The following is a 96,287-nucleotide window of genomic DNA, read 5'->3' on the forward strand; positions in this document are numbered from 1 at the left end:
GGCGGCCGACCTGGGGATCTTCGAGACCGCGGCGACGACGCACTCGACGCCGAGCCCGGCGAGCTCCCTTTGCGGGGCGAAGCCGAGGTAGCCGCTCTCGTAGGCCGCGAGAGACGGCCCGGGGAACCCATCCATCCACCCGGCGATCTCGCCCCAGGGGTTGCCGGGGAACCTCCTCGTCACGGCCTCGCCGGTGTCCGCGTCGAGGGCGCAGACGGTGGTCGACCTCAGGTGGACGTCCATCCCGAACGCGGTAGAATACTTTGGCATGGGAGCCTCCCAACCTCGTTGCGGCGCGGCTGCGCCTATGGCACTTCAACATCATTGTCGCAGCCCCGACCCGCGGTCACGAGCGGGGGCTCCTATCTTTTTAGTGCCCTCGGATTGGGTCATAGTGTCTGTCGGTAGTCTTTTTGGGACGGGGCTTTTTTAGCTGCCCTACCTCAAATAAGGACTTAATCTTCGAAAGCGCTGGACTGGGTAGCTAAAAAAGCCCCGTCCCAAAAAGACTACCCGGTGAAGGGACAAGGGGACAGCCCCTTTGTCGCATTGGTGGATATGTCGTGCGTTCTGCGTATGGCAATATAAGATGGTTATTTGCGTTAAATGGAATTCGATTGTTTTGAGGGTAGGGGATTGATTTGGGTCGTGGTGCGGATATGACGCCGCCTTTGCGTTGGCGGTTGGGTGTTGCTGGTGGGGTGACGCTCTTTGTGTTGCTTGTTGACCAGCTGACCAAGCTTGCGGTTCGTGCCGTGGGCGATACCCTGCATATGACTGTTATCCCCGGCGTGATCGATTTTGTGTTTGTCCGCAATATCGGAGCTGCCTTTAGCATGGGCGAGGGCCATGGCATAGCGTTTGCCGTGCTGGCGCTTGCGGCCATTGCCGCCATTGCCGTGTACTTGCTCCGTGCTCCTCAGCTCGCTCGCCTAGAGGTCGTGGGTATGGCCATGGTTGCGGGCGGCGCCATCGGCAACGCGATTGATCGCCTGGCCATGGGCTTTGTGACTGATTTTATTGCCACTACCTTCATTGATTTCCCCGTCTTTAACGTGGCCGATATCGGCATTACCGCCGGTGTCGTTCTGGCGCTCATCGGATACATGTTCTTGAGTCCCGCCGCTCGCGAGGTCGATGCGACCGCCGAGCTCAACGCCCGTGACGAGGCCCGCGCCAAACGTAAAGCTAAGCAGCGTGGGGAGCGTGCCCGCAAGATTCGCGAAAGGAATGAGCGCTAATGGCCGACATCCATATTCTCGTTGCCGACGATTGCGCCGGTCAACGTCTCGACGCCTATCTGGGCGCCAACGATGGCTGTCCCACGCGCTCTGCCTGCGCGCATCTGATCGAGGGAGGCGCCGTTGCCGTCAACGGCGAGACCTGCCTGTCTAAAAAGTATGCCGTACACTCCGGTGACCGCATCTCGGTCGACCTGCCCGAGCCGCATGACCCGACCGACGTGATCCCCGAGGCCATCCCGCTCGACATTCGCTATGAGGACGACTATCTCATGGTGCTCTCCAAGCAGCGCGGCCTGGTGTGCCATCCTGCGCATGGTCATGAGAGCGGCACCCTTGCGAATGCCTTGGTCTATCACTGCGGCATCGACCATCTGGGTACCGTGCAGGGCGAGGACCGCCCCGGCATCGTGCATCGTCTGGATCGCGATACCTCGGGCCTTATGCTCGCGGCTAAAGACGACGACACTCAGCGTGCGCTTCAAAATCTCATCCGCACGCGCACGCTCGACCGTCGCTACATTACGCTCGTTCATGGGCACATCGCCATGGACGAGGGCACTATCAACACCGGTATTGCCCGATCGACGCGTGACCGCGTGAAGATGGCGGTTTCCGATGACCCCTTTGCGCGCCAGGCCATCACGACCTTTAAGGTCCTTGAGCGCTTTGATTCCACGCGTTTCGACGACGGCTACACGCTTGTCGAGTGTCACTTGTTTACCGGCCGCACGCATCAGATTCGCGTTCACATGCGCCATATCAACCACGCCTGCGTGGGCGATCCACTTTATGGCAAGTGCGATGCTCGTGCCGATCAGGGTTTGACCAGGCAGTTCCTGCATTCCTGGCGTGTGGCGTTCGATCATCCCGTGACGGGGGAGCACATCGAGTGCCGTGACGAGCTGCCATGGGATCTTGCGGCGGTTCTGGATGATCTGGCCCCGCGTTCGCTCGGCCGCACTGCCGCTGGCAACGAAATCGTCCCTCAGCTCGGTCTGCTCGAGGCCTAGCCAGTATTAGGTGGTTTCTTGAACTCCGTAAGCCTGCGGTAAGATATACGGTTGTTTACGTCACGCGTTCCTGGGAGCCTGCATGCTCGCCTTTTTACAAACCAACACACCTATCGTGATCTTCAACCAGATTGTCGTCACGCTGCTTACGGTCTGCTTTCTGTACCAGGTGGTCTTCTTTGTCATCGGCGCTCTTCGTGGTGAGGTCGCGCCTCCCAAGGCCAAGAAGCTCCATCGTTATGCCTTCTTTATCGCGGCGCATAACGAGGAGGCCGTGATCGCCAACCTCGTGCGCTCCATTAAGGACCAAGATTATCCGTCCGAGCTTATCGAGGTCTTCGTGGTCGCCGATGCCTGCACCGACAACACGGCGCAGCTCGCGCGCGAGGCGGGCGCCGTCGTCTATGAGCGCAATGACTTGGCCCGTAAAGGCAAGAGCTGGGTCATGGACTATGGCTTCGACCGCATCCTTAACGAGTATCCCGATACGTTTGAAGGCTACTTTATCTTCGATGCCGATAACGTTATCGCCCGCGATTACGTGTCCAAGATGAACGATGCTTTTGACCAGGGCTTCCATGTTGTTACGAGCTATCGCAATTCCAAGAACTTTGGCAGCTCGTGGATCTCGGCAGCTAATGCCACGTGGTATCTGCGCGAGGCACGCTTTCTCAACAACGCGCGCAACATCTGTAAGACGTCTTGCGCCGTTTCGGGTTCGGGCTACCTCATCTCCGCCAGCGTTATCGAGGGTATGCACGGCTGGCAGTTCCACACGCTGACCGAGGATATTCAGTTCACCACGTTCTGTGCCATTCACGGCATTCGCATTGGCTATGCGCCGGCGGAGTTCTTTGACGAACAGCCCGTGACGTTTAAGGCATCCTGGAAACAGCGTATGCGTTGGACCAAGGGCTTCTACCAGGTGTTCTTTACGTACGGTAAGCACCTGGTCAAATCGACCTTCCGCTATCATCGCTTTGCCGCCTACGACATGTTTATGACGATCGCACCGGGCATGCTGCTCTCTCTGATCTCGATGCTCGCTAATGCGACGTTCCTCATCGTGGGCGGCCTTTCGCACGGTTTCTTGGCTACCGAAGTCGAGATGCAGGCGTGTGCCGCTTCGCTCATTATGACCTTCGCTATGATGTATCAGACTTTCTTTATCCTGGCGCTGCTCACGACTATCTTTGAATACAAGCATATTCACTGCGCGCAAAAGTGGCGTCTGGTAACCAACCTGTTTACCTTCCCGATCTTTATGTTCAGCTATATCCCCATTACGGTGGCAGCGCTGTTCTTGAAGGTCGACTGGGTGCCGACGCAGCACGCCGTAAGCGTTACCCTCGACGAGGTCATGCAGGGCGCCAAATAACCATCATCAAAACCACCACAAAGGGGATAGAACCTTTGCGGTGGTTTTACGTTTGAGCGCTCAGTTGAGGGGTTTCGATGTTCTATATCCCGTTTTGGATTTGCATCTTTGCCGGCGCGGCGATTGACGCCCGCGAACGGCGGTTTCCCAATGAGCTGGCCGGCGCGTGTGCGGTGGCGGCGTTTGCAGGCGTCTGGCTCGACAAGGGCGTTAACATGGCGCTTGACCACGCCGGTCTTGCGGTCATCGTCTACCTTGCCCTTGTGCTTACTGAGTCACTCTGGCGTCGCCTTCGCCATGCCCCTGGCGTTGGCATGGGGGATGCCAAGGCGCTCTTTGCCCTTTGCACCTTCGATCCCCTGGGCGGCGTCGTCGCGTTTGCAGTTGCGCTCCTGACCCTTGCCGCCGCCTGTCTCATCGTAAAATCGCGCTCGCTGCCTTTGCTGCCGTTTTTAGTGCCAATATTTGCCATAATCGAGTTCGTGGGTAGTACGCTGTAACCGTTTGCGCGCCCTTTTTAAGGAGCATGCCATGGCAATCAATCAACAGACAGCCGCCATCAAGGCGCGCCTGGATCGCATTCCCGCGGCGTTGTCGCCCGAGCTGGTCGAGCGCATTGCCGCCGACCGCGCCTCGGGTGTCGTTAATCCCTATCGATGCGGTGACGACCAGGCCATCCGCCGTGTCGATCGGGCCGCAGACGAGGGCACGCTTATGCGTCCGGCCTTCATGCGCGATATCGAAAAGATTCTGCATCTGCCAGCATACACACGTTATGCAGGCAAAACGCAGGTCTTCAGTTTTCGCAGCAACGACGATCTGTCGCGCCGCGGCCTGCACGTGCAGCTTGTCTCGCGCATCGCTCGCGATATCGGGCGTGCTCTGGGGCTCAACTGCGATCTGATCGAGGCGATTGGCTTAGGCCACGACTTGGGCCACACGCCCTTTGGCCATGCCGGTGAGCGTTTCCTCAACGATATCTATCACGAGCGCACGGGGCGTTATTTTTTCCATAATGTGCAGTCGGTCCGCGTGCTCGATGCGCTGTACGGCCGCAACGTGTCGCTCCAGACGCTCGATGGCGTACTGTGCCACAACGGCGAGTACGAACAGCGTGTTTTTGAGCTTTCGGACATGGGTTCCTTTAACCAGTTCGACCGAACCGTCGAGGAATGCATTGCCACGGGTTATAGCGCAATTGAGCACCTGCGACCCATGACGCTCGAGGGCTGCGTGGTTCGCATTTCGGATATCCTTGCCTACGTTGGGCGCGATCGCCAAGACGCCATTGCGGCGGGCCTGCTGTCACCCGACGCCTTTGACGATGACCTGGGCGGTGCATACAACAGCTGGATCCTTACGCATGCCTCTATCGATATCGTCGAGCACAGCTATGGCAAGCCGCGCATCGAGATGAGCGAGGACCTGTTTGAGGAGATCCGCCGGGCCAAGCGCGAGAACTACGAGAAGATCTATAGCAAGGGCGGCATAGAAGGCGACTCCGAAGCGGAGCTGCGCGAGGCCTTCGAAAAGCTCTATGACCGTTGCCTGCGGGATATAAACGAAGGCGACGAGTCCTCGTATATCTTTAAGCACCACATTTCTCGCATTGAGCAGCAGCTTTCCTACTACGATCGCACCTATGCATGGCAGGACGATAAGGACCAGACGGTCGTGGATTACATTGCGAGCATGACGGACGGTTATTTCTGCGAGCTCACGAGCAAGCTGTTCCCGGGATTGATGTTTCCGCACCGTACCTATATTAACGAACGGTAGTTCGTATATATTCGGTATACTGTTCATGGAAAACGTTTTTGATTGATGCACGGGATGGCTATGGACGACCTTTTTTCTGCTTCGACGCGTGAGCGTTCCTTTCAGAATGCGCCGCTTGCGGTGCGCATGCGGCCCAATTCGCTCGACGAGTACGTGGGCCAGCAAAAGGCCGTCGGTAAGGGCTCGTGGTTGCGTGCCGCGATTGAGCATGACGTGCTGTCGAGTGTGATTCTGTATGGGCCGGCCGGTACGGGCAAGACGACGCTGGCCCACATTATCGCCAACCATACCAAGAGCGAGTTTGTCGAGGTCAGCGCCGTGACGGGCACTGTGAAGGACCTGCGCCGCGTGATTGACGAGGCCAAGACGCGCCTGAATACGTACGACCGTCGCACCATTCTTTTCATCGACGAGATTCACCGCTTCTCCAAGTCGCAGCAGGATGCCCTGCTGCATGCGGTTGAGAACCGTACCGTCATTATGATTGGCGCCACGACGGAGAATCCGTACTTCGAGGTCAACTCGGCGTTGCTCTCGCGCGGTCGCGTGGTGGAACTTGAACATTTAAAGGACGAGGATATCGCCACGCTTATCGAGCGTGCGCTCGAGGCGCCGCAGGGTTTGAACGGCAAGTTCTCGGCCGATGAGGATACGGTTAAGACCATCTGCACGCTGGCTGCGGGTGACGCTCGCTCGGCACTCACGACGCTCGAGCTTGCGAGCGAGATTGCCGTCACTCGTCCCGATACCGAGGGAACGCCAGCGCCGGCGGCGGGGGAGCGTTATCCCATTACCGTGGATGACGTAAAGATTGCCAATCCGCGCCGTGGTTTTTCGTATGACAAAAACGGCGACATGCACTACGACATCATCAGCGCGTTTATTAAGTCTATGCGCGGCAGCGACCCCGATGCCACAATCTATTGGCTCGCGCGCATGATCGATGCGGGGGAGGACCCTAAGTTTATCGCTCGCCGTATTATGATTCAGGCTTCTGAGGATGTTGGCAATGCCGACCCGCAGGCGCTATTGGTGGCGCATGCCGCGTTTAAGTCTGCCGAGGTCATCGGTTATCCCGAGTGCCGCATTAATCTGGCTCAGGCTGCACTCTATGTGTGCTTGGCGCCAAAATCCAACGCGTGTGAGGCCTCGATTGATGCGGCGTTGGCCGATATTCATTCAAGTGGGCTGCGCGAGGTGCCGAGCTATCTACGCGATCGTCATCGCCCGGGCAGTGACGAATACGGTGTGTATAAGTATCCGCATGATTATCCCGAAGGCTGGGTCGATCAACGCTATTTGCCCGAGGGGCTGGAGCGCTGTGCGTTTTGGCAGCCTGCCGGCCGCGGCTGGGAAGAGTGGCGTGTAGAGCAAAGCGAGCGCGACCGTAGCGGGAATGCACCGAAGTAGCTGCTGGTAATTTTGTCTCACGTTGCTGCTCTTGGCATGTTCGGTCCCCTTTGGGGTACCATGAACAGCGTCTGTATTTCGATTCCTTCGGGAGGCTTGTATGAGTCCCATCCAAATCGCCCTGCTGCTGCTCGCCGTTGCCGGCGTGTGGGCTGTCATCGAGCTCGCGCTCACGCTGCGAAAGACCCGCACTGTCGTTGATTCGCTCGACAAGACGGTGAGCGACCTTAACAACACCATCGCCGAGGCTCAGCCCGTGGTAGCAAAGCTCGATGGCGCCGTCGATGAGCTCACCCCCGCGCTGGCGCAGGTTGAGCCGCTCCTCAAGTCGAGCAAGACCGCCGTCGACGCCCTTACCTCCAATCTCGTAGAGGTCGAAGCCGTGGTTCGCGACATTTCCGAGGTTACGGGCAGCATGGCCGAGGCCAGCAATGCTGTGTCGAGTGTGACCGACTCTGCGGCCGGTGCCGTTCAGAAACTCTTTAACAAGGTGAAGGCTCCCGCGGTCGACGCCGAGCATAATCTTTCCGCTGCCGCCGAAGCCGAGCAACCGACCGAGCGTGTCCTGATTGGCGAAGCCGGGGACGATGCCGCTGCTGGTGACGATGATGCACAGAAGCCTGCTGCTAAAGCAGCCCGGTATTACACCTACACGCCCGCCGAGACCTCTGAGGAGTCCTGCGATGAGTAGTGAAGCAACTTGCTCTATCACGCTGACTGTTGCCGGGGATCCGCGTCTGGCACGCTTGGTGCGCATGACGGCGGCTAATGTCGGCGCGCTCTGTTCCATGTCCGTCGATCGCATCGAGGACATTCGTATGGCTGCCGAGGAGGCCTTCATCTTTGGCTGCACGGCCGTTGATTCTGACGTTATCTCGATCAAATTCGATGTCGACGAGTCTCACGTGGGCATGACCTTCACCTTTGGCGACCAGGCGACTTTCGATGAGGATGACCAGGCCGCCGTATATGCCGAGCTCATTCTGGCAAGCGTGTGCGATTCCTACGAAAAGACTGCGGCGCCCCTGACGCTTTCCCTCGATCTCAAGGCGGATATCTAATATGACCGAACGTTCCCGGAGCGGTAAGACCGCTTGGGACAAGGAGAAAACCCGCGAGCTGTTTCGTCGCTACAAAGAGACCGGTGATCCGGACGCCCGCGAGCAGCTCGTCATGTCCCATATGAACCTGGTAAGGTTTCTTGCCAACAAATTTAAGAATCGCGGCGAGCCGCTCGACGACCTCATGCAGGTCGGCTATCTGGGTTTGCTCAAGGCTATCGACCGCTTTGACCCCGAGCGCGGACTTGAGTTCACCACGTTTGCCACGCCCACCATCTTGGGTGAGATCAAGCGTCACTTCCGCGACAAGGGTTGGAGTGTGCGCGTTCCGCGTCGCCTACAGGAGCTCTCTGCCAAGGTTAACCAGGCCACCGACAAGCTCACTAACGAGCTGCAGCGCTCGCCTAAGGTTGAGGAAATCGCTGAGTACCTAGACGTGACCGTTGACGAGGTGCTGGAGGCCATGGAATCGTCCTCGGCCTATACCTCGGTGCCCATCGAGGCCCCCGGTGCGTCCGATTCTGACGACGCGCCTTCAATTCTCGACCGTTACGCCGACGACGACAACGAGCTCGACTTTACCGATGACCGCCTGGTGATTGAGGAGGCCATCCGCGATTTCTCGCCGCGCGAGCGCGAGGTTATCGAGCTGCGTTTCGTAAAGGGCATGACCCAGATCGAGATCGCCAAGAAGCTGGGCATCTCGCAGGTGCAGGTCTCGCGCCTGCTGCGCCGTACCCTTAAGAAGGTTCAGGACAAGATCGACCCCGACGGAGTGATGGTTCGTTCATGAGTGAACACCCCCAACAAACCGATCGCGCGCTGCGCGATACCCGTATTCTGACGCTTCGCATTTGGGCCGTCGTCGGCTGCATTGTCATCGCCGCCGTCATCTTTAACCTTATGGGTATCTTGGCGCCGGTTATCGAGTTTCTAGCTGTCGGTTCCATCATCGCTTTTGTGATGTCGCCGATTACTAACTGGCTCGAGCATCACGGCGTCAACCGTGGCATTGGTTCGCTCATCGCGCTTATTGTGGTCGTTGCTGTGCTCGTCGGTGTCGTTTGCATCTTGTCGCCGATTCTCTTTGGCCAGATCATGGAAGTCTTGAGCCGCCTGCCTGAGCAGCTTCGTGTTGCGGGCGGTGATCTCAACGTGATGGTCTCGCATGCCAAGACGCTCAACAACACGCCGCTCAAAGAGTATCTGGACGATAATCTTTCTTCGCTGGTTACCGTGGCGTCCAAGTATGTGTCTCAGATTGCCGCTGAGCTTGGTCGCGGTGTATTCCCGTTCATTACCAATACGGCCTCGCAGCTGTTCGTCATCTTCCTCGGTCTGGTGCTTGCCTATTGGTTGGCCTGCGACTATCCCCGTATGCACCACGAGGTCTGCACCATCATTGGTCAGGAAAAAGAGACCTCGTACCGCTTTATGGTCGCGATTCTTTCGCGCTCGGTCGGCGGTTATATGCGTGGCATGGTCGTGACGTCCATCTGCGGTGGCATCCTGGCCTTTATCGGCTTTACGCTCATTGGCCATCCCTACGCGGCACTCATGGCCATCTTTACGGGCATTATGCACTTGGTCCCGGTTGTTGGCCCCTGGGTGAGCGCGGCGATTGCTACGGTGCTCGGCTTTATGTTCAGCCCGATGCTGGCTTTGTGGACCTTGGTCGTGACCATGGTGGCACAAAATGTCACCGACAACGTCATTTCGCCTAAGGTCATGCAGAGTTCGGTGCAGGTGCATCCCATCATGAGCCTGACGGCACTCGTTATCGGTTCGGCGCTTATGGGCGCCATCGGCATGGTTATCGCCATTCCGCTGTGCGCGGCCCTCAAGGGCATTTTCGTCTACTACTTTGAGAACGAGACCGGCCGTCAGCTCGTGGCATACGACGGCGCCGTGTTTAAGGGCACGCCCTATCGCGATACCGAGGGCAACCCGGTCGCCGCTTATGACGCGCTTGGAGACGATACATTCATCTATGAGTCCGAGCTCATCGGTAACGAGACTGCGCCCGAGGCCCAGGCCATGCCCAGGCCCGAGCTCGATAACCCCTGGATCAAGCTCTCGGGCCTTCAGCCCGATGCTACGGGCTTTTTCAAGAATCCCTTCGCCAAAGACGACGATTCCAACTCGGACGACGATACCAATACCGGCATCGACGGTTCCATGGACGATGATGAGAAGTAAGTCATTTCAAGTTCAAGTTCATAGGCAATAACGTGCAAATTCGCTGGAGGGTCGCTGTTTGGCGGCCCTCTTTTTTGCACTTGCGCGGTGGGATGGTAATATCGTAACGTTTGAACTGTTTCGATGTGAAACCGAGGAGATTCCCTCTATGAGTGCTGACTACCCGTCAATGACTACGGCTGAGATTCGCTCTAAGTTCCTCAACTTTTTTGAGGAGCGCGGTCTTAAGCTCTATCCTTCTTCGTCCCTCGTCCCCGACGATCCTTCGCTGCTGCTTGCCAACGCCGGCATGAACCAGTTTAAGGAGTATTACCAGGGCAAGAAGACCATGAAGGAGATCGGCGCTATCTCCTGCCAGAAGTGCGTCCGCACCAACGACATCGACTGCATTGGCGAGGACGGCCGTCACCTGTCTTTCTTTGAGATGCTCGGCGACTTCTCCTTTGGCGGCGTCTCCAAACAGCAGGCCTGCGCTTGGGCCTTTGAGCTCATCACCAAGGAGTTCAAGCTGCCGCTCGACCGCCTGTACTTCACCGTCTTTACCGAGGACGACGAGACCCACGACGTGTGGTGCTCCCTGGGCGTTGCCGAGGATCACATCTCGCGTCTGGGCGAGGACGACAACTTCTGGGCCGCCGGCCCCACCGGCCCCTGCGGTCCGTGCTCCGAGATCTACTTTGACATGGGCGAGGAGGTCGGCTGCGGCAGCCCCGACTGCAAGCCCGGCTGCGACTGCGACCGCTTCCTGGAGTTCTGGAACCTCGTCTTTACCCAGTACGACCGCCAGGAGGACGGCTCCATGCCGGAGCTGCCGCACCGCAACCTCGATACGGGCATGGGCCTGGAGCGCATGGCCGCTATCATGCAGCACAAGACCGCCAACTACGATGGCGATCTGATGCAGCATCTCATCAAGCTTGGCGAGGAGATCAGCGGCAAGACCTATGACGCCGACGATTACACCGGTGCCAGCCGCTCGCTGCGTATCATCGCCGATCACTCCCGTGCCGTCGACTTTATGATCTCTGACGGCATCCTGCCCGGTAACGAGGGCCGCGAGTACGTCCTTCGCCGCCTGCTCCGTCGCGCCGTGTTCCACGGTCGCCTGCTGGGTATCGAGGGCGCCTTCCTGACCAAGTTCATCGACGAGGTCAACGCTCAGATGGGCGAGGCCTATCCCGAGCTGCTCAAGAACGTCGCGCTCGTCAAGGGTATCGTCGCCTCCGAGGAGGAGCGCTTCTCCACGACGCTCGACAACGGCCGCGTTTACCTGGACGAGGCCCTGGCCGCGCTCGCCGAGGGCGCTGTCCTTCCGGGCGATGTTGCCTTTAAGCTGCATGACACCTTTGGTTTCCCCATCGACCTGACCGTCGAGATCGCCGGCACCGCTGGCCACGACGTCGACATGGACGGCTTTACCGCCTGCATGGAGGACCAGAAGGCCCGCGCCCGCGCCAATGCCAAGGGCGACGCCTGGGGCAGCTTCAACGACGTGTGGGTCGAGCTTTCCGACAAAGTTGCCGCGACCGAGTTCGACGGCTATGACAACGACGTCATCGAGGGCGCCAAGGTTGTCGCCATCGTGCGCAACGGCGAGTCCGTAGAGTCCGCCGCTGCGGGCGAAGATGTCGAGGTTGTGCTCGACCGCACCCCGTTCTATGCCGAGATGGGCGGCCAGCAGGGCGACGCCGGTGAGCTTTCTGCCGAGGGCGTTGCGCTGACGGTTTCCGATACCAAGAACCACAACGGCCTGTATGCCCACGTCGCCCATGTTGCCGAGGGTACGCTTACCGTCAGTGCCACCGTGACCGCCGCGCTCGACGCCGAGCGCCGTGGCTTCCTGCGCCGCAACCACACCGCCACGCACCTGCTCGACGCCGCCCTTAAGCAGGTCCTGGGCGAGCATGTCTCCCAGGCCGGCTCGCTGGTGACGCCCGAGCACCTGCGCTTTGACTTCACGCACTTTGAGGCCCTGTCCTCCGAGCAGCTCAAGGCTGTCGAGGACCTGGTCAACCAGCAGATCTTCGCTTCCAAGCCGGTCGTTACCCGCGTTATGGGCATCGATGAGGCCAAGGCCGCCGGCGCTGTCGCCCTCTTTGGCGAGAAGTACGGCGACGTTGTCCGCGTTGTCTCCGTGGGCGCCGAGGACCAGCCGTTCTCCCGTGAGCTTTGCGGTGGCACCCATGCCGCCAACACCGCCGAGATCGGTCTGTTCAAGATCATTTCCGAGTCCTCCACGGGCTCCAACGTCCGCCGTATCGAGGCCGTGACCTCTAAGGGTGCCCTCGACTACATGGCCGACCGCCTGGCACTCGTCGACGCCGCTGCCGCTGCGCTCAAGTGCCGCGTCGACGAGGTTCCCGCCCGCGTGGAGAACCTGCAGGCCGAGCTGCGCGAGACGTCCAATAAGCTCAAGAAGGCCCTGACCGGTGGCTCCTCCGACGCTATCTCCAATGCTATCGAGGGAGCCGTCGAGCTCGACGGCTACAAGCTCGTTGTCGCCGAGCTCCAGGGCCTTGAGGCTGCTGACCTGCGCAACGTCTGGGATACTGTGCACCAGAAGGTTTCCGGCCCCGTTGCCTGCGTCGTTGCCAGCGTGACCGAGAAGGGCACCCCGGCCCTGCTTGCCGCCGGCTCCGATGACGCCGTCAAGGCCGGTTTCCACGCCGGCAACGTGATCAAGCAGATCGCGGGCCTGGTCGATGGTCGCGGTGGCGGCCGTCCCAACATGGCCCAGGCCGGTGGCAAGAACGCCGCCGGTATCGCCGATGCCCTCGCGGCCGCTAAGACCGCGCTCGGCGCCTAAGAACCGAAGTAGTCGCTGTGGTCGCGCTCGCACTGGACATAGGGGAGACCAGGATTGGCATTGCCGTCTCGAGCCGTGATGGCAAGATGGCGATGCCTGTCAAGGTACTCCCTGCCGCCGAGGTCACCGGTATGGCCAAGACGTTCCGTTACCTGGTCGAGGACTATGAGCCCGACATCCTGATAAGCGGACGTCCCTTGACCATGGCCGGCGAGCCCGGCCCCCAGGCCGAGCGCGTTGCCGCCGTGGCACAAAAGATCGCCGACGAGCTCGATCTTCCGCTCGAGTTTGAGGACGAGCGTCTGTCCTCGCAAGAGGCAAAGCGTATCTTGCGCGAGCAGGGCCTCAACGAAAAGCAGATGAGGGGCAAGATTGACATGATTGCCGCCAGCCTGTTTTTGCAGACGTGGCTCGATCGTAAAAACGAGGAGGTTTCGCATGCCTAGCGCTTCCGATCCGCGCCAGCCGAATCGTACACGTCAGCCCGAGTCGCGCCCTGCCCAGCCTGGCCAGCGTCCGGCACAGCCGACGCAGCGCGCAGCTCAGCCTGGCGCGCGCCCGGTGCAGTCCTTCGCTCGTTCGGCCCAACCTGCTCAACGGACGGGTCAGCAGCCTTCTGCTCGTTCGGTTCAGCATTCGGCTTCTCGCGCGGCTCAGCAGCCCACTGCTCGTACGGCCCAGCCTGCAGGCGGTACCCGCTTTAAGCAGCAGGCACCTGTCCGGCGAACGCAGGCCACCCAATCGCATTCGCATCATGCTCGCGGTTTGCATGGCGTTGCTCCGGCGACCCGCTCGAGCTACGACACGCGTGCTCGACGCGGTGCTCAAAAGAAGAGTTCTCCGGTTCCCATGATCATCGGCGTTGTGGTGGCGGTGCTCGCGCTTGCTGCGATCGCTTTCTTTGTCGTGCCGGCCGTCAAGGGCTTCTTTGCCGGTGAGGATACGAAGGTTACGGCTGGTCAGCAGGTTACGGTGACCATTCCCGACGGTGCTTCGGGCGACACCATCGCCTCGATCCTCTCCGAGAACCATATCGTCGATAATCCCAAGGATTACTATGCGGCGGTGAAAAAGCTCAATGCCGATATGTCGCTCAAGCCTGGTACCTATACGTTCACCACATTCATGGATGCGACCAAGGTTGTTCAGCAGCTCATGGAAGGCCCCAATGCGGGCTCCAATGCGCTTACTATTCCCGAGGGTCTAACGGTCGATCAAGTCGCCGACCGTGTGGCCCAGGCCTACGGCAGCATCTCTAAGGAAGACTTCCTCAACCAGGCCAAGGCCTCCAACTACGTGGACGACTATAGCTTCCTTAAGGGCGCCGCCAACGATTCGCTCGAGGGTTTTCTGTTCCCCAAGACCTATTCGCTGGGCAAGGACCCGAGCGCCGATGACGTTATCCGTGCCATGCTCGATCAGTTCAACACCGAGTACAAGTCTCTCGATTTTGCCGGTTGCGAGGCCAAGATCAAAGAGCGTTACGGCGTGGAGATGTCCGATTACGACATCATCAATCTCTCTTCCATCGTTGAGCGCGAGGGTCTCAACGCCGAGCAGCGCGCACATGTCGCCTCGGTCTTCTACAACCGCCTTGCCGGCAAGCTCGACGGTCTGCGTTATCTCAACAGCGATGCGACCATGATGTATGTCACCGGTGGCGAGGTTTCCGCCGACGACCTGCAGAGCGATAGTCCGTACAACACCTATAAGCACGAGGGTCTGCCACCCACGCCCATCTGCTCCCCGTCGCTCGAGGCACTCAAGGCCACGCTTGAGCCGACCGACTCCGATGACCTGTATTTCTACATTACGCAGGACGAGGAGTACTTCTCGCAAACCTACGAAGAGCACCAACAGTCTTGGAATTAAACATGAGGATTTTCAGCCCCAAACGATATGTTGCATCCGTCGACCGCATCGACCTTGATACCCTGTGGGCCGACGGCAAACGCGCCATTCTGCTCGATCGCGATAACACCCTGGTGCCGCGCGACACCGAGCAGGTTCCCGCCGCGGTTTCCGCTTGGCTCGACGCCGCCCGCGCCAAAGGCTTTAAGCTGTGCATGGTGTCTAACAACTGGCATCGCGACCAGGTCATGAGCTCTGCACGCGAGCTGGGACTCGAGGCCATTAGCCACGCCATGAAGCCGGCTCCGTTTGCCCTCAAGGCGGGTCTTAAGCGCCTCGGCGCCACGGCCGACGAGGCGGTGCTGATCGGTGATCAGCTCTACACGGACGTGTGGAGCGGCAATTTCGCCGGCGTCGATACCATCCTGGTAAAGCCGCAGGCCACTCAGGACCTGTGGTATACGCAGATCTTCCGTATCTTTGAGCGCCGGGCCCTGCGCGACCTTCCCTGCGAGGAATAGGTCTCGCTATGTCCCAGCACACCAAACACGGCTGCGACCATATCTTCTTTATCGGCTTTTTGGGCGCGGGCAAATCGACGCTTGCGCGCAACGTGGGCACTATGTTCAAACGTCGCTTTATCGATACCGACCGCCTTGTCGTGCGTCGTTGCGGTAAATCGGTGACCGAGATTTTTGAGACCGAGGGCGAGGAGCGTTTTCGTGAGCTCGAGACCTCGGCGCTCCGTTCGCTCCAAAGCGAGCGCAGCCTGCTGGTTTCCTGCGGCGGAGGTATCGTCGAGACTCCGGTGAATATTGAGCTCATGCACCAGATGGGTATCTGTGTGTATCTCGAAGGTGACTTTGAGGATTCGATTCGCCAGATTCGTCGGTCCGACACGCGTCCCGATTTCCGTTCGCCCGAGCATGCCGCGCGCCTGTTTGAGCATCGCCGTCCGCTATATCGCCAGGCCGCCGATATTACCCTTGATATTCGCAACAAGTCCTTCGAGGACGTTTCCTACCTTTGTGCCGAGATGCTTTTGGAGCGTGGGCTGCTATGATTCGCCGTCAACTGATCAATTTCCAAAACCGCAGTGTCGATGTCCGCGTCGGATTGGGCGCGTTCGAGGAGCTGTCGCGCATGTTTGCCTCGGCTGTGGGCAAGCCTAAGCGCGCGTTGGTGGTTTGGAACGACGCCACGTCAGAGCGTTTTGGCGAGGTCGTCGAGCATGCGCTGGTTGATGCCGGTTTTGTCGTGTCGCAGCTCCCACTTGAGGTCTCGCCTGCTGGTGCCACGCTGGCCGATGCCGATGCCATCTTTGGTGCCCTATCTGCCAACGGCATTACCTGCGACGATCTGGTTGTCGCCGTTGGTGATGCCGCAACCTGCTCGGTTGTTAGCTGGTGTGCTAATCAGTGGTGCGGTCGCACCGAGTGCGCCTTGCTGCCGACAACGTTCGACGCCATGCTCACGGTCGCGACAACCATGAAGCCGCTCGTCGCCTCGTCGTCGAATGCGCTTCCCGCTATCGCGTTCCGTCCCGAATCGGGCTTGGTCGTGTGTGACCTCGACCTTGTTCGCGAGGCGGACCCCGAGGATCTCAAGCTCGGCTATGTGGTGCTTGTTGGCACCATGCTTTCGAGCAGCAAGTCCCGCTGGAATCAGTTTACCGAGACTGTTCCCGAGATTCTTTCCGGCGAGGAGGTCGCGCTCGTCAATGCTGTGCAGTGGTCCCAGACCGCGCGCAAAGATGTGCTCATGGCCACGAACCCCAGTGCTCGCCATGCACTCGATTTTGGTAAGACAGGGGAGCGCACCCTTCGCGCCTGCCTGGGCGAGGCCGCGGCTAACGTTCCCGCATACCAGCTCCTTTCCGAGGGTATGCGCTTTGAGGCGCGCCTAGCACATGATGCCTGCGACTTCGATATCGATAATGTGTTTGAGGTCGACGATTGCCTGGAGGACTTTGGCATCGAAGAGCTTGCCTTCGACTTGGAGCCCACCGCGTTTATCGAGGAGTTCCGCAAGCAGCAGTTTGCCCGCTCAAACCGCAGCATGCTGCCGCTGCCCGCGGCGCTCGGCGCCATTCGCCTGACAAATGTCGAGGACGAGATTCTCGAACGTCATGCGCAGGCGTATCTGGCTTCTCGCAAGGAACTTTTTTAACTTTATTGACATCCATCGTCTTTCGTATCATTTTGAGGGACGGGTTTTCAATCGGTTGCGAATCGCTTGTGGTTCGGCTATTCGTTTGAAGCCCGTCCTGCTCTTTTTGAGGACAATAAGAAAGGAATCTGAATGTCTGAGTTTGCTGCCGGTCCTGCCGGTCGTATCGAGCGTGTCCGTGCCCTGATGGTCGAGCGCGGCTACGATGCCATCGTCGTGCGCGATGAGGCCAACCTCCGTTGGCTCACGGGTGTAAAGGGCGTCTTCGATTACACCTTCGAGTTTCCGCACGCCGCATTTATTACGGCCGATCAATGCCTGTTCCATACCGACTCGCGCTATCTCAACAGCTTTGAGGAGAACACGCCCGCCGGCAGCCCCTGGGTCTACGACATGGACGAGGGCACCATCCCCGGTTGGGTTGCCGACAAGATCGCGGCCAACAAGTGTCGTGTCTGCGCCGTCGAGGATGACATGCAGATTAACTTTTACCAGGGTATTCAGCGTGGTCTTGAGGATCGCTCCGTCGCCTGCATGCTGCCGCTGATGCATGACGACATTCGTAAGATGCGCGCCATCAAGGATGCCGAGGAGATCGAGCTCATGCGACACGCGCAGTCGATCACCGATGCCGCCTTTCAGCACATGCTCGGCTTTATTAAGCCCGGTATGACCGAGAAGCAGGTCCGCAACGAGCTCGAGAACTTTATGTTCGCCAACGGTGCCGACAGCTTGGCCTTTGGCTCCATCGTCGCGAGCGGTCCCAACACCGCCAACCCGCATGCCGTCCCGAGCGACCGTGTCATCGAGAAGGGCGATTTCGTCCTCATGGATTATGGCGCGGGCTACTGTGACTATCGCTCCGATATGACGCGTACCGTCGTGATGGGCGAGCCCACGCAGGAACAGCTCGACCTGTACGAGCTCGTGCGCCGCACCCACGAGGAGTGCGTCGCCGCTATCCATCCGGGCGTCGAGGGTAACGATATCTTCAAGCTTTCCAAGAAGATCATCGGCGATGCCGGTTATGGCGATTACTACAACCATGGCCTGGGCCATGGTGTCGGTATCGACATCCACGAGCTGCCCAACTTCAACCGCAGCAAGAACACCATCGAGGTCGGCTCGGTTGTCACCATGGAGCCCGGCGTCTACCTGCCCGGCGTGGGCGGCGTGCGCTTGGAGGATTACGGTGTTGTCACCGAGAACGGCTATGAGCCCTTCACCAAGACCCCGCACGACTTGCACGTCATCGACTGCTAAGCCATTCAGTTCGATTTTGGAAGCGGGGCGTCCGAAATGATTCGGGCGCCCCGCGTTCTCTTTTTATGCGCTCGCCGCAGGCGCCGCCTGCAAGTGTATAATTTCGCTCGTATGTAATTTGGACGCTTGTGCGTTCTACCCATAACAAGAAAGGTCGCTATGCCTACCATTTCTACCGCCGACTTCAAGAACGGCCTCGGTCTCCGCATTAAGGACAAGGTCTACACCATCGTCGAGTTCCAGCACGTCAAGCCGGGCAAGGGCGGTGCTTTTGTGCGCTACAAGACCCGCGATATCAAGAGCGGTCGTGTCGTCGAGAACACCTGCAACGCCGGTACCAAGTTCGAGAGCGTCATGCTCACCACCCGTGAGTTCCAGTACCTCTACAACGACGGCGCCGACTACATCTTCATGGACAACGAGTCCTACGAGCAGGTTCCCGTTCCCGAGGACATGGTGGGCGAGAACTCCAAGTGGCTGCGCGAGAACGACACCTGCCAGTTGCTCTTCGCCGACGACGAGCTCATGGGCGTGACCCCGCCGATGTTCATCGAGACCACCATCGTCCAGACCGACCCGGGCTTTAAGGGCGACACCGTTCAGGGTTCCACCAAGCCGGCCACCATCGACACCGGTGCTGTCATCCAGGTCCCGATGTACCTCAACGAGGGCGAGGTCATTAAGGTTGACACCCGCGACGGCAAGTTCGTCTCCCGCGTCTAGCAACCAACTCTTCTAGGAGGATTCATGCCCCAGGAAATCAAGATTGATGGCATCGGTATTTCGCCCGATGTTCTGACCGCCATCGTCTCGCGCGCCGTCACGGATGTCGAGGGCATCGCCTCCGTGGGCGTCAAGGACCTTGCCACCAACCTTGTCTCCATGATGCTTTCGTCCAAGGCCCCGGCTTCCGAGCCGCCGGTAGAGGCCGAGGTTATCGGCGACAAGCTCGCACTCACCGTGCGCGTCGTGGTGTTCTTTGGCTATCCGTTCAAGAAACTCGCCGAGGCCGTTCGCTCCGCCGTGGTCGCAGCTATCGATGCCCAGGTAGGCGTCGAGGTCGAGCGCGTTGACGTTTGCATCGACGGCCTCGTTTTCCCCAAGGAGTAACCTTTGAGCCTTAAGGTTTATCGCGGGCGTACGCTTGCCCGCAGTCAGGCGCTGCAGCTGCTGTTCCAGGCCGAGGCGACGGACAGCCCGCTCGAGCGCGTCCTCGAGGGCGATTTCCTGATCTCGAAGGGTCCCCTCGACCCCTACGCTCTGGAGCTGTGCCGCGGTGCCTACGAGTATATCGACCGCATCGACTGTGCCCTGCGCTCCATCGCCAAGAACTGGGATCTTATGCGCATGCCCGGCGCCGATCGCAATCTGCTGCGTATCGCCGTCTATGAGATGCGCTTCCTCACCGACGAGGAGGTCTCGGACGCCATCGTGATCAACGAGGCTGTAGAGCTTGCCAAGGCCTATGGCACCGACCAGTCCGCGTCGTTTGTCAATGGCGTGCTGGGCAAGATCGCGCGTAGCGAGGAGCTGCCGGGCGAGGACCTGTATCAGGAGCTGCTGGCCGAGGACCGCGCCCGCGAGGAGGCCCAGGCCGCCGAGGCTGCCGCCAAGGTTGCCGCCGCTCAGGCTGCGGCCGGCGTTCTCGACGAGGGTGCCGAGGTCGCCGAGGTCGAGACCGGTACCGTCGAGGAGTAGCCATGCCAGAGGGTTCCGTTCGCAACTTCGACGAGATCTCGGACCGCTTGGACCAGATCATCGCTACCGTTCGCTCCAAGGATACGTCCTTGGAGCGTTCGCTCGATTTGTTTGACGAGGCGATCGAACTTGGCTCCCGTGCGGTCGATATGGTCGACAAGTTTGAGTTAACGTCTCGTGAGGCCGATAAGCTCGAGCAGGAATACGATGAGGATGCGGCAAACGAATCCCAGGATAGCAAGGCCGCGTCTCCGGATACGAATGGTTGATGGCATTCATGAAACGCGTGCGTCTCGATGACGAACTGATTTCACAGGGCATCTGCGCCGACCGCGCGGATGCCCTTCGCACTCTTATGGCCGGCTCGGTCTCGAGTGGCGGCGAGCGTTTGACCTCGCCGGGCCTTAAGGTGACGCCCGGTCTGCCCCTGCACGTGAAGGGCCGTATTCCCTACGTGGGGCGCGGCGGGCTCAAGCTCGAGGGCGCGCTCGATGCGTTTGGGATCGATCCCATGGGCCTTGCTTGCCTCGATGTGGGCTGCTCCACGGGCGGCTTTACCGATTGCCTGCTCAAGCGTGGCGCCGCAACGGTCGTTTCGGTCGATGTGGGTCGCGCCCAGTTTGATTGGTCGCTGCGCCAAGACGAGCGCGTGAGGCTCCATGAGCGCACCAACGTGACACAACTGCCCGAGCTTGGCTACGGCGGCGCTATCGACTTGGCTGTCTGCGATGTGTCGTTTACGAGTATCGCGAATATCATCGACGCCGTGTTGGCGTGCCTGAAGCCTTTGGGTTCGTTCTGCACGCTCGTAAAGCCGCAGTTTGAGGCGCCGGCTGCGCTGGTGGGCGAGGGCGGTATCGTGACCGACCCCTCCGTCCGCCGCGATACGCTTGTGGCGGCGATTGAGCTCTTTGCCGCCAAGGGCCTGTTCCCGCTCGACGTGTGCGTGTCGCCCATCCATGGCGCCAAGGGCAACGTCGAATTTTTCCTGTACGGCACGAGGTTTGCCTCTGGCGAGCGTGCCGACGATGAGCTGCAATCACAGGTAACGGCTTTGAGCGAGAAAGCTGCAACGCTATGAAGGTCTTTCTGGTTCCCAATTACTACAAGCAAGAGGCGGTCGAGAGCGGCCTGATGCTCGAGCTTTGGCTTACGCGCCAGGGCTACGAGGTCGCATGGGCTGCCGATCAGCGTTCCAAGATCCAGCGTGCGCCCGATGTTGACGATGCCGACCTGGTCATTACGCTCGGCGGCGACGGCACGCTATTGCGTGCCGCCCGTATTCTCAACTACCGCGAGATCCCCATTTTGGGCCTTTCCTATGGTCATTTGGGTTTTTTGACGGCCGCGAGCCCCGAGGATCGCGATATTTTGCAGGTCGTGAGCGATGCCCTTTCCGGTGAGCTCCATGTGAGTCGCCGCGCCACCCTCGCCGCGGATATCGTTTCGGTGCGCGAAGATGGCACGAAGGATGTCGTGCGCACGTTTGCCCTTAACGATATGGCGCTTACGCGCGGGCCCCTGTCCGATATGGTTGAGTTCGACATCACGGTGTCCGGCCATCATATCGACCGCCTGCGCGGTGACGGCGTCGTCGTTTCGACAGCGACCGGTTCCACCGGCTACGCGCTTTCCGCCGGCGGCCCCATCGTCAGTCCCGATTACACGGGCATGGTTTGCGTGCCCATCGCCCCACATACCATTCAGGCTCGCGCCTTTTTGACCTCGCCAAGCGACGTCGTCGAGATTTTTATGTCCGATGACCGCCCGAGCGTGCCAGCGATTGCCATCGATGGACAGTTTATTGCCTGCGATGGCACGGTCGAGAGCGTGGCCGTGCGTCGCGGTCCCGGCGATGTACTGCTGCTGGATTACGGCCCCGAGAGCTTCTATAACTCGGTGAGCCGCGTGTTCTACGGAGTGCGTCATGATCGATGAGCTGCAGGTTTCCAACATTGCCCTCATTCGCGAGGCGACGTTGGTTCCGAGCGCGGGCTTAACGGTTCTGACCGGAGAAACCGGCGCCGGTAAGACTGCGTTGCTCTCGGCACTTAAGCTCATTTTGGGCGAGCGCGCGGATTCGTCGACGGTGCGCGAGGGCGAGACGCTCGCCAACGTCGAGGCGCGCCTGTTTGACGGCCCGCACGACACGGAGGGCTTCACCGTGCAGCGCAGCCTTTCTGCCGAGGGTCGCAGCCGCGTAAAAATTGACGGCCGCATCGCCAGCGTGCGTGAGCTTTCGGAGCGCGTCGGCGTGATGATGGATCTTTGCGGCCAGCACGAGCACCAGCGCCTGCTCGACCCCGCGCATCATGTTGCCATGGTCGATGCATGGGCGGGGCGCCCGGCGCTCGAGGCGCTCGATCGCTATCGTGCTTGCCTTAAGGCATCGCGCGCGGCTGCCAAAGAGGTCCGTCGCGTCGAAGAGGCCTCGCGTGCGCAGGGGAGTCGTGTCGAGGAGGCACGTTTTGTCCTCGAGCGCATCGCCGAGGTCGACCCCAAGCCGGGTGAGTATGAGGAGCTCGAGGAGCTGCTGCCACGCTCCGAGCATGCCGAGGTGCTGGTGGCAACGGCCAACGATGCCCATGCGTCGCTTGCTGCCGAAGGGGGAGCACTCGATGCCGTGAACAGTGCCGTGGCGGAGCTTTCGCGCATGGCTACTGTCGATCGCAAGCTGGGTGTTATCGCCGATGCGCTTTCGGATGCCTGCATCTCGCTCGAGGATTGTGCCAACGAGCTGCGTGCCTATCGAGATGGGGTCGCCTTCGACCCGCGCGAGCTGGCTCGTATGCGCGAGCGGTATTCCGACCTTAAGGGACTTTTGCGTCAGTGGGGTCCCACCATGGACGACGTGTTTGCCATGCGCGATAGCTCGCGAGAGCTGTTGTCGCTGGTAGACGATGGTGATGAGCGGATTAAGAAGGCGCGCGAAGCGCTCGGCGCGGCGGAGCGCGAACTGTTCGCCGCCGCCAAGGCACTTAAGCGTGCACGCAATACGGCAGCCCCGCGCTTTTGCCACGAGGTTGGCCGTCAGATGGCGCGCCTGGAGATGGGCGGCGCCGAGCTCGTTTGGGACTCGCGCGATCTTCCGCGCGCCGAGTGGACGCCGGCGGGCCCTTCGAGCTACGAGCTTTTGTATCGTAGCGGTGCCGGATTGACGCCGCGCCCCCTGCGCCGCATTGCGTCCGGCGGCGAGCTGAGCCGTGTCATGTTGGCGAGCAAGGTTGTTTTGGGTAACGCGGACGGCGTGGATACGTTGGTGTTCGACGAGGTCGATGCCGGTGTTGGCGGCTCTACTGCACGCGCCCTTGCGAGCGTTCTGGCAGATCTTGCCGCAACGCATCAGGTGATTGTCGTAACGCACCTGGCGCAGGTCGCCGTCATGGCCGACAAACATTACGTGGTGAGCAAAGAGCCCGGCGACGTTCCCCAAACCCATCTGGATGAGGTGGCCGGGGACGCCCGTACCGCAGAGATCGCCCGTATGCTGAGCGGCGATCAATCGGAGGCAAGCTTGGCGCACGCTAAGCAGATGCTCGAGGAAGCGCGTGCTTAGGCCGAGCCGTTACATGTATGTTCGACCCGGCCGCCACGAAACCGGCCCATCTACTACGTTTAATAGGCTATCGGCAACCACGCCTTGAATTGCAAAAAGAAAACCGCAGGTAGAACGACTGCGGTTTTTCTATTTTCGGTATGTGGTTGGGCCATACTGATAAAACGTAGTAGATGGGCCGGTTTCATGGTGAGTGGCGTTTGTCGGCTCGCTAAAATTTCTATTCCACGACCTTATCCGGCTGGATAAGCTCCTCGTAGTAGCTGATGTGCTCTCGGGCGTCCTCGATTTCGGGCAGCAGGAAGTTGTAGATAACCTCGATGATCATCGTGGCGCTAATCTTGGAGAACGCAAAGTCGCCCGTGGTGAGCAGCGCCTCGTGGTTCACGGTATTAAAGGTGTAGTCGGCTAGGCGAGCAAGCGGAGACTTGCTGTCGCTGCTGATGACGACTACGGTGGCGCCACAGCCTCGAGCCGCTTTTGCCATGCGATTCAGTCGACGCGACTTGCCAGAGTTCGAGATCAGCACGATAACGTCGCCGGGGCGCAACGTGAGCGCAAAGCCGATTGATGTCTCGCTGATGGTGCTTGACATACAGCGAAGGCCCAGTTGCGAAAACTTAAACGTCGCGTCAAGCGCAACGGCGTTGGTATTACCTACGGCTGCAAACTCGATAGCCCCTGCGTTCTTAAACGCGTGCACGACGGCTGCCAGTGTATCGTGATCAATGCCATCGATGGTCGCATTGAGTTCACTGACCTTTGCGGCGAGGATGTTTTTGAGGCTCTGCTCCATATTATCGAGCGAGACCTCGTCTGTGAGGCCCTCGTTGCGCTGGCTCTCCAGGTCGCGCGCCAGCGAAAACTGAAAGCTGCGAAAGCTTCCAAAGCCCAGCTTGCGGCAGAAGCGCGAGACGGTGGCCTCGGAGGTTGCGGCGGCGCGCGAGAGTTGCGCGGCTGTTAGGAGCGGTGCCTCGGACTGGTGCTCTAGGATATAGTCGACAATGCGCTGCTCGGACTCGCTGTATCCCTTGTGCGTGCTAATAAGGGAGAGTGCGCTCTTGCTGCTATCGGACATGGATGACTCCTGGTTGGCATTAAAAGCTGTCTTGTTGTGTGCCGCTCTAGTATACGGGGATTTCAATTACAAGATACACCTTGCTGTTTCAAAAGTTGATGGTAAACTTTCATCGACCGTTTACGGTTGTGAAAGAACCTTTCACCGGAGAAATAGGCTTGATTGCTTCTCATATAAGCGGTGGCTTGGTATCTTTCAGGAGTGGAAAAACGCGCACCGTAGCGCGTGTAGGGGAGCGCCCGCGGGCGCAGTACTCAAGAAGGAGGGACACATGGCTAAGTTTGACATCATCGCCGCCACCGGTTGCCCGACCGGCATCGCGCACACCTTCATGGCGAAGGAGGCGCTGGAGAAGGCAGCTGCCGAGCGAGGTCTGACCATTAAGGTCGAGACTCATGGCCAGGTCGGTGTCGAGAACGAACTCACGAAGGGTGAGATCGCCGGTGCCAAGGCCGTCGTCGTCGCAGCCGATAAGGATGTCCAGGCGGAGCGTTTCGCCGGTAAGCCCATGGTTTCCGTCGGTGTTTCCAAGGCCCTGTCCGTCGAGGCTGCCGGCAAGCTGATCGACCGCGCTCTCGCCGCCAAGGGCGACGACACGGTTGCGGCTGCTGCCGATGTCGAGGATGAGGTCGAGGAGAAGGAGTCCATCGGTCACATCATCTATAAGCACCTCATGAACGGCGTCAGCCACATGCTGGTCTTCGTCGTTGCCGGTGGTGTTCTGACCGCCGTTTCGTTCCTGTGGGGCATCACGTCCTTCGACTCGACGGCTGCCGACTACAACAGCTTTGCCGCTATGCTCAAGATCATCGGCGGCATCGCCATGAACCTCATGGTTCCCGTGCTTTCCGCCTATATCGCCGAGTCCATCGGCAAGCGCCCGGCGCTCGTTCCCGGCTTTGTCGCCGGTATGATCGCCATCCAGGGCCTGCCCGTTAATGCCGAGACCGGCATGATCGATGCCGGCGGTGCCGGCGTGGGCTTCGGCTTCCTGGGCGGCATCGTCGGCGGCTTCCTCTCTGGCTATGTCATCCTGCTGCTCGAGAAGGTTTTTGCCAAGCTGCCCAAGAACCTGGACGGCCTCAAGGCTATCTTCCTGTACCCGCTGTTCTCGACCGCCATCGTCGGCCTGGTCATGCTCGGCATCTCCGGCCCCATGGCTGCCATTAACACCGCCATGATGGACTTCCTCAAGGGTCTGTCTGCCTCTGGCGCTGTTGTCCTGGGTCTTGCCATTGGCTGCATGTGCGCCTTTGATATGGGCGGCCCGGTCAACAAGGCTGCTTACGTCACCGGTACCGCTATGCTCACCGAGGCCCTGGCTGCCGGTGTCGGCACCGACACCTATAACTTCGGCACCAACTTCATGGCTGCCGTCTCCGCCGCCTGCATCGTTCCGCCGCTGATCACCACCTTTGCCGTTATCGTCGGCAAGAAGTATTTCAGCCAGGAGGATCATGACGCCGGTATCGTCAACCTCATCCTTGGTTGCACCCACATTACCGAGGGCGCCATTCCGTTCATGACCAAGAACATCTGGCCCGTCATGCCCATCATGATGCTCGGTTCCTCCATCGCCTCGATCCTGACCATTATGTTCAACGTCCACGATCCGGCGCCTCACGGTGGTTTCCTGGTCCTGCCCGTTGTCGAGAACGGTCCGCTGTGGGTCCTCGCGATCCTCATCGGCGCCGTGGTCGGTGGCATCCTGTTCGTTGCTTTCAAGAAGTATGACTTCGAGAAGAAGCAGAAGGCCGCTCCCGCCGCTGCCGCTGAGCCGGTCGAGGCTCCCAAGGCCGCTGCCGTCGAGGCCCCCAAGGCTGAGGCTTCCGACTTCGTGAAGGTCGAGAACGTTTTTGTCGCCGAGGATTTTGCTTCTCGTGACGATGCCCTGAGCTTTGTCTCCAACCAGGCTGTCAAGGCCGGTATCGCTGACGACGCTGACGCCGTAATGAACGCCTTCCTGGCCCGCGAGGCCGAGGGCACCACGGGCATGATGGAGGGCTTCGCTATTCCGCATGCCAAGTCTGATGCCATTACCGAGGCCGCCGTCATCGTCGTCAAGGACGACTCTGGCGTGACCGGTTGGGACACCATGGACGGCGCTCCCGTCAACGTGGCTATTGCCCTGCTCATCCCCGGTGCCCAGGCCGGCACCACGCACCTCAAGATCCTGTCCAAGGTCGCCGAGGCGCTCATGGACGAGGGCTTCCGTGCCACCGTTAAGGGTTCTACCGACGCTGCCGAGATCGCTAAGACGATCAACGCCCGTCTGGTCTAATCCCGCAGCTTGCGAATAACATCGCCCCCTGTATATAAGGCGGAGACTCCATCAGGGGTCCCCGCCTTTTTCAAGTAACCCGGTACTGAGGGTCATTTCCTTTCTGCCGACAGTTCGGGATACTCCTCAGTTCACAAGAGGGCATAGATAGCCCCATCAACCAGATCAACCAGGCGAACAAATTATCAGCCAAAATTTCGTTCGCACGATATTGCTCTGGACCAACTGAGTTTCCGCAGCTCGCCTGCCGGACGGGGCGGTTAAGTTTGTCGCGAGTTCCGCACGCAAAGGAAAGCACTTAATGTGCTTTCCGTCTTGCGCAGGACTGTAGAGCAGCAAACTTAACCGCCCCGCCCGGCAGGCGAGCGTGCAGGAACGACATCTGTCCAACAATTCGTGCGAAACATAATGAAAAACCGTTTGATGTGAGTTAATATAATCAACGTCGTGAATATGGCTCCTGTCGCATTGCTGATAGGGGTTAAACACAAAAAAGGAGTCAATTATGGTTTCTGAGAAGGCTACCCTCGTTAATCCTCAGGGTCTTCACATGCGTCCGGCTGGCCTCTTCGCCTCCACCATGGGCAAGTACGCCTGCGACGTGACGGTCGTCACCCCCGAGAAGGAGGTCAACGGCAAGTCCCCGATGGCCCTCATGGCTGCCGGCATCCCCTGCGGTACCGAGGTCGAGGTCAAGTGCGACGGCGCTGACGAGGCCGAGGCTCTGGCTGCTGCCATCGAGCTCATCAAGAGCGGTCTTGGCGAGTAGAACTCAAACGGGTCGCATGTTGAACAACTAAGTTCATATTTGGGGGCGCAGTGACTTGTTTAAAGGGAACTGCGCTCTTTTGTCATGGATATGGCAAAACGCTTTATCACATGACACGGAGAGAGGAATAGGAATGTATCAGGGAGTCAACGCTTCCGAGGGCATCGGTATCGGCACCGTCATGGTTGCCGTCGAACCCGACTTGACGTTTGAGCCGCACGAGGTTGCTGATTCGGCAGCAGAGAAGGAGCGCTATCAGACCGCCCTTTCGGTCTTCTGCGAGAAGACCCAGGCTCAGGCCGACCACATGAAGGAGACGGTGGGCGAGGCCGAGGCCGAAATCATGAGCGGACACATTGTCCTGGCTCAGGACCCGGGCATGACCGACGCCATCAACGCCGCCATTGACGGCGGCACCTGCGCCGAGCAGGCGCTCATGGACACCTCGACCATGTTTGAGAACATGTTCCTGTCCATGGACGATGAGATGTTCCGCCTGCGCGCGGCAGACATCGCCGACATCCGCACCGGTATTCTGGCCGAGCTTTTGGGCAAGGAGGTCGTCGATCTCTCCGTCCTGCCCGAAAACACGGTCGTTGTCGTGCACGACCTTACGCCGTCCATGACCGCCACGATCGATAAGGCCCACGTTGCCGGTATCGTCACCGAGACCGGTGGCCGCACGTCGCACTCCGCGATCATCGCCCGCGCCCTCGAGATTCCGGCTGTCCTTTCGGTTGCCAACAGCTGCACCGCGCTGCGCAACGGCATGACCGTTGTCGTCGACGGTGGCAAGGGTATCGTCGAGGCCGATCCCGACGAGGAGACGCTCGCCGCCTACACCGCCAAGGCCGAGGCTTTCGCTGCCGAGAAGGCAGCCCTCGAGGCTTTCCGTGGCAAGCCGTCCGTGACTGCCGATGGCATCAAGAAGATCATTGCCTGCAACATCGGTAACCCCGATGACGTGCCCAACGCGCTCGATCACGACGCCGAGGCCATTGGCCTGTTCCGCTCCGAGTTCCTGTTCATGGACTCCGCCGAGCTTCCTTCCGAGGAGGAGCAGTTCAACGCCTATCGCAAGGTTGCCAGCGCGCTCAATGGCGCTCCGGTCATCATCCGCACGCTCGACGTGGGTGGCGACAAAGAGATCCCGTACCTGCACATGGTCAAGGAAGAGAACCCCTTCATGGGCTTCCGTGCCGTGCGTTACTGCCTGGCCAACCCCGACCAGTACAAGGTACAGCTCCGCGCTCTGCTGCGCGCCAGCGCCTTCGGTGATGTCAAGATCATGATCCCGCTCGTCACTTGCGTCGAGGAGGTCTTGGCCGTTAAGGAGCTCGTCGAGGAGTGCAAGTCCGAGCTGACCGAAGAGGGCCGCAAGTTCAACGAGAACATCGAGGTCGGCATTATGGTCGAGACGCCTGCCGCATCGCTGATCGCTGACCGCCTGGCCGAGGTCGCCGACTTCTTCTCGATCGGCACCAACGACCTGATCGGCTACACCATGTGTGCCGACCGTGGTAACGACACCATTTCTAACCTGTACCAGGTGTACTATCCCGCCGTGCTTCGCTCGCTCAAGAACATCATCGAGAGCGGCGTCAAGGCTGGCATCATGGTCGGTATGTGCGGCGAGGCCGCTGCCGATCCGCTGCTTGAGCCGCTGCTGATCAGCTGGGGCCTCGAGGAGTTCTCGATGAGCGCTCCGTCTATCCTTCGCGCCCGCAAGACCATCAGCCAGTGGACCAAGGCCGAGTGCGACGATCTCGCCGAGAAGGCGCTCGCCTGCAACACTGCCGAAGAGGTCAAGGCGCTGCTTGAGGCTGCCGCTCGCTAATTTGGTATCAGAGGTAACCGCGTGGTTGGAATGGGCTGGCCGCGCGGCCCTCAAATATACAGGGGGTACTGTAAATGTTCTACACGCTAACCGCTAACCCGGCTGTCGACATGACGGTTTCGAGCTCTCCGCTCGAGCCCGACGAGAACGTCCGCACCGGCTCGGCCAGCTACACGGCTAACGGCAAGGGCCTCGACGTGTCCTTCGCCTTTAAGAAGATGGGCGTCGACACCGTCGCGCTCGGCTTCTTCGCCGGCTTCACGGGCAAGTTCATCGTCGAGGAGGTCATGAACCTGGGTTGCCTGTGCCGCCCGGTCTGGACCGACGGCATCACGCGTATCAACACCTATGTCAACGATGGCCAGCACGAGTACGGCATCCTTAACCCCGGCGCCCCGATTACGCCGGAGCACCAGAAGGAGCTCTACAACATCCTGGACACCGCGGGCGATCTTGAGTGCCTGATCGTCTCCGGCTCCGTGCCTCCCAAAGCTACGCCCGACTTCCTGGCTCAGGTCATGGATCACGCTCAGGCTCGTGGCGCCGACGTCGTCCTGGACCTGTCTTCCGACAAGCTCAAGGAGCTCGCTCACAAGAAGCCGCTGCTCATCAAGCCGAACCATCACGAGATGAAGGCCATCTTTGGCGTGCCGGTCGACACCGACGACGAGGTCCGCGTTGCTATGAAGATGGCTCACGATGCCGGCGTCCAGAACGTGCTGCTCACCCGTGGTAGCCGCGGCGACGCTTACTTCTCCAACGGCGAGGACATCTGGTACGCTAAGCGTGAGTTCAACATCAAGCTGGTTTCTTCCGTCTGCGCCGGCGACTGCACGCTCGCTGCGTTCCTGCACAAGTGGTACAGGGATCGCGACAACGTCGAGGAGGCCATGAAGCTCGCTATGGCCACCGGCGCCAACGTTGCCGAGTCCGTGGGCATCGGCGACTTCGGTCACGTCGATGAGTATAGCAAGCGCGTTGCTGTCCGCAAGCTCGATCGCAAGTAAGCGAAACGCTACATATTCGTGGCTATATGGCGCCCCGGTTTAAGCCGGGGCGCTTATTTGTAAATTGCAAATGAGCTTCAGGGCAAGCACTCCTGATTTTTTTGCCCCGCCTTGCTGCTTTTCTGTCGACCTGCACGCGTTCTACACCGTTCGCCGAGTTGCTATGGTCTTTTCACAAGATGTGGAATATACTTTCATTATCACGTTGCTTTGTGAAAGGAACATTCATGATTTACACGCTCACTGCAAATCCCGCCATTGATTACAACATTTCCTGCGACGGACTTTCCGCCAACACCGTCACCCGCACGCGCAACGCGGTCTATACGCCCAATGGCAAGGGTCTCAACGTCTCGTTCACCCTCGATCACTACGGTGTCGACACCACGATCCTGGGCTTTTTTGCCGGCTTCTCAGGCGAGTATATCGTCAAGGGCGCCGAGGCCCTGGGTGTGCCCGTCAAGCCCGTGTGGACTGACGGCATCACGCGCGTCAACGTTTTCCTCAACGCCGGTCCCGATACCGAGTACAACATGGTCAATGCAGGCGCTGCCATCAATGCTGCCAACGAGCAGGAGATGTTTGAGCTCATCGACTCGCTCGACGACATGACCTGCCTGGTCATTAGCGGCTCGCTGCCCCCCAACACCTCCGAGGGTTTCCTGGCCGAGGTTCTTCGCCGTGTTAAGGCAAAGGGTGCCGAGTTCGTGCTCGATATTTCGAGCCATCAGCTGGCCGATCTCATTGCCATGGAGCCGTTGCTCATTAAGCCCAACGACGACGAGCTGCTCGACATCTTTGGCATTAAGGTGAGCGGTGGCGACGACGAGTCCGTTAAGGGCGCTATGGCTGAGCTGCACGCCAAGGGTGCTAAGAATGTGCTGCTGACCCTTGGTGGCGACGGCGCGTACTTCTCCAACGGCGAGCACATTTGGTTTGCCAAACGCACCTTTGAGGTCAAGCTGCTCTCGACGGTCTGCGCCGGCGATTCCTCGCTTGCCGCCTTCCTGTCCGTGTGGCACGATGCCCCCGAGTGCGTCGAGGACGCCCTGCGCCTCTCGATGGCAACCGGTGCCAACGTGGTCGAGTGCCCTGGTTTGGGCGATTTTGCCAAGGTGGACGAATATAAGAAGCACATCGACGTTCGCCAGGTCTGCTAACCGTTTAGACACATCGTTGCCGAACACCCGCTTTGGATCTCCGAGGCGGGTGTTTTTATCTGTTGGCCGCATGGGCTCTACTGTCTCGTTCGCGCGAATCGACGATGTGATTTCATGTGCGCTCACGCTTGTTTCTTGCTAGACTGCTTGAGAACCATCGTTAACACTCGCAAGCGTAGGAGGCCATAGGTATGTGTAATGTTTCGCTCAACGGTACGCAGCCCACAGATGCCTCCCTGCGTGTGCTACGTGCGCTTGAGGACGCCGGTCTCGAGGCCTGGTTCGTAGGCGGTTGGGTGCGTGACGCCCTGATGGGACGTCCCAGCCACGATGTTGACATGTGCTGTAGCGGCCTGTGGCAAGAGTCCAAGGCGGCGCTCGAGGCAGCCGGCATTGCGGTAGTTGAGTCGGGCATAAAATTTGGCGGCATTACCGCCCTTTGTGACGATGAGCGTATTGAGGTCACGACGTATCGCCTGGACGGTTTTTACACCGATGGTCGCCATCCCCAGAGTGTGGAGCGTGCGGCGTCGCTTGAGGACGATCTGGCACGTCGTGACTTTACCGTTAACGCCATGGCTTGGCATCCCCAGCGCGGTCTTGTCGACCGTTATGATGGCCAGGGCGACCTGGAGCGTAAGCTGATTCGTGCCGTTGGAGATCCCAAGCGTCGCTTTAACGAGGATGCGCTTCGCATGCTGCGCGCCGTGCGTTTTGCCTGCCGTCTGGATTTTATGATCGAGCCTAAGACCAAACAGGCGCTTGCCGAGTGCTCGCCGCTGCTCGATGCCGTGGCACGCGAACGCGTGGGCATTGAGCTCGAGGGGATTCTATCGACCGGTCACGGGGGAGACGCGATGCTACGCTATCCCGAGCTTGTTTGCGCCGCCGTGCCCGAGCTTGCGCCGGCTCGTGGGTTTGACCAGCGCAGCGTCTACCACGCCTTTAATGTTTACGAGCATATCGCTCGCGTTTTGACGGTTGCGGGGGAGCTGGCACTGTGTGACGGCGTGGCGCCTTCGTCGAGCTTAATGTGGGCAGCGTTTTTGCACGATGTCTCCAAGCCCGATTGCTTTACGGTCGATCATGCGGGCAGCGGCCACTTTTACGGTCACCCTGAGCTTGGTGCCAAGAAAGCGCGCGCTATTATGGATCGCTTGGCGCTTTCGCACGATTTGGTTCGCGACGTGTGTCTGCTTATCAGGTATCACGATAAGCCGTTGCGCCCCGAGCGCTCCTGTTTGCTCAATATGATGCGCTCGCTTTCGGGTGAGGGCGTCGACACACCGCGTTTGATTGACGAGCTTATGGACCTTAAGCGTGCCGATACGCTGGGTAAGGCACCGTCGTGCTTCTATTACGTCGAGACGATCGAGGAGATGCGTTCGCTCGCCCACGAACTGTTGGAAGCGGGGGAGCCCTATACGCTTAAGATGCTTGGCATCAACGGAGGGGACCTGATTCGCGCCGGCGTCAAACCGGGGCCTGAGCTGGGACAGCTTCTCAACGTCGCCCTCGACGCCGTGATCGAAGACAACGTCCCCAACACCCGCGAGGCCCTTCTGGCTCACCTCAACCTGGGGTAGCTAATTTGGGACGGGGCTTTTTTAGCTACCCCGCTGTCAATAGGACGAACAATAGTGATTCTGGCAGGGGTAGCTAAAAAAGCCCCGTCCCAAATTAGCTACCAGGTTGACCTGCTTGTTCCATAACCTCACGACAAAATTTGGCCAATTTGGAATTTCTTCTTGCGCTCGCGTTTTTTGTCCCGTAATATATGTCCTCGCAGCACGGCAGTGCAGGTGTCATGTGGCCCGTTCGTCTAGCGGTTTAGGACGCCGCCCTCTCAAGGCGGAGATCACCAGTTCGAATCTGGTACGGGCTACCACTTCTTTTCTGCTGAGGCTTATGGCCCGTTCGTCTAGCGGTTTAGGACGCCGCCCTCTCAAGGCGGAGATCACCAGTTCGAATCTGGTACGGGCTACCAAGTTTTGGATACCCGACCTTCTTTTCGAAGGTCGGGTTTTTTATTACATGCGTGCTTGTCTGTTAATCCCATTTGCCCCATAGCATTACGTTTTGCTTATCTCCCATACGGGTACAATAGGCCAGATACATTGACGGTCAGAAGGAGCCTCATGACGGAGTCCTCTCAGCATACCCCAAAGCCTCAAGTCGATGTTTCGGGCGGCGATGACAACAAGAGCGCACGTCGTGGTGCCATCTTTATTGGCATTGTGCTGGTGGGCTATATCGCCTATTTGGTCGTGACCGGTCAGATGGGTCAGTTCTGGGCCGCCATGGCTAGCGTTCAGGCGCCGTGGCTCGCTGCCGCGTGCTTCTGCATGTACCTATACTTGTTTTTTGGCATCGTGGCGTACGCGATTGCCGTATGGCTCGATCCCAATTCGCCTGTCGGCATCCGCGACCTCATTTCGGTCGAGGCGAGCGGCATCTTCTTTGGCAACCTGACGCCCATGATGATGGGCTCCACGCCTGCCCAGATTTATCGCCTGACCAAAGCCGGCCAAAATGTGGGCGAAGCGGGTGCCACGCAGTTCACCCGCTTTATCGTGTACCAGTTTGGTTTGGTGGCATGGGGTGCCATTCTGCTGCTCGCCCGCATGCCGTTTTTCGCCGAGCGCTATGGCGACATGACGCTGCTTTGCGTCTTTAGTTTTGGCGGCCACTGCTGCATTCTTCTCGGCATCTTTGCCGTGGCGTTGATGCCCAAGACCGTCACGCGCGTCGCACATTGTATTATCAATTGGCTCGAGCGCATGGGCGTTTCCGCTACTAAGATCGAGGGTTGGCGTACCTTTGTCGATGGCGAGATCTACTCGTTCTCCGAGAAATTCAAACTCTCTGCCGGCCATTTTTCGTCCATGCTGCTCACGGTCGTCATCACCATGTTGCAGCTGGCGTTTTTCTACCTGGTTCCGTATTTTTTGATGCTTGCCTTTGGTCAGTACGACGTTGACTTTTTCTCGGTCATGGCGGCGAGTGCTTTTGTACAGCTGTTGAGTTCCGCCGTCCCGCTGCCTGGCGGCACCGGTGGTGCCGAGGGCGGCTTCGCGCTGTTCCTGGGTCACTTTTTTGGCACGGCAGCGACTGCCGGCTATCTGCTTTGGCGTCTGATCACCTTTATCGCGCCGACCATTTTGGCCGCCCCTCTTTTGGGCCTTAAGAGCGCTCATAACGAGAGTATCCATGCGCGCTGGGACCGTATGATGTACAAGCTCGGGCGCACTCCTCAGAAGCCTTCTGCGTCCGTTAAGGCACATCCAGCCTCTCAGGTTACCGTGGACCCCAATCAGCATGCTCAAAAGACTGCTGTGGCCTCTAAACCGGCACGGAAGACCTATGTTCGTCAGACTGGCGACGGTATCCGCGTTTCCCCTGCGGCGCTCAATAAAAAGAAGCGGCCCTAGAGCCCAGTTGGTGAGTCGTGCGTTCTTAATGATGCTCGTCATTGCGATGCTGGATGTAGGATAATCCTCTTACGTTGATTATCTCCCACTTGTACAGGAGCTATAGGTGGGCAGTTGACACGAAGGGGACACGTCTATGGCCACCACTAAACCGCGCCTTGACCGCCGCGTCGTTCGCAGTCGCAATGCGATTCTTTCGGCATTCGAGCGACTGCTGATGGAAAAGCCCCTCGCCGATATTACGGTGAGCGCCATCGCGCGCGAGGCAAATGTCGACCGTAAGACCTTTTACGTGCACTTTGGCACGGTCGACGGCTTGCTCGATGCCATTGCCGTGGATGTGGTCGAGATGATTGTCGACTCAGTCGAGAAGACGCTTTCCTCTATGGGCGGTAACACCAACGAGCGGGCACTCGGAGCGGCGGCGACCTTCTTCAAAACCGTTAACGAGGCGCTGTGCAACAATTTGGTGCTCAATCGCCAGCTGATTGAAAACATTCCGCTCGACGATTTTATGACGCGCTTGCGTGTGCCGCTCGAGCACGAGATTGCCGAGCGCGACCTGCTGCCCGATGGCTTAAAGGACGAGCTGTTCGACTATTATCTGGCGTTTTTGCTTTCGGGCATTATCGGCATTTACCGCACGTGGGCACTCTCCGATGGCTCGGTGCCCATCGAGCGCATTTCGGAGGTCGCTAACAATCTGACGTTGAACGGGCTATCGAGTCTGGAATCTCGTTTCGAATAGCACTAGCGCCTTATCCCCTCTGAGTTGCGGTGAAATAAGGACTGAATAGGCCTTTTAACGGCTAAAACACTCCCTATTTCACCGCAACTCAGGGGGGGATTGCATTACTGGTAGCGCAGGCACTCCACGGGGTCGAGTTTTGCGGCCCGGCGGGCGGGGTAGAAGCCAAAGATTACGCCGATGCCGACGGAGACCGCAAAGGCCAGCAGCACCGTGGCGATCGAAAAACTCGGCGTTATGGTACCGCTGGCACCGAGTTCGCCAAGCACGCCGGAACCCGCGGCGAACATCGCTAGGCCCCAGGCAAGCAGGTAGCCAATCAGGACACCTAGCAGACCGCCGGTGATGCACAGCGCCGAAGACTCGGCCAAAAACTGTGCGGTGATATCGCGACGGCTGGCACCCAAGGCTCGACGAATACCGATCTCGCGGATGCGTTCGGTCACATTGGTGAGCATCATGTTCATGATGCCGATACCGCCCACGAGCAGCGAAATGCTGGCAACGGCGCCCATGATGAGCGAAAACGCGCCCATAAAGGAGTTGAGGGCGTCGATGGCGCTTTTCATTGAGGTCGCCGACACGCTGTCATATTCGTCGTCATCCGAGATGTCCTTCATGCTGCGCACCTTGGATTCAATCATCTTGCACAGCTCATCCATGTCCGTACCCTCGGCGGCGAGCGCCGTTACGCTGGGAAAAGACGGGTTCTCGTCGCCAAAGAGGCCCGAGATGGTCTCGCGCGGCATGTAGAGCGTGAGTGAGCCCATGGAGTCGCTGCCGCCGTCGATAACGCCGATAATCTGCACCTCGCCGTTCGACAACTTGATGGTCTTGCCGAGCGCGTCCTGTTCGTTGCCGTACAGCTGGTCCGCGCCGCCGCGGCTGATGAGCGCCACGCGTGCGCCAGATTGGGACTCAGCCTGGGTATAGGTGCACCCCGCGACGAGCTTGCTGGCGCCCACTGCGTCGAGCATGTCGCTATCGACGCCCTGCGCCATGACGTTATAGCTTTTGTCACCGGCCTTGTACTCGGTATAGGCACTGTCCACGATACCGATCTGCTCGATCTGCGGCACCATCTTGCGAAGCTTCTCAACGTCCGACTCGGTGAGCTCTTGCGACGAATAAATCTGCACCATACGCGCGGCGTTGAGGCCCAGGCTGTTGACCAGGCTGTTTTGGATACCGCCGATAAGCGAGGTCATGGCAATGACGGAGGCGATGCCAATAACAATGCCCAGGATGGTGAGTAGGCTGCGTCCCTTGTTGGCCTCGAGGGAGTGAAGGGCTTCTTGGATAAGGTCGCACGTGCTCATGCCTTCACTCCTTTCGTCGGATTGGCGTGTGCGGAAATCATGGGCAGGTTATCAATGGCGCCGTGCAGGGTCTGCGGTGCGTGCGCGATGTACGCGCCGTCGTGGATTCGGCCGTCGCGAATGGTTACGGCACGGTCGGCCTCGGCGGCGATACCGGGATCATGCGTGATGAGCACAATGGTCTTGCCACGTTCCTGGAGTTTGTGGAAGGTCTCCATCACGAGCGCTCCGGTGGCGGAGTCCAGGTTTCCCGTCGGCTCGTCCGCCAGGATGATGGGCGGGTCGTTGACGAGGGCGCGCGCGATGGCAACCCTCTGCATCTGTCCGCCTGAGAGCTCGGAGATGCGGTGGTCCCAGTGGTCGACCGGCAGCGTGACGGCTTGCAGCGCATGAACGGCGCGCATCTCACGCTGAGCCCGCGGCACGTTGGTGTACGACAGCGGCAGCATGACGTTTTCGATGACCGATAGGCGCGGCAGCAGGTTAAAGCTCTGAAAGACAAAGCCGATGCTCAGGGCGCGGACTTCGGTGAGCTCGTCATCGTCGAGCTCTGCCACGTTGAGGCCCTGCAGGTAATAATCGCCTGCCGTTGGCTTGTCCAGGCAGCCCAGGATGTTCATGAGCGTTGACTTGCCCGAGCCAGAAGGGCCGGTAATGGCCACGAATTCGCCGGGATTCACTGCCAGGCTCACGTTATGCAGGATATGGGCGCAGCCGGCCTCGCTCTCAAAAATGCGATGCACGTTGCGGATGTTGATGACGGGACGCATTACAAGCCCTCGTCGGCAGACATGCTGCCAGAGTCGTCGCCGTCGGCCGTCATGCCTGCGCCGGTGTCCACGATGAGGGTGTCGCCGTCGCGCAGCTTGGTAACCGGTACGTCTGCGTTGATCTCATTGCCCTGGTCGTCGCGCTTGACCTGCGTCTTGCCGACCACGGCGTCGTTATCGTTTTGCGTCACAATGGTCACCTTCACGCGGCGCATCTCCTTGCCTTCACCGTCGGTTGCCACGTTGACGTAATAGTGCTCGCCATCCTCGGTCATGAGCGCCATGGTCGGCACCATCACCACATCGTCGAGCTGCTCGGTTACCACCGAGACCTCGGCGGTCATGCCTGGCTTGAGGCGCGCGTCGGGCGCGTCGATCAAAATATCGACGTTATAGGTCACGCTACCGCCGCCACCGTAGGTGGAGTCGGAGTTTGCCACCGAAGCGATTGTCGTGACCGTTCCCTGGCTCACGATATCGGGAAAGGCCGGATAGGTAACGTTGGCGCTCTGGCCCACTGCGATCTTGGCGATATCCTTTTCGCCCACCTGAACGGTGACCTTCATCTTGGAGAGGTCAGCGATCTGCATGCACTGCTTGCCGCCGGTCGTATCGCCTTCGCCCATAATCATGCCGCCCGTCACCGTGGCGCCGACCTTGGCGTTGAGCTCGACGATGCTGCCCGAGCTGGGCGCGGTCACAGTGCGCTCGGCAGCTTTGGCGTTGGCCTGGTCCAGGGTCGCCTGGGCCGAGGCCAGGTTACGTTGGGCGCTCGAGATGGCGCTCGTGTCGGCACTCGTGCCGGTGCTGCCGCTGGCGCCACTTGCGCCTGCCGCATCTGTGTCAGTCGCCGGAGCGGCTTGGGCGGCAGCTACCGCTTTCTGCGCGTTGGCGAGGTCTTCCTGTGCCGCCGCCACCGCGCGCTGCGCCTCGGCAACGTTGCGATCGAGCTCGTCATTTTTAATGGTCATGAGCACATCGCCCTCGTTAACGGACTGGCCGGCTGATACGTTGATCGATGCCACCGTGCCGTCGACAGAAGGGGAGACCACCGAAGCCAAGATGGGCTTGAGCTGGCCTTTAGCCTCGACGGTGGTCGTAAATGTACCCTCGGTGACCATGTCTGTCACCGGCCCGTTGGTACCTGCGGGCCGTGCGTTAATGACGAAGGTTACGACAACGGCGATGAGCACAATGGCGGCCACGACGCCGGCCGCAATGCCACGTCGGATGAGCTTTTTGCGCCGACGCTCGGCACGCTTCGCCTTGAGCTTGGCGTAGGCCTCTTCGTCAGAAATCTCGGTTGCATCGCTTGTGCTGCCGTTTTGCTGTGTGGCGCGCATGTTTGTTATGAGGGGAAGCGTTTCGGTGGCACCCTCGGGCGCTCGCTCGGTATCATTCGGTCCCGGGGTGATGGTGGGGACATTCGACATGGCGTCTCCTTTATAGAAAGTTCTTCGATAAGTATATGCGCCCGTCGCGAGAAGCGGGCGCATATGGCGGATTCTTTCGGAACTGTTAGATTGGAGCGTCAGTTCCCCGTTGTGCGAAGGCGTGTTTCCCTACGAGTGCACGACCACGCACAGGCCGACGCTGATGCAGTCGTGGAGTGCCTTGGCATCGGCCAGACGCAAGTTGATGCAACCGTGGCTGCCGCACCATTTGTACGAATTTGGGTCGTCAAAGCTCTGATCGTTTTGCCATGTTGCATCATGGAAACCAACCATGTTGCCTTCAAACGGCATCCAATACGACACGGGGCTTTCGTATTTTGGTTTTCCGGTCTCTGGGTCTTTGGCACCGATGAGCTTGCTTGCGCCGTCATTGCTATTGATCTGCCAAACGCCCTCGGGAGTGGCATCCTCTCCCGGTTTGCCCGAGATAAAGTTGGCTTCCCACACGATATTACCGTTCTCGTCATAGTAGCGCGCGTGCTGCTCGGACAGGTCGACGTCGATATACGCTTTCCAGTCGGGCTCTCCCTTCGCGGTATAGGTGTCGGCCTTCTGGGAGTACTTAATCTCGATTTCGCCGGTCTGCTTGTTGTTAATGGCGTCCTCGACCTGCTTGGCGAGCGAGCTGCTGTCGATGGACCAGCCAAAGTCACCGCCCTCGACGGCACATTCTTTGCCGTCGGCACGCGTCCACCAGCGGGTGGTGCCCACGGTATTAAAGCCGTTGGCGAGCTCGGCTGCCCAGCTACCGATCTGCGACGTATCGAGTGTGGGGTTGGCCGGATTGGCAAAGCTGATCCACTGCAACACGGAGCTGCCGTCGACCTTGCCGGCATCCTCGCCGTTGAGCTTGAGGGTCACGTTGACGCCCAAGAAGTTGTTGGCGGCATCGCATGCGGCCTGAATCTGATCATTGGTCAGCGTTTCATTGAGCGGCTCATAGGCATCGTTGCCGAGCTTGGAAAGATCTACGGTCTCGGCCAGCGAGGCAAGCTCGAGCTCGGCATACTTAATGACATGCTCGCGGTTGAGTTTTTCGTTGGAGCGCGCCTTCTCGACGGTAAACTTGCCGGCTTGCTCGTCATAGGAGCTATTGGCCTCGAACGTACCCGAACGGCCCTCGTTAAACTCGTCAATGGCGGCGCCCAGATCCTCCTCAAACTTCTTTTGGTCAAAGGTGTCAGAGAGCATGGACAGGTCGACGTCTTGTTCAAGATCGACTTCGTTGGAGGTAGCGGTTGTTTTGGTCTTGCCGCTTAAGGATTCCACAAGGCGGACCGGCCATATAAAGGCTTCGTTGCGGCTGATGATTTCTTTTGCGGCAGCTTCGCCGTCGACGATGGGTTCATCGGACTCGGGTTGATAGATCCAGTTAAAGTCGTCGCCTGTCACGGTGAGCTTATAGTGCTTCCACGCCGAGTTGACCTTAGTGGCAGCAGACGAAGCGTTGGAGAACGAGACGTCGACGCCGGCAATGGTGGTGTTGGGGTAGGCTACCTGCGAAAATGCGACAACGCCAACAATGTAAACGACAACAATGAGGCCCAGAGCAACGAAAAGGGTCATTTTGGCCCCGGATTTTTTCCCGTCGGCGTGATTCTCTGACCCACGGGGACCCTTGTGATGGTTTTGCGTGTGTGAAGGCGCGTGCTTAGTCGCTTTATTGCTCTGACGCTGCTGATATGCATGAGGGATCTGGCGCTGTGAGGTGTTTCCCGAACCATGCTTTGTGCTACGCGTTGGCGTAATGGGGCGCGGCGACTGGACGCCGTCGGTAGGCCTAGAAGGCTGTTTAGGATCGGGAATCAGTTGGGTGCGGTCGTTTTGCGACATCGTATGCATATCCTTCGAGTTTCGCCTTGCGGCTCATCGTGTTTTTACTGGGCTTGCATTATAGCGATTACCCTGTTGTTTGTGGTATTGAAACGGTGGCATTGGCAAGAGGTTGGACATTTGTCCCACCTCTTGTTTTTGGACTGCTCTTTATCCGCACACACCGCATTTAGCGCAAGCCGAAAGCGCGGCCGGAGCCTGCGCGATGCCGCCCTTGGCCGTCTCTCGTAGTGTAGTTGGAAGTGCGTGTCCAACGGAGAGCATCACATGTGCCATCTGGTCAAACGGCACCAGGCTCTTAATGCCGGCAAGGGCGAGCTGCGCCGAGCTAAATGCGGCCGCCACGCCGATCGCGTTGCGGTTTTGGCATGGCACTTCGACAAGGCCGCCCACGGGATCGCATACAAGACCAAGCAGATTGCTCAGTGCGATAGAGCTAGCGTCGAGTGCCTGCTCGGGCGTGCCACCCAGCATCTGGACTAGCGCGGCAGCGGCCATGGCGGCGGCGCTGCCCACCTCAGCCTGACATCCGCCCTCGGCGCCGGCGACGCAGGCACTTGTGGTGAGGTTGAGACCAATCGCGGCAGAGCAGTAAAGTGCGTCCATGACCTGTTCGTCATCGAGCTGTAGATGGTCGGCGAGCGCCAGCACGCAGCCGGGCACGACGCCCGCAGAGCCGGCCGTGGGGGCGGCGACGATGACGCCCATGGTGGCAGAGCGCTCAAGCACAGCCATGGCGCGGGCTACGGCTTCGGTTTGGACGGCGCCCATCAGGTTTGTGCTCAGATCGTTGCGGCATGTGGCGTCGACGAGTTTTGCCTCGCCGCCGATAAGCCCGCCGAGCGAGCGCTGTGGTGCGGCGATGGGCGTCGTGGTCTCCTCGCGCATGACCTCGAGTACGCGGCGCATGGCGGCGACGGCGTGCTGCTCGCCGGTCAGGCGGGCTTCGCGTACGGCCATGACGGCGCCAATGTTGAGGCCCAGTTCGGCGCAGGCGTCGAGGAGCTGTTCGCCATCGTCGAAGATTTCCTTGGCAGAAACGCCGGGGGAGAGCGATGAGGCCGAGCCGGGAAGCTCAATGAAGGTGGCGTAATCGACATTGTCGAGCATGCGTAGCATGGGAACGACGATGTCATCGGGGGTGCCGTCGGTCTCAAATACGGAATAAGCTTGGCCGCCTACCTCGGTTCGGTAGGTGCGGCAGAAGGCAATGTTTACGTGTGCGTAGGCGAGCTGGTTCGTGAGCGCGGCGAGAACGCCGGGGACGTCTTGGTGCGCCACAAACAGGGTGGAATACATGCCCGAGATATCGACGCCGACGCCGTTGATGCGGCTGATGCGCATCTTGCCGCCGCCAAGGCTCTCGCCGCGGACCTGCGCCGTGGCGCCCGTGTCATCGACCATGTCGATGTCGACGGTGTTGGGGTGGATGGAGGCGTCGTCGCCCTTAATGTCAAAGTGATAGCTGAGGCCCTGCTCGCGCGCGAGGTCAAAGGCCTGCTTGATGTTCTCGTCGTCGGTATCGAGGCCCAAGATGCCCGCGACGAGTGCGCGGTCGGTGCCATGGCCGCGGTAGGTGTGGGCAAAGGAGTTCCACAGGCCAAAGGTGACCTTGGTGATGCGGCCTTCCAGCAGGCTGGCGGCAACCTGGGCGCAACGCAGGGCGCCGGCGGTGTGCGATGAGCTGGGGCCGACCATGATGGGGCCCAAGATCTCGAATGCCGAGGTCGTAGCTAGTGTTTGCGGCTTGCCTGCCATGGCTGCTCCTTTTCTATCCCGTCGTCCCGAGGGGCGGGGCATACGCTGTCCCGCCGTTCCGAGGGCTTTAGTATTTGGTCGCCTGCTCGGACAGTCCTGACTCGCACGGAGAGCACATTAAGTGCTCTCCGGCTCGTGCGGAACTCGCGATCGACCAAATACTAAAGTCCTCGGAACTTAGGATACATGGTAGAGGCGCGCGTGCTTCAAAATTCATCGGTTGGTGACCTATTCGGTGTCCCATGTCGATACATCTTCACCACCTTTAAATAAAAAAGAGGTACCGGTTGTTCCGGTACCTCTTTTTGGTACGTTTTTATTTGGCTGTGGTTTTTGCCGCTGGCTTACAGGCCGCAGGCTGCTTTGAGTTCGTCGATGCGGTTCGTTTTCTCCCAGGTAAAGTCGGCGTCTTCGCGGCCAAAGTGACCGTAGGCTGCCGTCTTTTCATAGATGGGGCGACGCAGGTCCAGGTCGCGGATGATTGCGCCCGGGCGTAGGTCAAAGGTCTTCTCCACGGCCTCGACGATCTTGTCCTCGGCAACATGCGCGGTGCCAAAGGTGTCGACCATGATCGACAGCGGCTTGGACACGCCGATGGCGTAGGCCAGCTCGACCTCGCAGCGATCGGCCAGGCCGGCGGCGACTACGTTCTTGGCGACCCAGCGAGCGGCGTACGCGGCAGAGCGGTCGACCTTGGTGCAGTCCTTGCCGCTAAAGGCGCCGCCGCCGTGACGGCCGTAGCCGCCGTAGGTGTCGACGATGATCTTGCGGCCGGTCAGGCCCGTGTCGCCCATGGGGCCGCCCACGACAAAGCGTCCGGTGGGGTTCACATAGATATCGGCGCCATCCCACGGCATGTTCTCGGCATCCATGACGGGTGCGATGACATGCTCGATGAGGTCAGCCTTGATCTTGCCCATGTCCTCAACTTCGGCAGCGTGCTGCGTGGAGATGACGATGGTTGTGACCTCCACGGGCTTTCCGTCCTCGTAGCGCACGGTGACCTGGGTCTTGCCGTCGGGGCGCAGATAGGGCAGGGTGCCGTCGTGGCGCACGGCGGACAGGCGTTCCGCCAGGCGGCTTGCCAGGTAGTGCGGCATGGGCATGAGGGTCTTGGTCTCGTTGGAGGCGTAGCCAAACATCATGCCCTGGTCGCCGGCACCGATCAGGTCGATCGGGTCGGTGGTGGCGCCGGTCTGGGTCTCAAATGACTCGTCGACGCCCTGGGCGATATCGGGCGACTGCTCGTGGATGAGACTCATGACGCCGCAGGTATCGCAGTCAAAGCCAAACTTGGCGCGGTTGTAGCCGATGCGGCGGATGACGCCACGGGCGATTTCCTGCACGTCGACGTATGCCTGGGTGCGAATCTCTCCGGCGACGATGACGGTGCCGGTGGTCACGAGGGTCTCGCAGGCGCAGCGGACGTTTTCCACATTGGCGGGCACGCCGTTGGGCGCAATATAGCCCTGCTCCTGCAGCTCTATTTCTTTGGCGAGGATTGCGTCGAGGACGGCATCGCTGATCTGGTCGGCGATCTTATCGGGATGGCCTTCGGTCACCGACTCCGACGTAAACACAAAAGACCCCTGCTGGGGCGGGATGGAACGAAGCTCTTCTGACATGATTGTCCTTTCGAATAACGTGTCCCAGCGACCGTTACCATTCCGCTGGGCTCTGTATGCAGGGGCACATCATAGCGCGTAAATCCAACATTCACACCCTTTCCGCACCTACTCAAAAGGTAGCTAATTTGGGACGGGGCTTTTTTAGCTACCCCGGCTGATTGTTTGCTGGTTTAGCCGATAGCCTGCGGGGGCAGCTAAAAAAGCCCCGTCCCAAATTAGCTACCCGGCTTCGATGACTGGGTCGGTGCCCTTTGTGCGGAGGTGGGCATTGTTGCTTTATACTGGTGCGGTTAGACATCCATCCTGCAATCGAGGAGATTTCCATGGCATCAGACGTTCGCGTCCGTTTTGCACCCTCACCGACGGGCAAGCTGCACATCGGCGGCGCCCGCACCGCTATCTATAACTGGGCTTTTGCCCGCGCAAACGGTGGCACGTTCATCCTGCGCATCGACGACACCGACCCCACCCGCTCTACCGACGAGAACACGCAGATCATTCTGCGCGCTATGCGTTGGCTGGGCCTGGACTGGGACGAGGGCCCCGAGGTTGGCGGCGACTATAGCCCCTATGCCCAGACCGAGCGCCTGGACCTGTACAAGCAGGCCGCCCAGAAGCTTTGGGACGAGGGCAAGGCCTATCCCTGCTTCTGCACCAAGGAGCAGCTCGAGGCCGACCGTAAGGCCGCCCAGGAGCGTAAAGACCCCTTCCAGGGCTATCAGCGCCGCTGTCGCGATCTCGATCCCGAGGAGGCACGCCGCCGCATCGAGGCCGGCGAGCCCTACGTCCTTCGCATCAAGGTGCCCGAGGACCGCGGCGATGTCGTCATCCACGACGCCGTCCACGGCGAGGTGACCTTCGATGCCAAGGAGCTCGACGACTTTGTCATCTTCCGCTCCGATGGCACGCCCACGTATAACTTCGCGACCGTCGTCGACGACGCCATGATGAAGATCACCCATGTCATCCGCGGCGACGACCATCTGTCCAACACCCCGCGCCAGGTCATGGTTTACGAGGCCCTCGGCGCGCCCGTTCCCACATTCGCCCACATCTCCATGATCTTGGGTGCCGACGGCAAGAAGCTCTCCAAACGCCACGGTGCCACCTCGGTGGAGGAGTACCGCGACGCCGGCTACCTGTCCGACGCGTTCGTTAACTACCTGGCGCTGCTCGGCTGGTCGCTCGACGGCGAGACCACGATCATCCCGCGCGATGTTCTTGCCAGTAAGTTCTCGCTCGACCGCATCTCTAAGAACCCGGCGACCTTCGATCCCAAAAAGCTCGACTGGGTCAATGCCGAGTACATCAACAACATGTCCGACGCCCAGTTTGCCGACGAGATCATGGTCCCCGAGCTGCACGAGGCCGGTATGATCGAGGGTAACATCGAGTACGGCGAGGACTGGATCGACGCGCTTGCCGCCATCGTCAAGCCCCGCACCAAGATGCCGGCCGACGCCGTGACCGTCGCCGCTCCCATCTTTGCCACGGCCGAGACGCTCGAGTATGACGAGAAGTCTGTCAACAAGGGTTTGGCCAAGGAAGGCATGGGCGCCATTCTGGATGCCGCCAAGGCCGCGCTCGAGGGCGTGGATGAGTGGACGGCTGCCAACATCGACGCCGCGCTTGAGCCGCTGCCCGAGCAGATGGACCTCAAGAAGCGCGTGGTGTTCCAAGCTGTGCGCGTCGCCGTCTGCGGTAACATGGTGAGCCCCCCGCTGGGCGAGACCATGGCGCTCGTCGGTCGCGACGACTGCTTGGCGCGCATCGACCGCGCCCGCACGATGGCGCTGTAGCAGCTGCGTAAACGCATGTATCCGAGCCCCGTTCACCCGAGCGGGGCTCTTGTTTCTAAAGACGTATGGGATGGGAGGTGCAGAGACCATGGCCGAGCAACTGTCGCTGTTTGGTTCGCCGGAACCTAAGGAAGCTCCGAGGTCCACGGCCCCTGCCGCCGCCCCGGCGCAGCCCGAGCCCGCACCCGAACCCGTCTCCGCCTACGCGAGCGTGGTCCTCGACATCCCGACCCGTGCGCTCTCCGAGCCATTCGACTACGGCATCCCGCAGTCCCTTGCCAACGATGCCCAGATCGGGTCCACGGTCCTGGTCCACTTTGGCAACCGTGCGGCCGCGGGCTATATCGTCGATATCGCGCCCGAGCTGGGCAACCTGCAAGGCAACGACGCCCTCGACCCCTTGCGCATCAAGCCCATCGAGGCCATCCTCAGCAAGCCGCTCTTTACCGCCGAGGCTGCACGCATTGCGCGCTGGATGAGCCACGAGTACGTCGCGACGCTTTCCGAGTGCCTGCGTCTGTTCTTGCCTCCGGGCGGCAGTCCTCGTGTCGTGAAGGGCGATGACGGCGTGTGGACCGTTGAGCGCCCCGCCGTAAAACCCATCCAAAACCGTTGGGTCATGCTCACGCCCGAGGGTTTCGACTACACGCCGCCCAAGACAGCGGTCCGTCAGCGTCAGCTCATCGACGCGCTCCAATGCGGCCCGGTCACGACGCGCGACCTCAACCTGCTCTACAACAGCATGTCGGCAACCATTAAAGCGCTCGAAAAACGCGGCGTCGTGGTGGTGGAGGAGCGCCGCGCCTGGCGTGGGTGTAGCGAGCAGACCACGTTGTCCTCGGCAAGCGGCAAGGCGCCGGTCTCTCTCACCAACGGCCAGCAGCAGGCGCTCGCCCAGATTGAACGCGCCCGCCTTGATGCCCATGGCGACGTGGTCCTTGTCGATGGCGTCACCGGTTCCGGCAAAACCGAGGTTTACCTTTCGGCGATTGAGCGCGTGCTGGCGGGCGGCCGTTCGGCCTGCGTGCTCGTGCCCGAGATCTCGCTGACGGCCCAGACCGTCGGCCGCTTCCGCTCGCGCTTTGGCGAGACGGTCGCGGTCTTCCACTCGCGTCTTTCGGCCGGCGAGCGTCTGGACCAGTGGGATATGGTTGCCAGCGGTGCCGCGCGAGTTGTCGTGGGCGCCCGCTCGGCGCTCTTTTGCCCGCTCAGCGATCTTGGTCTCATCATCATCGACGAGGAGCACGAGACCAGCTACAAGCAGGGCTCCAGCCCGCGCTACCATGCGCGCGAGGTGGCTGCCGAGATGGCGCGCCGCTATCGGTGCCCGCTCGTGTTGGGCTCCGCCACGCCCTCGGCCGAGGCTCTCGACCGCTGTCGCCGCGGTATGTACAACGGTGCCACCTGGATGCGTGTCGAGATGCCCGAGCGCCCGGGACACGCCGTGCTGCCCACGGTACGCATTGCCGACCTACGCCGCGAGTTCGCGCACGGCAGCCGCTCCATGTTCTCTAAACCGCTGATGGAGGGCTTGGAACGCGTGGTCGAGCGCCGCGAGAAGGCCGTACTGCTGCACAACCGTCGCGGCTTTGCGCCGTTTTTGATGTGCCGTGAGTGCGGCTGCGTCCCCACCTGCAACCACTGCTCCACCGCGCTCACGTACCACGAGCGCACGCACACACTGCAGTGCCACACCTGCGGATCGTCCTGGCGCGTGCAGCCCTATCCGTCGCCCACGAGTCGTTGTCCCAAGTGCGGCAGCCGCTACCTGGCAAAAATGGGCCTGGGCACGCAGCAGATCGAGGACGCCCTACGCCAGATTCTGCCCGAGGATGTCGCCATCATTCGCATGGACGCCGATTCCACACGCGGCAAGGATGCGCACAAAAAACTACTCGAGCAGTTCGATGCCGCCGATTGCGCGGTGTTGCTGGGTACCCAGATGATTGCCAAGGGCCTCGATTTTCCCGAGGTCACGCTCGTGGGCGTGGTCAATGCCGACTTTGCGTTAAAGCTGCCCGATTTTAGGGCGGGGGAGCGCGCCTACGATTTGCTGGAACAGGTCGCCGGCCGCGCCGGTCGCGGCGATCGTCCCGGCGAGGTTATCATCCAGACGTATCTGCCCGAGGACCCGGTCATTCGCGCCGTCGCCGAGCACGATCGTTCGATCTTTACCGACTACGACCTGGACCAGCGCCGAGACGCGCTGTACCCGCCTTTCGTGCGTCTTGTCAACGTTTTGGTGTGGTCGGCGAATCGTGATAATGCGCAGGACTACATTGGGCGCATCGCAAAGCTTCTCAAGCGCCGCTGGCATGCCGCCGCGCCTGACTTTTTGCGGGCCGGAAGTGTCGTGCCGCAGGTGCTGGGCCCCGCTTCGTGTGTAATCGAGAGAGCCAAAGACCGTTATCGCTTCCATCTGCTTGTAAAGTCGCCGGTAGGGTACCATGTCTCTGATGATATCGACGCCTGCCTCAAAGAGGTGGGCTCCGTGCGCGGCGTGAGCGTGAGCGTTGACGTCGACGCCTATGATTTGATGTAACAACCCGAAAGGATGGCCATGGAAGCCAACGGAATCGTATTGTCGCCCGACCCTCGTCTGCGCCAGGAGTGCGCCGTTATCGAGGAGATCACCCCGGCGATTGAGGTGCTTGCCGAGAAGATGAAGAAGATGATGTTCGACAACGGCGGTTGCGGCCTGGCTGCCCCGCAGATCGGCGAGCTCATCCAGCTCGTCACCATCGACTGCGACTACACCGACAAGAACGACTACGATCCCTACGTGCTCATCAACCCTGTCATTGTTGAGCAGAGTGACCATCTGGTGCCGTTTAGCGAGGGCTGTCTTTCCATCCCCGGCATTAGCTGCGAGATCGAGCGTCCCGACCATGTCGTTGTCGAGGCATACGATCTGGATGCCAACCTGATTCGCTATGAGGCCTCGGGCGACCTGTTCTGCGTGTGCCTGCAGCACGAGATCGATCACCTGCACGGCAACACCATGTTCGAGCGACTCAAGCCGATGCAGCGCATCAAGGCCGTCAAGGAGTACCAGGACGCCCTGGCCCGCGGCGCTCGACCGGGCGAGACGGAGTAGGTCCCACCGTCCCCTTCCGCCGCAGGGCTTAGGTTTTGCTCCATGCTCAAACAGTCCTGCTCGCACGAAGAGCACATTAAGTGCTCTTCGGCTCGTGCGGAACTGCGCGTGGAGCAACAACCTAAGCCCTGCGGCGGAAGGGGACTGCGTTTTCGTGCTCCTTTTCGCCCGGGTGCCATTGGGCCAGGGAGGGGCGTCTTCGCTGATAATTGCTTTGTTGGAAGAGCTGCTTTTATTGCGGCTCTTTCTTTGGTTTTGGGTATATTTGTTCTTGTTGAATTGTTATTGCGGATGGGCTGGCGACTTGGCTTTCCGCTGTTATTTGGAGCCGTCTCGGTTTTGTTTGAGGGGAGACGTTCTTTATGCGTATTGTGTTTATGGGTACGCCCGATTTCGCGGTGCCGTCGCTTTCTTCGCTTGTTGAGGCTGGGAATGAGATTACGCTGGTAATTACGCGTCCCGATGCTGTTCGCGGGCGTGGTAAAAAGCTGGAGCCGTCTCCTGTTAAGGCCAAGGCGCTTGAGCTTGGTCTGCCCGTTGTTGAGACAAATCGTATGACGCCGGATGTTATTGATCGGCTTAAGGCTGCTGATGCCGATATTTTCTGTGTGGCTGCCTATGGCTGCATTTTGCCCGATGAGGTGCTGCATATGGCGCCGCTCGGTATTGTGAATGTTCATGCTTCGCTGCTGCCCCGTTGGCGTGGCGCTGCTCCCATTCAGCGTGCCATTCTTGCTGGTGACGAGGTTGCTGGCGTTTCCATTATGCGCATTGGGCATGGCGTGGATACGGGCGCTTATTGCGCGCAGGTGTCGACCTCGGTTGCCGGTAAACATGCCGAGGCATTGACCATGGAGCTTGGTGAGCTGGGCGGTAAGTTGCTTGCCGATACGCTTCCCTCGCTTGCCGATGGCTCGGCTGTTTGGACTGAGCAGGATGAGTTCCTTGTCACGCATGCTGCCAAGATTTCCAAGCAGGAGATGCGTCTGGATCCGCAGATGGGGGCGCTTGATTGCGTGCGTCATGTGCTTGCCTCTTCCGACACCGCTCCCGCTCGCTGTGTGATTGCCGGCAAGACCGTGCGCGTGCTCGATGCCGCGCCGGCAGATGTATCGCTTGGCGAGGGGCTCGTCGCCGTTCAGGCCAAGCGCGTTTACCTGGGCCTGTCCGATGGCGCGGTCGAACTGCTTGAGGTTAAGCCCGATGGTAAGCGTGCTATGGCTGCTTCTGCCTGGGCTGCTGGCCTGCAGGGCGCGGATCTTTCGTGGGGTGTTTTGTCATGAGTAAGCTTTCCCCCGCGCGCAAGCTCGCGCTTGATGTTTTGATGGAGGCCGATCGCCGCGGCATGTACGCGCGTGACGTGCTCTCGTCCCGCGCCTCGGCCAAGGCCATTGACCAGCGCGATTCTGCTTTCGCCGCTCGTTTGGCACTGGGCGTTGCAGCCACCCAGGGCATTTTGGATGAGCTGCTCGACCAGTTTCTCGATAAGCCCAAAAAGGTCGCGCCTCGTGTGCGCATGGCACTTCGTATCTCGGCCTTCGAGATGCTCTACCTGCATACCCCGGGTCGCGTTGCGGTGAGTCAGGGCGTTGAGCTCGTGCGCAGCGGTGCTAAGTCTGCCGCCGGTCTGGCGAACGCCGTGCTGCATAAGGTTGCGAACAACGTCGAGGACTTTGCCACTGCGGCGGATGCCGATGAGTCCGAGCGCCGTTTGGTTCGCCTATCTCGCCTGATGGGCATGCCGCGCTGGCTGTGCGCTCGCATTATGGCGTCGTTCGATACACCCGAGGGCGCGCTCGGCTTTGCCGGCAATCTGGCGCCCGCGCCGCTGGCTTTGCACGAGAATGCCTTTGCAACAAAACCCGATCCGTACATTTCGCAGCTTGTGGCACCCGTGTTCCCGGGTTGCCATGCGCCGGTCGACGCGCAGGCCACGGTTGCGTCGGGTGTGTTTGAGCGCGCAGCTGCCGTGGCCTCGGACCTTAACGCCCAGCTCATCGCTACTGCGGCGACCCGTCCCGGGCGTTGTCTAGAGATTGGCGCCGGTCGTGGCACCAAGACCTATGTGATGATGTGCCAGGCCAAACGTGCCGGTTACGACCGTCAGCACACCGCACTCGATTTGCACGACCGCAAGTGCGACCAGAATCTCGCACGTCTGCATAAGGCGGGTATTACGGGTGTTCGTACGGTGTCGGGCGATGCCTGCGAGCTCAATGAGGTGCTCGCGTCCTTTGACGCGATGCTTGGCGAGCCTGTCCTGTTCGACACGGTGTTTATCGATGCTCCGTGCTCGGGCACCGGCACCATGCGCCGTCATCCCGAGATTCCCTGGCGTCTAACCGAGAACGACGTTACGACTGAGTTGCCCCGCCTGCAGCTGACGATGCTCAAGGAAGCAGCCGCGCGCGTGGCTGCCGGCGGTGAGCTTATCTATGCCACCTGCTCGGTCTTCGACGAGGAGAACACGCGGGTCGTTGATGCCTTCCTAGCTTCTCCCGAGGGCGCCGGCTTTACCGTGGCACCCCTCTCCGAGGCGCAGATTCTGCAGCTACCCGATTTCGCGCAGGCCAAGAAGCTTGTCTCCGTACGCCAGAACGACCGTGGACTTTTCCAGAGCGTCCCCGCAAACGCCGATTCCTACGACGGCCACTTCTGCGCCAGACTGGTCCGCAAGTAAAACGGATTCCAAGGGTAGCTAATTTGGGACGGGGCTTTTTTAGCTGCCCTGGCCGCCAGTCGGCCAAACATTTGCGTTATCAGCTGGGGCAGCTAAAAAAGCCCCGTCCCAAATTAGCTACCCTACGTTTCAAGATGACCTGTCCGCCACGAAATGGGACTATCTACTACATTAAACCCATTACCCTCAACCATGCCGAATTTAGCGAAATCAAAACCGCAGGTAGACGGCTCGTCGATTTTGTAAAAACGCAGGTGTGCTCGGACCATACGGGTCAAACGTAGTAGATAGGCCGTTTTCGTGGCGCAACCCCAGACCAGTCGCCGGGGCGTGGGACATTCCTGAAATAATTCGGCCCCGCGATCGGCGTTGATCGCGGGGCCGCGTTGCTCTTAGTGGTTATGCGGGCAGTCGGCGCAGCAGCCACTGGTGGCGCTGGTGCTGGACCCGCCACTGCGCTGGTCGGTGTTGTAGAAACCGCTGCCGTCGAACTTAATGCCGCTGGCCGAGAACGTCTTGGATGCCGGGGCGCCGCAGCTGGGGCATACAACCTCGGGAGTCTCGGACATGGGGTGCTCAACCTCAAAAACGTTGCCGCAGCTCGTGCACTTGTATTCGTAGCGCGCCATAATACTTCCTTTTCAGCACAAAGCGGGCAGATCGCTCTGCCCGCAAAAATTCAAACAGCAGTAACTGTACCCTATATCGAGGGTTTTATCACGCTTCGCCCCAGAATCTATGGGTGCTGCGCAGGAGCTTCGCAGTTTTCTCTTCGGCCTCCGCAACGTCTGCCTCTTGTGCCTGCCACGTCCAGTTGCCTGTGGCTACACCCGGCACGTTCATACGTGCGTCATCGCCCAGCCCCAGCACATCCTGCAGCGGCATCATCACCAGGGGGGCGTCGCTTGCGAGCGCATCGCCCATCAGCTTGGCCGCCACCTCAGCACCACTCGGTTCGTCGCCGCCTGCAAAGGAGCGCGTGCACCAGCCAGCGAGCGTCGAAGTGTCGTGCGTCGAGGTGTACAGGATTTTGCCCGGCGTGGGATGAATTCCGCAGCGAACGTCGTAGTCACTAAACTCCAGTACGTCCATGCCGGGAAAACCGCAGGTCGAAGCCATAGCACGAACGCCAGGCGTCAGATAGCCCAGATCCTCGGCAATAAAATTGAGCGGACCCAGCTCGTCGTAGGCGGTCTGGAACAGGTCCTTGCCCGGACCAGCAAGCCAGCGGCCGTCGGCACAGGCTTTGCCAGCGGGAATGCTAAAGTAGTTGTGGAAGCCCAGGAAGTGGTCCAGGCGCACGCGGTCGTAGAGCGCGAACGCTCGGCGCAGGCGATCGAGCCACCAGCGATAGCCGCTCTCCTTCATGTGGTCCCAGCGGAAGGTGGGGTTTCCCCACACCTGACCTTCGGGCGCAAAGTTGTCGGGCGGCGCACCGGATATCTCGATTGCCTTGCCGGTATCGGACAGCCAGAAGTTCTCGGGCTCGCTCCACGCATCTGCCGAATCGTCCGCCACATACATCGGGATATCGCCGATGACCTCGATGCCCTTCTTGTGCGCATAGTTCATGAGCTCGCACCAGGCAAGGTCAAAGCGGTACTGCATGTACGCCTGAAGCTCGGCCTCGTCGTGGAAGCGCTTGTCGTCGATCAGATGCTCGTTGTAGCGCGCGACATCTGCCGGCCAATTGTGGCGCGACTCGCCCTCAAAGTATTTCTTAACGGCCATGTAGACGCAGTACTTCTCGAGCCAATCGGCATTGCGATGTTTAAACGCGGTGTACAGCGGGTCGGCATCTTCGCCACCGTGGGCCTTCCAAGAAGCGAAGTCGGCGGCCAGCTCCTCGTGACTCTCGGGCAGCAGGTCGATGTTACCCGCAAAAGCCGAGGGTCCGGCATAGGGGGAGCGGAAGAAATCCGTCGGGTTGACGGGCAGGACCTGCCAGTAGCGCATGCCAATGGCGGCCAGGTGGTCGATAAAGCGGCGCGTGGGTGCGCCGATCGTACCCGGCTTGCCATCGTCAGTCGGCACCGAGGTAATGTGGCACACGACGCCCGCGCCATGATCGAGCGGCTCTTGCAGGCGCCTCTTGGCATGGTGATAGATGATCGAAGAGCCCAGCGGGCACAGGTCGAGCGTGACCGTGCCGTTGTGGATCTCGCACTCGTGGCCGCTGATCACGTCACTCGCGCATTCACCGAGCGCCGGAATCGTAACGCGGTGCGAATTGCGCAGGCTGCGATTGACGATAACGGTCGCAGCCTCGCCGTCTTTGCCCGTGCGGGTGTAGGCTAGGACGTCGTCGTTAAGCGCGAAAGCCTTGATCTCGCCGTCAACCATAAAAGGCAACGCGCGGCGCAGGGCGGATGCGTTCTTCACGATGGCCAACGTATCGAAATCGTGGAGCTGGTCCTTTGTCGGCAGGGTACGGCGGTTGCCCGGATCGGTGAGGCCCTCCAGGCCGTACTCATCGCCATAATAGATCGAGGGCACGCCGGGGAAGGTCATCTGCATGAGCGTCGCCAACCAAAAGCGCCTCTTGGCCAGGTCCATGGAGTTCTCGTCCAAGCGCCATTTGCTACGCTCGCTCTCGGGTAGCTGCGACTCGTCGGGACCACCGCCGAGCACCGAGATAATGCGCGGACGGTCGTGGCTCGAAAGCAGATTGAGCGCGCAGGCCAGTGCCTCGCGCGGGTAGTTCTCGCGCAGTGTCTCGATGTCCTCGGCAGCCTGATAGGCGTTCTTGTAGCCCATCAAAAAGCCGATGACCATGTCGCGGAAGGGGTAGTCCATGGCGGAATCGAGTTCGGAGCCTTGCAGATAACGGCGCAGATGGCCATAGCTGATCTTGTTGGAGGCGTCCTCCCAGACTTCGCCGAGCAGCAGCGCATCGGGCTTCTCTTCGAGCACGGCGGCCTTGATATCGGCCAGGAAGTCATCGGAAAGCTCGTCGGCCACATCGAGTCGCCAGCCGTGGGCACCGGCGCGCAGCCACTTGCGAATGACGCCGTCCTTGCCCAGAAGCTTTTTACGCACGAGCTCGGAATTCTCGTTGAGGGCGGGCATGTTGCTCACGCCCCACCAGCAGTCATACGTGCCGTCCTCGTGGAAGGTAAACGCATCGCGCCACGGGGAGTCCTCGCTCTGCCACGCGCCGACGCCGGGATAGTTGCCGTAGCGGTTAAAGTAGATCGAGTCGTCGCCCGTATGGTTGAAGACGCCGTCCAGGATGATGGAAATGCCGAGCTTCTCGGCCGCCTCGCACAGCTCCGTAAAGTCCTGCTCGGTTCCCAGAATCGGGTCGATTTTGGTGTAATCGGCCGTGTCGTAGCGGTGGTTGCTCGCGGCCTCAAAGATCGGGTTGAGGTAGATGGCCGTAAAGCCCAGCTCGGCGATGCGGGGCAGGTCATTTTGGATACCCTTGAGAGAGCCGCCGTAAAAATCCCAAGTCTTGATGGATCCGTCCTCGGCACGCTCGTACACGGGCGGCTCGTTCCAGTCCTCGACCATGCGACGCTGGATTCCCTTACGCGGTTTTTCGACCTCGGCCAGCGTGCGTTCGCGCCAGTTTTCGTCGCGGGCGTAGCGGTCGGGGAAGATCTGGTAGACCATGCCGTGCTCGTACCAGGTGGGACGGTTCTCGCGGTGCTTGTAGACGGTAATCTGGAAGGACGGAACCTCGGCGTAGTTGTATACAACGCCCTCGCCGCCGGTGCGACCCTGCGACGCACCCAAGCGGACCTCGGGCTGGCCTTCGATATTGCATATAAAGCTGTACCATACAAGACAGGGCTCGGCGCAGATGAGCTCACCGGTAAAGATGCCATCGCCCTTGTGCTCCATGGGGATCAAGGTCTCTCCGATGCCGTCGACCCAGGTGCGCAGGGTGAGCGTTGCCTGGTTGGGGTCGGCATCCTCCAAAATCACCGAAAGCGAAACGGAAGTTCCAGTGGTCACAGCGCCAAAAGGAGTGCGAAACTGCGTCAGGCGGCTGTTGTGTATCAATCTCATAGTACGGTCCAGTTCTATACAATCATGGCCAGCGGGTCATGGGCTTAACGCACAGTGCATAAGTATATCCGTTGCACTTTAGTTGTATAAACTACAGTCGCTCACTATCGGCGAACGGTTGTCCTAGAAAATCGTTTTACCAACTATCTACAGAGAAGGGGCGCCCGGTTGGAGCGCCCCTTGTTTAGGGTTTTTATTAGGTTTTAGATCGTCTGTGGACTAGCGGCGCTTGCGGGTGGCCGTTGCCTTGCGGACGGAGGTCTTCTTGGTCGGAGCCTTTTCCTCGGCTGGAGCGGCGGGGGAGACCGGGGCCTTCTTGGCGGGTTCGGTCTTTGCCGTAGCCTTCGGAGCGGTCTTGACCTCGGCGGCCTTCGGTTCCGGTTCGGCCTTTACTGCGGGTTTGTCCTTGGCTTTAGCCTCTGCCTTGGGAGCGGCTGTCTTGGTCGTAGCCTTTTTGGCCGTTGTCGTGGCGCGCTTGCGTGTGGTGGTCTTGGCGGCCGACTTTGCCTCGACAGCTGCCTTGGCCTTGGGCTCGGAGGGTGCCTCCTCGACCTTGACGGCGGGCTTTGCAGCAGCCTTCGGGGCCGTCTTCGCGGCGGCCTTCGTCGTAGCAGCCTTGGTCGCCGGCGACTTCGTAGCCGTGGCCTTCTTGGCGGTCGCGGTCTTGGTTGCGGTCTTGGTCGCGGTCGTCTTCTTGGCAGCGGTCTTGGCCGGAGCCTTTGCCGCGGTCTTAGCCTCGGCAGTGGTAGCCTCAGCGGTGGCCTCGGCCTTTACCTCGGGAGCGGCCTCGGCTTCGACGGCCTTCTTGGCAGCGGCGGTCGTACGCTTACGCGTGGTGGTTGCCTTGGCAGTGGTGGTCTTGCTCGTAGCGGCCTTCGTGGTCGTGGCCTTCTTAGCCGTCGTCTTGCGGGTCGTCGTCTTCTTGGCGGCAGGCTTCGCCGTGGGCTTTACCTCGCCGTCGTCAGCCGGCTTCTCCTCGGCCTTGGGCTCCTCGGCAACAGCGGGCTCCTTAACGGGTGCCGCAGGCTCGGCTTCGGCAGCAACCGGCTCCTCCACAGCCGCAGCAGCCTCCACTGCCACCGGCCTCTCAATCTCTGGGTGCATAAAGAAGTACAGGTCCAGATACTTATCGGCCGAACGTGTCCAGCTAAAGTCCTGGCTCATGGCCTGCGTGACCAGCTGATCCCAGGCCTTGCGGTTATCCCAGAACAGGCGAGCCGCGCGGAACACCGCGTCGCCCATCTCGTCGCCGTTAAAGTGACTAAATGAGAAGCCCGTGCCCTCGCCGGTAAACTCGTTGTACGGTTGCACGGTGTCCTTCAGGCCACCGGTCTCGCGCACAATGGGCAGGGTGCCGTAGCGCATGGCAATGATCTGCGACAGGCCACAGGGCTCAAACTTCGAGGGCATCAGGAACATATCGGCGGCGGCGTACATGCGCTGCGAAAGTGCCGGGTCAAACTCGATACGCGCCGCCATGGTGCCGGGGTATTTGCCCTGGAAGTAGCGCAGGCCGTCCTCGTAGTCGCGGTCGCCGGTACCCAGCACGGCCACCTGAACGCCACCGGACAGGATGCGGTCGAGCGCGTACATGACCAGGTCCATGCCCTTCTGTCGCGTCAGGCGCGTGACCATCACCATAAGCGGGCGGTCGTCGCGAATCTCGAGCCCCAACTCCTCCTGCAGTTTGGCCTTGCATACGGCCTTCCCCGCACGGTCATCAACCGTGTAGTTGGCGGCAATGCGCTTGTCGGTCGCCGGATCAAAACCCACAACGTCAATGCCGTTGAGGATACCCTGCAGTGCGTAGGAACGCTCGCGCAGCACGCCATCCAGGCCCTCGCCAAACTCGGGCGTCTGGATCTCGCCCGCATAGGTGGGGCTCACCGTGGTGATGGCATCGGCATAGTGCAGCGCGCCCAGCATATAGTTAATGCTGCAGGCGTCACAGCGCAACTGCGTGGCGGCTGCCGGAATATGCGCCATACCCAGTATGTCTTCCATCACGGTGTCGCTAAACTGACCCTGGAACGCCACATTGTGGATCGAGAACACGGTCTTGACGCGGTCGTACAGCGGCAGGCCTTGGTAGAACTCTCGCAAGAACACGGGCGCCAGCGCCGTCTGCCAGTCGTTGCAGTGCAGGATGTCGCACTCAAAGCCTTCGGGCAGGTGCTGCAGGCTCTCGGTGATGGCCTTGGAGAAAAACGCGAAGCGCTCGCCGTCGTCAAAGAAGCCGTAGGGATAGTCGCGCGCAAAGTAGTGCTCGTTGTCCACGAACATATAGGTGACGCCGTCGTGCTCGAGCTTCTCCAACCCGCAGTACTCGTTGCGCCAGCTCAGGCTCACGTAAAAGTCGGCAAAGTGCTCCATCTGCGCCTTGTACTCGTCCTTGATGGTGGCGTACTTGGGCACCATCACAATGACTTCGGCGCCAGCGCGCACGAGTGCCGCAGGCAGCGAGCCCGCCACGTCACCCAGGCCGCCGGTCTTAACAAACGGCGCGCACTCGGCCGAGGCAAACACGATCTGCATCTTTTTGCTGGTTTGTGCCATTATGTCTCCCATGTTGCAATTCGAGAATAGTCGCCTGGCGCTAACCGGGCGACTATTCTACAAGTTACGTGCGATTATGTGGTGCCAATGTTAACGAGCGATGGTGGTATCGGACGTTAACGGAGCCTTGCCCAGCACCAGGATGTTCTCGGGCGTACCGCGAAGCTCGGTGTTGGTGGGAACCACGTTGTTCTTGTCCAGGATGGCGTTCTCAACACGGGCGCCGCTCTTGATGATGCAGCTCTGGTTGATGATCGAGTTGGTCACCGAGGCGCCTTCCTCGATCACAACGCCGCGCGACAGGATCGAGTTGCGCACGGTGCCCTTGATGATGCAGCCGGCCGAGATGATCGAGTTGCAGGCGTGGCTGCCGGTCGCGTAACGCGAAGGCGGCACGTCGTGGGCCTTGGTCAGGATCGGGCGCTCGGGGTCAAAGAGCCGATCGGCCACGGTCTGGTCGAGCAGGTCCATGCTGCGACGATACAGCGACTTCTCGCTAAACACGCCCACGACCTCGCCCTTGTACTTGTAGCTGCACACGTCGATGTTGCCAAAGTCGCCCTGGAGTGCCTCGAGCAGGTCCAGATAGTCGGCGGCCTGGTAGTGGTCGATGATCTCGAGCAGCGTCTCGCGGTTGACGATGCAGCAGTCCATAGAGGCGTTGTCGCCGTACGCGACGCCGGCGCTTACGCCCGTCAGGCGGCCGTTCTCGTTGATATCGAGCTTGGTCTCGTCTTCGACGTTGTGCGTGGCCTTGCAGTACACCACGGTCATCTGGGCACCGGATTTCTCGTGCGCCTCGATGATGGTGTTGAGGTCCATGTTAAAGATGACGTTGGTGCCCATCATCACAACATAGGGCTTGTCCGAGCGCTGGAACAGCGTCTTGTTGGAGATGATGTCGCGGAGCAAGAAGCGCATGCCGCCCTTGGTGGTGCCATACGCGTTGCCGGGCACCATGAACAGGCCGCCGTTCTTGCGGTCCAGGCCCCAGTCCTTGCCCGAGCCCACGTGGTCGATCAGCGAGCGGTAGTTGCCCGGCATGACAACGCCGACGGTCTTAATGCCGGCATTCATCATGTTGGACAGCGGAAAGTCGATCAGGCGGTAGCGGCCCAAAAACGGAACGGACGCGATGGGGCGATCCTTGAGCAGCACGCTGCCGTAGGTCGAAGAGTAGTTAGCGGTGATATAGCCGATGGCCTTGCGATTGATCATCGGATCATTCCCCCTTCCCGACAACGACGTCATTTCCAACGACGGCCGTATCCTTGGTGGTATCGACAGAGCCGAGCTTCACGCCCTCTTCGACCGTGGAGTTCTCGCCCAAAATAGCGCGGCAAATGTGCGCGCCGCTCTTAACGTGCGCACCCGGTAGCAGCACGGAGTCCTCGACCACGGCGCGCTCCTCGATAATGACATCGGTCGAAAGGATCGAGTGGCGAGCGGTGCCGTAGATCTTGCAGCCATTGGAGACCAGGCAGTCGTCCAGGCGACCGTCCGGGCCAATGTAGTGCGGCGGACGCGTGGTGATGTTGGACATGATGGGGAAGCTCTTGTCAAACAGATCGAACTCGGGGTTGTTGCCCAGCAGGTCCATCGAGGTCTCGTGGAAGCTGGCGATGGTGCCAACATCCTTCCAAAAGCCGTGGAACTCGTAGCTGTACAGGCGCTTGTCCTCGCCGAGCAGCTTGGGGATGATGTCCTTGCCAAAGTCATGGCTCGAGCGCTGGTCCAGAGCGTCCTCCTCGAGCGCCTTGATCAGCACGTCGGCCGAGAAGATGTAGATGCCCATGGACGCGAGGTTCGAATCGGGCTTCTCGGGCTTTTCCGTGAACTTGGTGATGCGGCCGTCCTCGGGGTCGGTGGTCAGGATGCCAAAGCGGCTGGCCTCCTCCCACGGCACGGGCATAACGCTCACCGTGAGGTCGGCGTTGTTCTCAATGTGCGTCTTGAGCATCTTGCGGTAGTCCATGCGATACAGATGATCGCCCGAAAGAATCAGGACGTACTTGGGGTCGTTGGACTTGATGTAGTTGAGGTTCTGCGTGATGGCGTCGGCCGTGCCCGCATACCATGCGCCACCGGTTTGCGTCTCGTACGGCGGCAGGATCGACACGCCACCGTCGCGGCTGTCCAGATCCCACGCCTCGCCAGAGCCCACGTAGGCATGCAGCAGGTAGGGACGATACTGCGTCAGAACGCCCACCGTGTCGATGCCCGAATTGGAGCAGTTGGACAGCGAAAAGTCGATAATGCGGAACTTGCCACCAAAGCTAACCGCCGGTTTAGCGATCTTTTGGGTGAGTGCCCCCAATCGGCTTCCCTGTCCTCCTGCGAGGAGCATCGCGATGCATTCTTTCTTACTCATCGAATTCTCCTTCTGTCATCGATGTTCCTAAACCCATTAGCGACGGGCGCGGCGCTCGGTCGCGCCCGTCGAGTAATGCCGTGCGGCAAAGGGAACTCGCGGCCTTTAAGCGTGCCAGATCTCGTCGCGGTACTCGCGAATGGTGCGGTCGCTCGAGAACCAGCCGCTCGAGGCGGTGTTGAGCAGCGCCTTGCGGTTCCAGGTCTCCTGGTCGCCATAGCTGCCCGTGAGCTTCTCCCATGCATCCACGTAGCTGCGGAAGTCTGCCATGACCAGGTCGGGGTCGTTGTTGTTCATAAGCTCGTTGTAGATGCTCTCAAAGTTGCCCGAAAGGCCGGCAAACGTGTTGTCCTTGAGCTCATCCATCACGCGGCCCAGACGTTCGCGATCATTGTTGAGCGTATCCCACGCAAAGTAGCTGTTCGATGCCCAGAGCTGCTCGACCTCGGGAGCGGTCAGGCCAAAGATCGCCTCGTTCTCGCGGCCGGCCAAATCGGCGATTTCGATGTTGGCGCCGTCGAGGGTGCCCAGCGTAATGGCGCCGTTCATCATGAGCTTCATGTTGGACGTGCCCGAGGCCTCCTTGCCAGCTGTGGAAATCTGCTCCGAAATCTCGGCGGCAGGGTAGATGAGCTGTGCGTTGCTCACGCGGAAGTTGGGGATAAAGCAGACCTTCATGACCTCGTTGACGCGCGGGTCGTTGTTGATGACCTCGGCCACCGAGTTGATCAGGCGGATGGTCTCCTTGGCAAAGGTGTAGCTCGAGGCAGCCTTGCCGCTAAAGATAAAGGTCGTCGGTGTCACGTGGAAGTTGGGATTGGCGATGCGACGGTTGTAGATGTCCATCACCTTCATGATGTTCATGAGCTGGCGCTTGTAGGCATGGAAACGCTTTACCTGAACATCGAAGACGGTGTTGGGGTCAATAACCAGACCGGTCTCTGCCTTAACGTAGGCGGCAAGACGCTCCTTATTGGTGCGCTTGGAGGCACCCACGGCCTTCAGGAACTCGGTGTCGTTCTGAAAACCTTTAAGTTTCTCAAGCTCAAAGGCGTCCTTCAGCCAGCCGTCGCCAATGGCCTCGGTCACGAGCTTGGCGTAGGTGGGGTTGGCCTCGGCAAAGAAGCGACGGTGCGAGATGCCGTTGGTCTTGTTGTTGAACTTCTCGGGCGTTAAGGCATAGAAGTCCTTGAGCACATTGTTCTTGATGATATCGGAGTGAATCTTGGCCACGCCGTTGACGCTGTGGCTGCAGATCACGGACAGGTTGGCCATGCGAACCTCGCCGTCCCATAGGATGGCTGTCTGGCGCAGACGCTCCTGCCAGCCCTCCTGCGTAGTATCGAACGACTCATGCCAACGACGGCTGATCTCGTCGATGATCTGGTACACACGGGGGAGGAGCTTGGAGAACGTGCCGATGGGCCACTTCTCCAGGGCCTCGGGCAGGATGGTGTGGTTGGTGTAGCTCACGACCTGCGTCACGATGTTCCAGGCGTCATCCCACTCGAGCTTCTTTTCGTCGATGAGGATGCGCATGAGCTCGGGGCCGCACATGGCGGGGTGCGTATCGTTGGTGTGGATGGCCACAAACTGCGGCAGCAGCTCCCAGTTCGCGCCGTGTTCCTTCTCAAAGGTGTCGAGCAGGCTATAGATACCGGCCGAGACAAACAGGTATTCCTGCTTCAGACGCAGCAGACGGCCGTGCTCGCCGGCGTCGTTGGGGTAGAGGATGGCGCTGATAGCCTCGGCCTCGGCGCGCTCGGCGTCGGCCAGGGCGTAGTCGCCGCGGTTGAAGGCCTCAAGGTCAAAGTGCTCCTCGACCGGCTCAGCGGCCCAGACGCGCAGCTTGTTGACGGTCTCGCCGGCATAGCCCACCACGGGGATGTCATAAGGGACGGCCAGGATGTCCTGCGTGTCCACGGTTCGATAGAACGTGCGGCCGTTCTCCTCAAAGCCCTCGACGCGGCCACCAAACTTAATGGTCACGGCCTTGTCCTGACGACGGACCTCCCAGGGATAGCCGTTGGTGAGCCACTCGTCGGTGGTTTCGACCTGGCTGCCGTTGACGATCTCCTGTTTAAACAGGCCGTAGCGGTAGCGCATGCCGTTGCCGTAGCCGGCAATGCCCTCGGCTGCCATGGAATCCAGGAAGCATGCGGCCAGACGACCCAGGCCACCGTTGCCCAGCGCCGGATCGGGCTCCTGGCTCTCGATGACGGACAGGTCAAGGCCCATATCGTCGAGCGCCTCGGCGACCATGTCGCGCACGCCAAAGTTGAGCAGGTAGTTGTCAAGCAGGCGGCCGATCAAAAACTCGATCGAGAAGTAGTACACGCGCTTCTTGCCCTCGGCTGCCGCACGGGCGTCGCTCTTGGTGGCAACGGTGCGGGCCTTCTCGGCCACGAGCTTGGCCAGGGCGTTAAAGCGATCCAGGTCGCTGGCGGCCTCGACGTTCTTGCCGCTAATGCTCATGACGGCATCGCGATAGAGCTCGGTAAACTCCTGCTTGTTGTCGAAGATCTTATTCATACGTTCCTTCCCCCGGGGATGTTTCTCCCGGAACGGCTGTGACTTGTATCCTACGCCCCGCTGGGGCGGGAAATTACAGTGGTAACGCCTTTGTTACGCATCCTTAGGTGACGACTTAACAGAAGCAGACTTGGCTTTGGTGGCGGCCTTTTTGGCAGCCGGCTTCTTGGTCGCGGTAGCCTTGGCAGCGGGCTTTGCGGCGGCCTTAGCCTTGGCCTTGGTCGTCGTAGCCTTTGCCTTAGCCGGAGCCTTCTTAGCGGCCGCTGGCTTGGGCTTTACCGAGGACGCACGCTTGCGGGTCGCCTTCTTGGGCTCCTCGACCACGGGCGGCTTATAGCTGCTGGGGCCGCGACGCTTAAGCACCACGCCTGCCAGGCTGGGCACCTTAATCTCGATGGAGTCCATCTGCCCGTTCCAGGGATAGGGCTCGCTCGAGCAGGTGTAGGGCTCCTCGCCAGCATAGCCGCTGCCGCCAAACTCGGGACGGTCGGAGTCAAAGATGACCTCCCAGTCGCCCTCACGCGGCACGCCCACACGGAAGCTCTCGTAGGCCGCCGGGTCAAAGTTGATCAGGATCACGAGGTCGTCATCGACGTCCTCGCCCTGACGCACAAAGCTCACGATGGACTGCTTGGAGTTGTCCGCGTCGATCCAGGTAAAGCCGTCGTCATTGTAGCCGCGCTCGTACAGGGCGGGCTCGGCGGTATACAGGTGGTTGAGCGCCTTAATGAACGCCTGATGGTGTGCATGGGTCTCATACTGCTCGGTCAAGAACCACTGAATAGATTCGTAGTAGCGCCACTCGATAAACTGGCCGATCTCGTTGCCCATAAAGTTGAGCTTGGCACCGGGGTGCGTCATCTGGTAGAAGGCGAGCGTGCGCAGGCCGGCAAACTGGCGCCACCAGTCACCCGGCATGCGGCCAATGAGCGAGCACTTGCCGTGCACGACCTCGTCGTGGCTCAGCGGGCAGATAAAGTTCTCGGTAAAGGCGTACATGATGGAGAACGTGAGCAAGCCGTGATTGCCGGGGCGCCACGGAAAATCGGTCTGCATGTAGTGCAGGGTGTCGTTCATCCAGCCCATGTCCCACTTGTAGTGGAAGCCCAGGCCGCCGTCCTGCGGCGGATAGGTCACAAGCGGCCACGCGGTGGACTCCTCGGCCATCATCATCACGTCGGGGTAGTGCGCCTCAACAGCGCAGTTGACCTGACGGATAAACGCGCTGGCGTCCAGGTCCTCCTCGGTACCGTACTTGTTGAACTTCTTTTGGCCAGGATCGTCAATGCCAAAGTTGAGGTACAGCATGCTGGACACGCCGTCCATGCGAATGCCGTCCACATGGAAGTTCTCGATCCAGTACAGCACGTTGGAGACCAAGAAGGAGCGGACCTCGCCGCGGGCGAAGTCAAACTTGTGCGTGCCCCAGTTGGGGTGAATCTCGTGCTCAAACAGCATGTGGCCGTTAAAGGTGGCAAGGCCGTGGGAGTCGGCGCAAAAACCGCCGGGTACCCAGTCCATAATCACGCCGATGCCCGCCTCGTGGCATGCATCGATAAAGTGCATGAGCTGCTGCGGGTTGCCGTAGCGTGACGTGGCGGCAAAGTAGCCGGTCGTCTGGTAGCCCCAGGAGCCATCGAAGGGGTGCTCCATAAGCGGCATGACCTCGATATGCGTGTAGCCCATATCGCGCACGTAGTCCACGAGCTCCACCGACAGGTCGTCGTAAGTGTAAAACTCGCCGCGCTGCGCAGGGAAGGGGTCCATGGGACCGGGGTAGTTGCCGTACTCGTCCGGCTCGCCCTGTGGCTCGTCTCCGTGGCGCTTCCACGAGCCAATATGCACCTCGTAGATGTTGAGCGGCTGCGACATGTGGTTGTGGCCGGCGCGGCGCTTGAGCCACGCGGCGTCGTTCCACTGGTAGCCATCGAGGGTCCACAGCACGCTCGCCGTTCCCGGAGGGCACTCGGCCTTAAAGGCGTACGGATCGGCCTTGTAGAGCTTTTCGCCCTCGTTGGTCTCGATGAGGTATTTATAGAGCTGGCCCTGCTCGGCGCCAGGAATAAAGCCTTCCCAGATAGCGCTCGTGTGTACGGGCACCAGCGGGTTGGCTTGTTCGTCCCAATTGTTAAATTCACCGATAACGTGGACGCTCTTAACGTCGGGCGCCCAAACGCAAAAACGCCAGCCGCGCGTGCGCTGCTGCGTGTCGGGATGCGCGCCCATCTTTTCCCAGCTGCGCTCCCACATTCCAATGCCAAACAGATAGACATCGTCCTTGGTGAGCTCCGGTGCGTGCGGGGCGGCTTTACGGGTAGCGGGCTTTTTGGTTGCTGGCATTAGCTTTGTATCGCTCACGTTTGATCCCATCATGACGCGGCAGCGTGTTGCCTTGGTGACTAGATGCGAAAGGTCCAAGGCTGCACGAATCGAAGGGACGGCGATAGCTCTATGATTCGTCCCACCTCACGTGCTCGGTGGAACTTTCGGCAAAAACCACAATAACACCTGTCCGTTAGTTTTATGGACGAAAGTGGATTTACGGTGGCGTTTAATCGGTGAGCGCCATGTTTATGCCACTGACAGAATTGCGATGGTAAAACTCTTGACAGTTTTACCAATTAGGGTTTCAAAATTTTTAGATTTACGTTTGGTAAAACGTTTTTAGCAGGTTGTTTACCATTTGACATTGAAAGGTTTGCGAATGAACCACACAGCCGCCTCTAATGTTGCTTTTATTTTTGATTGCGACGGCACACTGGTAAATAGCACCCCCGTTTGGGGCTATGCGCAGCCCGAACTATTGCGGCGTTACGGCATTGATGTAACGGTTGACGATTTTGCCCAGTTTGAGCATTTGTCGCTCGAGGACGAGTGCCAGGCCTACCACGACACGTGGGGCATTGGCGAAAATGGCGAGGAGCTGTATCGCGAGCTGAGCGACATCCTGATCGATGGCTACTCCAAGGTGCCGCCGCGCGAGGGGCTCCTGGCATTTTTGGAGCAGGCGAAATTGGCCGGCATTGCTATGTGCGTGGCCACGTCCACGCCGGCCGAGCTGGTGCAGTCCGCACTCGTGGGTGCGGGGCTCGACGCCTACATGGAGCTTATTACCACGACGGGCGAGGCGGGGCGTTCCAAGCAATTCTCCGACGTGTACGAGCTGGCGCTGCGCCGCCTTGAGGAGCGCCACGGGCACCAGTTTGAGCGCGCGTGGGTGTTTGAGGACGCCGTCTTTGGCCTTAAGAGCTCTGGCACTGCAGGCTTTAAGCGCGTGGGCATCTATGACCAGCACGGCCGTATGGAGCGCGACGAGGTTCGCGATAACTGCGATATCTTTATCGATAGCTATGAGGACCTGGATCTGGCCCGTGTGCTTGCGTTTAAGGGCTAGGCGAGGGCCGTGGCTTGCAAAGTATTAGTTGTTTGCGGCTCGCCGGTGCTGGCGAGCGCGGATCTGTTGCGTCGACTGGCGGGGGAGTGCGACCACGTTGTCGCCGTGGACCGCGGGCTCGACGCGCTGCTGGGCTCGGGACTAGGTTGCGACGTGTATGTAGGAGATGCCGACACGGTGAGCGACACCGGTCGCGCGTTGGTCGATGCCGCCGAGGCCTTTGAGGTTGAGCGCCACGACCCCTACAAGGACTATACCGATCTGGCGTTGGCACTCGATTCGGTCCGCCGTCGCTGGCCGGGTGCCGAGGTGGTTGCGACCTGTGCCACCGGCGGTCGCCCGGACATGGCGCTTTCCGTAACTGGGCTGCTTGCAGGCTACGAGGATGCCCCCATTTGGATTGCCGAGGACAAGGTGATTGCCCGCATCCTTCACGCAGGCGAGACCTGGATCATCGAGGATGCCGAGGGCAAAACCTTCTCCATCATCGCCATAGCCCCTGGGACAGTAGTAAGCGAACACGGCCTAGAGTGGGAACTGGATCACAGCCCTCTAGGCCTGTTAGCTGACACGGGCATCTCTAATGTCGTAAGGAAAACGGCCAAGATTCAAGTCCACCAAGGCATCGCAATCGGTTTTTTATACCGTGAGGGTTTTATCGGGACGGTGGGTTAATTGACTGATTTTGCCGAAGTCAAAATCAGTCAATTCAGCCCCGTCCCAGGAAAACCCGTAAGAAAAAGTTTCAACAAAAATCTCTTGCATCAAGCAAAACATTCCCCTATAGTATCTCCTCGTCACGGGGGCGTAGCTCAGCTGGGAGAGCGCTTGACTGGCAGTCAAGAGGTCAGGGGTTCGATCCCCCTCGTCTCCACCATCGTGAATGCAAAGGCCTTCGGAAAACCGGAGGCTTTTTTTCTTATAAAGAGGCTCAATTGGTTGACTGTGTTCGCGGCGGGCGTTTCGGCGCGAGTCTATAAAAAGGTTTAATCATTTCAACAAATGGTGGTGTGGTCCAGCGGGATTTACGAGTACGAGCATCCCAAGATCTTCGACACCTATTACGAGAAGGTCTTGCCGTATGAAAATTGGTTTAGCTGCTGGTTTTGACGACGAGTGTAGGAACAGGTCGTTGTGCTGCAAGTATGCCGTAAACACGGATTGCTCCGGAGCGGTTTGGCATACGATTTTACAATCGAAGCCAAAAAGTTCTTGGTAATCCTCGCGTTGCTATGTTAGTATCTCTTTTGCCGAAAGGCGACGGGCGATTGGCTCAGGGGTAGAGCATATCCTTCACACGGATGGGGTCACAAGTTCGAATCTTGTATCGCCCACCATCAAAAGCACAGGTCAGAGGTGATAAGCCTCTGGCCTTTTTCTTTTTGACACAGAGAGTGTGATCAAAAAAGTTTCTTCAAAATTGTTCTTGCACCCTTGGAGGAGTTCCCGTATAGTACTTCTTTGCACGGGGGCGTAGCTCAGCTGGGAGAGCGCTTGACTGGCAGTCAAGAGGTCAGGGGTTCGATTCCCCTCGTCTCCACCCGAGCATTGAATGAGGCTCCAACGCAAGTTGGGGCCTTTTTTCATATAGGCACACAAGGTCAAAGGCAGGACCATGATCCTTCCGATCGAAAAGATCGTGCGTTGAATGACCATTGCGCGCATGGTAGTATTTCACGTCGTGGTGCAACGACACGCTAAATGGAACTTCTCCATTGCCTTTGCAACCACTAATATAAAGGGCTCTTGGCGCAACGGTTAGCGCAGGGGACTCATAATCCCTGGGTTCTGGGTTCGAATCCCGGAGGGCCCACCAGGTTTTTCAACAGGTCAGGCAATTTGTCTGGCCTGTTTCTTTTTCATGGCAACATTTTCTTGCAAGTAGCTTGTTTGCCCACTTCCAAACGCCTTGGGTCGCGTTCATGGCGGGAGGTCCCCGGGGGCGACCGGGCTGGAGCCGGAAAGGCGGGCTGCGGCAGCACCGCACGCCTTAGGGCGCGCCCCGCGGGCATGGCCAGGCATCGCGGACCCTCGATCCTGTGCGGGTCCGCGCCCCCGCGCCGCGACGGCGAAAGTTTTTCTAAAATTGTCCTTGCATCGCCGTCCGAGTTCCCGTATAGTACTTCTTCGCACGGGGGCGTAGCTCAGCTGGGAGAGCGCTTGACTGGCAGTCAAGAGGTCAGGGGTTCGATCCCCCTCGTCTCCACCCGAGCATTGAATGAGGCTCCAACGCAAGTTGGGGCCTTTTTTCATATAGGCACACAAGGTCAAAGGCGGCACCATGATCCTCCTGGTCGACAAGATCGAAAAAAGCTTCGGCGCGCGCGTCCTCTTTAGCGGCGCGTCCTTTCAGATCAACCCCGGCGAGCGCTTTGCGCTCGTGGGACCCAACGGCGCCGGCAAAACCACCATGCTCAAAATCATCATGGGTATCGACAGCCCCGACGCCGGCCAGGTCCAGTACTCCAAGGACTGTCAGGTGGGCTACCTCGAGCAGGAAACCAACCTGGAGCACAAGGACACGACCATCCTCGCCGAGGTCATGGCCGCCGCCAAGGAAATCCGCCGCATGGGTGAGCGCGCCAACGAGCTGCAAGCCCAGATCACCGAGCTCTCTGAGCAGGGCAAGGACGTCGACGCGCTCCTTAACGAGTACGGCCAGGTCCAGGACCGCTTTGAGCACTTGGGCGGCTACGAGCTCGAAAGCAATGCCCGCAAGATCCTGTCCGGTCTGGGCTTTAAGGTCACCGACTTTGAGCGCCCGTGTTCCGAGTTCTCGGGCGGCTGGCAGATGCGCATCGCGCTGGCTAAGCTCTTCCTGCGCCATCCCGACCTGCTGCTTCTGGACGAGCCCACCAACCACCTGGACCTCGAAAGCGTCCAGTGGTTGCGCGGCTTTATCGCCAACTACGACGGCGCCGTGCTCATCGTCAGCCACGACCGCGCCTTTATGGACGCCTGCGTCGACCACGTCGCCGCGCTCGAGAACCGCCGCGTGACCACCTACACCGGCAATTACAGCAGCTACCTCAAGCAGCGCGAGGACAACCTGGAGCAGATGCGCGCCAAGCGTGCCGCCCAGGAGCGCGACATCGCCCACATGCAGGTTTTCGTCGACAAGTTCCGCTACAAGCCCACCAAGGCCGCCCAGGCGCAGGAGCGCATCCGCAAGATCGAGCAGATCAAAAAGGAGCTCGTCATCCTGCCCGAGGGCCACAAGCACATCGACTTTAAGTTCCCCGATCCGCCGCGCTCCGGCGACATGGTCGTGGGCCTGGAGGGCGTGTCCAAGTCCTACGGCAACAAGCACATCTATAGCGATATCGACCTTAAGCTCTATCGCGGCGAGCATGTGGCGCTCGTCGGCCCTAACGGCGCCGGCAAGTCCACCCTCATGAAGATCATCGCCGGCCTGGAGCCGCCCACTACCGGCACGCGCGAACTAGGTACCAACGTGGGCGTGGCCTATTACGCCCAACACGCGCTCGAAGGCATGACCGAGTCCAACACCGTCCTGCAAGAAATCGACACCGTTACGCCCAAGTGGACCGTGCCGCAGCAGCGCAGCCTACTGGGCGCCTTCCTGTTTAGCGACAACGATTCTATCGAAAAGCAGGTTCGCGTTCTTTCCGGCGGCGAAAAGGCGCGTCTGGCCCTGGCTAAGATGCTCGTGGCCCCTGAGGCGCTTCTGTGCCTGGACGAGCCCACCAACCACTTGGACATCGACTCGGTGGACATGCTCGAGAACGCCCTGCAAAACTTCCCCGGCACCATTGTTCTGATCAGTCACGACGAGCACCTGGTGCGAGCCGTGGCCAACCGCGTGATCGATATCCGCGATGGCAATGTCACGGTCTATGACGGCGACTACGACTACTACCTCTACAAGCGCGAGGACCTCGCAGCCCGCGCCGCCGCCGAGGCTGCAGGGGAGAGCACACCTTCCGCGGCCAAGCCCACCAAAGCCAGCGCCGCCCAGGCCGATACCCCCGCAGCAGCGCCTAAGCCGGCCGAGGGCAAAAAGACCAAGGAGCAAAAGCGCGCCGAGGCCCAGGCCCGCGCTGCGCTCAACAAAAAGCTCAAGGGCGTGCGCAACCAGCTCAAGAAGATCGAGGCCGAGCTCGACAAAAAGCGTGCCCGCTATGACGAGCTTATGGAATTGATGGCGAGCGAAGAGCTTTATGCCGATCAGGATAAGTTCAACGCCGCGCTGGGGGAATATAACGGCCTTAAGCAAGAGCTGCCCAAGCTCGAGGACGAATGGCTCGAGCTTTCCACCCAGATCGAAGAGGAGACTGCGCGTGAACTCTCGTAAGGCCGCTGCCGTGGCGATGAGCATCATCGCCATCGCGTGCCGCATCTGCGGCATCTTTATGAGCGCGATGACTGTGCTGCTGTGCTTTAGCGGCCTCACCGCCAAGCTGCAGATTGTGGGCTTTGTCGTTGAGCTTTCGCGCGCGCTGCCGAGCGCTATCGCGGGCTACGGCGTCATCACATCGCCCTTTGGCGGTGTGTTCCGCCTGGATTACGCCATCGTTGCCGTCATCCTGTTTGTGGCCGACCACCTGCTTACGCGCGCCTCGCGCCGCGTCCGCTAAGGGATCGTTATGTCCAGCAGCTACTTCATGAACCTACTTGCCAGCGCCGTCGCCGTCATCGTGGGCATCGTGATCCACGAGAGCGCACACGCCGCCGCAGCCTGGGCGCTTGGCGACAAGACGGCCCGTTCGCGCGGCCGCGTCTCGCTCAACCCGCTCAACCACATCGATCCGTTTGGCACCGTCCTTCTGCCGCTGCTCATGCTCGCCGCCGGCGGCCCGGTGTTTGCCTTTGCCAAGCCGGTGCCCGTGTACCTCAACAACCTTAAGCATCCCAAGCGCGACGAGTTCTTGGTGAGCGCGGCAGGCCCCGCCTCGAACATCGCGCTGGCGTGCCTTGCCGCGGCCCTCATGCACGCAGCATATGGCAACCTCTACACCAGCATGTCCTTTGCCGTAGCGTCCCAAATCATGAACTTCGGCGCTACGTTTATCGTGGTCAACCTGTCGCTCGCGTTCTTTAACCTCATCCCGATCCCGCCGCTCGACGGCTCGTCGATCATCGTGCCGTTTCTCAAAGGCAAGGCACTCGCCAACTACTACCAACTTCAGCAATACGCCATGCCCATACTCATCATTGTGCTGTATCTGCTGCCCATGTGGACCGGCATCGACGTGATCGGACGATATTTCGACGTTACCGTGTATCCGCTCGCTGGGCAGCTGCTTAACTTCGCAATCGCCGGCATCTAGGGTAAACTTACAGGTCGACCGTGCAAAACGGTCGCAACATGCACCCAAACCGCGCCGCGAAGGCGCCGTCAAAGGAGGTCGAAGATGTCGTATCGCGTGTCGACGCAGGTCTACAGCGGACCGTTCGACCTGCTGCTGCAGTTGGTAACCCGCCAAAAAGTTGATATCGGCGCCATCTCTATCAGCGAGGTGGCCGAGCAGTACCTTGCCGAGGTCGATCGTATTGAGGCGCTGGACCTGGACGTGGCGAGCGACTTTTTACTGGTCGCGGCAACCCTTTTGGACATCAAGGCCGCCTCGCTGGTGCCCCAGGAGGCCCCGCACAAAGCCGACGACGATGACGAGATTGACGAAGACCTCGAGGAACTCAGCGCACTCGACGGCGACGCTCTGCGCGAGGTCCTGATCCAGCGCCTGATCGCCTACAAGCAGTTTAAGGGCGCGGCGGCGGCCCTTGGCGCGCGCATGCAGGCCGAAAGCCGCATGCATCCGCGCGTGGCCGGCCCCGACCCCGAGTTTTTGGGCCTCATGCCCGACTACCTGGCCGGCATTACCCTGCGCGGCCTCGCCGTCATCTGCGCCGACCTGGACGGCAAGCGCCAGACCTTCCTGCTGGAGGCCGAGCACGTGGCGCCGCATCGCGTGCCGCTCGACCTGACGGTGGCCTCGGTCGACCGCTTCACCATGGCGCACCAAACTTGCACCTTCCGCGAGCTGCTGGACGGCGACGCCACCACCGAGCAGCTCGTCGTCACCTTCCTGGCCATGCTGGAGCTCGCCAAGCGAGGCTCGCTCACCCTGAGCCAGGACGAGATCTTTGGAACCATCCGCATCAACCGCGTCGAGGGCGCCGAGGCATACGTGCCCGGCGAGGGCCCCGAGCTCACCGAATAGGAGCGGCTACCATGTCAACCCTTTCCACGCTAGAGGCAAACAGCCTCAAAGGCGCCCTCGAGGCGCTGTTGCTGGTTTCGAGCGATCCGGTGAGCGCGCCCGCGCTGGCAGATGCGCTGGATATCGCCCCGGGCGAGTGTGCGTCGCTTTTGGCCGAGCTCAAAGTTGAGTACGAGGAGGCCAATCGCGGCTTTCAGCTGCGCGAGGTCGCCGGCGGCTGGCGCCTGTTCACGCACCCCGCCTACCACGACGTGGTCGAAGCTTATGTGCTGAGCTGGGATACGCAAAAACTGTCGCAGGCGGCACTCGAAACCCTGGCCGTCATCGCCTACCACCAGCCCGTCACGCGCGAGGTGGTCAAGGGCATCCGCGGCGTCAACTCCGACGGCGTCATCGCGTCGCTCGTTGACAAGGGTCTGGTGCGCGAGCTCGGCCGCGACCCCCAGCGCGGTCAGGCCATTATTTACGGCACGACCAACGCCTTTTTGGAGAAGTTTGGTCTGCGCTCCACCCGCGACCTTCCCGATCTGGAGCAGTTTGCCCCCGACGAGCAGTCGCGTCAATTTATCCGCGAGCGCCTGAGCGGCCGCAGCATTCAGTCTACGCTCGAGGAGCAGGCCGAGGACCTAGACGAAGAGCGCGAGCTGCTGGATACCGATGTTGAGGATGTCGAGGCAGTCGGCGGCGAGGAAACACTTGCCACCGACGACGCTGCGGAGGATACGCATGACGAGGACTAGCGAAGCAGGGGAGACGCGTACCGCTGTTGCCACGGGCGCGCCCGCGATCGACCCCCAGCCCGTCTACCCACACACCATGCGCCTGCAGCGCTTTTTGGCGCGCGCGGGTGTTGCGAGCCGCCGCGGCTCGGAGGACCTGATGACCGCCGGCCGCGTGACCGTCAACGGCCAGGTCGCGACCGAACTGGGCACCAAGGTCGATGTGGACCGCGACCATATCGAGGTCGACGGCATGCCCGTCAAGCTCAACCAGGGCGCCGTGTACCTGATGCTCTACAAGCCGACCGGCTATCTCACCACCATGAGCGATCCGCAGGAGCGCCCCTGCGTGGCCGACCTGGTCCCGCGCGACCGTTTTCCGGGGCTCTTCCCGGTGGGTCGCCTGGACCGCGACACCACGGGCCTTTTGCTCTTTACCACCGACGGCGACCTGTCGCAGGACCTGCTGCACCCCAGCAAGCACGTCTACAAGACCTACCAGGCGCTCGTGGACGGCCACCTGACCGATCGCGACTTGGAACCGCTGCGCCGCGGCATCGAGCTCGACGACGGCCTGTGCCAGCCGGCAATCTGCCGCGTCATTACCGCGCGCGAGGCCGAGGCGGTGGCCCCGCAGGGTGTGAAGCCCGGCACCACCGCCGTGGAGGTCATCATCCGCGAAGGCCGCAAGAACCAGGTCAAGCGCATGCTGAGCAAAATCCACCACCCGGTGATCCGCCTGCACCGCTGCAACTTTGCCGGCCTGGAGCTCAAGGACGTGGCCAAGGGCTCGTGGCGCGAGCTCACCGACCGCGAGGTGCAGATCCTCAAGGCCGGCGGCATCCCGCCCAAGCAGGCCGGCGCCAAGCGCTCCGCCGCGCCGGCGGCCAACCCCGCGACCCGCACGCGCCACCACGGCAGCCACGGCTCCGCGCCCAAGCGCAACACCTACCGCGAGCGCTACACGGGCTAGCCAGTCCGCCAGCAAGCAGCGCCCGCGTCCCATACCAGCACGTCAACCACCGAAAGGAAGCATTGCATGATCGTCGCCATCGACGGCCCCGCCGGATCCGGCAAGTCCACCATCGCCAAGGAGATCGCCCGCCAGCTGGGCTTTAACAAGCTCGACACGGGTGCCATGTATCGCGCCGTCACCTTCGCCGCGCTCGACCGCGGCATCGATCTGGACGACGAGGCAGCCATCGACGCCCTCGCCGAGCAGATCGAGATCCGCTTTACCAACGGCACCGGCGAGGACACGCGCCTGACCATCGACGGCCAGGACGCTTCGGTTGCCATTCGCACCCCGCAGGTGGACGCCAACGTCTCCAAGGTCTCGGCCTACCCGGGCGTACGCGCGGCCATGCTCATCCATCAGCGTCGCGCCGCCGAGGACCGCGACATCGTGGCCGAGGGTCGCGACATCGGCACCGTCGTGTTCCCCAACGCGCAGGTCAAGGTCTTTCTGACCGCCGACCCGCGCGAGCGCGCCCGTCGCCGCGTGCTGCAGCGCCACCAAAACGATGCCCAGCCGCTCACCAAAGAGCAGCTCGAGGCCGAGGTCGACGAGACCCTCGACGCCCTCAAGCAGCGCGACAAGCTCGACAGCAGCCGTGAGGTCGCGCCGCTCGTGCCCGCCGAGGACGCCGTGCATGTCGACTCCACCGCACATACCATCGACGAGGTCGTCTCGATAATCGAGGACCTCATCAACCAAAGGAGGTAGCTCATGCGCCTGTTTAAGCAGACGCCCGAGGATTACTACAACGCGCCTTATGCCGAGTTCCCCGTGCTCATCCGCGGCACCGTCTTCGTGGTCATGGGCATCCTGTGGGTCTTCTCCAAGCTCATGTGGCGCTGGAAGGTAGAGGACGCCGACCTGCTGTTTGAGCGCCAGGAAGGCCGCGGCAGCGTGGTCATCTGCAACCACACCTCGATGGCCGAGCTCCTGGCTGTAGAGACGGCGCTATTCTTTGGCGGCCGCCGCATTCGCCCCATCTTTAAGTCCGAGTTTGCCAAGAGCAAGATCGTGCGCTGGGCCTTTAGCCGCGTGGGCGGCATCCCCGTCGAGCGCGGCACCGCCGACATGAAGTGCCTGCGTGCCGCCCAGCATGCACTGCAGCGCGGCGAGGACGTCCTGATCTTCCCCGAGGGCACGCGCATCCGCTCGCGCGAGATTAAGCCCGAGGTCCATGGTGGTTTTGCGCTCATTGCCCAGATGGGCAAGGCGCCCGTCAACCCGCTCGCCATCTGCGGCTGGTCCGATATCACGCCTGCAGGCAAAAAGCTCATGCGCCCCAAAAAGTGCTGGATCCGTGCCGGCAAGGCCATCTCGCTATCCGATGCACCGGCCGAGCTCAAGCGCAAGGAGCGCCTGGCATGGTTTGAGTCCGAGGCCATGAGCCGCGTCTACGCCATGCGCGACGACCTGTGCGCCGAGCACCCCGGCAGGTTCTAGCCATGGGCGAGAACGTCATGAATACCGCCGCGACCGCCGCTGAGGAGGTCGTCCCCACCATCGAAATCGCTGCCCACGCCGGTACCTGCTACGGCGTGCAGCGTGCGCTCGACATGGCGCTGGCCGCCGCGCCGCAGGCAGGGGAGAGTGCTCAGGTCCACACGCTGGGTCCGCTCATCCATAACCCCATCGTGGTGCGTGAGCTCGCCGAGGCAGGTGTGGGCCTGGCCGACACCTTGGACGACGCTGCGTCGGGCACCGTGATCATCCGCGCCCACGGCGTGGTGCCGCAGGTCATTGACGCCGCTCGCGAACGCAGCCTTACCGTGGTCGATGCCACCTGCCCCTACGTCAAGAAGGTCCACGTGGCGGCCGAGCGCCTGGTGCGCGAGGGCTACCGTGTGATCGTCGTGGGCGAGCCGGGCCACCCCGAGGTCGAGGGCATCCTGGGCCACGCCGGCGATGACGCGCAGGTCGTGAGTTGCGCCGCCGATGCGGACGCGCTGCCGCTCAAGGGCAAGGTGGGCCTGGTTGTGCAGACCACCCAAACCGCGCAGAACCTGGCCGAGGTCGTGGCCTCCATCACTCCGCGTGTGCAGGAGCTGCGTGTGATCAACACGATCTGCGCTGCCACGAGTGAGCGCCAGCAGGCGGCCGCTGCACTTGCCAACCGCTGTGATTGCATGGTCGTCGTGGGCGGCAAAAATTCGGGCAATACGCGCCGCCTGGCGCAGATTTGTGCCGATGTCTGCGAGCACACCCATCACATCGAGGAAGCTTCCGAGCTTGAGGCCGCATGGTTTGCCAACGCGCGCCGTATCGGCATCACCGCCGGAGCCTCAACTCCGCAAGAACACATCGAACGCGCCGTTGCGCGCATCAAGGAGCTTTGTCGCTAATCATGGACCAGACCGTACCCGCATACGCCGCCGAGGTGGCCGATTACGGGCGCAGCCGCGACCCCGAGCCGGGTGAGGGCGCGCTCGTAAAGAACGTGCGTCCCGAATCGCCCGCATGGGATGTGGGTATCGAGCCGGGCATGCGCGTGCTCACGGTCAACGGCGAGCAGCTGACCGACATGATCGTGTGGCTCTGGGAGGCCGACGAGGACACCGTCGAACTTGAGGTTCTCGACCCGCGCGACGGCACCGTCACCCCCGTCGAGCTCGATCGCTTTCCCGGCGAGGACTGGGGCCTTGAGTTCGACGGCCCCATCTTCGACGGCATGCGTACCTGTGTGAACGCCTGCGTGTTCTGCTTTATGACCATGCTGCCCAAGGGCGGCCGCTCCACGCTCTACATCCGCGACGATGATTACCGCTTGAGCTTTTTACAGGGCAACTTTGTCACGCTCACGAACCTTTCCGACGAGGACGTACAAAACGTCATCGACCGCAACATGAGCCCCATGAACGTGTCGGTCCATGCCGTAAGCCCCGATGTCCGCCGCCGTATGATGGGCCGCAACGCCCAGCGCGGCATGGACGTGCTCGAGACCATCATGGCCGCCGGCATCGAGATCCACGCGCAGATCGTTTTGTGCCCCGGCATGAACGACGGCGAGGAGCTGCAAAAGACCCTACGCTTTTGCGAGGAGCACGAGCAGATCACGAGCCTGGGCATCGTGCCGCTCGGTTTTACCAAGCACCAGAGGCGCTTTACCTCGTCATACAGCGACAAACCTGAGCTCGCGCGCGAGACCATTGCCATGATCCGTCCCTTCCAGGATCGTGCCTACAAGCGCTTTGGCCGCCACACCTTCCAGATGAGCGACGAGTTCTATCTGGACGCCGGCATCGAGCCACCCCAGGCCGATTTTTACGACGGCTACCCGCAGTATTACGACGGCATCGGTATGATTCGCTCGTATCTGGACGAGACTGACGATGTGCTCACCGCCGACGCCGAGCGTCTGGCCCGCGTCCGCGAGGCAATCGCCGGGCGCAACCAGCGCCTCCTGTGCCTCTCCGGCTCCAGCGCGCGCGACACCGTGGCGCGCTTTGTGGAGTCGCCACGGGGCCTTGCCGGCACCGTCACCGCTATCGAAAACCGTTACTTTGGCGGCAACGTGGATGTGACCGGCCTCATCGTCGCCTGCGACATTCTGGAGCAGCTGCCGCAGGACCTCTCGGGGGTTATGCTCTTTGTGCCTAAGCTCATGTTCAACGCTGACGGCATGACGCTTGACGAGTATCATCGTGACGATTTACTCGCAAGCCTTGAAGCTCGCGGTGCCGAGGTTCATGTGGTATCGACCATGCCGCATGAGCTGCTCGATACCCTGGAGCATATCCTTGGCATTGTGCCCGCAGGCTCTACTAATTCCGCTGACCCTACCCATTAAAGGAGTGCAGATGAAACCTATCGTCGCCGTCGTCGGACGCCCCAACGTGGGCAAGTCCACGCTCGTTAACCGCCTGGCCCAGACCTCGGACGCCATCGTCCATGAGTCCCGCGGCGTAACGCGCGACCGCTCCTACCACACGGCCGATTGGAACGGCCGCGAGTTCACCATCGTCGACACGGGTGGCATCGAGCCGCTCAAGAGCGATGACGTCTTTGCCACGTCCATCCGCGACCAGGCCCTCGCCGCCGCCGAGGAAGCCGCCGTCATCCTGTTTGTGGTCGACGGCCGCACCGGCGTCACCGAGGAGGACGAGTCGGTCGCCCGCATGCTCAAGCGCTGCGACAAGCCGGTCTTTCTGCTGGTGAACAAGCTCGACAACCCCGATCGCGAAAACGACAGCATCTGGGAGTTTTATTCGCTCGGCATCGGTGAGCCAACGCCGCTCTCGGCCCTGCACGGCCACGGCACGGGCGACCTGCTCGACGACATCGTTGCCCTGTTACCCGAGGAGGAGGACGAGGTCGCCGACGAGTTCCCCGACGCGCTGAACGTCGCCATCATCGGCCGCCCCAATGCCGGTAAGTCCTCGCTGTTCAACCGCATCCTGGGTGCCGACCGCTCTATCGTGTCCAACATCGCCGGCACCACGCGCGACGCCATCGACACCGTCGTTGAGCGCAACGGCAAGCACTACCGCATGGTCGACACCGCGGGTATTCGCAAGAAGAGCACCGTGTACGAGAACATCGAGTACTACTCCATGGTCCGCGGCCTGCGCGCCATCGACCGTGCTGACGTGGCACTGCTCGTCGTCGACGCCTCCGTGGGCGTTACCGAGCAGGACCAGAAGGTCATGGGCTTGGCCATCGAACGCGGCTGCGCCATCGTCGTACTGCTCAACAAGTGGGATCTGCTCGACGACGACCGCAAGCGCGAGGCCTGCATGGAGACCGTCGACCGCCGTCTGGGCGTGATGGCTCCCTGGGCCCAGTACCTGCGCATCTCGGCCCTGACCGGCCGCAGCGTCGAGAAGATCTGGGCAATGGTCGACGCTGCCGAGAAGACGCGCTCGCAAAAGATCACCACCTCGCGCCTCAACACCTTCCTCACCGACCTGCGCGAGTTTGGCCACACCGTAGTGGACGGCAAGCGCCGCCTGCGCATGCACTACGTGACCCAGACGGGCGTCAACCCGCCGACGTTTACGTTCTTCGTCAACCACAGCGACCTGGTCAACGACACCTACCAGCGCTACGTGGAGAACCGTATGCGCTCGAGCTTCGATTTTTCCGGCACGCCCATTCGACTCTTCTTTAGGAAGAAGGAGCAAAAGGATGCATAATCCGATTCTGCTGACCGCCATCTGCGCCGTGGTCTCGTTCTTTATCGGAGCGATTCCGTTTGGCCTGATCCTGGGCCGCGTGTTCAACCACACGGATATTCGCAAGGCGGGCTCCGGCAACATCGGCACCACCAACGCCCTGCGCGTAGCCGGCCCCAAGGTCGCGGCGCTCACGCTGCTGCTCGACTGCTTGAAGGGCGCCATCTGCGTCCTTATCGCGCGTCCGCTCATCGCGAGCGTGGGCTATGGCTTCCCGGTGAGCATCATGGCTCCCGGTGCCGCCGGCGACTGGATGCTCGGCGTCATTTGTCTGGCTGCCGTGTGGGGCCACATATTCTCGCCCTACCTCAACTTCCGTGGCGGCAAGGGCATCGCTGTGGGGCTGGGCGTCATACTGGCCTGGTACTGGCCCATCGGACTTTCGCTACTGGGCATGTTTATCGTGGCCGTCGCCATCACCAAGTATGTGTCGGTGGGCTCGCTTGCCGCGGCCATCGGTCTTCCCATCGCCGCCTGCGCGGTCTTTCCGTACAGCAGCCTGGGGCTCAAGTTTTGCATGGCGATGATCGGCATCACCGTGGTGTGGGCCCATCGCGCGAACATCAAAAAGCTCATGACGGGTAAGGAATCCAAGCTCTCGTTTACCAAGCGCGTCACCGAGCCCGACGATAAGTAGGAGAGAGTCATGAATGTTGCGCTGATTGGCTCCGGCTCCTGGGGAACCGCCGTCGCCGGCCTTGCCGCCGCGCGAGCCGAGCGCGTGACCATGTGGGCCCATAGTGAGCAGACGGCCGCCGGCATCAACGGCGAGCACCGCAACCCGCGCTATCTGGTGGACTACGTGCTGCCCGGCAACATCGTCGCTTCCACGGACCTGTCGCGGGCGCTCGACGGTGCCGATGCGATCATCTTTGCTGTGCCTTCGACGCACCTGCGCGACGTCTGCCACCAGGCGGCGCCGTTCATCGCGGACGAGACGCCGGTCCTGTGCCTTACCAAGGGCATCGAGCCCGAGTCCGGCATGCTCATGAGCGAGGTCATCGCCAGCGAGATCGGCAACGAGGCGCGTGTGGCGGCGCTCTCGGGCCCCAACCATGCCGAGGAGATATGCCGCGGCGGACTTTCCGCCGCCGTCATCGCCAGCAAAGACTCGCAGGTAGGGGAGACCTTTAAGGACCTGCTCCTATCCACGGCCTTCCGCATCTACCTGTCGCAGGACATGACCGGCGTCGAGGTTTGCGGCGCCATGAAAAACGTCATCGCCATCGTGTGCGGTATTTCCGCCGGTACCGGCGCGGGCGACAACACGCTCGCCCTTATCATGACGCGCGGCCTGGCAGAGATCAGCCGTCTGGTACACGCCCGCGGCGGCCAGGCCATGACCTGTATGGGTCTTGCCGGCATGGGTGACCTTATTGCCACCTGCACCTCCGAGCATTCGCGCAACCGCACCTTCGGCTACGAGTTTGCCCACGGCGTATCGCTCGACGAGTACCAGGCGCGCACGCATATGGTGGTCGAGGGCGCCGTCGCCGCCCGCAGCGTGAGCGAGCTCGCCCGTTCGCTGGGCGTAGACATTCCGCTCACCTTTGCCGTGGAGCAAACGCTCTACAACGGTGTTACTTTGGATAGGGCGCTCGAGATCCTTACCGACCGCGTCCCCTCTCAAGAGTTCTACGGACTCACCGACTAGCGCAGAAAGGCTACTACCATGGGTTCCATCAAAATCGCTCCGTCCGTCCTTTCGGCTGACATGGCCAACCTTAAGGGCGAGCTCGACAAGATCGCCGGCGCCGACTTTGTGCACTTCGACGTCATGGACGGTCACTTTACCGGCAACCTCACCTTTGGCGTCGAAATCCTCAAGGCCGTCAAGCGCTCCACCAAGGTGCCGGTCGACGCGCACCTGATGGTGTCGAACCCCGACGAGACCGTCGATTGGTATGCCGATGCCGGCGCCGATATGATCACCGTGCACTATGAGGCCTCCACGCACCTGCACCGCACGCTCACGCACCTACAGCAACGCGGCGTCAAGGCCGGCGTGGTGCTCAACCCCGCCACGCCCGTCTGCGTGCTCGAGAGCATCATCGAGGTCGTCGACATGGTGCTGCTCATGAGCGTGAACCCCGGCTTTGGCGGCCAGAGCTTTATCCCGGGCACGCTGCATAAGCTCCACGAGCTCAAGGCCATGTGCGAGCGCCACGGTGTGTCGCCCATGATCGAGGTCGACGGCGGCATCTCTTCCAAAAACATCGCCGAGGTCGTCAAGGCCGGTGCCGATGTCCTGGTGGCCGGCTCCGCCGTATTTAAGTCCGAAGATCCCGCCGCCGAGGTTACGCTGCTGCAGAAGCTGGGCAACGAGGCCGCACAGGAGGCATAAACCCTTATGACCGCAGGTCAAAACCGCATACCCGTGAATCTTGACTATGCCGCCTCGACGCCCATGCGCGCCGAGGCGCTCCTTGCGCAGCGCGAGTACGACGAAAGCGAGCTTGCAGGCGTCAACCCCAACTCGCTGCACTCGCTCGGCCGCAAGGCTGCCGCACGTCTGGAGGTTGCACGCCGCGAGATCGCCCGCAGCTTTGGCACGCGCGTTCGTCCGTCCGAGATTATTCTAACCAACGGCGGCACCGAGGCCAACCAGCTGGCGCTCCTCGGACTTGCCGAGGGTGCTCGTCAGCGCGATCGAAAGCGCGATCGTGTAATCGTTTCGGCCATCGAGCACGATTCGATTCTGGACAACCTGCCGCTGCTGCGTGCCGCCGGCTTTACCGTCGACCTGGTGCAGCCCTGCCGTGCGGGCTACATCGAGCCTGCCGAGCTGAGCGACTCGTTGGGCGACGACGTCGCGCTCGTGAGCATCATGGCCGCCAACAACGAGACCGGTGTGGTACAGCCTATCCGCGAGCTCGCCGCGGCTGCGCACACCGCGGGCGCCCTGTTCCACACCGATGCCATCCAGGGCTATCTTCATATTCCGCTCGATGTGACCGAGCTGGGCGTCGATGCTATGACCGTTGCAGCACACAAGATTGGCGGCCCCGTAGCCTCCGGCGCGTTATACCTAAAAAGCCGCACGCCGCTGCGCCCCCGCATCTTTGGCGGAGGACAGGAAGCCGGACGTCGTGCCGGCACGCAGGACCTGCGCACGCAGCTGGCCTTTGCCGCTGCCGCCTCGTCTCTGGCGCCCCATGTGGCTCAGGAGCGCGAGAAGCTGCAAGCCCTTTCCGACAAGCTCTACGCCACGCTTACGGCCCATCCGCGCATTCACGCTACCATGGGCGACTACACGCAGGCCGGCCGTCTGCCCGGCATGGTATCGATCTATATTGACGGCATGGACTCCGAGGAGCTCATCATCAAGCTCGACGCCGCCGGTTTTGAGGTTTCGGCCGGATCGGCTTGCTCGAGCGGCAGCATGGACCCGAGCCACGTGCTGAGCGCCATGGGCATTGGTCGCGAGCAGGCGCTGGGCGCACTGCGCATCTCCTTCGATGACCGCGTGAATCCGACCGATCTGGACGTCTTTGCCCAGACGCTGCTCTCGATGGTAGATGCCGCATGATCGTCGCCGATCTCGAGCGCGCCCTGCTGGCACGCTATCCCAAAACGGACGCCGAGCCCTGGGACCACGTAGGCTTATCCGTTGGCGACCCCGACGACGAGATCCGCGGCGTTGCCTGCGCGCTTGACGCCACCAGGGTCAACGTGCAGCGCGCCTTGGAAGCCGGAGCCAACGTGTTGCTCACGCATCATCCCGTCTACATCAAGGCGCCCGAGTCGTTTTGCCCGCCTAGCGCAACGCGCCCCCAATGCAGCGCGGCGCTCTACGAGGCGGCCCGCTGCGGGGTGAGCATTATCTCGCTCCACACCAACCTGGACCGCTCGCACGAGGCACGCATCTGCCTAAGTAAGCTGTTGGACGCGGCGCCTGCAAGCTCGTTGGAGCACGTGGACGACCCCAAGGCCTGCGGCCTGGGAGTTTTTGCGACACTCAACGACCCGTGTACGCTGCGCGATCTTTCCGCCCGTGCTGCCACGGCCTTCGGAAGCGACCCACGCGTATGGGGCGATGCCGAGCGCCCGTGCCGCACCGTCGCCATTCTGGGCGGCTCCCTCGGCGACTTTGGCGAGCTTGCCATCGCCGCCGGTGCGGATGTCATCGTGACGGGCGAGGCGGGCTATCACGTGGCGCAAGACCTTGCCTTGCGCGGGCTGAGCGTGATCTTACTCGGCCACGATCGCTCCGAGGAGCCGTTCGTGGATATCTTGATGAACTCTGCGGTTGACGCCGGGGTCGACCCCCGTCATGCGATTAAAATACTGAACCCTTGCCAATGGTGGACTGTGACAAAAGGAGAGAACTTATGAGCGCCGGCGCTACGCTACTCAAGCTGCAACAGATCGATTTGGAGCTCGCCCGCAACAAGAGCGAACTTGCCAATATGCCGGAGCTCAAGGAGCTCGCCTCAAAGCGCAAAACCTATGTAAAGCTTAAGTCCGAAATGACCAAGCTCTATGCTCAGCGCAAGGACCTCGACATTGAGCTGGACGATCTCAACACCACCGAGATCCAGACCAACAACGCCATCGAGGCCGCCAAGAAACGCCACTTCGACGGCTCTGACTACCGCGAGGTCCAGGATCTGGAAAACGAGCTCGCCACCCTGGCCAAGCGACTGGACAAGATTGAGCACACCCGCAAGGATGTCGTTGTCGCCCACAAGGAGGCGCTCGACCGTGAGGCTCGCGCGCAGGCCATCATCGCCAAATTCGAGGAGGGCGTAAAGGTTGACACCAAGGCCGCCCGTGCCAAGGCCGCCGACCTCCAGGCTCAGATTGATGCCGCCACCAAGGAGCGCACCGCGCTTGCCGCCACGCTGCCGACCGACGTGCTCACCGACTACGAGCGTCTACTCAAGCAGTTCCGTGGCCTGGCCGTCGAGACCATCAAGGGCAACATCCCCACGGTCTGCCACACCGCGCTGCAGGCGTCGTCCATGAGCGACCTCAACCACGACGGTAGCGAGATTACGCACTGCCCGTACTGCCACCGCCTGCTCGTGCTCCCCAACAAGGAAGCCTAACAATGACGACGGCACCCGACAATTCAATGCAACTTGAGGGAAAAACGATCCTGCTGGGCATTACCGGCGGGATCGCCGCCTATAAGTCGTGCAATATCGTGCGCCTGATGCAAAAGCGCGGCGCACGCGTCAAGGTCGTTATGAGCGAGCATGCCACGGAGTTTGTGGGCCCGCTCACCTTTCGCGCGCTCACGGGCGAGCCGGTCGCTGTGGGTCTGTTCGACGACCCCTCCGACCCCATCCACCATATCTCGCTGGCGCAGGAGCCCGACTTGGTGGTCGTGGCGCCCGCGACGGCCAATATCATCGCCAAGATGGCCAACGGCATCGCCGATGACCTCATCTCCACTACGCTGCTTGCCACGCCGCGTCCTATCGTGGTCGCACCAGCCATGAACAATGGCATGTGGAAGGCGCCGGCCACGCAGGCAAACATAACCACGCTGCGTGAGCGCGGTGTCCACGTTGTGGGTCCGGGTAGCGGCTACCTTGCCTGCGGCGATGTGGACACGGGACGCATGAGCGAGCCCGAGGACATCGTAGAGGCCGTCTGCAAGCTGCTCGACCCCGCTCCTCAGGACCTTGTGGGCAAGCGCATCGTGATCACCGCCGGCCCCACGCACGAGCCGATCGACCCCGTGCGCTTCATTGGCAACCGTTCATCGGGCAAGATGGGTATCGCCCTGGCGGGGGAGGCCGCGCGTCGCGGTGCCGCCGTCACGCTCGTGCTGGGACCGACATCGCTCGACGTTCCCTGCGGTGTAGAGTGCGTGCGCGTACAAACCGCCGCGGAAATGCTCCAGGCTGCGCTGAGCGCCTTCCAGACGGCCGACGCGGCCATTTGTGCCGCCGCCGTTGCCGACTACACGCCTGCAGCCCCGGCGGACCATAAACTCAAAAAGGCCAACGAGCGCCTGGATCGAATTGATCTCGTCGAGACCGTTGACATCCTGGCCGAACTCTCACGCCAAAAGGGCGATCGCCGTGTAATCGGCTTTGCGGCCGAGACCGATAACGTCGTGGAGTACGCGCAGCGCAAACTCGTGCGCAAGGGTTGCGATGCCATTATCGCCAACGATGTCTCGCGCGCCGATTCGGGCTTTGGGACCGATACCAACAAGGCCTGGATAGTGAGTACAGCGGGCACGCAAGAACTTCCCGTACTAACAAAACCCCAGCTCGCAGATACAATTTTAGACTTGCTTCAAAATTTGTAAAAAAGTTCTTGCACAAGGACAAAGTTTCGGGTTACTATACTCCCTGTTGCGAGCGAGAGCAGAGCAACAAACAAATGCTTCGGGACGTGGCGCAGCTTGGTAGCGCACTTGACTGGGGGTCAAGGGGTCGCTGGTTCGAATCCAGTCGTCCCGACCAGAAGTTTGCAGGTCAGGCACCTAGTGCCTGACCTTTTTTGTTTTAAGTAATTGCTTATAGCAACGAAGAGTCAACGACTTTCCCGTTCAATGAGTCTGCGCAACAAAAACCTGTACATCAGCCTCCAAAAACAACATTTTTCGACATGTTTGGAGGCTGATGTACACAAAAGTGATAAACATCCCGGCCGATACCGTCCTCCACATGTCTGGACTCTCTATGCTCGCGCTGGATAGACGTCGCCAGAACGGGTATAGTATCGAGAGTTTTGTCGTTTACCAGCGGGGGAGTCCTGTGGGCATCAAAAAGAAGATCAAAAAGGAGCTTATCGGCACCTCCGATTACCCGTCGAATAAGATTTTCACGATCTCCAATTTCATTACCTTCACGCGCCTGGTCCTCACGCTGGTCTTCCTGTACCTGTTTGTGACGGACAACAACCGTGTCGTCGCCATTGTCATCTATGCCATCGCGGCCTCCACCGACTGGATGGACGGTCAGATTGCCCGCATGACCAAAACGGTCTCGTGGCTCGGCAAGGTTATGGATCCCATCTGCGACCGTGCGCTGCTATTTACAGGCGTTTTAGGTCTCGTGGTTCGCGGCGAGCTTCCCATCTGGGTCTGCGTGCTCATCATTGGGCGCGATATCTACCTGGGCATCGGCACGCTCATCGTGCGCCACTACCACCGCCGCCCCATCGACGTAGTATTTCCCGGCAAGATTGCCACGGCGCTGCTCATGACCGGCTTCTCGCTCATGCTGCTGGGCTTTCCCACCGTGGACGGCTGGCATCTGCTGCCTGCCACGTTCACGGCCTTCCCGGGCCTCAACGGCAGCTCGGTACCGCTTGGCATCTTTTTTGTGTATGGCGGCGTCATCTTCTCCATGCTCACCGCTGTCATCTATTCCATTAAGGGTGGAGCGGCCATTAAACAGGCTGTTGCGCATCCAGAGGACGAAGACGTCGACTTTCTTAACCCCGAAATCGAAGACTAAGCCATTGGGGTATTATTACGTACAGTTCATTCTTTGCGGCATGTCCGCGTTAAGTTAGGGGTTGTCATGGACAACATGGTTAACAATATGCCTCAAAACGATAAGACTGCCGACGCAACCTGCGTCTTCCGTGTGCCTTCGAGCGACGTTACCGTTCCCGATCTTATGGCGAACGTTCGCATCACTGCCCCCGTTCTGTCTATTGTCAAGGGACCGCAGACCGGTGCTGCCTTTGAACTCGAGGACGATGTGACCACCATTGGCCGCGATCCGGCAAACGGCATTTTCCTCAATGACATGACCGTATCGCGTAGCCACGCACGCATTATTCGCGAGGGTCTGGCTGCTCGCATCGAGGACTTAGGCTCGCTCAACGGCACGTGGGTTGACGGCGCTATCGTCAATGCCGCCCCGCTGCACGACGGATCTTCCGTCCAGATCGGTACGTTCACGCTCATCTACCACGAGAGCACGCCGGAGCGCATCGAAACCGGTGAGTAGGGCATGGCCGAACGCAACTATCTGAGTATTGGCCAGGTCGTCAATTTACTTCGAGGCGCATACCCCGATCTTTCGAACTCAAAAATTAGATTTCTAGAAGATGAGGGGCTCATCACCCCTCATCGTACGCCTAAGGGGTATCGCCAATACTCCAAGGAGGACGTTGACCGTCTAGAGGTCATTCTGCACCTGCAGAAGACTCGCTACATGCCGCTCAACGTGATCAAGCAACGACTGGAAAACGCTACAGATCTCTCCACGCTTGCCTACGAGGTGGGTCTGCTGTCCGATGTTCCGCTCAAGACGGAACCAAAGGAAACCAAGCAGAAACTGCACCCCATCGAGACCATTCCGGATATGTTGGGCGTCGAGATCTCGTTTATTCGCTCCTTGGCCGAAAACGACCTTATTCGCATTATCAAGAGTCCGCAGAACCGCGAGCTCGTCGACGGGCGCGATTTTCCGATTATCCGCTACTGTTCTGAACTGTCACGCTTTCATATCGAGCCGCGAAACCTTCGTCAGTACGTATCATCCGCCAACCGCGAGTCTTCGATGTTCGAGCAAGTGCTCGTGAGTATGCTTGGCATGGACACCTCAGATGACGAACGTGATGCCAAGCTCGAACGCGCGTTTAAGAAGTTACATGACCTCACCGAGGGCGTGCATACTGCGCTGCTCAAGAACCGCGTATTTGAGTCACTCAACGCCGTAGTCGAGGACGCCGATATCGATGCCCTCGATGAGGAGATCGCACGCTCCGAATCAACCAAGGCCAAAAGCGAAGAGGCATCTGCCTCCGCGGTCCCCGTGCGCGAGGAATCCCTCGTGCAGCCGCTTAAGGTTGTCGCCCCCTCGCACACCGGCACCGCCAGCGCGGACAAATAAACGCTTCTACAAACCAGCCTCCCATGAAAGGTCACGCCATGTACGACTTCGAATCTCACATCGTCGACATCCCCGACTATCCCGAGCCCGGAGTCGTCTTTAAGGACATCACGCCGCTCTTTAGCAATCCCGAAGCGCTTAAAGCCATGGTCGACGCGCTAGCGGAGCATTTCTCCGGCATGGGCATCACTAAGGTTGTAGGACCCGAGGCTCGCGGTTTTATGGTAGGCGTGCCTGTTGCCGTGGCACTCGGCGCCGGCTTTGTTCCTGCACGTAAACCGGGAAAACTGCCACGTAAGACCGTTAGCCAGGAATACGAGCTCGAATATGGAACCGATTCGATTGAGATTCACGTCGATGCCATCAGCTCTAAAGATACCGTGTTGATTCTGGACGACTTGGTCGCGACAGGCGGAACCGTTGAGGCAACAGGTAAACTAGTGCGAGATATGGGCGCAAAGCTCGTAGGTTATGGTTGTATCCTTGAGCTTGCGTTTCTTAATCCGCGCAAGAAGCTCACGCCTTCTAACGAGGACGTTGAGCTCTTTAGCCTGGTAACGGTGGACTAGCCGCTACCCTTAGATACCGGAAAGGAAGCTCCATGCGCACAGCAAACACGCATAAAAACATGGCACGCTGCGCTGCTACGGCAACCCTCGCTTGTGTTTTGGGCTTGGGCCTCGCGGCTCCTGCCTATGCCGATACCGCGTCCGATCTTGCCGCCGCTCGTACAAAACTCGAGCAGATCGGTACGCAAACCCAGCAAATTCATGAAGAACTCTCCGCACAGACGCAGGAGCTTGATCAGACTGCAGGCGAGATCACGCAAAAGCAGCAAGAGATTGCCGAGGGTCAGGCAAAGCTTTCGAGCTACGTTGCCGGTGAGTACAAGACCGGTGGTCTGAGTCTCCTTCAGGTTCTGACGGGCGTCGACGATCTGGGCGATATGCTCAACCGTTTGTTCTACTACGGCAAGGTTTCCGACAAGCAGGCCCAGACCATTCAGGAGGTCAAGGACCTTAAGCAGCAGCTCACCGATAAGCAGGCCGAGCAGGAGAAGAACGTCGCCGCGACGCAGAAGAAGGTCGACGAACTCAACGCCCAGCAGGCTGAGGCCCAGAGTGTCGTGAACTCCCTGGATTCACAGCTTCAGGCCGAGCTTGCTGCCGAGGCCGAGGCGAACGCCGCGCTGCAGGCTGGCATAAATGCCAGCACCGCCGAAAAGGCTACGGTGAGCAACGACACCGCCGGTACGACCGAGAACACCAACAATGGTGGCGGTACGACCAACAACGGCGGCGGCAACACGCCTGCGCCCGCGCCCGCTCCTGCTCCCACGCCGCAGCCCTCGACGCCCGCCCCGGCACCGGCCCCTTCCGCGCCGAGCCAGTCCGTTGACGGCGGCAGCGTTGTCTCTCGCGCTTATAGCAAGCTTGGTTGCGCTTATTCATGGGGCGGTATTGGCCCGAACAGCTTTGACTGCTCCGGCTTTGTAAGCTACTGCCTCACCGGCCGCTACTGCCGCCTGGGCACTACCGGCACCTTCATGGGTTGGCCCCGTGTTTCTGATCCTCAGCCGGGCGACGTCGTTGTTAACTCTTACCACACCGGCATCTACATTGGTAACGGCCAGATGATCCATGCTTCCGACTACAGCACGGGCGTTATCATCAGCTCCGTTGCCGCTGGTATGAACAACAATTATATTTTCGTTCGCTATTAAGTGTTTTAACTCAGCTAACGAAAGTGGACCTCGTATCCTTTGGGAGCGAGGTCCATTGTTTTATCTCGACCGCCCATTTTGTGTGTAAACTACAATCTAGTTTTGAATACTAGATATGCGCAGCATCTATCCAAAAGATAGCTATAATTGTTGAGGAACAACTAGAAAGGACCCTCAATGAGCTGGGCACTCATCTCAGATTCGAGCTGCAATCTTCGCGATTGGCAACCAACCGCACCTCATACCACCTTTGCATTTGCACCCCTTAAGATCCGAGTGGGGGAGCGTGAATTTGTCGACGATCTCTCGCTCGATGTTCACGAGCTTAATGTTGCCATTCAATCGGAATCCAGCGCATCATCGAGCTCCTGCCCAAGCGTAGGGGAGTGGGCTGAGCTCTTTAAGCTCGCCGACAAGACGATCTGCATGCCCATCTCCGAGGGCGTCTCGGGAAGCTACAATGCCGCGGCCACTGCGCGTGACATGGTGCTTGCCGAAGAGCCCAATCGTAAGATTCACCTGGTTAATTCGCGCGCAGCAGGCGGCAAGATGGACCTGATCTTCTTACTGTTTGATCGCTATCTTGCAAGTAAACCGGATGCCTCCTTTGAGGAAGCCTGCGCCTACTTCGATAGCTTGGAGCAGAACAGCAAGATCCTCTTTAGTTTATGCAATTACGAAAACCTTGCGAAGGCCGGACGTATCCCCAAGGCGGCCGGTGTTATTGCCAACAAGCTCAACATCCGCATTTTGGGCACGGCGAGCGAAGCGGGCGAAATTGAACTCGTTGGGCATACGCGAGGCGAAAAGAAGATGCTCACCAAGATTGTCGACACCATGGCGGCCGAGGGTTTCACGGGCGGCGAGGTCATCATCGATCACGTTGAGAACGAAGCTGGAGCCCAGGCGCTTGCCGACCGCATTGTGGAGCACTGGCCAGGCTCCAAGACTATCATCATGCCTTGCAACGGCCTAGATTCCTATTACGCCGAGATGCATGGTCTCATCATCGGCTACGGCATGGGCATGGCTTCGGGCCAATAAAGCTCAACCAAGCAAAACGCGGACGGGACAAAGTGACTGATGGCTCTTTTGCTGGGGTTAGATAGCGATACTTTTTACATCTACCATGTTGCGGCGGTCATGGTTGACAACTTGCGTCGGCTCCTGCTCGGTATCAACCTGTCCGACAAAGCTATAATGGATTTCGATTTTCCGGGTGTTGGTTTCCCGGTCTAATTCATGTATCAAAATACGGTCGATAAACTCATGGACGTTTTCATAGGTCAATTCCTGTATGTCGCTGTATTTCCCGACAATCTGAATAAACCTTGATATATCCCTTTTTCGCTCGGTAACGGTTGCGATCTGCTGTTGTAACTCGTCTATCCTTGCGGCAAGGGATTTCTTTTCGTCCTCATAGCCGGAAGTTAGAAACACAAACCGTTCATCTGTCAGTCTGCCTAATGCGTTGTCCTCATACAGCTTGCGGAAAAGCGTGTCAAGTTCGGTCATACGCGCCTGTGCTTTGAAAAGTTCCTTTTGCTGCTGCGCTAATGCCTTTCTCGCTTCCATGTCGCCGTACTCGGTAGCTTTACAGATAAAGTCCTGTTCGTGTTCCTTAACATACCGCAAAACCCGCCGCATATCTTCCAGCACTAAATCAAGAAGTACGTTTTTGCGGATATAATGAGAGGTACACTCGCTGCCTGTCCTTGCCCTGTTGCGCCATGCGCCGCAAGAATAGGAAAACTTGCGCGGCTCGATATTTACGCCCTGTTGGTAATACATCTTATGTCTGCAACCAGCGCAAAACAGCAAGCCGGAAAAAATATCAATCTCCGCTGCTTTTGTCGGGCGGTGGCGGGTAGCAATCCGCTTTTGCGCAAGTTCAAAGGTTTCCTCGTCAACAAGCGGCTCATGGGTGTTTGGGAAGAAATAGCGTTGTTCTTCTTCGTTCTTCCGGGTCTTTTTCGACTTGTAGGATACCTTGTGAGTTTTCGCGGTTATGGTATGCCCTAAATATTCCTGCCTTGCTAATATGTCATAGAGCGTTTTGTCCGGCCAAGTATAGGGGGCGATCATTGCCCGCTGATACCGCGCCTGTCCTGTACGCTGATAGCGCAACGCTCCAATCGTCAAGACTTTGTTTTCCGCAAGCCATTTTTGGATTTCGCACATACGCACGCCGCTAACAAACATAGCGAAAACCTGTTTGACAATCGGCGCGGTTTCCAGGTCGGGTATAAGGTGGTGGCGGTTGTTCGGGTCTGGGATATAGCCGTATGGATATTCCCCGTTGACGCGCTCGCCTTTTTGCGCCTGTGCCTGTTTAACTGCGCGGATTTTCTTGCTTGTGTCGCGGGCGTAAAACTCGTTAAACCAGTTCCGCAAGGGGGTAAACTCGTTATCCTCCCGCGCTGTGTCAACTCCGTCGTTGATCGCGATATAGCGTACTCCGTTTTCGGGAAATACAATCTCTATGAGTTCGCCCGTTTTCAGATAGTTTCTGCCAAGACGGGAAAGGTCTTTGGTAATGACCGTCGCCACTCGTCCGGCTTCCACTTCCTGCAACATCGCTTGCAGCCCCTCGCGCTCAAAACTCACGCCGGAAAATCCGTCGTCCACAAAAAACTTGGCTCTTCGGTGGTTTCTGTGGGAGAGATTCCGGCATAGGCCCAGCTCAGCGGGCGAAAACAACGATCTGGAACTGAAACGGCCCCGGGAGGGGCCGTTTCCGCGTCATCCGCCTATGATTGCTAAGCCAAATTCAGACAACCGAAGAGGTGTGACGCATGAAGAGTCTACTACTTCTCGCCCTCGGTCTGGCCCGCACGGTCGTCCTGGGCGCGCGCATCGAGGCCGAGCGCATCGTCGTGAGCGTCCGGCCCTACAAGCGCGAGCAGCGCCGCTGCCCCGTATGCGGCAGGGCCTGCGACTTCTACGACATGGCGAACCGCGGGGCCCCCAGGCTGTGGAGGGCGATGGACCTGGCGCGCTCGGCCTGCTACCTGGAGTACGCGCCCTGCAGGGTGCGCTGCCCGGAGCACGGCGTGCGCACCGAGGCCGTCCCCTGGGCGCGGCACGGGGCGCGCTTCACGCGCGACTTCGAGGACTGGGTGGCGTGGCTGGCGGTCCGCTGCACCGCCTGTTGATGTTCACTAAGAAGTGGTCCGAGTGATCACTGGGAAATGAGCACCGTGAGCACGAAAAATTGAGCAGTTTAAGCAAGAGGGCCGCGCCCCGGGGACCGGGGGCGCGGCCCTCGCCGTATGGTTTCCCCGGGCGGTTACTTTGGCGAGCCCGCCCGGGAAGGATGGAGGAGATGACCGTGCCCCTGGACACAGTGAATGATATACGGTCGATGGATGCCGCCGGGCGCTCGAGGTCCGAGATCGCCCGAGTGCTCCACGTGAGCCGGAACACCGTGGCGAAGTACGCCGACATGGAGGACATGTCGCCCGCCGCGCCGATGCCCCGGAGGAGGGGCAGGCCCGCGCTCGAGGGCAACGAGGAATGGGTCGCGGGCGTTCTCGAGGCCGACCTCGGGGCCCCGAGGAAGCAGCGCCACACCGCCAGGCGGATCTACGACAGGCTCGTCGCCGAGCGCGGCTACGGCGGCTCGTACTCCACCGTGCAGAGGTTCGTCCGCGAGCTCAGGCTCGCCCGGGCGGCGGCGGGCGGAGAGGGGTACCTCGAGCTCGGGTGTGCGCCCGGCACCTGCCAGGTCGATTTCGGGAACTTCCGCGCCGCGGTCGGCGGGAGGGCCCTCGACCTCAAGCTGCTGGTCGCGACGCTCCCGCACTCGAACGATCGGCAGTGCGTCGCCCTCATGTCGCAGAGGTCGGGGTGCCTGTGCGCCGGGCTGCTCGAGATCTTCCGCCGCTGGGGCCGCGCCCAGGCTGCGATGGTGCTCGACAACGCCACCGAGGCGGGCAGGATGGTGTGCGGCGAGGTCACGGAATCGAGGCTGTTCTCGCAGTTCAGGGCCCACTACCGCTTCGAGAGCCGGTACTGCAACCCCTATTCGGGAAACGAGAAGGGCTCCGTCGAGAACGCCGTGGGGTTCCTCCGGCGCAACCTCCTCGTCCCCGTGCCGGCGTTCGGCGCGCTCCCCGAGCTCAACGCGTTCCTCGCCAGGGGATGCGCGAGGATCAACGCGGCGGCGCGCTGCCGCGACGGCAGGCCGCACGGGGAGGCCTACCGGGAGGACCTCGCCGCCATGCGCGCCCTTCCCGGCGTGGAGTTCGACGCGGTGAGGTGGGTCACCGCCCGCGCCGACAAGCGCGGCTACGTCGAGGCCGACGGGCGCGAGTACGTCGCCGGGCCCGCCTGGCACGGGCGGAGCCTGCTCGTCGGCATGCGCGCGACGACGGTGGAGATCATCGCCGACCGCGGCCGCCGGGTCGCCGTCCTCCCCAGGGCCTTCGGGGAGGGCCCCGCGGTCCGGAACCCCCTCTCGCTCGTGCCCGCCATCATCGCCAGGCCGAGGGCCTTCGGGGAGTCGACGATCAGGCGCGACATGCCGCCGGGGCTCGTCGAGGGGATCGACCGGATGGACTCCGCCGGCAGGAGGCGCACGCTCAGGTCGATCGGCCGGGCGAGCGAGTCCTCGGGCTTCGAGGCGGCATGCGAGGCGGCGCTCAGGGTCGTCGAGGGCGGCCGCGTCCCCGACGACGCCACGGTCGACGTGCTGGCGAGGCGCATCGCGGGAGGCGGCGGCGGGGCCGGCGGGGCCGACCTGTCGGTCTACGACGGGTTCCTGAAGGGGGCGGTCGCCGATGGCCGCTAGCGAGGAGCTGGCCCGCAGGGTCGTGGAGGCCGGGCGGTCGTGCTCGCTCACCACCGCCGTCCTGGAGGAGTGGTCGAGGCTCGGCACCCCGAAACAGGTGGAGTACCTGGCGGGCTACCTCGAGGCGGAGAGGTCCAGCCGCGAGGCCTCGAAGCGCGCGACGCTGCTCAGGCGCTGCGCGCTGCCGGCGCCCAAGACCTTCGACGGCTACGACTGGTCGGCCGTGTCGTGGCCGGAGGGCATGGGGCGCGAGTCGCTGCTCGCGCTCGACTTCGTCGAGCGCAGGGAGGACCTCGTGCTCATGGGCGACGTCGGCACCGGCAAGACGCACATGGCGTCGGCCCTCTGCGCGCTGGCGTGCGAGAGGAGGCTCGAGGCGCGCTTCTTCACGGCGTCCTCGCTCGTGATGCGCCTGAGGCGCGCCCGCGACGACGGGAGGCTCGACCGGGAGGCCTCGCTCATCGGCAAGGCCCGCCTGCTCGTCATCGACGAGCTCGGGTTTCTCCCGCTCGACGCGGACGGGGCGAGGCTGCTCTTCCAGGTCTTCGCCGACGCATACGAGAGGCAGTCGGTGGTAATCACCACGAACCTGGAGTTCAGCAGGTGGGGGTCGGTGTTCGGGGACGACCAGATGGCCGCCGCCGTGATCGACCGCATCGTCCGCCACGGGAGGCTCGTCCAGTTCCGCGGCGAGTCCTACCGCGTCCGCCATGCCCTCATGCAGGAGGGCTAGCCGCTCAAAAAGCGTGCGCGCTTCCGATGCTCAGGCTGCTCAATTTCCGATGATCTTTTTGCTCAAATCCTCTTGACGAAACACACTCCGAGCTCGCCCGCGTCGAGTGGCACAGCGTGGGCGGCGTGTGCAGGCGCGTCTACGCCGAGCTGGAGGCCGCGCGCGGCGCCTCGAGGTTCGACGGCGTGCGCCGCAT

General features: G+C 60.4%; 81 protein-coding genes, 8 tRNA genes and 1 pseudogene. 74 read left to right on the forward strand and 16 right to left on the reverse strand.

The genetic code is table 11. From position 1 onward, the window contains the following. A pseudogene (locus tag ACTQWD_RS03330) lies at positions 1-270 on the reverse strand (IS110 family transposase); the annotation flags it as partial. A gap of 371 nt (positions 271-641) precedes the next feature. Between ACTQWD_RS03330 and lspA the strand changes: the two are divergent. From lspA to ACTQWD_RS03450, 24 genes are all read left to right on the forward strand, one after another. Then, a complete protein-coding gene (gene lspA / locus ACTQWD_RS03335; protein WP_441559250.1) occupies positions 642-1,241 on the forward strand; it encodes a signal peptidase II in 600 nt (199 codons plus the stop codon). Next, positions 1,241-2,254 (forward strand): RluA family pseudouridine synthase, encoded by a 1,014-nt coding sequence (locus tag ACTQWD_RS03340; protein ID WP_427795860.1) that lies wholly within the window; start codon positions 1,241-1,243, stop codon positions 2,252-2,254. Before lspA ends, ACTQWD_RS03340 begins: the two co-directional genes overlap by 1 nt. Positions 2,255-2,336: 82 nt before the next feature. Then, entirely contained in the window at positions 2,337-3,632 is a 1,296-nt protein-coding gene (locus tag ACTQWD_RS03345; protein ID WP_154515488.1) for a glycosyltransferase family 2 protein, read from the forward strand. 77 nt (positions 3,633-3,709) lie between these two features. Then, positions 3,710-4,132: a prepilin peptidase gene (locus tag ACTQWD_RS03350; RefSeq protein WP_441535921.1), complete on the forward strand. Its 423-nt coding sequence runs from the start codon at positions 3,710-3,712 to the stop codon at positions 4,130-4,132. A 31-nt stretch (positions 4,133-4,163) separates the two neighbouring features. Further along, positions 4,164-5,411: a deoxyguanosinetriphosphate triphosphohydrolase family protein gene (locus tag ACTQWD_RS03355; RefSeq protein WP_441083345.1), complete on the forward strand. Its 1,248-nt coding sequence runs from the start codon at positions 4,164-4,166 to the stop codon at positions 5,409-5,411. A 60-nt stretch (positions 5,412-5,471) separates the two neighbouring features. Beyond that, positions 5,472-6,821: a replication-associated recombination protein A gene (locus ACTQWD_RS03360; protein WP_441559251.1), complete on the forward strand. Its 1,350-nt coding sequence runs from the start codon at positions 5,472-5,474 to the stop codon at positions 6,819-6,821. A gap of 100 nt (positions 6,822-6,921) precedes the next feature. Next, positions 6,922-7,512, forward strand: a complete 591-nt coding sequence (locus ACTQWD_RS03365; protein ID WP_441016303.1) for a hypothetical protein — start codon at positions 6,922-6,924, stop codon at positions 7,510-7,512. After that, on the forward strand, positions 7,505-7,882 hold the full coding sequence (locus ACTQWD_RS03370) for an ATP-binding protein (RefSeq protein WP_441559252.1): 378 nt from the start codon (positions 7,505-7,507) through the stop codon (positions 7,880-7,882). The genes ACTQWD_RS03365 and ACTQWD_RS03370 overlap by 8 nt, the downstream gene beginning before the upstream one ends. A 1-nt stretch (position 7,883) precedes the next feature. Beyond that, positions 7,884-8,675: an RNA polymerase sigma factor SigF gene (locus tag ACTQWD_RS03375; RefSeq protein WP_427717298.1), complete on the forward strand. Its 792-nt coding sequence runs from the start codon at positions 7,884-7,886 to the stop codon at positions 8,673-8,675. Then, complete coding sequence (locus tag ACTQWD_RS03380; protein WP_441559253.1) at positions 8,672-10,081, forward strand: AI-2E family transporter; 1,410 nt, start codon at positions 8,672-8,674, stop codon at positions 10,079-10,081. The genes ACTQWD_RS03375 and ACTQWD_RS03380 overlap by 4 nt, the downstream gene beginning before the upstream one ends. Before the next feature lie 148 nt (positions 10,082-10,229). Next, positions 10,230-12,887 carry an alanine--tRNA ligase gene (gene alaS / locus ACTQWD_RS03385; RefSeq protein WP_441559254.1) on the forward strand — a complete coding sequence of 886 codons (2,658 nt, stop codon included), beginning with the start codon at positions 10,230-10,232 and terminating at the stop codon, positions 12,885-12,887. 17 nt (positions 12,888-12,904) lie between these two features. After that, positions 12,905-13,333 carry a Holliday junction resolvase RuvX gene (gene ruvX, locus ACTQWD_RS03390; RefSeq protein WP_441559255.1) on the forward strand — a complete coding sequence of 143 codons (429 nt, stop codon included), beginning with the start codon at positions 12,905-12,907 and terminating at the stop codon, positions 13,331-13,333. Further along, positions 13,326-14,759, forward strand: a complete 1,434-nt coding sequence (gene mltG, locus ACTQWD_RS03395; protein WP_441559256.1) for an endolytic transglycosylase MltG — start codon at positions 13,326-13,328, stop codon at positions 14,757-14,759. The genes ruvX and mltG overlap by 8 nt, the downstream gene beginning before the upstream one ends. Before the next feature lie 2 nt (positions 14,760-14,761). Then, entirely contained in the window at positions 14,762-15,259 is a 498-nt protein-coding gene (locus ACTQWD_RS03400; RefSeq protein WP_117646451.1) for a YqeG family HAD IIIA-type phosphatase, read from the forward strand. Between the two features lie 8 nt (positions 15,260-15,267). Then, positions 15,268-15,801, forward strand: coding sequence for a shikimate kinase (locus tag ACTQWD_RS03405; RefSeq protein WP_154515515.1), 534 nt, complete (start codon positions 15,268-15,270; stop codon positions 15,799-15,801). Next, positions 15,798-16,907: a hypothetical protein gene (locus ACTQWD_RS03410; RefSeq protein ID WP_441559257.1), complete on the forward strand. Its 1,110-nt coding sequence runs from the start codon at positions 15,798-15,800 to the stop codon at positions 16,905-16,907. Before ACTQWD_RS03405 ends, ACTQWD_RS03410 begins: the two co-directional genes overlap by 4 nt. Before the next feature lie 132 nt (positions 16,908-17,039). After that, positions 17,040-18,170: a M24 family metallopeptidase gene (locus ACTQWD_RS03415; RefSeq protein WP_441559258.1), complete on the forward strand. Its 1,131-nt coding sequence runs from the start codon at positions 17,040-17,042 to the stop codon at positions 18,168-18,170. 159 nt (positions 18,171-18,329) lie between these two features. Next, positions 18,330-18,893, forward strand: a complete 564-nt coding sequence (gene efp, locus ACTQWD_RS03420) for an elongation factor P (RefSeq protein ID WP_154515524.1) — start codon at positions 18,330-18,332, stop codon at positions 18,891-18,893. A gap of 24 nt (positions 18,894-18,917) precedes the next feature. Next, positions 18,918-19,280 (forward strand): Asp23/Gls24 family envelope stress response protein, encoded by a 363-nt coding sequence (locus ACTQWD_RS03425; protein WP_154515527.1) that lies wholly within the window; start codon positions 18,918-18,920, stop codon positions 19,278-19,280. Between the two features lie 3 nt (positions 19,281-19,283). Then, entirely contained in the window at positions 19,284-19,868 is a 585-nt protein-coding gene (nusB, locus tag ACTQWD_RS03430) for a transcription antitermination factor NusB (protein WP_427717322.1), read from the forward strand. Between the two features lie 2 nt (positions 19,869-19,870). Beyond that, positions 19,871-20,137, forward strand: coding sequence for an exodeoxyribonuclease VII small subunit (locus ACTQWD_RS03435; protein WP_441559259.1), 267 nt, complete (start codon positions 19,871-19,873; stop codon positions 20,135-20,137). A gap of 8 nt (positions 20,138-20,145) precedes the next feature. Further along, positions 20,146-20,949: a TlyA family RNA methyltransferase gene (locus ACTQWD_RS03440; RefSeq protein WP_441559288.1), complete on the forward strand. Its 804-nt coding sequence runs from the start codon at positions 20,146-20,148 to the stop codon at positions 20,947-20,949. Then, the gene (locus ACTQWD_RS03445; protein WP_441559260.1) at positions 20,946-21,806 is read left to right on the forward strand and encodes an NAD(+)/NADH kinase; all 861 of its coding nucleotides are present in this window, start codon (positions 20,946-20,948) and stop codon (positions 21,804-21,806) included. The genes ACTQWD_RS03440 and ACTQWD_RS03445 overlap by 4 nt, the downstream gene beginning before the upstream one ends. Continuing rightward, positions 21,796-23,424 (forward strand): DNA repair protein RecN, encoded by a 1,629-nt coding sequence (locus ACTQWD_RS03450; protein ID WP_441559261.1) that lies wholly within the window; start codon positions 21,796-21,798, stop codon positions 23,422-23,424. The genes ACTQWD_RS03445 and ACTQWD_RS03450 overlap by 11 nt, the downstream gene beginning before the upstream one ends. A 220-nt stretch (positions 23,425-23,644) precedes the next feature. On the opposite strand, the gene ACTQWD_RS03455 is transcribed toward ACTQWD_RS03450, so the two are convergent. Continuing rightward, entirely contained in the window at positions 23,645-24,502 is an 858-nt protein-coding gene (locus ACTQWD_RS03455; protein WP_154515542.1) for a MurR/RpiR family transcriptional regulator, read from the reverse strand. A 271-nt stretch (positions 24,503-24,773) separates the two neighbouring features. On the opposite strand from ACTQWD_RS03455, the gene ACTQWD_RS03460 reads away from it, so the two are divergent. The 10 genes from ACTQWD_RS03460 to ACTQWD_RS03505 all read left to right on the forward strand — a co-directional run bounded on the left by ACTQWD_RS03460 (position 24,774) and on the right by ACTQWD_RS03505 (position 35,735). Next, a complete protein-coding gene (locus ACTQWD_RS03460; protein WP_441559262.1) occupies positions 24,774-26,783 on the forward strand; it encodes a fructose-specific PTS transporter subunit EIIC in 2,010 nt (669 codons plus the stop codon). 505 nt (positions 26,784-27,288) lie between these two features. After that, entirely contained in the window at positions 27,289-27,552 is a 264-nt protein-coding gene (locus ACTQWD_RS03465; RefSeq protein WP_022094575.1) for an HPr family phosphocarrier protein, read from the forward strand. A 133-nt stretch (positions 27,553-27,685) separates the two neighbouring features. Beyond that, positions 27,686-29,389, forward strand: a complete 1,704-nt coding sequence (gene ptsP, locus ACTQWD_RS03470; protein ID WP_427728175.1) for a phosphoenolpyruvate--protein phosphotransferase — start codon at positions 27,686-27,688, stop codon at positions 29,387-29,389. Between the two features lie 74 nt (positions 29,390-29,463). Next, on the forward strand, positions 29,464-30,396 hold the full coding sequence (locus ACTQWD_RS03475) for a 1-phosphofructokinase family hexose kinase (RefSeq protein WP_154515554.1): 933 nt from the start codon (positions 29,464-29,466) through the stop codon (positions 30,394-30,396). A gap of 227 nt (positions 30,397-30,623) precedes the next feature. Further along, complete coding sequence (locus ACTQWD_RS03480) at positions 30,624-31,556, forward strand: 1-phosphofructokinase family hexose kinase (RefSeq protein WP_427728177.1); 933 nt, start codon at positions 30,624-30,626, stop codon at positions 31,554-31,556. Positions 31,557-31,747: 191 nt separating this feature from the next. After that, a complete protein-coding gene (locus tag ACTQWD_RS03485) occupies positions 31,748-33,142 on the forward strand; it encodes a CCA tRNA nucleotidyltransferase (protein WP_427717346.1) in 1,395 nt (464 codons plus the stop codon). A 225-nt stretch (positions 33,143-33,367) separates the two neighbouring features. Further along, positions 33,368-33,444, forward strand: a tRNA-Glu gene (locus tag ACTQWD_RS03490). Between the two features lie 22 nt (positions 33,445-33,466). Then, positions 33,467-33,543: transfer RNA gene (locus tag ACTQWD_RS03495), tRNA-Glu, on the forward strand. Positions 33,544-33,694: 151 nt separating this feature from the next. Continuing rightward, positions 33,695-34,987, forward strand: coding sequence for a lysylphosphatidylglycerol synthase transmembrane domain-containing protein (locus ACTQWD_RS03500; protein ID WP_441559263.1), 1,293 nt, complete (start codon positions 33,695-33,697; stop codon positions 34,985-34,987). A 136-nt stretch (positions 34,988-35,123) separates the two neighbouring features. Beyond that, a complete protein-coding gene (locus tag ACTQWD_RS03505; protein WP_427717352.1) occupies positions 35,124-35,735 on the forward strand; it encodes a TetR/AcrR family transcriptional regulator in 612 nt (203 codons plus the stop codon). A gap of 104 nt (positions 35,736-35,839) precedes the next feature. Here ACTQWD_RS03505 and ACTQWD_RS03510 read toward each other — a convergent pair whose 3' ends face one another. From ACTQWD_RS03510 to metK, 6 genes are all read right to left on the reverse strand, one after another. Further along, the gene (locus ACTQWD_RS03510) at positions 35,840-37,054 is read right to left on the reverse strand and encodes an ABC transporter permease (RefSeq protein ID WP_441559264.1); all 1,215 of its coding nucleotides are present in this window, start codon (positions 37,052-37,054) and stop codon (positions 35,840-35,842) included. Further along, positions 37,051-37,824 (reverse strand): ABC transporter ATP-binding protein, encoded by a 774-nt coding sequence (locus tag ACTQWD_RS03515; protein ID WP_427717357.1) that lies wholly within the window; start codon positions 37,822-37,824, stop codon positions 37,051-37,053. The genes ACTQWD_RS03510 and ACTQWD_RS03515 overlap by 4 nt, the downstream gene beginning before the upstream one ends. Next, positions 37,824-39,257 carry an efflux RND transporter periplasmic adaptor subunit gene (locus ACTQWD_RS03520; protein WP_441559265.1) on the reverse strand — a complete coding sequence of 478 codons (1,434 nt, stop codon included), beginning with the start codon at positions 39,255-39,257 and terminating at the stop codon, positions 37,824-37,826. Before ACTQWD_RS03520 ends, ACTQWD_RS03515 begins: the two co-directional genes overlap by 1 nt. 129 nt (positions 39,258-39,386) lie before the next feature. Then, positions 39,387-40,844, reverse strand: coding sequence for a L,D-transpeptidase (locus tag ACTQWD_RS03525; RefSeq protein WP_441559266.1), 1,458 nt, complete (start codon positions 40,842-40,844; stop codon positions 39,387-39,389). Between the two features lie 417 nt (positions 40,845-41,261). After that, on the reverse strand, positions 41,262-42,869 hold the full coding sequence (sdaAA, locus tag ACTQWD_RS03530) for an L-serine ammonia-lyase, iron-sulfur-dependent, subunit alpha (RefSeq protein WP_441559267.1): 1,608 nt from the start codon (positions 42,867-42,869) through the stop codon (positions 41,262-41,264). 344 nt (positions 42,870-43,213) lie between these two features. Next, positions 43,214-44,494: a methionine adenosyltransferase gene (gene metK, locus ACTQWD_RS03535; protein WP_441559268.1), complete on the reverse strand. Its 1,281-nt coding sequence runs from the start codon at positions 44,492-44,494 to the stop codon at positions 43,214-43,216. A gap of 326 nt (positions 44,495-44,820) precedes the next feature. On the opposite strand from metK, the gene gltX reads away from it, so the two are divergent. From gltX to ACTQWD_RS03560, 5 genes are all read left to right on the forward strand, one after another. After that, the gene (gene gltX / locus ACTQWD_RS03540; protein ID WP_441559269.1) at positions 44,821-46,296 is read left to right on the forward strand and encodes a glutamate--tRNA ligase; all 1,476 of its coding nucleotides are present in this window, start codon (positions 44,821-44,823) and stop codon (positions 46,294-46,296) included. Positions 46,297-46,384: 88 nt separating this feature from the next. Then, positions 46,385-48,838, forward strand: a complete 2,454-nt coding sequence (gene priA / locus ACTQWD_RS03545; protein WP_441559270.1) for a replication restart helicase PriA — start codon at positions 46,385-46,387, stop codon at positions 48,836-48,838. A gap of 18 nt (positions 48,839-48,856) precedes the next feature. Then, positions 48,857-49,393: a peptide deformylase gene (gene def, locus ACTQWD_RS03550; RefSeq protein WP_441559271.1), complete on the forward strand. Its 537-nt coding sequence runs from the start codon at positions 48,857-48,859 to the stop codon at positions 49,391-49,393. Between the two features lie 362 nt (positions 49,394-49,755). Then, positions 49,756-50,676 carry a methionyl-tRNA formyltransferase gene (gene fmt / locus ACTQWD_RS03555; RefSeq protein ID WP_441054987.1) on the forward strand — a complete coding sequence of 307 codons (921 nt, stop codon included), beginning with the start codon at positions 49,756-49,758 and terminating at the stop codon, positions 50,674-50,676. Then, the gene (locus tag ACTQWD_RS03560; RefSeq protein ID WP_441559272.1) at positions 50,673-52,073 is read left to right on the forward strand and encodes an RsmB/NOP family class I SAM-dependent RNA methyltransferase; all 1,401 of its coding nucleotides are present in this window, start codon (positions 50,673-50,675) and stop codon (positions 52,071-52,073) included. The genes fmt and ACTQWD_RS03560 overlap by 4 nt, the downstream gene beginning before the upstream one ends. Positions 52,074-52,465: 392 nt before the next feature. On the opposite strand, the gene ACTQWD_RS03565 is transcribed toward ACTQWD_RS03560, so the two are convergent. From ACTQWD_RS03565 to glgB, 7 genes are all read right to left on the reverse strand, one after another. Further along, entirely contained in the window at positions 52,466-52,702 is a 237-nt protein-coding gene (locus ACTQWD_RS03565; protein WP_154518065.1) for an FmdB family zinc ribbon protein, read from the reverse strand. 88 nt (positions 52,703-52,790) lie between these two features. Continuing rightward, positions 52,791-56,087 (reverse strand): 4-alpha-glucanotransferase, encoded by a 3,297-nt coding sequence (locus ACTQWD_RS03570; protein WP_441559273.1) that lies wholly within the window; start codon positions 56,085-56,087, stop codon positions 52,791-52,793. Positions 56,088-56,306: 219 nt separating this feature from the next. Next, positions 56,307-58,643 (reverse strand): glycogen synthase GlgA, encoded by a 2,337-nt coding sequence (gene glgA, locus ACTQWD_RS03575; protein WP_441030890.1) that lies wholly within the window; start codon positions 58,641-58,643, stop codon positions 56,307-56,309. A gap of 90 nt (positions 58,644-58,733) precedes the next feature. After that, on the reverse strand, positions 58,734-59,861 hold the full coding sequence (gene glgD, locus ACTQWD_RS03580) for a glucose-1-phosphate adenylyltransferase subunit GlgD (protein ID WP_441030892.1): 1,128 nt from the start codon (positions 59,859-59,861) through the stop codon (positions 58,734-58,736). A gap of 4 nt (positions 59,862-59,865) precedes the next feature. Then, positions 59,866-61,014, reverse strand: coding sequence for a glucose-1-phosphate adenylyltransferase (locus tag ACTQWD_RS03585; protein WP_427717391.1), 1,149 nt, complete (start codon positions 61,012-61,014; stop codon positions 59,866-59,868). A 105-nt stretch (positions 61,015-61,119) separates the two neighbouring features. Next, the gene (locus tag ACTQWD_RS03590; RefSeq protein WP_441030896.1) at positions 61,120-63,546 is read right to left on the reverse strand and encodes a glycogen/starch/alpha-glucan phosphorylase; all 2,427 of its coding nucleotides are present in this window, start codon (positions 63,544-63,546) and stop codon (positions 61,120-61,122) included. 93 nt (positions 63,547-63,639) lie between these two features. Next, positions 63,640-65,886 carry a 1,4-alpha-glucan branching protein GlgB gene (gene glgB, locus ACTQWD_RS03595; protein WP_441559274.1) on the reverse strand — a complete coding sequence of 749 codons (2,247 nt, stop codon included), beginning with the start codon at positions 65,884-65,886 and terminating at the stop codon, positions 63,640-63,642. A 364-nt stretch (positions 65,887-66,250) separates the two neighbouring features. Here glgB and ACTQWD_RS03600 point away from each other — a divergent pair, with 364 nt between their 5' ends. The 32 genes from ACTQWD_RS03600 to ACTQWD_RS03755 all read left to right on the forward strand — a co-directional run bounded on the left by ACTQWD_RS03600 (position 66,251) and on the right by ACTQWD_RS03755 (position 91,610). Continuing rightward, entirely contained in the window at positions 66,251-66,940 is a 690-nt protein-coding gene (locus ACTQWD_RS03600) for an HAD family hydrolase (RefSeq protein ID WP_441030898.1), read from the forward strand. A gap of 9 nt (positions 66,941-66,949) precedes the next feature. Continuing rightward, positions 66,950-67,615: a thiamine diphosphokinase gene (locus tag ACTQWD_RS03605; RefSeq protein WP_441030901.1), complete on the forward strand. Its 666-nt coding sequence runs from the start codon at positions 66,950-66,952 to the stop codon at positions 67,613-67,615. A gap of 126 nt (positions 67,616-67,741) precedes the next feature. Next, positions 67,742-67,817: transfer RNA gene (locus ACTQWD_RS03610), tRNA-Ala, on the forward strand. 385 nt (positions 67,818-68,202) lie between these two features. Then, a tRNA-Val gene (locus ACTQWD_RS03615) sits at positions 68,203-68,277 on the forward strand. Between the two features lie 130 nt (positions 68,278-68,407). Continuing rightward, positions 68,408-68,480, forward strand: a tRNA-Ala gene (locus tag ACTQWD_RS03620). Positions 68,481-68,680: 200 nt separating this feature from the next. Continuing rightward, a tRNA-Ile gene (locus tag ACTQWD_RS03625) sits at positions 68,681-68,756 on the forward strand. 317 nt (positions 68,757-69,073) lie between these two features. Further along, positions 69,074-69,146: transfer RNA gene (locus ACTQWD_RS03630), tRNA-Ala, on the forward strand. Positions 69,147-69,221: 75 nt separating this feature from the next. Then, the gene (locus ACTQWD_RS03635; protein WP_441030904.1) at positions 69,222-71,255 is read left to right on the forward strand and encodes an ABC-F family ATP-binding cassette domain-containing protein; all 2,034 of its coding nucleotides are present in this window, start codon (positions 69,222-69,224) and stop codon (positions 71,253-71,255) included. After that, complete coding sequence (locus ACTQWD_RS03640; RefSeq protein WP_441030907.1) at positions 71,242-71,538, forward strand: hypothetical protein; 297 nt, start codon at positions 71,242-71,244, stop codon at positions 71,536-71,538. Before ACTQWD_RS03635 ends, ACTQWD_RS03640 begins: the two co-directional genes overlap by 14 nt. A gap of 9 nt (positions 71,539-71,547) precedes the next feature. Then, positions 71,548-72,231: a site-2 protease family protein gene (locus tag ACTQWD_RS03645; RefSeq protein ID WP_441030910.1), complete on the forward strand. Its 684-nt coding sequence runs from the start codon at positions 71,548-71,550 to the stop codon at positions 72,229-72,231. An 84-nt stretch (positions 72,232-72,315) separates the two neighbouring features. Continuing rightward, entirely contained in the window at positions 72,316-73,125 is an 810-nt protein-coding gene (locus ACTQWD_RS03650; protein WP_441030913.1) for a segregation and condensation protein A, read from the forward strand. A gap of 11 nt (positions 73,126-73,136) precedes the next feature. After that, positions 73,137-73,865 carry an SMC-Scp complex subunit ScpB gene (scpB, locus tag ACTQWD_RS03655; RefSeq protein ID WP_441030916.1) on the forward strand — a complete coding sequence of 243 codons (729 nt, stop codon included), beginning with the start codon at positions 73,137-73,139 and terminating at the stop codon, positions 73,863-73,865. Next, positions 73,852-74,817: a pseudouridine synthase gene (locus ACTQWD_RS03660; RefSeq protein WP_441030919.1), complete on the forward strand. Its 966-nt coding sequence runs from the start codon at positions 73,852-73,854 to the stop codon at positions 74,815-74,817. The genes scpB and ACTQWD_RS03660 overlap by 14 nt, the downstream gene beginning before the upstream one ends. 66 nt (positions 74,818-74,883) lie before the next feature. Continuing rightward, on the forward strand, positions 74,884-75,570 hold the full coding sequence (cmk, locus tag ACTQWD_RS03665) for a (d)CMP kinase (RefSeq protein ID WP_441030922.1): 687 nt from the start codon (positions 74,884-74,886) through the stop codon (positions 75,568-75,570). Between the two features lie 3 nt (positions 75,571-75,573). Further along, a complete protein-coding gene (locus ACTQWD_RS03670; protein WP_427795887.1) occupies positions 75,574-76,302 on the forward strand; it encodes a lysophospholipid acyltransferase family protein in 729 nt (242 codons plus the stop codon). 2 nt (positions 76,303-76,304) lie between these two features. Further along, positions 76,305-77,201, forward strand: coding sequence for a 4-hydroxy-3-methylbut-2-enyl diphosphate reductase (locus ACTQWD_RS03675; RefSeq protein ID WP_441559275.1), 897 nt, complete (start codon positions 76,305-76,307; stop codon positions 77,199-77,201). Between the two features lie 2 nt (positions 77,202-77,203). After that, positions 77,204-78,646 (forward strand): DUF512 domain-containing protein, encoded by a 1,443-nt coding sequence (locus ACTQWD_RS03680; protein ID WP_441559276.1) that lies wholly within the window; start codon positions 77,204-77,206, stop codon positions 78,644-78,646. A 10-nt stretch (positions 78,647-78,656) separates the two neighbouring features. After that, entirely contained in the window at positions 78,657-79,991 is a 1,335-nt protein-coding gene (der, locus tag ACTQWD_RS03685) for a ribosome biogenesis GTPase Der (protein WP_441559277.1), read from the forward strand. Continuing rightward, the gene (gene plsY / locus ACTQWD_RS03690; protein WP_427748049.1) at positions 79,984-80,667 is read left to right on the forward strand and encodes a glycerol-3-phosphate 1-O-acyltransferase PlsY; all 684 of its coding nucleotides are present in this window, start codon (positions 79,984-79,986) and stop codon (positions 80,665-80,667) included. Before der ends, plsY begins: the two co-directional genes overlap by 8 nt. A 9-nt stretch (positions 80,668-80,676) precedes the next feature. Beyond that, on the forward strand, positions 80,677-81,684 hold the full coding sequence (locus tag ACTQWD_RS03695; protein ID WP_441559278.1) for an NAD(P)H-dependent glycerol-3-phosphate dehydrogenase: 1,008 nt from the start codon (positions 80,677-80,679) through the stop codon (positions 81,682-81,684). Between the two features lie 18 nt (positions 81,685-81,702). Next, the gene (gene rpe, locus ACTQWD_RS03700; RefSeq protein WP_441559279.1) at positions 81,703-82,374 is read left to right on the forward strand and encodes a ribulose-phosphate 3-epimerase; all 672 of its coding nucleotides are present in this window, start codon (positions 81,703-81,705) and stop codon (positions 82,372-82,374) included. A gap of 6 nt (positions 82,375-82,380) precedes the next feature. Further along, positions 82,381-83,559: a cysteine desulfurase family protein gene (locus ACTQWD_RS03705; RefSeq protein WP_441559280.1), complete on the forward strand. Its 1,179-nt coding sequence runs from the start codon at positions 82,381-82,383 to the stop codon at positions 83,557-83,559. Beyond that, a complete protein-coding gene (locus ACTQWD_RS03710; RefSeq protein ID WP_441559281.1) occupies positions 83,556-84,365 on the forward strand; it encodes a Nif3-like dinuclear metal center hexameric protein in 810 nt (269 codons plus the stop codon). Before ACTQWD_RS03705 ends, ACTQWD_RS03710 begins: the two co-directional genes overlap by 4 nt. After that, positions 84,362-85,081 carry a zinc ribbon domain-containing protein gene (locus ACTQWD_RS03715; RefSeq protein WP_441559282.1) on the forward strand — a complete coding sequence of 240 codons (720 nt, stop codon included), beginning with the start codon at positions 84,362-84,364 and terminating at the stop codon, positions 85,079-85,081. Before ACTQWD_RS03710 ends, ACTQWD_RS03715 begins: the two co-directional genes overlap by 4 nt. Positions 85,082-85,083: 2 nt before the next feature. Next, positions 85,084-86,298 (forward strand): bifunctional phosphopantothenoylcysteine decarboxylase/phosphopantothenate--cysteine ligase CoaBC, encoded by a 1,215-nt coding sequence (coaBC, locus tag ACTQWD_RS03720; protein WP_441559283.1) that lies wholly within the window; start codon positions 85,084-85,086, stop codon positions 86,296-86,298. Between the two features lie 80 nt (positions 86,299-86,378). Beyond that, positions 86,379-86,455, forward strand: a tRNA-Pro gene (locus ACTQWD_RS03725). Positions 86,456-86,749: 294 nt separating this feature from the next. Then, a complete protein-coding gene (locus ACTQWD_RS03730; protein ID WP_441031238.1) occupies positions 86,750-87,454 on the forward strand; it encodes a CDP-alcohol phosphatidyltransferase family protein in 705 nt (234 codons plus the stop codon). A 66-nt stretch (positions 87,455-87,520) separates the two neighbouring features. Beyond that, positions 87,521-87,955 (forward strand): FHA domain-containing protein, encoded by a 435-nt coding sequence (locus ACTQWD_RS03735; RefSeq protein ID WP_195838557.1) that lies wholly within the window; start codon positions 87,521-87,523, stop codon positions 87,953-87,955. Between the two features lie 3 nt (positions 87,956-87,958). After that, a complete protein-coding gene (gene ftsR, locus ACTQWD_RS03740) occupies positions 87,959-88,843 on the forward strand; it encodes a transcriptional regulator FtsR (RefSeq protein ID WP_154516382.1) in 885 nt (294 codons plus the stop codon). A 38-nt stretch (positions 88,844-88,881) separates the two neighbouring features. Next, a complete protein-coding gene (locus ACTQWD_RS03745) occupies positions 88,882-89,412 on the forward strand; it encodes an adenine phosphoribosyltransferase (RefSeq protein ID WP_195838556.1) in 531 nt (176 codons plus the stop codon). Positions 89,413-89,444: 32 nt separating this feature from the next. Further along, positions 89,445-90,566, forward strand: coding sequence for a coiled-coil domain-containing protein (locus ACTQWD_RS03750; RefSeq protein ID WP_154516376.1), 1,122 nt, complete (start codon positions 89,445-89,447; stop codon positions 90,564-90,566). Positions 90,567-90,743: 177 nt separating this feature from the next. Next, positions 90,744-91,610 carry a DegV family protein gene (locus ACTQWD_RS03755; RefSeq protein WP_427748039.1) on the forward strand — a complete coding sequence of 289 codons (867 nt, stop codon included), beginning with the start codon at positions 90,744-90,746 and terminating at the stop codon, positions 91,608-91,610. A 57-nt stretch (positions 91,611-91,667) separates the two neighbouring features. Here ACTQWD_RS03755 and ACTQWD_RS03760 read toward each other — a convergent pair whose 3' ends face one another. Further along, complete coding sequence (locus tag ACTQWD_RS03760) at positions 91,668-93,266, reverse strand: DUF4368 domain-containing protein (RefSeq protein WP_441559284.1); 1,599 nt, start codon at positions 93,264-93,266, stop codon at positions 91,668-91,670. A 95-nt stretch (positions 93,267-93,361) separates the two neighbouring features. On the opposite strand from ACTQWD_RS03760, the gene ACTQWD_RS03765 reads away from it, so the two are divergent. From ACTQWD_RS03765 to istB, 3 genes are all read left to right on the forward strand, one after another. Further along, a complete protein-coding gene (locus tag ACTQWD_RS03765; protein WP_441559285.1) occupies positions 93,362-93,721 on the forward strand; it encodes a helix-turn-helix domain-containing protein in 360 nt (119 codons plus the stop codon). 161 nt (positions 93,722-93,882) lie between these two features. After that, complete coding sequence (gene istA, locus ACTQWD_RS03770) at positions 93,883-95,358, forward strand: IS21 family transposase (RefSeq protein WP_441559286.1); 1,476 nt, start codon at positions 93,883-93,885, stop codon at positions 95,356-95,358. Then, the gene (istB, locus tag ACTQWD_RS03775) at positions 95,348-96,091 is read left to right on the forward strand and encodes an IS21-like element helper ATPase IstB (RefSeq protein WP_441559287.1); all 744 of its coding nucleotides are present in this window, start codon (positions 95,348-95,350) and stop codon (positions 96,089-96,091) included. The genes istA and istB overlap by 11 nt, the downstream gene beginning before the upstream one ends. The last annotated feature ends 196 nt before the right edge of the window (positions 96,092-96,287 follow it).

Origin of the sequence: Collinsella sp. LCP19S3_B6 (genome assembly GCF_052121815.1) — a bacterium.
Classification (GTDB): domain Bacteria; phylum Actinomycetota; class Coriobacteriia; order Coriobacteriales; family Coriobacteriaceae; genus Collinsella.

Bases quoted from the DNA above. Each gene is read 5' to 3' on its own strand.
- ACTQWD_RS03340 (WP_427795860.1), top strand. From the start codon at position 1,241: ATGGCCGACATCCATATTCTCGTTGCCGACGATTGCGCCGGTCAACGT.
- ACTQWD_RS03345 (WP_154515488.1), top strand. From the start codon at position 2,337: ATGCTCGCCTTTTTACAAACCAACACACCTATCGTGATCTTCAACCAG.
- ACTQWD_RS03350 (WP_441535921.1), top strand. From the start codon at position 3,710: ATGTTCTATATCCCGTTTTGGATTTGCATCTTTGCCGGCGCGGCGATT.
- ACTQWD_RS03355 (WP_441083345.1), top strand. From the start codon at position 4,164: ATGGCAATCAATCAACAGACAGCCGCCATCAAGGCGCGCCTGGATCGC.
- ACTQWD_RS03360 (WP_441559251.1), top strand. From the start codon at position 5,472: ATGGACGACCTTTTTTCTGCTTCGACGCGTGAGCGTTCCTTTCAGAAT.
- ACTQWD_RS03365 (WP_441016303.1), top strand. From the start codon at position 6,922: ATGAGTCCCATCCAAATCGCCCTGCTGCTGCTCGCCGTTGCCGGCGTG.
- ACTQWD_RS03370 (WP_441559252.1), top strand. From the start codon at position 7,505: ATGAGTAGTGAAGCAACTTGCTCTATCACGCTGACTGTTGCCGGGGAT.
- ACTQWD_RS03375 (WP_427717298.1), top strand. From the start codon at position 7,884: ATGACCGAACGTTCCCGGAGCGGTAAGACCGCTTGGGACAAGGAGAAA.
- ACTQWD_RS03380 (WP_441559253.1), top strand. From the start codon at position 8,672: ATGAGTGAACACCCCCAACAAACCGATCGCGCGCTGCGCGATACCCGT.
- alaS (WP_441559254.1), top strand. From the start codon at position 10,230: ATGAGTGCTGACTACCCGTCAATGACTACGGCTGAGATTCGCTCTAAG.
- mltG (WP_441559256.1), top strand. From the start codon at position 13,326: ATGCCTAGCGCTTCCGATCCGCGCCAGCCGAATCGTACACGTCAGCCC.
- ACTQWD_RS03400 (WP_117646451.1), top strand. From the start codon at position 14,762: ATGAGGATTTTCAGCCCCAAACGATATGTTGCATCCGTCGACCGCATC.
- ACTQWD_RS03405 (WP_154515515.1), top strand. From the start codon at position 15,268: ATGTCCCAGCACACCAAACACGGCTGCGACCATATCTTCTTTATCGGC.
- ACTQWD_RS03410 (WP_441559257.1), top strand. From the start codon at position 15,798: ATGATTCGCCGTCAACTGATCAATTTCCAAAACCGCAGTGTCGATGTC.
- ACTQWD_RS03415 (WP_441559258.1), top strand. From the start codon at position 17,040: ATGTCTGAGTTTGCTGCCGGTCCTGCCGGTCGTATCGAGCGTGTCCGT.
- efp (WP_154515524.1), top strand. From the start codon at position 18,330: ATGCCTACCATTTCTACCGCCGACTTCAAGAACGGCCTCGGTCTCCGC.
- ACTQWD_RS03425 (WP_154515527.1), top strand. From the start codon at position 18,918: ATGCCCCAGGAAATCAAGATTGATGGCATCGGTATTTCGCCCGATGTT.
- ACTQWD_RS03435 (WP_441559259.1), top strand. From the start codon at position 19,871: ATGCCAGAGGGTTCCGTTCGCAACTTCGACGAGATCTCGGACCGCTTG.
- ACTQWD_RS03440 (WP_441559288.1), top strand. From the start codon at position 20,146: ATGAAACGCGTGCGTCTCGATGACGAACTGATTTCACAGGGCATCTGC.
- ACTQWD_RS03445 (WP_441559260.1), top strand. From the start codon at position 20,946: ATGAAGGTCTTTCTGGTTCCCAATTACTACAAGCAAGAGGCGGTCGAG.
- ACTQWD_RS03450 (WP_441559261.1), top strand. From the start codon at position 21,796: ATGATCGATGAGCTGCAGGTTTCCAACATTGCCCTCATTCGCGAGGCG.
- ACTQWD_RS03455 (WP_154515542.1), bottom strand. From the start codon at position 24,502: ATGTCCGATAGCAGCAAGAGCGCACTCTCCCTTATTAGCACGCACAAG.
- ACTQWD_RS03460 (WP_441559262.1), top strand. From the start codon at position 24,774: ATGGCTAAGTTTGACATCATCGCCGCCACCGGTTGCCCGACCGGCATC.
- ACTQWD_RS03465 (WP_022094575.1), top strand. From the start codon at position 27,289: ATGGTTTCTGAGAAGGCTACCCTCGTTAATCCTCAGGGTCTTCACATG.
- ptsP (WP_427728175.1), top strand. From the start codon at position 27,686: ATGTATCAGGGAGTCAACGCTTCCGAGGGCATCGGTATCGGCACCGTC.
- ACTQWD_RS03475 (WP_154515554.1), top strand. From the start codon at position 29,464: ATGTTCTACACGCTAACCGCTAACCCGGCTGTCGACATGACGGTTTCG.
- ACTQWD_RS03480 (WP_427728177.1), top strand. From the start codon at position 30,624: ATGATTTACACGCTCACTGCAAATCCCGCCATTGATTACAACATTTCC.
- ACTQWD_RS03485 (WP_427717346.1), top strand. From the start codon at position 31,748: ATGTGTAATGTTTCGCTCAACGGTACGCAGCCCACAGATGCCTCCCTG.
- ACTQWD_RS03500 (WP_441559263.1), top strand. From the start codon at position 33,695: ATGACGGAGTCCTCTCAGCATACCCCAAAGCCTCAAGTCGATGTTTCG.
- ACTQWD_RS03505 (WP_427717352.1), top strand. From the start codon at position 35,124: ATGGCCACCACTAAACCGCGCCTTGACCGCCGCGTCGTTCGCAGTCGC.
- ACTQWD_RS03510 (WP_441559264.1), bottom strand. From the start codon at position 37,054: ATGAGCACGTGCGACCTTATCCAAGAAGCCCTTCACTCCCTCGAGGCC.
- ACTQWD_RS03515 (WP_427717357.1), bottom strand. From the start codon at position 37,824: ATGCGTCCCGTCATCAACATCCGCAACGTGCATCGCATTTTTGAGAGC.
- ACTQWD_RS03520 (WP_441559265.1), bottom strand. From the start codon at position 39,257: ATGTCGAATGTCCCCACCATCACCCCGGGACCGAATGATACCGAGCGA.
- ACTQWD_RS03525 (WP_441559266.1), bottom strand. From the start codon at position 40,844: ATGACCCTTTTCGTTGCTCTGGGCCTCATTGTTGTCGTTTACATTGTT.
- sdaAA (WP_441559267.1), bottom strand. From the start codon at position 42,869: ATGGCAGGCAAGCCGCAAACACTAGCTACGACCTCGGCATTCGAGATC.
- metK (WP_441559268.1), bottom strand. From the start codon at position 44,494: ATGTCAGAAGAGCTTCGTTCCATCCCGCCCCAGCAGGGGTCTTTTGTG.
- gltX (WP_441559269.1), top strand. From the start codon at position 44,821: ATGGCATCAGACGTTCGCGTCCGTTTTGCACCCTCACCGACGGGCAAG.
- priA (WP_441559270.1), top strand. From the start codon at position 46,385: ATGGCCGAGCAACTGTCGCTGTTTGGTTCGCCGGAACCTAAGGAAGCT.
- def (WP_441559271.1), top strand. From the start codon at position 48,857: ATGGAAGCCAACGGAATCGTATTGTCGCCCGACCCTCGTCTGCGCCAG.
- fmt (WP_441054987.1), top strand. From the start codon at position 49,756: ATGCGTATTGTGTTTATGGGTACGCCCGATTTCGCGGTGCCGTCGCTT.
- ACTQWD_RS03560 (WP_441559272.1), top strand. From the start codon at position 50,673: ATGAGTAAGCTTTCCCCCGCGCGCAAGCTCGCGCTTGATGTTTTGATG.
- ACTQWD_RS03565 (WP_154518065.1), bottom strand. From the start codon at position 52,702: ATGGCGCGCTACGAATACAAGTGCACGAGCTGCGGCAACGTTTTTGAG.
- ACTQWD_RS03570 (WP_441559273.1), bottom strand. From the start codon at position 56,087: ATGAGATTGATACACAACAGCCGCCTGACGCAGTTTCGCACTCCTTTT.
- glgA (WP_441030890.1), bottom strand. From the start codon at position 58,643: ATGGCACAAACCAGCAAAAAGATGCAGATCGTGTTTGCCTCGGCCGAG.
- glgD (WP_441030892.1), bottom strand. From the start codon at position 59,861: ATGATCAATCGCAAGGCCATCGGCTATATCACCGCTAACTACTCTTCG.
- ACTQWD_RS03585 (WP_427717391.1), bottom strand. From the start codon at position 61,014: ATGAGTAAGAAAGAATGCATCGCGATGCTCCTCGCAGGAGGACAGGGA.
- ACTQWD_RS03590 (WP_441030896.1), bottom strand. From the start codon at position 63,546: ATGAATAAGATCTTCGACAACAAGCAGGAGTTTACCGAGCTCTATCGC.
- glgB (WP_441559274.1), bottom strand. From the start codon at position 65,886: ATGCCAGCAACCAAAAAGCCCGCTACCCGTAAAGCCGCCCCGCACGCA.
- ACTQWD_RS03600 (WP_441030898.1), top strand. From the start codon at position 66,251: ATGAACCACACAGCCGCCTCTAATGTTGCTTTTATTTTTGATTGCGAC.
- ACTQWD_RS03635 (WP_441030904.1), top strand. From the start codon at position 69,222: ATGATCCTCCTGGTCGACAAGATCGAAAAAAGCTTCGGCGCGCGCGTC.
- ACTQWD_RS03645 (WP_441030910.1), top strand. From the start codon at position 71,548: ATGTCCAGCAGCTACTTCATGAACCTACTTGCCAGCGCCGTCGCCGTC.
- ACTQWD_RS03650 (WP_441030913.1), top strand. From the start codon at position 72,316: ATGTCGTATCGCGTGTCGACGCAGGTCTACAGCGGACCGTTCGACCTG.
- scpB (WP_441030916.1), top strand. From the start codon at position 73,137: ATGTCAACCCTTTCCACGCTAGAGGCAAACAGCCTCAAAGGCGCCCTC.
- ACTQWD_RS03660 (WP_441030919.1), top strand. From the start codon at position 73,852: ATGACGAGGACTAGCGAAGCAGGGGAGACGCGTACCGCTGTTGCCACG.
- cmk (WP_441030922.1), top strand. From the start codon at position 74,884: ATGATCGTCGCCATCGACGGCCCCGCCGGATCCGGCAAGTCCACCATC.
- ACTQWD_RS03670 (WP_427795887.1), top strand. From the start codon at position 75,574: ATGCGCCTGTTTAAGCAGACGCCCGAGGATTACTACAACGCGCCTTAT.
- ACTQWD_RS03675 (WP_441559275.1), top strand. From the start codon at position 76,305: ATGGGCGAGAACGTCATGAATACCGCCGCGACCGCCGCTGAGGAGGTC.
- ACTQWD_RS03680 (WP_441559276.1), top strand. From the start codon at position 77,204: ATGGACCAGACCGTACCCGCATACGCCGCCGAGGTGGCCGATTACGGG.
- der (WP_441559277.1), top strand. From the start codon at position 78,657: ATGAAACCTATCGTCGCCGTCGTCGGACGCCCCAACGTGGGCAAGTCC.
- plsY (WP_427748049.1), top strand. From the start codon at position 79,984: ATGCATAATCCGATTCTGCTGACCGCCATCTGCGCCGTGGTCTCGTTC.
- ACTQWD_RS03695 (WP_441559278.1), top strand. From the start codon at position 80,677: ATGAATGTTGCGCTGATTGGCTCCGGCTCCTGGGGAACCGCCGTCGCC.
- rpe (WP_441559279.1), top strand. From the start codon at position 81,703: ATGGGTTCCATCAAAATCGCTCCGTCCGTCCTTTCGGCTGACATGGCC.
- ACTQWD_RS03705 (WP_441559280.1), top strand. From the start codon at position 82,381: ATGACCGCAGGTCAAAACCGCATACCCGTGAATCTTGACTATGCCGCC.
- ACTQWD_RS03710 (WP_441559281.1), top strand. From the start codon at position 83,556: ATGATCGTCGCCGATCTCGAGCGCGCCCTGCTGGCACGCTATCCCAAA.
- ACTQWD_RS03715 (WP_441559282.1), top strand. From the start codon at position 84,362: ATGAGCGCCGGCGCTACGCTACTCAAGCTGCAACAGATCGATTTGGAG.
- coaBC (WP_441559283.1), top strand. From the start codon at position 85,084: ATGACGACGGCACCCGACAATTCAATGCAACTTGAGGGAAAAACGATC.
- ACTQWD_RS03735 (WP_195838557.1), top strand. From the start codon at position 87,521: ATGGACAACATGGTTAACAATATGCCTCAAAACGATAAGACTGCCGAC.
- ftsR (WP_154516382.1), top strand. From the start codon at position 87,959: ATGGCCGAACGCAACTATCTGAGTATTGGCCAGGTCGTCAATTTACTT.
- ACTQWD_RS03745 (WP_195838556.1), top strand. From the start codon at position 88,882: ATGTACGACTTCGAATCTCACATCGTCGACATCCCCGACTATCCCGAG.
- ACTQWD_RS03750 (WP_154516376.1), top strand. From the start codon at position 89,445: ATGCGCACAGCAAACACGCATAAAAACATGGCACGCTGCGCTGCTACG.
- ACTQWD_RS03755 (WP_427748039.1), top strand. From the start codon at position 90,744: ATGAGCTGGGCACTCATCTCAGATTCGAGCTGCAATCTTCGCGATTGG.
- ACTQWD_RS03765 (WP_441559285.1), top strand. From the start codon at position 93,362: ATGAAGAGTCTACTACTTCTCGCCCTCGGTCTGGCCCGCACGGTCGTC.
- istA (WP_441559286.1), top strand. From the start codon at position 93,883: ATGGAGGAGATGACCGTGCCCCTGGACACAGTGAATGATATACGGTCG.
- istB (WP_441559287.1), top strand. From the start codon at position 95,348: ATGGCCGCTAGCGAGGAGCTGGCCCGCAGGGTCGTGGAGGCCGGGCGG.